Origin of the sequence: Saccharopolyspora taberi (assembly GCF_039534165.1) — a bacterium.
In the GTDB taxonomy this organism is placed as follows: domain Bacteria; phylum Actinomycetota; class Actinomycetes; order Mycobacteriales; family Pseudonocardiaceae; genus Saccharopolyspora_D; species Saccharopolyspora_D taberi.
Window position 1 is genome coordinate 215584 of record NZ_BAAAUX010000005.1, and the last position, 114443, is coordinate 330026.

Sequence of the window (114443 nt, forward strand, 5' to 3'; positions counted from 1 at the left end):
GGGCGTACCGGTGCTGGACTCGTCGGCGCCCTCCAGCGACATCGAGGCGCTGCTGGCCGCGGCCGAGGACATGGACTTCCCGGTGTTCGTCAAGGCCGTCGCCGGTGGCGGTGGCCGCGGCATGCGCCGGGTCAACGAGCCGAAGGCGCTGCGCGAGGCGCTGGAAGCCGCGATGCGCGAGGCCGAGTCGGCCTTCGGCGACCCGACGGTGTTCCTGGAGCAGGCCGTGGTCAACCCGCGGCACATCGAGGTGCAGATCCTCGCCGACGCCGCGGGCAACGTGGTCCACCTGTTCGAGCGGGACTGCTCGGTGCAGCGCCGCCACCAGAAGGTCATCGAGATCGCCCCCGCGCCCAACCTCGACCCCGAGCTGCGGGAGCGGATCTGCAACGACGCGGTCGCCTTCGCCCGCAGGATCGGCTACGTCAACGCCGGGACCGTCGAGTTCCTGGTCGACGAGCGGGGCAGGCACGTGTTCATCGAGATGAACCCGCGCATCCAGGTCGAGCACACCGTCACCGAGGAGGTCACCGACGCCGACCTCGTGCAGTCGCAGCTGCGCATCGCGGCCGGTGAGACCCTCGAAGACCTCGGCATGACCCAGGAGTCGATCCGCCTGCGCGGTGCGGCGTTGCAGTGTCGGATCACCACCGAGGACCCGGCCAACGGGTTCCGCCCGGACACCGGCATGATCAGCGCTTACCGCTCGCCGGGCGGCGCGGGCATCCGGCTCGACGGCGGCACCGCGTTCGCGGGCACCAGCGTCAGCGCGCACTTCGACTCGATGCTGGTCAAGCTCTCCTGCCGGGGCCGCGACTTCAGCACCGCGGTGGCCAGGGCCCGGCGCGCGGTCGCCGAGTTCCGCATCCGCGGCGTCGCCACGAACATCCCGTTCCTCCAGGCGGTGCTGGACGACCCGGACTTCGCCGCGGGCAAGGTGACCACCTCGTTCATCGAGGAGCGCCCGCACCTGCTCACCGCCCGGCACTCCGCCGACCGCGGCACCCGGCTGCTCAACTACCTCGCCGACGTCACGGTCAACCGCCCCAACGGCGAGCGCCCGACCGTGCCGGACCCGGTGTTCAAGCTCCCGGCCGCCGACCTGTCGGTGGAGCCGCCCGCGGGCTCGAAGCAGAAGCTCACCGAGCTCGGCCCGGAGGGCTTCGCCCGCTGGCTGCGCGAGCGCGACGCGGTCGGCGTCACCGACACGACGTTCCGCGACGCGCACCAGTCGCTGCTGGCGACCCGCGTGCGCACCAAGGACCTGCTCGCGGTCGCGCCGCACGTGGCCCGGCTGACGCCGGAGCTGCTGTCGCTGGAGTGCTGGGGCGGCGCGACCTACGACGTGGCGCTGCGCTTCCTGGCCGAGGACCCGTGGGAGCGGCTGGCGAAGCTCCGCGAGGCGGTGCCCAACATCTGCCTGCAGATGCTGCTGCGCGGGCGGAACACCGTCGGTTACACGCCTTACCCGACCGAGGTGACCGAGCACTTCGTGCAGGAGGCCACCGACACCGGCATCGACATCTTCCGGATCTTCGACGCGCTCAACGACGTCGAGCAGATGCGCCCGGCGATCCAGGCGGTGCGCGACACCGGCAGGTCGGTCGCCGAGGTCGCGCTGTGCTACACCGCCGACCTGTCGAACCCGGACGAGAAGCTCTACACGCTGGACTACTACCTGCGGCTGGCCGAGCAGATCGTCGACGCGGGCGCGCACGTGCTGGCGATCAAGGACATGGCGGGCCTGCTGCGCCCGCCTGCCGCGGCGAAGCTGGTCTCGGCGCTGCGCCGGGAGTTCGGCCTGCCGGTGCACCTGCACACCCACGACACCCCGGGCGGGCAGCTGGCCACCTACCTGGCGGCGATCCAGTCCGGCGTGGACGCGGTCGACGGCGCGACCGCGTCGCTGGCGGGCACCACCTCGCAGCCTGCGCTGTCGTCGGTGGTCGCGGCCACCGACCACACCGAGCGCGCCACCGGCCTCGACCTGGAGGCGATCTGCGACCTGGAGCCGTACTGGGAGGCGGTGCGCAAGATCTACCAGCCGTTCGAGGCGGGGCTGGCCTCGCCGACCGGCCGGGTCTACAAGCACGAGATCCCCGGCGGGCAGCTGTCCAACCTGCGCACCCAGGCGGTCGCGCTGGGGCTGGGCAACAAGTTCGAGGAGATCGAGGCGATGTACGCCGCCGCCGACCGGATCCTCGGCAGGCTGGTGAAGGTGACGCCGTCGTCGAAGGTCGTCGGCGACCTGGCGCTGCACCTGGTCGGCGCGGGGGTGGACCCGGCCGACTTCGAGGCGGAGCCGCGCAAGTTCGACATCCCGGACTCGGTCGTCGGGTTCCTCCAGGGCGAGCTGGGCGACCCGCCCGCGGGCTGGCCGGAGCCGTTCCGGACCCGCGCGCTGGAGGGCCGCACCGCCGAGCGCAAGCTCGCGGATCTGTCCGAAGAGGACCGCAAGGGCCTCGCCGAGGACCGCCGCGCCACGCTGAACCGGCTGATGTTCGCCAAGCCCACCAAGGAGTTCACCGAGCACCGCGCGGCCTACGGCGACACCTCGCTCCTGCGCAGCAAGGACTTCTTCTACGGGCTTCGCCCGGGGGAGGAGTTCCCGGTGGACCTGGAGCCGGGCGTGCGGCTGCTGATCGGGCTGGAGGCGATCAGCGAGCCCGACGAGCGCGGCATCCGCACCGTGATGGCGATCCTGAACGGGCAGCTGCGCCCGATCCAGGTGCGCGACCGCTCGGTGGCCTCGGACCTGCCGGTGGCCGAGAAGGCCGACCGGTCCAACCCCGGTCACGTGCCCGCGCCGTTCGCCGGCGTAGTGACGCTGTCGGTGGGCGAGGGCGACCCGATCGAGGCCGGTCAGACCATCGCGACGATCGAGGCGATGAAGATGGAGGCCGCGATCACCGCCCCGCAGGCGGGCACCGTCAAGCGCGTCGCGATCGGCGGCGTCCAGCAGGTCGAGGGCGGTGACCTGATCATCGAGCTCGGCTGAGCTCCGCTCCGGCGCCGGAAGTCTTCGGACTTCCGGCGCTTTTGCGTTGGGTGGGGGCGGCGTCGGCCGCTCGCGGCCGGCGAGGGCCGCAACGCACCCGCGCCGAGCCCGCCGGAGGAAACGGCCTGCCCGCCCGTGGCAACCGCCCGGTCGTCGTGGACGTGTTCACGGCGACCGAACCGCGGAAGCGAGGGGGAAGCCATGAACGGGATCTGGTTCCGCGCAGCTCTGCTCAGCGCGTGCGCGCTCGTGCTCACCGGCGGCGCCGTGTCGGCCGGGGAAGCCGGGAAAGCCGAGAAAGCCGGCGGAGTGCGCGATGTGGATTGGCACAACAGCGAGTTCTCGGTGCCGCCGGTCGGTTCCTGCCCGTGGCAGCAGGTGCGCTTCGCGGCCGGGGCGGGGGAGACGGCCGAGCACGTTTACCGGTTCGCGCCGGACCGCGACATCGTGTTCGCCGACGTCACCGGCGAGGGCGTCGAGGACGCGCTGATCGTCATGCAGTGCGGCCCGCGCGACGCCGAGTACTCGACCGCGCTGATCGCCATGACCGCCGACGCCGCTCCGCTGGGCACGGTGTCGAACCCGGGCGTGTGGACGCGCCAGCCCGCGGACTTCACCGTCTGGTACGGCGACATCGCGGTGCGGGTCACCGACTTCGACACCGGCGAGGGCTGGACCGAGTACTACCGCTGGGCTTCCTCCGCGAAGGCGTTCGTGCGCGTCGACGGGTAGCGGCCAGAACCGAGAGCACCCCCGATGACCTGGATCTTCGGGGGTGCTCTTGCACGTCTTCTGGCCAGTCGGGTTAAAATCTGGCCATGCGGTCAGATTTTGAGCCAGGTGGACAAGAGGGTCGTTCGTTCATCGGCGAGGCGCGGCGGGAGCAGATCAAGAAGGCGGCGGTCGACACGATCGTCGAGCTCGGCTACGCCAAGGCCTCGCTGGCTCAGATCGCGCGGCGGGCGGGGATCAGCAAGGGGGTGATCTCGTACCACTTCGCGGGCAAGGACGAGCTCATGGAGAAGCTGGTCGTCGAGTTCTACGTGGCCGGCGCGCACTTCATGATCCCGTTCCTGGAGGCCGAGAAGACCGCCCGGGGCGTGCTGCACCGCTACATCGAGAAGAACGTCGAGTACATCGCCGCCAACCGCGCCGGAATCCTCGCGGTCGGCGACATCATCCTCAACTTCCGCGACAGCGACGGATCGCTGCACTTCAAGCCCGAGGGCCACGACGACCTCGTCGCGTCCGTCGCCGGAATCCTGCGCGACGGCCAGGAGAAGGGCGAGTTCGGCGACTTCGACCCGGTGGTCGTCGCCACCTCGCTGCGCGCGTCCATCGACATGGTCTCCCAGGCGCTGGCGCGGGATCCCGACCTCGACACCGAGCACTACGCACGCGAACTCGTGCGGATCTTCGACCGGGCCACCAGAAAGGACCCGACATGACCACCGCGGTCACCGCCGCGCCGGAGCAGCAGCAGCGGCGCGACTTACCCGAACCCTTCGCGAAACTCCCCGTCCTGCTGGTCGCGGGGCTCTGCGGCGCGATCCTGCTCGCGTTCAGCGGACGCTACGGCTACTTCGGCGACGAGCTCTACTTCGTCTCCGCCGGCCACCGGCTGGACTGGGGCTACGCCGACCAGCCGCCCGCGGTCCCGCTGCTCGCGCTGCTGATGGACACCATCGCGCCGGACTCGCTCGTGGCGCTGCGGATCCCGTCGATCCTCGCCATCGCCGCGGGCGCGGTCTTCGCCGCGCTGATCGCCCGCGAGCTCGGCGGCGACCGCCGGGCGCAGACCATGACGGCGGGCGCGCACTCGCTGGCGTTCCTCACCATCGGCACCACCCTGGCCACGCCGGTCTTCGACGTCTTCTGCTGGACGGTGCTCAGCTGGGTGCTCGTGCGCTGGGTGCGCACCCGCGCCGACGGACTGCTCGTGTGGGCGGGCGTGGTCACCGCCGCCGGGGTGCAGGTCAAGTTCCAGATCGTCGTGCTGGTCCTGATGCTGCTGATCGCCGCGCTGGTCTTCGGCCCGCGCGACCTGCTGAAGCGGCCGATGCTCTGGCTCGGCGCGCTGATCGCGATCGCCACGACCGTGCCGACCCTGCTGTGGCAGGCCGCCAACGGCTGGCCGCAGCTGGAGATGAGCGAGGCGGTCGCGGCCGAGGTCGCCTACATGGGACCGGCGCTCAACTTCGGACTGATGATCGCCGGGCTGGGCATCGGCGTCGGCATCGTGCTCGGCTGCTACGGCTGGTGGCGGCTGCTCGCCGCGCCGGACATGCGCGCGTACCGATTCCTGGGCTGGGCGGCGATCGGAGTGGTCGTGTTCTTCGTCGCCATGAGCGGGCGTTCCTACTACGCCAGCGGCGTGTTCCCCGTGCTGTGGGCGGCCGGCGCGGTCGGCTTCCAGCGCAGGCGGGAACTCAAGCGGGCGAACGGGAAGCGGACCTGGAGCTGGGTCGTCTGGCCCGCCTTCGCGCTCTCGGCGCTCGCCTCGCTCAACGGGCTGCCGCTGAAACCGTTGGAGTCGTTCGCCGGGAAACCGTTCAGCATCACCGAGTTCCTCTACCTCGGCCAGATCGGCTGGCCGCAGATGGTCGACTCGGTCGCGGAGGTCTACCGGACGCTGCCGCCCGAGCAGCAGCGATCCGCGGCGATCGTGAGCTACGACTACTGGATGGCCAGCGCGGTCGACAACTACGGCCCGGAGCGGGGACTGCCCGGTTCCTACAGCGGTGGCCGCGGTTTCCACTTCTTCGGCGCCCCGCCGGAGGAAGCCACCACGATCGTCTACCTCGGGCCGCCGACTCCCGCGCTGGAGCGCCACTTCTCCGACCTCCGCCGGGTCGGCGCGGTGGACAACGGGATGAACATCCAGACCATGAACCAGGGAATGCCGATCTTCGTCGCGACCGGCCGGGACGCCCCTTGGGAGCAGATCTGGCCGGAGTTCCTGATGATCAACATGATCGGCTGACCCCGGTGCGCGCCCGGCCGGACCGCTCCGGCCGGGCCTGGTCGACAGCGGTCGCCGAGAGCGGCGGCCCGGGATCGTTCCCCGAGCCGCGCCTCACGACCCCGGCTTGAGCACGGTCAGCAGCTGCGTGGCGCGGCTGAGCGCGACGTAGAGCGCGCGGCGTCCGGTGGAGGACTCGGAGATCAGCTCGTCCGGGTCGATCAGCAGCACCGCGTCGTACTCCATGCCCTTGGCCTCCAGGCTGCCCACCACCCGAAGCCGGTCGGACTCCACAGTGGACAACCAGTCCCGGACCTCGCCCCGCCGCGCCATCGTGGTGATCACGCCGACCGTGCCCTCCGCCGCGTCCAGCAGCTCCGACGCCGCGGTCCGCGCGGCCTCCGGCCACTGCCGCACCTCGCGCACCACCGGCTCGATCCCGGTCGTGCGCACCGCGTTCGGCAGGTCGCCTGCGTCGACGACGCCGCGCACCGCGTCCGCGGCGACCTCGAAGATCTCCGCGGAGTTGCGGTAGTTCGTGCGCAGCGTGAACCGGCGGTGCGTGCGCGCCGAGCTCAACGCCTCCTGCCGGGCCCGAGCGGCCTCGTCCGGATCCGGCCACGAGGACTGCACCGGGTCGCCGACGATCGTCCAGCTCGCGTGCCTGCCCCGCCTGCCGACCATCCGCCACTGCATCGGCGAGAGGTCCTGCGACTCGTCGACCACGACGTGCGAGTACTCGTCGTAGTTGTCCGGCCGCTGGTAGGGCTGCTCGGCCGTGCGATCGGCCCAGGTGGTCAGCTCCCGCGAGTCCGCCCGCGCCCGCCGCCGCTTCGGCAGCGAGCCCGCCAGCACCCGAAGCTCGTCGATCAGCGCCACGTCGGCGACGGTCCACTGCTCGACCTCGGCCCACGACTTGGCCAGCAGGCCGATCTCCTCCGCCGACAGCGCCCGCCGCGCGGCCCGCGCGAGCCTGCTCGGGTCGGACAGCCAGCGCAGCACCTGCATCGGGTACAGCGGCGGCCACCAGGTGACCAGGAACCGGTGGAACTCGATGCGCTCGCCGATCTCGGTGATCAGCTGCTCGCGGTCCGGCTTGAAGTCCGCGTCGGCGAACTGCTTGGCCTTGTTCCACAACGCTTCCAGCAGCGCGTCGGCCGCCCGCATCCGGGACCGGTTCGGCGGCGCGCCCTTGGAGTGCAGCCTGCGGCGGATCCGCTTGAGGTCGTCGGCCTGCAGCTTGAGCACCACGCCGCGGTAGAACATGCGCAGCTCGTCCGGGGCGTCCGGCGGCGGCAGCCGCAGCGCGCGCCGCAGCACCTGGACCATCCGGGACGAGCCCTTGACCTCGGCGGTGCGCGGGTCGTCGATCCCGGTCGCCGACAGGTCGTCCAGCACCTCGCCCAGCGCCCGCAGCTCCACGTTGTGCTCGCCCATCGACGGCAGCACCCGCGAGATGTAGGACATGAACACCGGCGACGGCCCGACCACCAGCACCCCGGCCCCGCCCAGCCTGCGCTGGTCCCGGTACAGCAGGTACGCCGCGCGGTGCAGCGCCACCGCGGTCTTGCCGGTCCCCGGCCCGCCGGTGATCTCGGTGACCCCGCCCTCCGGCGCGCGGATCGCGTCGTCCTGCTCCTTCTGGATGGTGGCGACGATGTTGCGCATCGAGTCGCCGCGGGCCCGGCTCAGCGACGCCATCAGCGCGCCGTCACCGATCACCCGCATGTCCTCCGGCGCCCGCTCCGGGTCGAGCAGGTCGTCGGAGATGTCGACCACGGTCTCCCGCGACGACCGGATCACCCGGCGCCGCACCACGCCGCGCGGTTCCTCCGGCGTCGCCTGGTAGAACGCCGATGCCAGCGGCGCCCGCCAGTCCACCAGCAGGTTGTCGAACTGCGGGTCGCGGATGCCCAGCCGCCCGACGTGCACGGCGTCCCCGTCGGCGAAGTCCAGCCGCCCGAACACCAGACCCTCGGCCTCGGCGTCGAGCGCCTGCAGCGTGCGGTTGGCGTGGTGCACCATCACGTCCCGCTCGTACAGCGCCTCCGGCGTGGCCTCCTGGCCGTGCTCGTAGCTCTTGGCGCGCATCGCCTCGGCCTCGCTGCGCAGCTCCCCGAGCCTGGCGTAGACCCGGTCCACGTGCCGCTGCTCGATCGCGATCTCGGCTTGCCTGACCGACGTTTCCGACACCTGTTCCGCTCCCCGTCTCCCGTCTGGGCAGACCAAGAAGATTACGGCCCCGGCCTGCGGCGGGGCAGGTGCGGCCGGTGTCTTCCGGCGCCGGGGGCGGGGCGTAATCTGACGGGTAATTCGAAGGCCGTCCACGATCCGCCGGCCACGATCCGCCGGCCACGATTCCCGGCCGCAATTCGCTGGCCACGATCCGCCGCCCACGATCGGCCGGCCACAGTCCGCCGGCCGCAATCCCCGGCCGCAATCCAAGGTCACCAAGCGCATGCGCGACGATGGTCGGGTGACACGGATCGTGGCCGGTAGCGTCGGCGGACGCCGGATCGAGGTTCCTCCGCGCGGCACCAGACCCACCTCGGAACGAGTGCGCGAAGCGCTGTTCAGCGCCCTGGAGTCGGCGGTCGAACTGCCCGGGGCGCGGGTTCTCGACCTCTACGCCGGTTCCGGCGCGCTCGGGCTTGAGGCCCTTTCGCGCGGAGCCGCGCACGCCACGTTCGTCGAGTCCGACCGCCGCGCCGCGCAGCTGCTCCGCCGCAACGCGGGCGCGCTCGGCTTCCGCGACGTCCGCGTCGAGCAGGCGAAGGCCGAGACCGTGCTCGCCTCCCCGGCGGCCGAGCCCTTCGACGTGGTGCTCGCCGACCCGCCCTACGACGTCGACGACGAGCGGCTCGGGCAGGTGCTGCGGTCGCTGGTCGCCAACGGCTGGACCGCGCCGGAGGGCCTGGTCGTCGTCGAGCGCGCGGTCCGCAGCGGCGACCCCGACTGGCCCGCGGAGCTGCACGCGCTGCGCACCAGGCGCTACGGAGACACCGCCGTGCACTGGGCGGCCCGCGAAGGCGCCTGATCCCGTTTCGAGCCGGGTCTGTTTCGATCACGCTCCCGGTGACCGAGGCCACGTGTCCGGGGGCGGAATTCCCAGATGCTGCTACCGTCCGCCACATGAGGCGAGCCGTGTGTCCAGGTTCCTACGATCCGGTTACCAACGGCCATCTGGACATCATCGAGCGGGCCGCCGGCCTGTTCGACGAGGTCGTCGTCGCGGTGCTGATCAACAAGAACAAGAAGAGCCTGTTCAGCGTCGACGAACGGCTCGAAATGCTGCGCGAGGTCACCGCGCAGTGGCCGAACGTGCGCATCGACTCCTGGCACGGCCTGCTGGTCGACTACTGCAAGGCGCACGGGATCGGCGCGATCGTCAAGGGCCTGCGCGCGGTCAGCGACTTCGACTACGAGCTGCAGATGGCGCAGATGAACCAGCGGCTCTCCGGCGTCGAGACGCTTTTCATGTCGACCAACCCGCTCTACAGCTTCCTGGCCAGCTCGCTGGTCAAGGAGGTCGCGACCTACGGCGGGGACGTGTCGAACCTGCTGCCGCCCAAGATCGAACAGCGCCTGCTGGAGCGCCTCGCCGAGCAGCAGTGACACCTTCCGGTGAAGAATTCACCACACGGGTGACTCCGGGGTTTCGTGTTCACGCCAACTTCAGTACGTGATCACGTTCTCCGGTTAGCGTCACCGGGCATGAGGCAGATCACGAAGTCGAACGCAGTCAGGACCTTCCTCGCCGGTCTGATCGCGGTGGTGGGTCTGCTCGGGTTCCAGGCCGGGGCCGCGCAGGCCCTGACCGTCGCCCCGCAGGCGCCCGCCGTCGCGCAGGCCCCGTGCGGTGACACCTCCGGATTCGAGCAGGTCGACCTGTCGCAGCTGCCGCCGGAGGCGAAGGAGACCTACGACCTGATCCAGCAGGGCGGCCCCTACCCGTACCCGCAGGACGGCACCACCTTCCAGAACCGGGAGGGCATCCTGCCGGACTGCGAGGAGGGCTACTACAAGGAGTACACCGTCGAGACCCCCGGCAGCGACGACCGCGGCGCCCGCCGCTTCGTCGTCGGCGAGGGCGGCGAGTACTTCTACACCGAGGACCACTACGAGAGCTTCAAGCTGACCAACGTGAACGCTTGACCGGTGGCTTGCGCGGCTTGAAAGGGAGTCGCCTGCAGCTCGGTGGAATCGCGCGGATCCCGGACGGGGTCCGCGCGATTCCGCTTTCGAGGACACGCGGGCACGGGTCCAGATGCGGCGGCCGGACACGGCGGAGGGGCAGACTGGTAGCCAGGTGGGACAGACCCGTGATCATCCGTTCCGGGTGTTTCTGGAAAGCTTGGAATTCCGGAGAGCTTGGGATTCGGGGCAGGCTACGACTGCAGGGAGATCGAGGTGTACCGGGTGTTCGAGGCGCTCGACGAGCTGGTCACGATCGTCGAGGAAGCGCGGGGTGTGCCGATGACCTCGGGGTGCGTGGTGCCCAGGGGTGACGTGCTGGAACTGCTCGACGACGTGCGGGACGCGATTCCGTCCGAGCTCGATGACGCCCAGGACGTGCTCGACCACCGCGACGACGTGGTGCAGAAGGCCGAGACCGAGGCGCAGCGCACGCTGGGCGAAGCGCGCGCCGAGGCCGACCGGACGGTCTCCGAGGCGCGGGCACAGGCCGAGCAGCTGCTCGCCGAGGCGCGCGAGCGCGCCGACCAGCTGGTCGGCGAGGCGCAGGCCGAGGCCGAGCAGACCGTGACCAGCGGGCGCCGGGAGTACGAGGACTACGTGGGCCGCGCCCAGTCCGAGGCCGACCGGATGGTCCAGGCCGGGCGGGCCGCCTACGAGCAGTCGGTGCACGAGGGCAAGTCCGAGCAGGCCCGGCTGGTGTCGGAGACCGAGGTCGTGCAGGCGGCCGAGAGCGAGTCGAAGCGGATCGTCGCCGAGGCCAACGACGACGCCGAGCGGCTGCGCGGCGAGTGCGACGCCTACGTCGACGCCCGGCTCGCCGACTTCGAGGACCTGCTCAGCCGCACGCTCCGCACTGTCGGCAAGGGCCGCCAGCAGCTGCGCAGCCCGGTCGGCGCGCCCTACGACTACGACGAGTGGAAGCCCGGCCGCACGGGCGCGGGCCGCAACGGCGAGCACTGACCCCGATCTCGAAAGCCCCCGCATTCCTCGGGATGCGGGGGCTTTTCCTGGTCAGGACTGTCCGATGTGGTCGGTTGATGCCCGCGCCGCGCGCTGCGGCTTGCGGCCCACGGCTGCCCAGATCTTGGTCCGCTCCGGGGGGTGCACGACCTCGTGCGGCTCGGAGCGCCATTCCGAGGTGTAGACGACCCCCGGCGGCACCAGCTCGAAGCCCTCGAACAGCGCGTCCGCCTGGGACCGGGGCCGGTAGGTGACCGGCTCGCTGGTCTCGGCGAAGACCTCCTCGACGTCGTGCATCTGCTCCGGCAGGTGCTCCGAGGTCAGGTGGCTGATCGCCAGGAAGCTCCCCGGCGCGAGCCTGGACCGGTAGCGCTCCAGCAGTTCGGCCACGCCCGCGTCGGGGACCCAGTGCAGCACCGCGACCATCATCAGCGCGACCGGCTGCGACAGGTCGAGCAGCCGCCGGGTCTCCGGCGCCTCGAAGATCGCCTCGGGGTCGCGCAGGTCGGCCTGCACGATCGCGGCGTTGGGGTTCTCGCGAAGCAGCCTGCGGGTGTGGGCGACCGCCACCGGCTCGTTGTCGACGTAGACCACCCGCGCCGACGGGTTCAGCTGGTGCGCGGCCTCGTGCACGTTGCCCACCGTCGGGATGCCTGAGCCGAGGTCGAGGAACTGCGTGATGCCCTGCCGGAGGCAGTACTGCACCGCGCGGCGCAGGAAGGCGCGGTTGGACGACACCACCAGCCGGGCGTCCGGGTCGACCTCCAGCAGCTTCTCGAACTGCTCCCGGTCGGCCTGGAAGTTGTGGTGCCCGCCGAGCCCGTAGTCGTAGATCCGGGCCGGGTTGGGCAGGTCGCTGTTCGAGGAGTCCGGTTCGGGCATGATCTCTCCGCTGTCTCGGGAACACCGCGCGTCATCGTGCTCCGCTCCGTCCGCGAACGCGATGGGCGCCGACAAATCCGCAGGTCAACCGGGGTGTCGGGGTGATTTCCGTCGAACGGGGCGGGTCGCGTACCCTGGAAAAGCTGGCTGTGGAGGATTCGTCGCCGAAGGAAATCGTCGCCGAAGCAGATCCCAGCCGCCGAAACCCCCAAGCAAGACAACCCTTCAGTCGAAGACCACTCGAAACCTGTGATGTCTCAGAAACACGATGCCGGACGCTCCGCGCGAGCGGAGGGAACCGCTCACGTCGGTCCCTGGGTGATCGACACCCGGGAGATCGGGCACCGGGCGGGGCTCAGCCGTGCCTACACGCGCCGCGCGCCTGCTCCGGCCGGCTTCGGCCTCGACATGATCAGGGTGCCGGAGGGCGAGCCGGTGGAGCTCGACCTGCTGGCGGAGTCGGTGGTGGAGGGCGTGCTGGTCTCCGGCACCGCTGCCGCGACGCTGGCCGGCGAGTGCGTGCGCTGCCTGGACCCGGTCACCGAGGAGATCGAGGTCGAGGTGCGCGAGCTGTTCGCCTACCCGGACAGCGCCACGGACACCAGCACCGATGAAGACGAGGTCGAACGGGTCGTCGACGACCTGATCGACCTGGAACCGGTGGTGCGGGACGCGATGCTGCTGTCGCTTCCCTCCGCACCGCTGTGCTCGCCGGACTGCCAGGGGCTGTGCTCCGGGTGCGGCGCCAAGTGGGCCGAACTCGCCCCCGATCACACGCATGAGACCATTGATCCTCGCTGGGCCGCGCTTCGTGAGCGGTTCGGCGGGACCGAGGAGGAGAACTAGTCGTGGCCGTCCCGAAGCGCAAGATGTCCCGGGCCAACACCCGTCACCGCCGTTCGCAGTGGAAGGCGTCGGCGCCGACGCTGGTGCAGTGCTCGAACCGCGCCTGCCGCGAGCCGAAGCTGCCGCACGTCGCCTGCCCGTCCTGCGGTCAGTACGACGGCCGCCAGGTCGTCGAGCCCGCCTGATCGGCGGCTACCCAGTGGGGGGAAAGCAGTCACGGACCCGGATCGTGGACCGGGGCCCGCTGATGGAGGCGCTCGGCGTCGAACTCGACGCCGAGCTGCTCACCCTCGCCCTCACGCACCGCTCGTACGCCTACGAGAACGGTGGCCTGCCGCCGAACGAGCGGCTGGAGTTCCTCGGCGACGCGGTGCTGGGCCTGGTGATCACCGATCGGCTCTACAACGAGCACCCCGACCTGCCGGAGGGGCAGCTCGCGAAGCTGCGCGCCAGCGTGGTCAACATGCACGCGCTGGCCGGTGTCGCCCGCGCGCTGGGTGACGGCGGTCTCGGTGAGTACCTGCTGCTCGGACGCGGTGAAGAACTGACGGGTGGACGGGACAAGGCGAGCATCCTCGCCGACGGTCTGGAGGCCGTGCTCGGCGCGATCTACCTCCAGCACGGCATCGACGTCGCCCGCACCGTGATCCACCACCTGTTCCAGCCGCTGCTGACCGAGGCCCCGCAGCGGGGCGCCGGTCTGGACTGGAAGACGAGCCTGCAGGAACTGACCGCTGCCGCCGCGCTCGGCGTGCCGGAGTACCGGGTCGAGGAGCAGGGCCCGGACCACCGCAAGGAGTTCAGCGCCTTCGTCGCGGTCGCGGGCGAGACGCTGGGCAAGGGCGACGGCCGGACCAAGAAGGAAGCCGAGCAGAAGGCCGCCGAGGCGGCCTGGCGCAGGCTGTCCGAGCAGGTCAAGCAGGCCGCGGAGGACAACGACGAGGGCTCGGCCTAACCGGCGTGCCCGAGCTCCCCGAGGTCGAGGTCGTCCGGCGCGGAGTCGCCGAGCACGCCGTCGGCCGCACCGTTTCCAGGGTCGAGGTCCTGCACCCGCGTTCGGTCCGCAGGCACGTGCCCGGCCCGGACGACTTCGCCGCCCGCCTCGTCGGGCGCTGCCTGACCGCGGCCCGGCGCCGCGGCAAGTACCTGTGGGTGGAGCTGGGCGACGGTCCCGACGACGTCGCCGCCGGTGAGGCGATGCTCGCGCACCTGGGGATGAGCGGTCAGCTGCTGGTGCAGCCCGAGTACGCACCGGACGAGACGCACCTGCGGGTGCGGTTCCGGTTCGACGACGGCGGCCCGCAGCTGCGGTTCGTCGACCAGCGCACCTTCGGCGGGCTCAGCCTGACCGAGCTCGACGAGGTCGACGGCATCGCGGTCCCCAAGCCGATCGCGCACATCGCGCCGGACCCGCTGGAGCGGGTGTTCGACCTCGAATCCGCGGTGGCCCGGATGCGCGCGAAGCGCACCGGCGTCAAGCGCGCGCTGCTCGACCAGACCCTGGTCTCCGGGGTCGGCAACATCTACGCCGACGAGGCGCTGTGGCGCGCGAAGCTGCACTGGGCGCGGCCGACGGCGACGCTGACCCGGCCGCAGGTCCGCGCGTTGTTCGCGGCGACGGTCGAGGTCATGCAGGCCGCGCTGACCGCGGGCGGCACCTCGTTCGACGCGCTCTACGTCAACGTCAACGGCGAGTCCGGCTACTTCGACCGCTCGCTCGCGGTGTACGGGCAGGCGGGCGAGCCGTGCCCGAGGTGCGGCGCGACCGTGCGCCGGGACGCGTTCATGAACCGCTCGTCCTACAGCTGCCCGGTCTGCCAGCCCAGGCCGCGCAAGCCGCACTGGTGATCCGCTGCGTTTGATTTCCCGGGGTTTGATCCGCTGGTTTTGATTCCCAGGAATTTCCCATTTTCCGCCCACGGTACTCGCACCTCGATCCGGCTTGATGGGTTCCGACCCAGGAGGCCGGAAAGCGAGGTGGTCAGGGATGGACGTCCTGCCGAGGGTGTCCGCGCGGCGGGAACCGGTGGTGACGGCGACCGTCGACGTGGTGATCCCGGTGTTCAACGAGGAGCGCTCGTTGCCCGGGTGCCTGGAGGTGCTGCGGGAGCACCTGCGCGCGCACTTCCCGTTCGACTGGTCGATCACGGTGGTCGACAACGCCAGCACCGACGGCACGCTGCGCGTCGCGCACGAGCTGGCCGAGTCGATCGACCGGGTCCGGGTGCTGCACCTGGACCGCAAGGGCCGCGGGCTCGCGCTGCGCACCGCGTGGGGGTACAGCGACGCAGACGTGGTCGTCTACATGGACGTCGACCTGTCGACGGGCCTCGACGCGCTGCTGCCGCTGGTCGCACCGCTGGTCAACGGGCACTCCGACCTGGCGGTGGGGTCCCGGCTGGCGCCGGGTTCCCGGACCGTGCGGGGCGGCAAGCGGGAGCTGATCTCCCGCGGCTACAACCGGATCGTCCGCTGGACCCACGGTTCGCGGATCTCCGACGCGCAGTGCGGCTTCAAGGCCGCGCGCACCGACGTTGTGCGCCCGCTGCTCGCGCACGTGCGTGACGACAGCTGGTTCTTCGACACCGAACTGCTTCTGCTGGCCGAGCACAACGGGCTTCGGGTGCACGAGGTCCCGGTGGACTGGGTGGAGGACGTCGACACCCGCGTCAACGTCGTGCGGACCGCCAGGGACGACATCGCCGGCCTGGTCCGGGTGGCGCGGGCGAAGCTGACCGGTGCGGCGACCGTGCCCGGCCTGCCCGCCCGGCCTGCTCCGCGCGCCGCGCATCCGCAGGCGGTGCTGGCCAGGCCGGAGACCGGGCTGCTGTGGCAGCTGGTGTCGTTCGGCCTGATCGGTGCTGTGTCCACTGTGGTCACAACTGCCCTGTACGCGGTGCTGCGGACGTGGTGGCCGCCGCTGCTGGCGAACCTGGTCGCGCTCGTCGCGACGACGTTGTGGAACACCGAGGCCAACCGGCGGCTGACCTTCCTGGACCGCTCGGGGCCGTCGAAGCGGGTCCAGCTGCAAGGGCTGATCGTCTTCGCCGTCTACTACGCCGTCACGTCCGGGGCGCTGCTCTGGCTGCAGGCCTGGCAGCCGGATTCTCCGCGCTGGCTGGAGATCGTGGTGCTCGTCGCGTCGTCGATCGCCGGGACGGCGCTGCGCTTCGCCCTGCTCCGCTCGTGGGTCTTCCGGCCCGCCACCGACGAAGGAAAATCATGACGAAACGTTGGCCGCTGGCCGCGATCTGCGGTCTGGCCGCACTGCTCTACGGCTGGGCGATCGGCGGAACCTGGGGGAACTCGTACTACACCGCCGCGGTGAAGTCGATGTCGCGCAGCTTCGAGAACTTCTTCTTCGGCGCCTTCGACCCGGCGGGCGTGATCACCGTCGACAAGCCGCCGATGGCGTTGTGGGTGCAGGTCGTGTCGGTGAAGCTGTTCGGCTTCAACCAGTTCGCCGTGCTGTTCCCGCAGGCGCTGGCCGGGGTGGCGGCGGTTTTCCTGCTGCACCGGACCGTGCGCAGGTGGGCGGGCGAGCACGCGGCGCTGCTGGCCGCGCTGATCATGGCGCTCACCCCGATCACGGTGGTGATCAACCGGGACAACAACCCCGACACCCTGCTGGTCCTGCTGGTGGTCGCGGCGGCGTACGCGGTGACCAGGGCGATGGAGGCCGAGCGCGCGACCGGATGGCTCGCGCTGGCGGCGTTCCTGATCGGCTGCGGCTTCCTGACGAAGATGTTGCAGGCGTGGATGGTTCTTCCCGCGTTCGTGGCGGCGTACCTGGCCGGGCGGCGGGATTCCTGGGGACGGCGGCTGGTCGACCTCGCCGTCGCGGCGGGCGTGCTGCTCGTCAGCTCGTTCTGGTGGGTGGTCGCGACGGCGTTGTGGCCGTCGCCGAAACCGTTCATCGGCGGCAGCGCCGACGGTTCCGCGTGGGATCTCGTGTTCGGCTACAACGGTTTCGGCCGGATCCTGGGCGGCGAGGGCAACGGCGGCATGCCCGGTGGTGGCGGCGGGTTCTCCGGGGAATCCGGGGTTCTGCGGCTGTTCAACGACCAGCTCGGCGGACAGATCAGCTGGTTGCTGCCGTTGTGCGCGCTGGTGCTGGTCGCGGCCGTTCGGCGGGACGGGCTCGGCGGCTGGGTGCTGTGGGGCGGCTGGCTGGTCGTCGTCGGGGTGATGTTCAGCTTCGCCCAGGGCACGATGCACCCGTACTACACGACGATGCTCGCGCCCGCGGTCAGCGCGGTCGCCGCGGCGGGGCTGGTGCGCTTCTGGCGCTGGTACCGGGAATCCGAGGGCTGGAGGTGGGTCCTGCTCCCGGTCGCCGTCGTGGTGACGGTGGCGTGGGCGTTCGCCCTCGTCGCCCGCGATCTGACCTGGCACGCGTGGATCGGTTACGGCGCGGTGGCCCTGGCCGTCCTCGGGGTCGGCGCGCTGCTGCTCGGGCGGCGGTGGAAGGTGCTCATGCGGTCCGGTCTGGCGCTGGGGCTCGCGGCGGTGCTGGCCGTGCCCGGCGGGTGGGCCGCGATGGGCGCGGTCACGGCGCAGACCGGGATGGGCGGGGGGAACCCGACCGCCGGACCGCAGAGCAGCCAGCGCATGGCCGGCCGGCCGGTGGAGATGGGCTCACCGCCCGGCGGCGAGGGGCAGTTCGGCCCGGGCGGGTCGGATCAGTCCGGCCCGGGCGATGGGGATCAGTCCGGCCCCGGCGCGGGGCAGTTCGGTCCGGGTGGCGGGGATCAGCTCGGCCCGGGCGATGGGGATCAGTCCGGCCCCGGCGCGGATCAGCTCGGTCCGGGTGGCGGGGATCAGCCCGGCCCAGGTGGCCTGGTTCTGTTCGGCCCGGGCGGTCCGGGCCAGTTCGGCGCGCAGCAGCGGGAAGTCCTGGACCGCGTGGTCGCCGAGGCCGGTGATCGCCGGATCCCGCTGGCGGTCGAGGGCGGCGCGATGGTCGCGTCCTCCTACCTGATCAACTCCGACGTGACCGTCGTCGGCATGGGCGGTTTCACCGGCAGCGACGACGCTCCCTCGGTGCGGCAGCTCACCGAGTGGAAGCAGGCCGGTGAGCTGGGGTTCGTCCTGCTCGGCAACGGTCCGGGCCGGATGCCCGGCCGCGGTGGCGAGAGCAGCCTGCGGGAGGCGTGGGTGAAGCAGAACTGCACGCAGGCCGGTGACCAGCTGTACTCCTGCATGGAGACCGGAGGATGAGAGATCCTGGTCAGGTGCCGGAATCCAAGGTGCTGGTCGTCGACGACGAGCCCAACATCCTCGAACTGCTCACCGCCGCGCTGCGGCTGAGCGGCTTCGAGGTGCGCGGCGCGGCGACCGGCGGGGAAGCGCTGCGCGCGGCGGCGGAGTTCCACCCGGACATCGTCGTGCTCGACGTGATGCTGCCCGACCAGGACGGGTTCGCGGTGGCGCGGCGGCTCCGCGAGGACGGCGACTGGGTGCCGGTGCTGTTCCTGACGGCCCGCGACGCGGTGGAGGACCGCATCGCGGGCCTGACCGCGGGCGGCGACGACTACGTCACCAAGCCGTTCAGCCTCGACGAGGTCGTGCTGCGGCTGCGGGCGATCCTGCGCCGGGTCCGGCCGGTGCCCGAGCCGGACTCGCTGCTGCGCTACCACGACCTGGAGCTGGACGAGGACAGCTACGAGGTGCGCCGGGGCGGGCGACTGGTCGGGCTGTCGCCGACCGAGTTCAAGCTGCTGCGGTACCTGCTGATCAACGCCGAGAAGGTGGTCAGCCGCGGGCAGATCCTGGACCGGGTGTGGAACTACGAGTTCGGCGGCGACACCCGGATCGTCGAGTCCTACATCAGCTACCTGCGCCGCAAGATCGACGTGACCGCGCCGCCGCTGATCCACACCATCCGCGGTGTCGGCTACGTGCTGCGGATGCCGAGGGACGCGGGGTGAGGCCCCGCACGCTGCGCGGGCGGCTGCTGCTGGTGCTGCTCGCGGTGACCGTCGCGGGCCTGGTGGTCATGGGGATCACCAGCGTCGCGCTGCTGGAGCGGTCGCTGGTCGCCCGGACCGACGACAAGCTGGCGGACCTGGCGAGGCCGTGGATCGAAGGACTCAGGCCGCCGCCGGAACCGCCGTTCCCGGCGCCGCCGCCGCACGAACTGCCGACCGACTTCCGCGTGACGTTCTTCGACTTCCGGGGGGCGCCGACCGGCGGGATGCTCGGCCAGTCCGAAGGGGACACCAGCGGGCCGCTGCTGCGCGACCCCGGCCCGGCGCTGGGGACGGTGCCGGACCGGGCGGGCGGCGCGGACTGGCGGGTCCGGACGCTGCACCTGCCGGACGGGCGCACGATCGTCCTGGCGCTGTCGCTGCGCAGCGTGGACACGGCGGTCCGGGAGCTGATGACGATCGAGCTGGTGGTCGGCGCGGTGGTGCTGGCCGTGCTGGTCGGGACGGCCGCCGTCACGGTGCGGCTGGGACTGCGCCCGCTCACCCGGATCGAGGACACCGCGGACGCGATCGCCGCGGGCGAGCTGGACCGGCGGGTCCCGGACGAGGACCCGCGCACGGAGGCGGGCAGGCTCGGGCTCGCGCTGAACACGATGCTGGGCAGGCTCGCGGCGGCGATGCGCGAACGGGAGCGCTCCGAGCAGCGGATGCGCAGCTTCGTCGCCGACGCCTCGCACGAGCTGCGCACGCCGCTGACCTCCATCCGCGGCTTCGCGGAGCTGTACCGGCGCAGCGACCGGCACCCCGAGGAGGACGTCCGCCGGATGATGGCGCGCATCGAGGCGGAGTCGGCGCGGATGGGCTCGCTGGTCGAGGACCTGCTGCTGCTCGCGCGCCTGGACCGGGAACGCACCGTCGACCTGACCGAAGTGGACCTGGTGCCGCTGGTGCACGACGTCGTCCACGACGCGGCGGTGCGCGATCCGGGGCGGGCGGTGGAGTTCGACGCGCCGGACCGCGCGGTCCGGGTGCTGGGCGACGGGCCGCGTCTGCGGCAGGTCCTGACGAACCTGGTCACGAATGCCTTGGTGCACACCGAACCCGGGACTCCGGTGACGATCAGCGTCGGCTGGGGCGCGGTGTCGTCCGACGTCCTGGCCGCCGCGGGCGCGTCGGTGGCGGAGGGGACGCGCATGGGTTCCGTGGAGGTCGCCGACTCCGGCCCGGGCATCGCGCGCGAGGAGGCGCACCGGGTGTTCGACCGCTTCTACCGGGCGCGCGACCGGCCCGGCGGCAGCGGGCTGGGGCTGGCGATCACCGCGGCGATCGCCGAGGCGCACAACGGGCGGGTGGAGCTGACCGCGAACCCGGCGGGCGGCAGCACTTTCCGGCTGCTCATCCCGCCGGGCTGACCCGAATTTCCCTTGCGGGGCGGGGGAAGCAACTATCGTCCTCAAGCGGCGCAGCCGCTGAGCCCACGCACGCAACCGGCACCGCCGCGGGTTCCCAGGTGTTCGCTGGCAAGGACAGCTTTTTCCGTCGTATTGGACTTCCGAAGCGGCAGGATCGCTTCGGTACCGCAGCCAGCGGACGCCTGAGGTTCCGCCAAGCGACCACCCACGCAGGGCGGGCTCACACCTTCAACGTCGGCTTGTGCACGTCGAACCACACGGACACGTCGAGCAGCCGCTCCATGAAGTACCGGACCCCGGTGTTCACGGCCTCCGGCCCGATGTCCATCACCTGCTGCAACGCGCCCGCGTCGAGCACCGACAGCGCCGGGTCCTGCGCGCGCACCAGCTCGGCGGCCTGGTCGAACAGCTTCCTGCCGTACGCCGGGTCCTGTGTGGACGGATACGGGCTCTTCACCCGCTCCACCACCGACCTCGGCAGGGTGTCGGCGGCGGCGTGCCGCAGCAGGCTCTTCTCCCTGCCGTCGAAGGTCTTGAGCGCCCACGGGGCGTTGAAGACGTACTCCACCAGCCGGTGGTCGCAGAACGGCACCCGGACCTCCAGGCCCACCGCCATGCTCATCCGGTCCTTGCGGTCGAGCAGGGTCCGCACGAACCGGGTCAGGTGCAGGTGGCTCATGACCCGCATCCGGCGCTCGAAGTCGCCCTCGCCGGGCAGCTGGGGCACCCCGGCCAGCGCGGTCTCGTAGCTGTCGGCCACGAACCGGTCGACGTCCAGGGCGGACCGCAGCTCGGGCGAGAGCATGTCGGCGACCGACCCGCCCTGGCCGCGGGCGTTGGCCAGCCACGGGAAGGTGTGCGCCTGCTGCACCTCCGGGTCGTGGAACCAGCGGTAGCCGCCGAAGACCTCGTCGGCCGACTCGCCGGACAGCGCGACCGTCGAGTGCTCGCGGATGGCCTTGAACAGCAGGTAGAGCGACTGGTCCATGTCCCCCAGGCCCACCGGCACGTCCCGGGCGGTGACCGCGGCCCGGCGCACGGCGGGGTCGGCCAGCGTCGTGGGGTCGAGCACGATGTCCTGGTGCAGCGACCCGACGTGCTGGGCGACGTCGTGGACGTACGGGCCGTCCGGGGTGTCGCGCAGCGGATCGGGCACGAAGTTCTCGGTCTGGCCGAGGAAATCCACCGAGAAGCTGCGGACCTTCTCGCCGGCCCGGCCGAGCTGCTGGCCGGCGAGCGCGGTGATGGCGCTGGAGTCGAGGCCGCCGGAGAGCAGCACGCAGCGCGGCACGTCGGAGATCAGCTGCCGGGCGACGATGTCGTCGAGCAGCTCCCGGACCCGGGCGACGGTGGTCTCCCGGTCGTCGGTGTGCTCGGCGGCCTCCAGCTGCCAGTAGGTGTGCTCGCGCAGCCCGCCGCGGTCGACGGTCACGATCGTGCCCGGAACGACCTCGCGCATCCCCGCCCACACTGCCTGGCCGGGGGTCTTGGTCATGGCGAACATCTCGCGCAGCCCGTCGGCGTCGACGACCTTCTCGGCCAGCGGGTTGGCCAGGATCGCCTTGGGCTCGGAGCCGAACAGGACCCCGTGCTCGGTGGGGTAGTAGTACAGCGGCTTGACGCCCATCCGGTCGCGGACGAGCAGCAGCTGCTCGGTGCGGGAGTCCCAGACGGCGAAGGCGTACATGCCGTTGAGGTGTTCGGCGACCGCCGGGCCCCACTCCAGGTAGCCCTGCAGGACCACCTCGGTGTCGCTGTCGGTGTCGAACTTCCGGCCGCGGCGGCGCAGTTCGTCGCGCAGCTCGGTGAAGTTGTACGCCTCACCGCTGTAGACCATCGCCACCGGGCCGTCCGGGGTGTCGGCCGCCATCGGCTGCGCGCCGCCGGGCAGGTCGATGATCGCCAGCCTCCGGTGGCCGAGCGCGGCGCGCGGCCGCACCCAGGTCCCGGCCGCGTCCGGTCCCCGGCAGGCCATGGTGTGGCACATCGCGTCGATGACGGGCTGTTCGCGGGTGAGATCGCGCTGGAAGTCGATCCAGCCGGAGATTCCGCACATGAGGGCTCCGATTTCGGTGGGTTCGACCAGATGCCATTTCATTAGCAACGTTAACTAGATTGTTGCATGCTGGAAACCTTGTAACGGAGTGAAGTCGCCCACTCGCATTCCGCTCATATGCCGCGAGCCCGGCGAAAACGGCGCGTAAGCAACGCGTCAAAGCCCTGATCGGGGGCGTCAAGGAGCTGTCATGCCCGGTTCCGGCCGGGTTTTCGGCGACAACACTCGGAACGGCCGCCGGACCCGGCGGCGTGTCCTTCGTTCGAGTTAGGGGTGCACCGCGGTGGCTGATCTGGCCTACGCCGTGTTGCTGATCGGTGGGTTCCTCGTCCTCGCGCTGACGCTGCGCGGTTTGGAGCGTTTGTGAGCACCGTGTTGGCCAATTCCGCCGGTGGCGTCTTGGCCCTGCTGTTGATCGGTTACCTGTTCTTCGCACTCGTCCGGCCGGAGAAGTTCTGATGAGTTCCCCCGTGGCCGGCCTGGTCCAGGTCGGCCTCCTGATCCTGGCCATCGCCGTCTTCTACCGCCCCTTCGGCGACTACATGGCCCGCGTCTACACCAGCGACAAGCACTGGCGCGTCGAGCGCGCGGTGTACAAGGTCGTGCGCATCGACGGCGACTCGTCGCAGCGCTGGACCACCTACGCCGCGGGCGTGCTCGGGTTCTCGCTGGTGTCGATCGTCCTGCTGTACCTGATGCAGCGCCTGCAACACCTGTTGCCGCTGAGCTTCGGCCGCGGTCCGGTCGAACCGGGCACGGCGTTCAACACCGCCGTCAGCTTCGTCACCAACACCAACTGGCAGTCCTACGTGCCGGAGCAGGTGCTCGGCCACACCGTCCAGATGGCCGGGCTGACCGTGCAGAACTTCGTCTCCGCGGCGGTCGGGATGGCGGTGGCGATCGCGCTGGTGCGCGGTTTCGCCGGTACCGGCACGGACCGGATCGGCAACGTCTGGGTGGACATCACCCGCGGTGTCACCCGGATCCTGCTGCCGATCGCGGCGGTGGCCGCGGTCGTCCTGGTCGCGCTCGGCGGCGCGATGACGCTGGCCTCGGGCATCGAGGTCACCGGCCTGGACGGCCGGACCCACACCATCGCCAGCGCCCCGATCGCCAGCCAGGAGGTCATCAAGGAGCTGGGCACCAACGGCGGCGGCGTGCTCAACGCCAACTCCGCGCACCCGTTCTCCAACCCCGGCGGGTGGTCGAACCTGCTGGAGATCTTCCTGATCCTGGTGATCCCGCTGTGCCTCACGCGCACCTTCGGCACCATGGTCGGCGACCGCAGGCAGGGCAGGGTGCTGCTGTCGGTGATGGTGACCCTGATGGTCGTCATGACCAGCGTGACCTGGTGGGCCGAGACCCACCCGAACGGCCCCGCGGCGCTGGCCGCGGGCGGCGCGATGGAGGGCAAGGAAGCCCGCTTCGGCGAGTACCTGTCCGCGCTTTTCGCCGTCGTGACAACGGGAACCTCGACCGGCGCGGTCAACTCCATGCACGACAGCTTCACCGGTCTCGGCGGCGGCGTGGCGCTGCTGAACATGCTGCTCGGCGAGGTCGCGCCCGGAGGTGTCGGCGCGGGCCTGTACGGGATGCTGATGCTGGCGGTGATCGCGGTGTTCCTGGCCGGCCTGATGGTCGGCCGCACACCGGAGTACCTGGGCAAGAAGCTGGGGCGCAAGGAGATCACGGCCGCGGCGATCTCGATCCTGGCCATGCCGACCGCCGTCCTGCTGGGCGCCGGAACAGCGCTTGCGCTGCCGGGCACGGTGGACGCCCTGAACAACAGCGGCGCGCACGGTCTGTCCGAAGTGCTCTACGCGTACGCCTCCACCGGCAACAACAACGGCAGCGCCTTCGCCGGTCTGACCGTGACCAGCGACTTCTTCCAGGCGACGCTGGGCGTCGCGATGCTCATCGGCCGGTTCGTGCCGATCCTGGCGGTGCTGGCGCTGGCGGGCGCTCTCGCGCAGCAGCAACGGGTTCCCGCGACCGCCGGAACCCTGCCCACGACCGGTCCGCTGTTCGCCGGCCTGCTCGGCGGCACCGTCGTCCTCGTCGCAGCGCTGACGTTCCTGCCCGCTCTCGCCCTCGGCCCGATCGCGGAGGCCCTCGCATGACCACGACGCTGGAGAAACCGCAGGCCGCACCGGCGGCCCGCAAGATGTCGGTGGGTGCGTTCAGCCCCCGCCAGCTGCTGACCTCGCTGCCCGAAGCGCTGCGCAAGCTGCACCCGAAGCACCAGCTCGCCAACCCCGTCATGTTCGTGGTGTGGGTCGGATCCGTTCTGGTGACGGTGCTGACGGCCTCTGAACCGAGCGTGTTCAGCATCGCCGTGGCGCTGTGGCTGTGGTTCACCGTGCTGTTCGCCAACCTCGCCGAGGCGGTCGCCGAAGGCCGCGGCCGGGCGCAGGCGGAATCCCTGCGCCGCACCAAAACCGAGTCCGTCGCCCGCAGGCTGACCGACGACGGCGGCGAGGAGCAGGTCCCGGGGAACGCGCTGCGCGTCGGTGACCGCGTGGTCGTCGAGGCGGGGCAGGTGATCCCCGGTGACGGCGACGTCGTCGAGGGCATCGCCACCGTCGACGAGTCGGCCATCACGGGTGAATCCGCCCCGGTGATCCGGGAATCCGGCGGTGACCGGTCCGCGGTGACCGCGGGCACCACGGTGCTGTCGGACCGGATCGTCGTGCGGATCACGACCAAGCCCGGCGAGACCTTCGTCGACCGGATGATCGCCCTGGTCGAGGGCGCGCAGCGGCAGAAGACGCCGAACGAGATCGCGCTGACGATCCTGCTCTCCACGCTGACGATCATCTTCCTGCTCGCCGTGCTGGCGTTGCAGCCGATGGCCGGGTACTCCGGCGGTCTGCTGTCGGTCGTCGTGCTCACCGCGCTGCTGGTGTGCCTGATCCCGACCACCATCGGCGCGCTGCTGTCGGCGATCGGGATCGCGGGCATGGACCGGCTGGTGCAGCGCAACGTGCTGGCCAAGTCCGGCCGGGCCGTGGAGGCCGCGGGCGACGTCGACACGCTGCTGCTGGACAAGACCGGCACCATCACCTTCGGCAACCGCCGCGCGACCGAGATCATCCCGGTCGGCGGCGTCACCGAAGCCGAGCTGGCCGAGGTCGCGCGGCTGTCCAGCCTCGCCGACGAGACCCCGGAAGGCACCTCGATCGTCGAGTTCTGCGCCGAGAAGTACGAGGCGGTGTCCGACCCCGGGCCGGGCGTCGAGCCGGTCGCGTTCACCGCGCAGACCCGGATGAGCGGTATCGACATCGGCGACCGCGAGATCCGCAAGGGTGCGGCAGGCGCCGTGCGGGCGTGGGCCGGTTCGCTTCCGTCCGAAGTGGACGAGATCGTCGACCGGATCGCTTCCGAGGGCGGCACCCCGCTCGTGGTGGCCGAGCGCGGCAGCGGGCGGGTCCGGGTGGTCGGCGTGGTGCGGCTGTCCGATGTGGTCAAACCGGGCATGAAGGAGCGCTTCGCCGAACTGCGCGCGATGGGCATCCGCACCGTGATGGTCACCGGCGACAACGCCCTGACCGCCAAGGCGATCGCGGCCGAGGCCGGCGTCGACGACTTCCTCGCCGAGGCCAGGCCCGAGGACAAGATGGCGCTGATCCGCTCCGAGCAGGAGGGCGGGCGGCTGGTCGCGATGACCGGTGACGGCACCAACGACGCCCCGGCGCTGGCCCAGGCCGACGTCGGCGTCGCGATGAACACCGGCACCGCCGCGGCCAAGGAAGCGGGCAACATGGTCGACCTCGACTCCGATCCGACCAAGCTGATCGAGATCGTCGAGATCGGCAAGCAGCTGCTGATCACCCGCGGCGCGCTGACCACCTTCAGCATCGCCAACGACCTGGCCAAGTACTTCGCGATCCTGCCTGCGATGTTCGTGGCGATCCACCCGCAGCTGGACGCGCTCAACATCATGCGGCTGGCCACGCCCACCTCGGCGATCCTGTCCGCGGTGATCTTCAACGCGCTGGTCATCGTCGGCCTGATCCCGCTGGCGCTGCGCGGGGTCCGGTACCGGCCGGGCAGCGCGAGCGCGCTGCTGCGGCGCAATCTGCTCGTCTACGGGCTCGGCGGCATCGTCACGCCGTTCGCCGGCATCTGGCTGATCGACCTGCTGGTCCGCTTCGTCCCGGGAGTGGGGTTCTGATGCTGTTCCGCCAAACGATGGCCGGGCTGCGGTTGCTGCTGGTGCTGACCGCGCTGCTCGGCGTGGTCTACCCGCTGGCGGTGTGGGGCGTCACCAGGCTGCCGGGCCTGCACGCCAACGCCGAGGGATCTCGGATCGTGGTCGACGGCCGGGTGGTCGGATCCTCGCTGATCGGCGTCGACCCGGTGCCCGCCGACCCGGCCCGCGACCCGTACTTCCACACCCGCCCGGCGGCCTCGGCGGAGACCGCGACCGGCCCCGGCGACCCGTCGTCGACCGGCGGCTCGAACCACGCGGGCGACAACCCCGACCTGCTGGCGGCGGTGCGGGAGCGGCGTGCCGCGATCGCCGCGCGCGAGGGTGTGGCGCCGGAGCGGGTGCCGGTGGACGCCGTCACCGCCTCGGCCAGCGGGGTCGACCCGCACATCAGCCCCGCCTACGCGGAACTCCAGGTGCCCCGTGTCGCTCGCGTCACCGGACTGCCCGAGGGCGAGGTCCGGAAGTTGGTGGCCGCGCATACTTCCGGTGGTTTGGTTGAGCAGGAAGTTGTCAACGTGACCCTGCTGAACGTGGCCGTGCACGATCGGTGAGTCGGGTGCCCGCGGATCTTTCGGTGGTCCGCGGGCACACCTCCGTCGGGAAAACCGGATAGCGGGGGGTTCGAACGGCTGCTGATGCGTGTTGTTAATAACGGCTCGTAGGAGACTGGAGAGCGTGGCTGGTAGGAGTGGCAAACGCGGCGAGCTGAGGATCTACCTCGGCTCGGCACCCGGTGTCGGCAAGACCTACGCGATGCTCGGCGAGGCGCATCGCCGGGCCGAGCGCGGCACCGACGTCGTGGTGGGTCTGGTGGAGACGCACGCCCGCGCGAAGACCGCCGCGCTGATCGACGGGCTGGAGGTGGTGCCGCGCCGCCGCATCGAGCACCGCGGCGTCGAGGTGACCGAGATGGATCTCGACGCGCTGCTCGCGCGCAAACCGGAGGTGGCCGTGGTCGACGAGCTCGCGCACACCAACGCCCCCGGCTCGCGAAACGAGAAGCGCTGGCAGGACATCGACGAACTGCTCGACGCGGGCATCAACGTGCTGTCCACGGTCAACGTCCAGCACCTGGAGAGCCTCAACGACGTGGTGGAGACCATCACCGGCGTCCGCCAGCAGGAGACGGTGCCGGACGAGGTCGTGCGCCGCGCGGGCCAGATCGAGCTGGCCGACATCACCCCGGAGGCCCTGCGCCGCCGGATGGCGCACGGCAACGTCTACCCGGCCGACCGGGTGGACGCGGCCCTCGGCAACTACTTCCGCACCGGCAACCTGACCGCGCTGCGGGAGCTGGCGCTGCTCTGGCTGGCCGACCAGGTCGACGTGGCCCTGCGCCGCTACCGCGCCGAACGCAGGATCACCGAGACCTGGGAGGCCCGCGAGCGCGTGGTCGTGGCCATCACCGGCGGCCCGGAGAGCGAGACGCTGATCCGCCGCGCCCGGCGGATCGCCTCCCGCGCGGGCGCGGAACTGCAGGTCGTGCACGTCCTGCGCGGCGACGGGCTGGCGGGGACCTCGCCGGGCAACCTGGCCAGGGCCAGGCGGCTGGCCGACGGCGTCGGCGCGAGCTTCCACACCGTCGTCGGTGACGACGTGCCGGAGGCGCTGCTGGAGTTCGCGCGCGGTGCCGACGCCACCCAGCTCGTGGTCGGCACCTCGCGGCGGTCCGGCTGGGCGCGGCTGTTCGACGAGGGCATCGGCGCGACGGTCGTGCAGAAGTCGGGCTCGATCGACGTGCACATGGTCACCCACCCCGAGGCGGGCGGGCGGCGGCTGCTCAAGAAGTTCGCCCGCAACCCGCTCTCGCCGACGCGGCAGGTGTGGGGCTGGCTGCTCGCGTTCCTGCTGCCGACCGCGGTCACGGCGGTGGCCTACCTGTCCGGTGCGGTGTCGCTGTCGACCGACGTGGTCGGCTACTTCATGGCCACGGTCCTGGTGGCGATGGTCGGCGGGAAGGCACCGGCGATCGCCACCGCCCTGCTCTCCGGCGGGTTGCTGAACTTCTTCCTCACCCCACCGCTGTACTCGCTGACCGTCGCCGAACCGCAGAACCTGGTGACGCTGCTGGCCATGCTGCTGGTCGGTCTGCTGGTCGCGGTGATGGTCGACCGCGCGGCGCGGCTGACCGAGCGCGCCGCGCACGCCCGCACCGAGGCCGCGCTGCTCGCCTCGTACGCCCGCACGGTGCTCACGCATCCCGATCCGCTGCCCCGGCTGCTGGAGAAGGTCGTGGAGAACTTCGGCCTGTCGTCGGCGGCGCTGCTGGAGCGCGACGACGGGCGGTGGCACGTCGCCGCCTCGACCGGTTCCGCGCCGTGCACCAGACCAGGGGAGTCCGATGTGGACATCGAGGTGAACCAGGACGTGCATTTGGTGCTGAAGGGGCCGGGCGACCGGGCGCTGCCGGCGTCCGACCGGACCGTGCTGGAGGCCGCGGCCGGGCAGGCGCTGGTCGCGCTGCGGCAGCAGCGGATGGCCGCCGAGGCGCAGGACGCGCAGCGCCGCGCCGACGCGACCGAGCTGCGCACGGCGCTGCTGTCGGCGGTCGGGCACGACCTGCGGACGCCGCTGGCGTCGATCAAGGCGTCGGTGAGCAGCCTGCGCGCGCCGGATCTGCGGCTTTCCGAACAGGACACGTCGGAGCTGCTGACCGGGGTGGAGGAGTCCGCCGACCGGCTGGCCGCGCTGGTGGACAACCTGCTCGACTCGTCGCGGCTGGCCACCGGCGCGATCGTGCCGCAGCTGCACCCGGTCGGCTACGACGAGGTGGTGGCCCGCGCGCTGGCCGGGCTGGACGGCAGGCAGCACGTCGAGGTCGACACCGACGAACGCCTGCCGGACGTGCTCGCCGACGCCGGACTGCTGGAGCGGGTGGTGGCCAACGTGGTGCAGAACGCGCTGAAGTACGGGCGGCCCGGCGGCGGCCGGATCAGCGTCCGGGCCAGCGAGCACGCGTCGCGGGTCGAGCTGCGGGTGGTCGACCACGGGCCGGGGCTGCCGGACGGCGCTGCGGAGCAGGTGTTCGCGCCGTTCGAGCGGCTCGGCGACCGGGGGGACCGGGGCGATCAGGGCCCGGCCGGGGTCGGGCTGGGCCTGAGCGTCGCGGAAGGATTCATGGAAGCCATGCAGGGCACGATCCGGGCCGAGGACACCCCGGGTGGCGGTCTGACGATCGTGCTGTCGTTGCCGGTCGCGGGGGAAGAACAGGGGACACGATGACGAGAGTTCTGGTGGTCGACGACGAGCCGCAGCTGCTGCGCGCGCTGCGGATCAACCTGACCGCGCGGGGCTACCAGGTGCTGACCGCCGTCGACGGCAGAGCGGCGCTGCGGGCCGCCGGGGACGGCAAACCCGACGCGGTGGTGCTCGACCTCGGGCTGCCGGACATGGACGGCGGCGAGGTGATCGCCGGGCTGCGCGGCTGGACGACGGTGCCGATCATCGTCCTGTCCGCCCGCACCGACTCCGCGGACAAGGTGCAGGCCCTCGACGCGGGCGCCGACGACTACGTCACCAAGCCCTTCGGCATGGACGAACTGCTCGCCCGCCTGCGGGCGGCCGTCCGCCGCTCGAACACCTCCGCCCCGGAGGACCAGCCGATCGTCGAGACCGAGACCTTCAGCGTCGACCTCGCGGCGAAGAAGGTCCTGCGCGAGGGCGCGGAAGTGCACCTGACCCCCACGGAGTGGGGAATGCTGGAGGTCCTGGTCCGCAACAAGGGCCGGCTGGTGGGGCAGAAGCAGCTGCTCAAGGAGGTCTGGGGACCGACGTACGCGAACGAGACGCACTACCTGCGCGTCTACCTCGCCCAGCTCCGCCGCAAGCTCGAAGCCGACCCGAGCAGCCCCCGCCACCTGATCACCGAGGCGGGCATGGGCTACCGCTTCGAGGTGTGAGGAGGTGACCACCCGGATGCCGGAACCGACTGCTTTCCCCGCAGTGAGTGGACTTCCCCGCGGTTCTCAGGGATGTGCGGTCCGCGTGAAGTTTGACGAACTCGGGCCTTGGCGGGAACCGCCACTGCTAGGGTCTGCGTCGCACTTGGTGATCTGATGCCGCGAACTGGGGGTTCCCCGCGATGACAGCACCGCCTCCGCCGCCGGGCCCCGGCGGCGGCCCCGGCAGGACCATCACGGTCAACAGGGACAACGTCCTCGAAGTTCGCAAGGTCATCCTGCAGGCTGCGGAGGCTGCGCGCGGGAGGCTTCGATCGTTGAAATCCAACCTCATGATCACTCGCCCAGCCGACGACAAGATCAGCACCGCCGCAGCGGCGACGTGGAACGCCAACCTGCTGACGAACACGGATTCGCACTTCACTCGGTTGATGCAGTACGTGGACAAGGTCGAGGACCTCGGCAGGCAGGTCGAGGAAGCCGCCAAGCAATACGGGTACACCGAAGACGAGATCATGGCTTCGTTCCAGCAGAAGGATCCGAACCGATGACCGAGGCTCGACACTGGCTTCTCGGGCTGGCCGCGGTTGGCCTGCTCGCGACCGGGTGCACCACCAGCCCGACTCCGACGCCGGAATCGCCCGCGACTTCGGAAAAGCCGTCGCGCCCCGCAGATCTCGCGGTCGCCGGTAAGCCGGACACAGAGCTTTGCGAACTGTTGACAGCCGAACAGCAGAGCCAGCTGGGTGTCGGCCGCCCGACGCCGGACTCCGAGGTCAACGAGACCACCGGCGTCGGCTTCCCGGGTTGCGGTTGGCTGACGCCTCCCGGTGAGGACCCGCCGTACGACATCACCGTCTACGCCGTCCCGGAGAGCACGAAGGACTTCATGGACCGGCTGAGCCCCGCCTTCCCGGAAACCGAGGCGTCCTACACCGTCGCCGGGTTCCCCGCCAAGCAGGCGCAGCGCGGGGAAAGCCTGGAGCAGCTCGGTTGCATGGTCGGGGTCGACGTCGCCGACGGGCAGACCCTCGGGGTCTTCGTGGGGCCGGGGCTGATGCAGGTCATGAGCAACAAGGACATCTGCGACAAGGCCAAGCAGGCCGCGGAAGCGGCGGTCGCGACGCTGCGGAGCCAGGGGTAGGGGGAGACCGATGGCGGGCATCGACCCGATCCGCGACATCCGGTTCGAGGGGATGGACATCCCCGAGCTGATGCAGTGGATCGCCCAGATCAAGGACGGGCGCGGGACGGAGTCGATGAACTCCGCGGTCCGCGGTCTCGAGGAGTGCGTGCAGGTCGTCGTCGACCTGGACAACACGCTTCGCGCCGAGCTCGGCAAGCTCCAGATCGCCTGGGAGGGCAACGCCGGGAGCATGGCCGCCGCGGCGACGCAGCAGCAGACCGCGGTGATGGCCGAGGCGCAGGACCCGCTGGCGCAGTCGGCGAACAACGTCGACGCGCAGGGCCGAGGATACGAGTCCGCCAAGCACACGCTCCCCAACACCTCCGAGCTGGTCAACACCCAGACCGAGAACCCGATCGAGGCGGGCGCCGGCGCGGTGTTCGGCTACGAGAGCGACTACGACCAGGAAGCCAAGCGGATCGACGGCCAGAAGCAGGCTTCGCAGGCCGCGCTGGGGTCCTACCGCGACACCAGCGTGGCGCAGGCCGACGCCTTCCAGCCGCTGCCGGAGATGGCGCCCGCCGCGGTGAGCGCGCAGTCGGCCGCGGTCGGCGGTTCGCCGAGCGCCGGGATGGGTGGCGGGTTCACCGCGGTTTCCGGCGGCGGTTCCGGGTTCGGTGGCTACTCCGGTGTTCTTCCCGGCGGCGGAACCACTTCCGGCGGCGGGGGGACCTCCGGCGGGGCGACTCCCGGCGCGAATCCCGGCGGCGGCACCACCGGCGGCACCGAGGGCGGTGGCCGCAGTGGCGCCGGTGCGGGCCGGGAGAGCCTCGGTCCCGGCGGCTTCGCCGACCGCACCCCGTCCGGCCCGACGGCCCGGCCCGGGATCGGCCTCGGCACCACGCTCGGCCTCACCGCAGGTGGCGCCGCGGTCGCCGGTCTGGGCGCCGCCGCTGCGGGCAAGGTACTCGGTGGCCGCGGCGGCGCGGGCGGCAGCACCCGCGGCGGCGACGTCAAGGGCGGCGCGATGCGCGGTGGCTCATCCGGCGTCGGCGGCGGCCCCGGCGACACCACCGCCGGGCGGACCGCCGGTGGTTCGGCGACCAGCAGGCCCGCGGCCGGCTCGATGATGGGCCCCGCCGCGACCCGCGGCGAGAAGAGGGACGAGGACGCCGAGCACGACAACAAGTACGCCGTCGAGGAAACCCACTTCGACGACAACCGCCTGGTCGCCCCGGCGGTGCTCGGGCAGGACGAGGAGCAGGCCGAGGAACGGGCCGAGGAGCCCGCCAAGCCCGAGAAGCAGGACTGACGTGCGCCCAGGAGCCGAGGGCGACCCCGTCCTGCTGTCCGCGTTGGAATTCGATGTGGTCTGCGAGGCGGAGAAGCTCGCCGAACGGCGGCACATCGTGCTCAGCGTGCCGAGCCCGGGCACGACCTACACCGAGCGCGCGCGGCTCGTCGCCGACGCGTGGGCGTCGCTGCGGTCCCGCGGGCTCGCCGAGGCGCACCGCGACCGGGTCGACGTCGACCTCGGTGACCTGCTGGTCCTGCTCGACCGCCCGCAGCGCAGCATCGACGTGCGGATCTGGGCCGACCGGCCGATCCGCGCGCTGGCCTCGGCGAACGGCGGCGAGGGGCTGCTGACCATCGTCGACGGTGACGTGGTCGAGCTGACGCCGGTGCGTGCGAGCTCGCTGGCCGAGGCCGCGGTCTCGGTCGCCGGGGACACCGAGCCAGGTCCGGGCCGGACGGTGAGCCTGCCCAACGACGTGCTGCACGAGGCCAGCCGGGAGGCGGGCCCGCACGACATGCAGCTGCTCGTCGACGAGCTGCGCGCGCTCGGCGTCGCCGCCGACGACGCCGCCGAGATCGCGCGGATGGCAGGCGGCATGGGCATGCGCGGCCAGTTCGGCGCCGAGAACTCGCCGCAGCGCGGCGCGAAACCCGACCGCGCCGACCGGGTCGTCGCCTTCCACGACACCCCGGGCGGCCGCTACCTCCACGTCGTCCGCGCCAGCGGCGACGGGCGGCGGTGGAGCACCCTGGCGCCTGCGGGCAACCACCGCATCGCCGAGTACGTGCGGGAACTGCTCGACGAAGTGGCCGAGTAACGAATTCAGGACTCCGCGGAATTCTCCAGGCGTTCCCGGTACCACCGGCCCCACTTGTCGAGATCGCCGATCAAGGTGCTGAGGCTGTCGCCGGTTCCGGTCAGCGCGTACTGGGTCCGCGGCGGTGATTCGGCGAAAACGGTGCGTTCCACAAGACCGTCGTCCTCCAGTTCGCGCAGCTGGCGGGTGAGCATCCGCTGCGTGATTCCCGGCATCGCCCTGCGCAGCTCGCCGAACCGCCGCGGGCCGGTGAGCAGGTACTTCAGGATGAGCAGCTTCCACTTCCCGCCGAGGACGACCAGCGCGACCTCGACGTCGCAGTGGTCGGCCATCTCCTCGATGCGTTCCCGGATCCGCACTTTCCGCACGGTGTGACTGTACCCAGCGCAATTGTCCCGAAATGCGGGCAGGACACCGGATTCGGCGGAGCTGCATTGATATACCGAGTGTGCCTGGGCACTTTCCGGACCGTACTTGATCGGGGTCCCGGCGCGGGTTGCAGTGGGCGGGTGAACACCGAAACTTCCGACGGCACCGGGGAAACGACCGTCCGCCGGTGGCTCGTGCTGGCGATCCTGTGCGCGAGCCTGCTGCTGACCGGGCTCGACCTGACGGTGCTGCACGTCGCGGTGCCCAGCCTGGCGCGGGACCTGCGGCCAAGCGGGGCCGAGCTGCTGTGGATCGTCGACGTCTACTCGCTGACAGTCGCCGCCTTCCTGGTCACCTGCGGTTCGCTGGCCGACCGGGTCGGCCGCAGGCGGGTGGTCCTCGCCGGGTTCGCGCTGTTCGGCCTGGCCTCGCTGGCGGCGGCGTTCGCGGCGAGCACCGCGCAGCTGATCGCCGCCCGAGCGGCGCTGGGGCTGGGCACCGCGCTGATCATGGCGGCGACCGTGGGGATCATCCGCAACGTGTTCCCGGACGACCGGGAGCGGGCGCTGGCGATCGGGCTGTGGACCGCCACGCACAGCCTCGGCACCACCCTCGGCCCGCTGGCAGGTGGGCTCGTCGTCGAGCACTTCCGGTGGGGCGCGGTGTTCCTGATCAACGTTCCGATCGTGGTCGTCGTGCTGGTCGCGGGCGCGCGGCACATCCCCGAGTCGCACAACCCGGCGCCGCGCCGCTGGGACGTGCTCAGCGTGGTGCTCTCGGTGCTCGGCCTCGGCGTCCTGGTCTTCGGGCTCAAGCAGCTCACCGATCCCGCGCCCGCCACCGCTCCGGCGATCGGCGTCGGTGCCGCGCTGCTGGTCTGGTTCGTGTTGCGGCAGCGGAGCATCGGGCATCCGCTGCTCGACCTCGGCCTGTTCCGGAACCGGCGGTTCACCGCGGCGGTGCTGGCGGTGTTCGGGTGCTTCGGTTCCTACGTCGCGATGCTGTTCCTGCTGATGCAGTGGTTCCAGCAGACCGGCGGCTACTCGCCGTTGCAGGCCGGGGCGGCGCTGGTCCCGCTGGCCGTGGCGAACGCGCTCGGTGCGACGCTCGCGCCCTGGGTGTCCGCCCGCCTGGGCAACCGGGCGGCGATGGCGGTCGCGCTGGTGTCGTTCGCGGTGGCGTTGACCGCGTTCGCCGCCGCCGGGCAGACCTCCGGGTACCCGCTCGTCGCGGTGTTGCTGGCGGTCGCGGGATTCGGCGCGGGGATCGTCATGACCGCGGGCGCGGACTCGATCACCGCCGCGGTCAGCCCGCACCGGGCCGGAGAGGCGGCGGCCATCCAGGAGACGTCCTTCGAGCTCTCCGCCGGGGTCGGGGTGGCGGTGTTCGGGTCCGTGCTGGCGGTGTCCTACCGGCTGGCGATCCCGGCGCTGCCCGCGCTCGCGCCGGAGGACGCGGCTGCGGTGCGGGAGTCCATCAGCTCGGTTCCCGACGTGCGGCACCACCTCGGTCCGGAGGATGCCGCCGCCCTGCACGAGCTGACCGCCGGCGCCTTCGACGGCGGCATCCGGATCGCTTCGGTCGCAGCCGCTGTCATGCTTCTGGTCACCGCCGCGCTGACGGCAAACCTGTTGCGCGCACGTGGCAACCTTGACCCGTGGAAATCCCGGGAGCAGTGCTGACCGCTGTCGGTGCGGACGCGGTCTGGTCCCGCGATCACGAGGGGAACAGCGGCGGCGTCTGGAAGGTGAGCGGGGCCGCGGGGACGTTCTTCGCCCGGTGCGGGCAGACCGCCGCGCTCGAACACCAGCGGTTGCGCTGGCTGGCCGGTCGGATCGAAGTCCCCGCCGTCGCCGCCTTCGCGGACGGCGAGCAGCCGTGGCTCGTGCTGGCGGACGTGCGGGCGCCGTCGCTGCCCGCCGCGCGGTTGAGCGACCCGGCGGAGGCCGGAACGATCATGGGCCGGCTCCTGCGCCGCCTGCACTCGCTCCCGGTGCGGGACTGCCCGTTCCGCTCGCCGGTCGCGACCCTCGTCGACCAGGCCCGGCGGCGGGTGGCCGAGAACCTGGTGGACCACGACGACTTCGACGACGACCACCGCGGTGCGACTCCCGGCGCACTGCTGGAGCGGCTGGTCGAGCTCCGGCCACCGGACGCGGACCTCGCCGTCACCCACGGCGACTTCTGCCCGGACAACGTCCTGCTCCGGCCGGACGGGTCGGCAGTCCTGATCGACGTCTCCCGGCTGGGCGTCGCCGACCGCCACCGGGACATCGCGCTGGCCCGGCGGAACCTGGCCGACGACTTCGGAACCGAGGCGGTCGACGCGTTCACCGCGGCCAGCGGGTTCGACCCGGATCCGGATCGTCTGTACTGGTACCGGCTGCTGGACGAGTTCTTCTGAGAAGAGGTCCCATGGTGCGGTTCGACGAGCTGGTCAAGCGGGCGCGTGCCCTGGCCGAGCCGGGGCAGCGGCGCATCCTCGGCATCACCGGCGCGCCCGGTGCGGGCAAGGGCACCGTGACCGACGCCCTGCTCGCCGAGCTGGGCCCGGCCGCGGTGGCGGTGCCGATGGACGGCTTCCACCTCGCCGAGGCCGAGCTGCACCGACTGGGGCGGCGGGACCGCAAGGGCGCGCCGGACACGTTCGACGCCGCCGGGTACGTCGCCCTGCTGCGGCGGCTGCGCGATCCGGGCGAGGACGTGGTGTACGCGCCGCGGTTCCACCGCGAGGTCGAGGAGTCCTACGCGGGGGCGATCCCGATCGGGCGCGAGGTCCCGCTGGTGATCACCGAGGGCAACTACCTGCTGCTCGACGGCCCGTGGGCGGGGGTCCGGGAACTGCTGGACGAGTCGTGGTTCCTGGCGCCCGACGAGGACGCGCGGCTGGAGCGGCTGATCGCCCGGCACGTGCGCTACGGCAAATCCCCCGACGAAGCAAGGGAATGGGTGTTGCGCAGCGACGAGCGCAACGCCGAGGTGGTGCGCGCGACCCGCGAGCGCGCTGATCTCGTGATCGATGGTGACCCTGTTTGAGAGGTGGTTCTTCCTTGCCGGAGCGGCGTTTTCTCCGTCCCCGACTGCTGGCCGCGGTCGACGGCGCGCTGTGGGTGGTCGACGAGTTCCAGCCGGTGGCCGCGCTGGTCGAACCCGGCACCGGGACGGTCCGCGAAGTCGTCGACTGGCGGTCGCTGGCCCCGCCGGAACCCGGCCACAGCGCCGAGATCGTCACCGATGGCAGCCGGATCTGGGTGCAGCAAGGCAGTTCCGTCGGCTGGGTCGACGAGACCGGGTTGCGGCAGGCGGCCGAGGTCGGCGGCACCCACCTCTGCGCGGTCGGGCGCGGGGCGGCGTGGTGCGTCGACTGGCACTCCCCGGATCCTGGCCGCTCGCCGGGGCCGGGAATCGCACCCGTGCCTCCGCCGATGCCCGAAGGGCGGCTCGTCATCGTGGCCGAGGACGGGCCGACGCGCGTGATCCCGGTCGACCGCCCGGCCCAGCACGTGGAAATCCGCGCCGACGGCGCCTATCTGGAGGTGCACAGCGAACCGCCCACGGCAACACCAGTCAGCTCCAGCGGTTGGACGTTCACCTACCACCACGACCACCTCTGGTTCCCGGCGGAAGTACCGGACCGCATCGAGTTCGCCGACCACGCCAAGCGCGACCCCGGCCCCGGCGGGCTGGGCTGGTCGGGCCGCGGCGGCGCGGGTTCGTGGCTGGCCTGGCACAGCGCGGACGAGGTGACGACGGACGGACTGCTCGCGTCGGGGCTGCGCTGGGCGCTGGGGCCGCTTCCGGAATTCGCCCACGGGGACCGGCATCCGGTCGTCGCCACCGGGCACGACCCGGACACCGGAGCCGAACGCGTCCGCTTCGAACTGGGGACCGGTCGGCTGCACGCGGCCGTCGAATGCGGCGGCTACCTCTGGGCGGTGCTGTGCCCGGCCCCGCGCCCGCGCGACCGGCCGCCGCTGCGCCTGCTGCGCATCGACCCGGGCAGCGGCCAGGTCGACCAGGTGGCCCCGGTCGACATCACGGACCGCTGCTGGTCGCCGGTGTCCTTGCCCGAGGACGAGATCGAAGCGCACGCCAACCGCGAACGGGCGGTTTTCGACGATGTGGAGCGGTACTTGCGAGGCGTCGCTGACGCGCGCAGCGAAATCGACGGCCGCTGGCCCGATCTCGGGGTCCGGCTGACCTTCCGCCACCCGTACTTCCCCGGCGGGTGGCTGAGCCGCCGCTGGCGGGTGTTCGACGAGATCGGGCGGCCGGTCTCGCACGAGTACGCGAGCGTGCATCTCATGGAGGACCTGGACACCCACCACCTCCCGCCGGTGGACGCGGCCGAGGGCGGCGTGCTGGAGATCTAGCGGTACTGGGGGGCCGGCAACACTGGGAAAAACGGTTATGTGCATGTAAGTCCGGCCGGTGGCTAGGTTCGGAGTCGTTCCCCTTCCACTGTCCTGAAAGGACACTCGCATGACCGTTCTCGTGACCGCAGCGACCGGAACCGTGGGGCGCGGCGTGGTCGACCGGCTGCTCGCCGAGGGCCGGGAAGTCCGGGCGCTGACCCGCGATCCGGCCTCGGCGGGACTGCCCGCCGAGGTGGAGGTCGTCGCCGGGGACCTCACCCGGCCGCACGAGCTCACCGCCGCGTTCGACGGCGTCGACCGGATGTACTACCTGGGCGCGATCATCGATCCGGCCCACGCGGTGGACGACGCGTCGGCTTTCCTGGCCCTGGCGGCGGAAGCCGGGGTGCGGCGGGTGGTGCACCTGTCCGGAAGCGCCGTCACCTACCGCCGTGCGGGCAGCTTCGAACTGCTCGCGGAGATCGAGGCGGTGGTCGAAGCTTCCAGTCCGGAGTGGACGCACGTGCGGCCGGGTGAGTTCGCGACCAACAAGCTGGACGTGTGGGGGCATTCCATCCGCACCGAGGGCGTCGTCCGCAACCCCTTCCCGGACGGGACCGGCGTTCCCGTGCACGAGGCCGACATCGCCGAGACAGCGGCCATCGCGCTCCTCGAAGACGGCCACCACGGCCGGGCCTACACCCTGACCGGACCGCAGCTGCTGACCCACCGGGAGCAGGCGGCGGCGGTCGCCGCCGGTCTCGGGCGGGAGCTGCGGTTCGAGGCCCAGACCTACGGCCAGGCCCGCCGCGCCTGGATCGAGGCCGGGATGCCCGCCGAGATCGCCGAGTACATCCTGGGATACCAGGCCGAATACGCCGAGGAACCGCCGCGGGTCTCGCCCGACTTCGAGCGGGTCACCGGCAGGCCCGGCCGCACCCTCGCCGAATGGGCCCGCGACCACCGCGCCGACCTGACCTGATCGCGCGGCGCCGAGCTGATCGCGCGGCGGCGAGCTGATCGCGCGGCGGCGCTCGGCCAAGGACCCTGCTCAATCCCGCGCCCTCAATTCCGGGTGCGCAGCTCGGCCGGAGGCGCCTCCAGCTCCGAGGACCCCGCTCAGCCCCGCGCGCCCTCATCCCGGGCGCGCAGCTCGGCGCGGACGTCATCCGGGATGCGCCCGGTGTGGTCGATCGGGGTCCACGGCTCGCTGCGGATCCACTGCGATCCGCAGCCCCGGCACGCCAGGACCGGCAGCCCGTCGAGCTCCGTCCTGGTGCGGTGCCAGGAGCACAGCGACCGGCACGCGCGGATCGCCAGCGGCATCAGGAGCTCTCGCGGCTGTAGGTGCTGAAGGTCGACGTCGTGGTGGGCGTCGGCCTGCTGGTCGTCGGCGGCTTCGTGGTCGAAGTCGGCGGTTCTTCCGTCGTCGTCGGTGTCTGGGTCGGGACGTCGGTGGGCGACGGGACCGTCGGCGTCGGCTCCGGGGTCCGCGTCGGCGTTCCGGTCTCGGAAGAAGTCGTTTCCTCGCTGCTGCTGGTCGAGGTCTTCGACGTCGTGGAGCTGGTGGACGGCGGAGGCGGCGGCAGCATCGGCGGCGGTGTCGTCCACGTCGGCGTCGGCACCCGCGAGGTCGGGGTCAGGTTGGAGTCCGGCGTGGCGTCGAGGTTCTCCTGGCTGCCGTAGGCCATCGCGGCGGCGGTGGCGAACGCGGTGGCGATCACCATCCCGGAAGCCGCCAACATCACCAGGCGCTTCGGCCGGGCGTCCGGATCCTCCAACGCGTACGGCTCCATCGGTGTCCCACCTCTTGCGGTTCGGGTGACCCTGGTCAGCACCGACACGGTACTGATCGTCGCGAGCCGCTCCCGCGCGGACCGGTGGGGCGAACCGTTTTCGCAGATCGCGACGCGGTGCGGCATCATGGTCGGCCGTGACGGATGCGGAGCGGACCCGACTGACGGCATGGGTGCACGGTCGCGTGCAGGGCGTGGGATTCCGGTGGTGGACGCGGTCCCGGGCGCTGGAGCTCGGGCTGGTCGGCAGCGCCACCAACCTGCCTGCGAGCCGCGTCGAGGTCGTCGCGGAAGGACCGCGCGACGCGTGCGAGCGGCTGCTGACCGCGCTGCGCTCGGGCGAGACGCCGGGGCACGTCGAGCACGTGGCCGAGCAGTGGTCGGAACCGAAGGGCGGTCTGACCGGGTTCGTCGAGCGCTGAGCCCGCGCTACCAGCGGTTCTGCGCGGTCGGCGGCGGGGACGCGGGTAGTCTCTGCCGGACGTAGCAGTGCGAACCGGGAAAGGTCGATCGAAGCCGTGCACCTGAAGAGCCTGACGCTCAAGGGATTCAAGTCCTTCGCCTCGGCCACCACGCTGCGCTTCGAACCCGGCATCACCTGCGTCGTCGGCCCCAACGGCTCCGGCAAGTCCAACGTCCTCGACGCCCTGACCTGGGTGATGGGCGAGCAGGGCGCGAAGGCGCTGCGCGGCGGCAAGATGGAGGACGTCATCTTCGCCGGCACCGCCGGGCGCGCCCCGCTCGGGCGCGCCGAGGTGACGCTGACCATCGACAACAGCGACGGCGCGCTGTCCATCGACTACACCGAGGTCTCGATCACCCGCCGGATGTTCCGCGACGGCGCCAGCGAGTACGAGATCAACGGCAACTCCTGCCGGCTGATGGACGTCCAGGAACTGCTGTCGGACTCCGGCATCGGCCGCGAGATGCACGTCATCGTCGGCCAGGGCCAGCTCGCGTCGATCCTGCAGGCCAAACCCGACGAGCACCGCAGGCTCATCGAGGAAGCCGCGGGAGTGCTCAAGCACCGCAAGCGCAAGGAGAAGGCGCTGCGCAAGCTGGACGCGATGCAGGCGAACCTGACCCGCCTGACCGACCTCACCAGCGAACTGCGCCGCCAGCTCAAACCGCTGGGCAAGCAGGCCGAGATCGCCCGCAAGGCCCAGACCGTGCAGGCCGACCTGCGCGACGCGCGGCTGCGGCTGATCGCCGACGACCTGGTCACCGCCCGCGCCGAGCTCGCCCGCGACGAGGCCGACCAGGAGACCGCGAAGGCCAAGCGCGCCGAGGTCGAGCGCGCGCTGCAGTTCGCGCAGTCCGAGGAGAAAACCCTCGAAGAGGCCGTCGCCGCCGACGCGCCGCGGCTCAACCGCGCGCAGGAGACCTGGTACCGGCTGTCCGCGCTGGAAGAACGCCTGCACGGCACGCTGCGGCTCGCCGCCGAGCGGCACCGCCACCTGACCGCGCAGACCGAGGAGCAGCGCAGCGGGCGCGACCCCGACCAGCTGGAGGCCGAGGCCGAGGAGGCCGCCGAGCGCGAGATCGAGCTCCGCGAGGAGATGGAGCAGGCGCGCGAGGTGCTGTCCGAGGTCGTGCGGCGGCGCTCCGAGCTGGAGTCCTCGTTGCAGGCCGCCGAGCAGGCGCACATGGCCGCGGTCCGGGCCATCGCCGACCGCCGCGAGGGCGCGGCGCGGCTGTCCGGTCAGGTCGAGTCGATGCGCAGCAAGGCGAGCGCCACCGCCGACGAGATCGAGCGGCTGTCGGCCGCGCTGGCCGAGGCGCGGGAACGCGCCGAGGTCGCCGAGCAGGCGGTCGCCGACGCGGAGGCGGAAAGCGACGGGTTCGACTCCGACGACGCCGGGCTCGACGACCGCCGCGCGACCGCGGCGGAGGCGCGCGACGCCGCGCGGGCGCGGGTTGAGGAGCTGGTGCGCGACGAGCGCGCGACCGAGCGCGAGATCGCGTCCTGGAAGGCGCGGGTCGAAGCGCTGTCGATGGGCTTGCGCCGCAAGGACGGCGCGGGCGCGCTGCTGGCCGCCGGCGACCGGGTGCCGGGCCTGCTCGGGTCGGTCGCGAAGCTGCTGACCGTCGAGCCGGGCGCGGAGGTCGCGCTGGCGGCGGTGCTGGGCGCGGTGGCCGACGCGGTCGCGGTCAGCGGCGTCGGCGACGCCGTGGCGGCGCTGGAGCTGCTGCACTCCGACGAGGCCGGCCGGTCCGGCATCCTCGTCGGCGGGTCCGAAGTGGACGACCGGTCGGCGTGGCCGGAACTGCCCGGATCCGCGCGCTGGGCCGTAGACCTGGTGCAGGCTCCGGACGGCCTGCGCCCGGCGGTGACCAGGGCGCTGGACCGGATGGCGGTCGTCGACGACCTCGCCGCCGCGCGGGCGCTGGTCGAGGCGCACCCCGGAGTCCGCGCGGTCACCGCGTCCGGCGACGTCATCGGCTGCCACTGGGCGATCGGCGGCTCCGACGACAAGCAGAGCGTCATCGAGGTGCAGGCCGCCGTCGACGAGGCCGAACGGGAACTCGCCGCCGCCGAACGCCGCCTCGAACAGCACTCCGCCGCCCTCGAAGGCGCCCGCGCCGAGGAGGAGGCGCGCCGCGACGAGGTCCGCGCGATCAAGGAGCAGATCAACGACGCCAAGGTGCGCCGCGCCCGCAGCACCGAACGGCTTTCCAGCCTGCAGAAGGCGGCCCGCTCGGCCACCGCCGAGGTCGACCGGTTGCAGGTGCAGCGCACCAACGTCGAGCGCTCCCGCGAAGACGCCCTGGCCAAGCTCGCCGACCTCGAAGAACGGCTCGCGACCGTCAAGTTCGAGCAGGACGAGCAGCCCGAGCCGGACACGGCCGAGCGCGACCGGCTCAACGGCGAGCTCAACGCCGTGCGGCAGGAGGAGATGGACGCCCGGCTCGGCCAGCGCACGGCCGAGGAGCGCGCCCGCGCGGTCCAGGGCCGGGCGGACCAGCTGCGCCGAGCCGCCCGGCACGAGCGCGAAGCGCGCGCCCGTGCCGAAGCAGCGCGCCGCGCGCGGGAGCGCGGAGCGCGGGTCGCGAAGGCCGTCGTCGACGGAGCCGAGACGGCGTTGGAGCGCATCGCCGTCTCGCTGCGGACCGCGACGGAGGAGCGGGACGTGGCGCAGGCGCAGCAGAGCGAGCACGAGCAGGCGCTCGGCGCCGTGCGAGCGCGGGTGCGCGAGCTCGCGGGGGAGCTGGAGAAGCTCACCGACGCGGTGCACCGCGACGAAGTCGTGCGGGCGGAGCAGCGGCTGCGGATCGAGCAGCTCGAATCGAAGATCATCGAGGACTTCGGGATCGGACTGGACGACCTGGTCGACGAGTACGGCCCGACGGTCCCGGTTCCGCCCAGCCCGGCCGAGATCGCCGAGTACGAGGCGGCCAAGGAGCGCGGCGAGCAGGTCAGCGAACCGCCGCCGGTGCCCTTCGACCGCGGCACCCAGGAGCGGCGCGCCAAGCGGGCGGAGAAGGACCTCTCGCTGCTGGGCAAGGTGAACCCGCTCGCGCTGGAGGAGTTCGCGGCGCTGGAGGAGCGCTACAAGTTCCTGTCGACGCAGCTGGAGGACCTCAAGGCCACCCGCCGCGACCTGCTCGACGTGGTCAAGGAGGTCGACGAGAAGATCCTGGAGGTCTTCAGCTCGGCGTTCCACGACGTGGCCGCGGAGTTCGAGAAGGTCTTCACCGTGCTGTTCCCCGGCGGCGCCGGGAAGCTGGTGCTCACCGAGCCGGACGACCTGCTCACCACCGGCGTCGAGGTGGAGGCGCGCCCGCCGGGCAAGAAGGTCAAGCGGCTGTCGCTGCTGTCCGGCGGGGAGAAGTCGCTGACCGCGGTGGCGATGCTGGTCGCGATCTTCCGCGCCCGGCCGTCCCCGTTCTACGTCCTCGACGAGGTGGAGGCCGCGCTCGACGACACCAACCTGCGCCGCCTGATCACGCTGCTGGACCAGATCCGCGAGACCTCGCAGCTGATCATCATCACCCACCAGAAGCCGACGATGGAGATCGCCGACGCGCTCTACGGCGTGACCATGCGCGGCGACGGCATCACGACGGTGATCTCGCAGCGGCTGCGGGGGAAGAAGGAACCCGCGTCCGGAGGCGCGCCGGAGGCCGGGAGCGACTCGGAGGCCGGGGGCGCGTCTGAGGTCGGGCCGGAACCCGTTGGCCAGGTCGAACCGGAGCCCGCTCTCCAGAGCGAGCCCGAACCCACCCCCGAAGCCGAGGACGAGCGCCCCGCCGCCGACGACCCCGCCGCCGGCTGAGCCCGGGACCGGCCGGTCAGGGCGTCTGCCCGCCGCCGAGGACGAGCGCCCCGACGACCAGCGTGGTCACCAGCAGCAGCCGCCAGGCGAACGGCAGCCGGGCCCGGTGCGCCTCGGTGGCGGGCGGAATCCGCTGCGGCAGGGCGCGGTTCGACGGTCGCGGGCGGATCAGGTCGGTGCGGCACCGCTCGCACTCGGCGACGTGGGTGCGCAGCGCCAGCCATTCGACGCCCTCCAGCAGCCCGTCGGCGTAGGGCCGGAGCCGTTCCCGCAGCTCCTCGTGTTCCCGGTCGTCCACTGCGGACCCCCGTCCAGCGCGCGTTGCCGATTGCTTGTCCATCGACGCGGGACCGGCTGCGCTGAAGTGTTGATCTCCTGCGAGAGTGGCCTGAACGGTGCACCCAGCTCCCGTCGGAAGTACCTCCCGCGGAGGCATTAGTGTGTGCGCCGCGCCGTGTTCACGCCAGGAGGGCCACCATGACCAACCCGTACGGGCAGCCGCCGGGTCACCAGCCGTATCCGCAGCAGGGGCAGCAGTTCCCGCCGCCCGGTGGGTACGCCCCGCCGTCCGGGCCGCAGCCGATGCCCCCGGCCATGCCGCCGCAGCCGCAACCGCAGGCGGGCTACCCGCAGCAGCCGGGCGGCTACCCCCAGCCCCAGCCGGGCATGCCCGGCGCTCCGATGGCGCCGCCGATGGCTCCGCCGCCGCCCGGGATGGGCCGGGTCGTGATCGACTCCTCGTACTTCTGGCTGGCGTTCATCCTGGCCCTGTTCAAGCCGGGGATCACCATCAACGGGCAACCCGGTCCGGTCGCGACCTGGGGCAAGACCGTCATCGACCTGCCGCCCGGCCAGTACCAGATCCAGGTGCACACCAACTACCTCTGGAAGTTCGGCCACGCGGTGGCCGTCGTGCCGGTCACGGCGGGCCAGCAGGTCGACGTCTACTACAAGGCCCCCGCGGTCGCCTTCGGCGAGGGCGCCATCGGCCCGGTCCCGCAGGAAGTGCCGAACCTGGCGCTCGCGCTGGTGCTCTCGATCGGCGTCCCGGTGCTGATCTTCCTGCTCGGGCTCCTGCCGCTGCTGACGATGTGAGCCCGCTCAGGGGGTCGTCTCCTCCAGGACCGGTTCCTCCGGTGTGACGGTCGGCGGGTGCCGCAGCGACAGCAACCCGCCGACCAGCAGCGTGACCAGCACGCCGATCGGCGTGTACCAGGGGAACGCCAGCGCGCTCCGGCCGCCCTCGCCGTCCGGGAAGGTCGGGACCAGGATCACGAACGCCACCACCGCCACGGTGACCGCGAACGCGACCACCGCGTCGGTCTGGCTGGCCCGCTTCACCAGCAGTCCCAGGAAGAACGCGCCCAGCAGCGCGCCGTAGGTGTAGCCGGTGATGCTCAGCCCCAGCTCGATCACGGGGTTGTCGGTGTCGGTGAACATCGACGCGAACCCGAACAGCACCACGCCCCAGACCAGCACCCAGATCTTGGCCTGCCGCAGCACCGCGGCGTCGTCGAGCTGCTTCGTGGTCATCCGCTGGTAGATGTCGGTGACCGTCGAGGTGGCCAGCGAGTTCAGCGACGAGCTCATCGCCGCGGCGAGGATGCCCGCGATGAGCAGCCCGGCGATCCCCGGCGGCATCTCGGTGATGATGAACGTCGGGAACAGGTCGTCGTTGGTGGCCATGCCCATCTCCTTGGGCGCCACGCCCCGGTAGAACGACCACAGCATGGTTCCGATCAGCAGGAACAGCCCGAACTGGAAGAACACCAGCACGCCGCTGCCGATCAGCGCGGTGCGGCTGGCCCGCAGCGTCCGGGTCGCCAGCAGCCGCTGCACGATCAGCTGGTCGGCGCCGTGCGAGGCCATCGACAGCATCGCGCCGCCGACGACCGCGGTGACGAACGAGTACGGCTCGGTCAGCACCGACGACGAGAAGTCGAACAGCTGGAACTTGCCCTCCGCCAGCGCGGCGCCGAACCAGTCCGAGGGCAGCCTGCCCGCAAGCAGCGCCACCGCGATCAGCCCGCCGACGACGTAGAGCACCATCTGCAACGCGTCCACCCACACCACCGCGCGGGTTCCGCCGAGGTAGGTGTAAAGCACCGTGACGATCGTGATCACCAGGATGATCTGCCAGAACGACACCTCGAACCCGGCCGCCGCGAGCATCACCTTCACCGGGATCGCGGTGGCGAACAACCGCACGCCGTCGGCCAGCAGCCGGGTCACCAGGAACGTCGCCGACGCGGTGCCCTGCAGCCCGGACCCGAACCGCTCGCCCAGGTAGGCGTAGGCGGTGACCAGCTCGCCCTGGTAGTAGCGGGGCAGCAGCACGAACGCGACCACGATCCGGCCGACCAGGTAGCCGAGGGCCAGCTGGAGGAAGGTGAACGAGCCGAGGTAGGCCACCGTCGGGGTGCTGATCACGGTCAGCGTGGAGGTCTCGGTCGCCACGATCGCGAAGCACACCGCCCACGACGGCATGTTGCGGTCGCTGACCATGAAGTCCTTGGCCGAGCGCTGACGGCCCCCGAGCAGCACGCCGAGGATCGGGACGAGGATCAGGTACCCGACGATGATGGTGACGTCAACGGGATGCACGGGGCCTCCACTCTGGTTCCGGGCGAAGGATTCGCAGGCGCCGCGGGGTCTCCGCGGCAGGTTCGGGCAGCGCGAGCGGGGCCCGGCCGGGGGTGATGGCGCCGAGCAGCCGGGGGCCGCGCGCGCCGGTGGTGCCGGGCACGTTGCCGGGCAGGCCGTGCGCGGTGAGGAAGCCGAGCAGTGCGGTCAAGTACGCCTCCTTGCCGTCCGCGGGCAGTCCGAACTGATCACTGGTTCCCAGTGGGACGCCGTGATCGGCGAGCCGGTTGCGCAGCGCGGCGAGGAGAACGGGATTCGCGGTTCCGCCGCCCGACGCCACGACCCGGTCCGCGCCGCGGCAGGCGTCGGCGATCGTGGCGGCGGTGAGCTCGGTCAGCGTCGCGAGCAGGTCGCCGTCGTCGACCCGGCCGCACCCGTCGAGCACGCGCGCGAGGTACGCGCGGTTGAAGTGCTCCTTGCCGGTCGACTTCGGCGGCTCCAGCGCGTAGTACGGATCGTCGAGCAGGACCTTCAGCAGGTCGGCGCGCACCGAACCGGTCGCGGCGATCGCGCCGTCGACGTCGTGCGCCAGCTCGCCACCGGTGACCATCCGGGCGGCGGCGTCGATGAGCGCGTTGCCGGGTCCGGTGTCGTAGGCGAGCGGATGTGCACCGCCGACGACGGAGATGTTGGCGATGCCGCCGATGTTGAGGGCGATGCTCACGCCGGGTTCGCCGCCCAGCCACAGCGAGTCGAGAACCCCGACCAGCGGTGCGCCGTGGCCGCCCGCGGCGACGTCGCGGGCGCGCAGGTCGGCGACCACCGGCAGCCCGGTCCGCTCGGCGATCCAGGCGGGCTGGCCGAGCTGGAGCGTGCCGCGGGCGCGGCCGTCCTCGACCCAGTGGTAGATCGTCTGCCCAAGCGAGGAGACCAGGTCGGCGGGGCCGAAGCGGCGCAGCGCGTCCGCGGCCACCTCGGCGAAGCACCGGCCGACCTCGGTGTCGAGCTCGCAGAGCTCGGCGGCGGTGGTCGCGGCGGGCGGCAGCGCCGCCAGGAGCCGCTCGCGGAGCTCGGGCGGGTAGCCGGAGGCGGTGTGGCCGAGCGGGCGGAGCTCGGCGGTGTCGCCGGAGAGCGCCAGCTCGCAGGCGGCGACGTCGACGCCGTCCATCGACGTTCCGGACAGGACCCCGAGCACTCGCATCAGTGTGGTGTATGCCACCTGCGGGAGGGACGCAAGCGCCGAGCCGGGTCAATTCGGTGAATCGCCCGCGCTGCTCCGCGAGCGGCCCTTTCACCGGATCGTCCCAGCAGGGTGCGAGGATGGTGGGGTGACCAGCTCGAACCTGATTCTGATCGTCGTCGCCGTCCTGGTGGTGCTCGCGGTCGCCGTGATCGCAGGCGTGGTGCTGAGCCGCAGGCGGCGGATCAGCCTGGGCCAGGACGAGGCTGCCGAGGCCCGGAAGGAGACCGGTTACCAGGCCGGCGGGGGCATCAGCCTCTCCAGCGGTGGGACGGCCGCGCCGCCGGTGCACCCGGTGGAGGAGCGGCCGGAGGTGGAGGGGCAGCCGGGCGTCGGTGACGACGCGGCGGTGCCCCGCGACAGCGAGCGGCGCGGCATCGTCGACGTCCCGCTGCCCGACGGCCCGGCGCCGGCCGACACCGACGTCGAGGTTCCGGAGCAGCAGGCTCCCGCCGAGCCCGCTGTTGCGGAGCCCGCTGTCCCGGCACCGACCGCGCCGGAACCCACCGCGCCGGAGCCGGAGCCCGCCGAGCCGGTCCGCGAGGAGATCGAGCCCACCGCCGGCAGGCTGGAGCGCCTGCGCGGCAGGCTGTCGCGGTCCCGGTCGACGCTGGGGCAGGGGCTGCTGGGCCTGCTGGGCGCCGGTGACCTCGACGAGGAGTCCTGGGAGGAGATCGAGGACACGCTGCTGATGGCCGACCTCGGCGCGGCCACGACCACCGAGATCACCGAGCGCCTCCGCTCGGAGATCGCCTCCCGCGGTCTCCGCACCTCCGAGGAGGTCCGCGGCCTGCTGCGCGAGGTCCTGGTCGACGCGCTCGGGCCGGACATGCCGCGTTCCGTGCAGGCCCTGCCGCACGGCGACCCGGCCGACGGCGGCAAGCCCGCGGTGGTCCTCGTGGTCGGCGTCAACGGCACGGGCAAGACCACGACGACGGGCAAGCTCGCGCGGGTCCTGGTGGCCGACGGCCGCACGGTGCTGCTCGGCGCGGCCGACACGTTCCGCGCGGCGGCGGTGGAGCAGCTGGCGACCTGGGGCGAGCGGGTCGGCGCGGAGGTCGTGCGCGGCAACGAGGGAGCGGACCCGGCGAGCGTCGCCTTCGAGGCGGTCAGCCGCGGCTCGGACACGGCGGTCGACACGGTGCTGATCGACACCGCGGGCCGCCTGCACACCAAGACCGGCCTGATGGACGAGCTCGGCAAGGTCAAGCGCGTGGTCGACAAGCGCGCCCAGGTGGACGAGGTCCTGCTGGTCCTGGACGCGACCACCGGCCAGAACGGCCTCACCCAGGCCCGGGTGTTCTCCGACGTCGTGGATGTGACCGGCATCGTGCTCACCAAGCTCGACGGCACCGCCAAGGGCGGAATCGTCTTCCAGGTCCAGCGCGAACTCGGCGTTCCGGTCAAGCTCGTCGGCCTCGGCGAGGGCCCCGACGACCTGGCCCCGTTCGAACCCGGCGCTTTCGTCGACGCCCTGCTGGGCTGAGCACCCTTCCCGGACCGGCCTCCTGCGCTTCGCGCGGGGGGCCGGTCTTTGTTTCGGGGCCACGATTCCCGGGCGTCGGCGCGAACATCCGGTGAGCAATCTGCGAAACAACTGCCCCATTCGGTGAATTTCGGACATGATCGGGCCGAGTCCGGAAGATCGCCGAAAGGGGATGCTCATGTCGCGACTGGTCGCCGTGCTGGCGATGGCGTTGCTCGTGCTCACCGGGGTTTCCAGCGTCACCGCGCCCGAGGCCGCGGCCTACGAGTGGAGCCGCGAGCTGCGGGAAGGGGACAGCGGCGCTGACGTGCGGGAGCTCCAGATCCGGGTCGCGGGCTGGGCCGCCGACAGCGCCGAGAAGACCCACGTCGCCGTCGACGGGCAGTTCGGGCCCGGCACCAAGGCCGCCGTCATCCGCTTCCAGAACGCCTACGGCCTGACGGCCAGCGGCGTCGTGGACGGCCCGACGCAGGACGCGCTCAACGCGCTTGAGGACGCTGACGGCTCCACCGCGCACTTCGACTTCGCCGAGTTCCAGTCCAAGGACGGCGCCGGGTTCTCCGGTGGCAACGTCGACCAGGCCGCGGTCAAGGAGAACGTGCGGCGGCTGATGTACAAGCTGGAGGCGGTCCGCAGGAAGGCCGGAGACTCGGCGATCACCGTCAACTCCGGCTTCCGCAGCAAGGCGCACAACGAGAGCGTGGGCGGCGCTCCCAACAGCCAGCACACCTACGGCATCGCCGCCGACATCGTGATCAGCGGCAGGAGCGTCAGCCAGACCATCGGCTACGCCCAGACCTCGGGCTTTTCCGGGATCATCCGCTACGACTCGTTCACCCACGTCGACAGCCGCGTCGAGTACGACTACGGCGCAAACACCTGGTACTGGCAGGTCTGAGATTTGTCTGACGACTGACGTCTGACCTAGGGTGCGGCCATGCGCGCTGTCGGACGTCGGTCGTCGGTCGAGGAAGTGATCGAGCAGCTCAACGAGCAGCTGGTCAGCGGTGCCTGGGAACCGGGCGCGCGGATACCGACCGAGCAGGAGCTCAGCGCCCAGCTGGAGGTCAGCCGCGCCGTGGTCCGCGAAGCGGTCCGGGCGCTGGCCCACCTCGGCGTGCTGGAGAGCAGGCAGGGCGCGGGCACGTTCGTCGTCAGCGCCGCCGACCCGACGCCGATGCTGCGCGAGCTGCGCCTGGCCGAGGTGCACGACGTCTTCGAGGTCCAGCTCGCCTACGACGTGCAGGCCGCGCGGCTGGCTGCCGTCCGCCGCGACGAGGACGACCTCCGCGGCCTGCGCGACCTGCTCCGCCGCCGCGACGAAGCCGTGGCACCCGAGGACTTCGCCACCGCCGACGCCGACTTCCACCTCGCCGTCGTCCGCGCGGCCCGCAACCCTCTGCTGCTGGAGAGCTACCGCTACTTCGTCGGCAAGCTCCGCGAAGGGCTGCGCGCCCTGCGAGCGCATGACGACCTCGTCGACTCCGGCCCGCAACCGCACCACGACCTGCTCGCGGCCATCGAGGCCCGTGACCCGGCCGCCGCGGCCGAGGCCGCGCACGCCGTGATCGAACCCGGACTGACCGCCCTCGGCGGCATCCTCGGAAAGGACGGCCAGTGACCGACCGCAAGACGACCGCCGCGGTCGCGACCCTCGTGCTCGTGGTGCTGGTGGCGCTGGCGTTGCGACCGCCCTTCACGGCCATCGCCCCGCTGTTGGACCGGATCCAGCAGGACCTCGGCCTGTCGACGACCTTCGGCGGGATGCTCACCACGCTCCCGGTGGTGTGCCTCGGGGTTTTCGCGTTCCTCGCGCCGAAGCTGCGGCAGCGGGTCGGTGACGAGAAGGTCGTCGTCGGATGCCTGATCGTCCTCCTGACCGGCAACCTGCTCCGCGCGGCAGGTCCCGTCTGGGCGCTGGTCGGCGGCACGGTCGTGGTCGGCGCCGGCATCGCGGTGGCCAACGTCGCCCTGCCCGGGCTGATCAAGCGCGACTTCCCGAGCCAGGTGCCGATGATCACCGCCATCTACACGGTGTGCCTGACGCTCGGCGGCGCCGTGGCGGCCAGCGTCGTCGTCCCGCTCGGCCAGGCGCTGGGCTCGGCGTGGCAGCTGCCCCTCGGCGCGCTGGCGTTACCGGTCCTGGTGGCCCTGCTGATCAGCGCCTTCGCCCTCCGGCACGCTTCCGCCGCGCGCCCCGAGCCGATCAGCCCCGGCGGTCTGTGGCGCGCTCCGCTGGCCTGGCAGGTCACCGTGTTCATGGGGCTGCAGTCGATGCTGGCCTACGTCGTCTTCGGCTGGCTGCCGACCATCGCGCAGAGCCGCGGCATGAGCCCGGGCCTCGCCGGTCTGCTGCTGGGGATCCAGGCCGCCATCCAGGCCGCCGGGTCGATGACCGTGCCGGTGCTCTGCCGCAGGCTGCGCGACCAGCGGCTGATCGCCTGCGGGCTGGCGGTCCTGATCGCGACCGGGTTCGTGGTCATCGTGCTGGGCCCCGCGCCCGCCGGGATCTGGATCGGCACCGTGGTGCTCGGCCTGGCCCAGGGCGCGGCGTTCGGGCTCGCGCTCACGCTGATCGGGCTGCGCTCGCCGGACAGCGACACCACCGCCGCGCTGTCCGGGATGGCCCAGGGCACCGGCTACCTCATCGCGGGCACCGGCCCGCTGGCGGTCGGGTTGCTGCACGACCTGGCGGGCAACTGGCTGGCCCCGCTCGGGCTGGTGCTCGTGGTGTGCGCGGTGCTGTTCTGCATGGGGTTGCTGGCGGGGCGGCGGCTCCAGGTGGAGTCGGTGGTCCGCGCGGAGCTCACAACAGTTCCGTAACCGGCTGTGCGGAGGATTTCACGAGCCCGAAACAACGCGCCCGTGTCCCTGAAACACGCATTTCCCATTATTCCGGCCAACTCGGACCGCACGGGGAGGCATTGTGAATTCAGGCGACACCGCATGGGTGCTCGTGAGCGCGGCCCTGGTCCTGCTCATGACCCCTGGACTGGCTTTCTTCTACGGGGGCATGGTGCGTTCGCGCGGCGTGCTCAACATGCTCATGATGAGCCTCGGCAGCATCGGTGTCGTGGGTGTGCTGTGGGTGCTGTTCGGCTACTCCGCGGCTTTCGGCACCGACGTCGGGGGAGCGGGGTTGCTGGGCAACCCGGTCGAGTTCTTCGGCCTCTCGCAGCTGCTCGGTGAGGACAAGATCTCCGGCACCATCCCGACGCTGGCGTTCGTCGGGTTCCAGGCGATGTTCGCGATCCTGACCGTGGCCCTGATCTCCGGCGCGATCGCCGACCGCGCCCGCTTCGGCCCCTGGCTGCTGTTCGCCGGGCTGTGGGCGACGCTGGTCTACTTCCCGGTCGCGCACTGGGTCTTCGCCTTCGACACCAAGGACGACGCGGGCAACGTGACCGCGCTCGGCGGCTGGATCGCCAACCGCCTGGCCGCCATCGACTTCGCAGGCGGCACCGCGGTGCACATCAACGCAGGTGCGGCGGCGCTGGCGCTGGTGCTCGTGCTGGGCAAGCGCAAGGGCTGGCCGAAGGAGGCGGGCAAGCCGCACAACCTGCCCTTCGTGGTGCTCGGTGCCGGTCTGCTGTGGTTCGGCTGGTTCGGCTTCAACTCCGGTTCGGCGCTGGCGGCCAACGGCACCGCCGCGGTCGTGCTGGTCAACACCCTGGTCGCCACCAGCGCCGCGATGCTGGGCTGGCTGCTGGTCGAGCGCATCCGCGACGGCCACGCGACCACCCTGGGCGCGGCCTCCGGCATCGTCGCCGGTCTGGTGGCGATCACCCCGGCGTGCTCGTCGGTGACCCCGGTGGGCGCCATCGCGATCGGCGCGATCACCGGCGGCATCTGCGCGCTGGCGGTCAGCCTCAAGTACCGCTTCGGCTACGACGACTCGCTCGACGTCGTCGGCGTGCACCTGGTCGGCGGCCTGCTGGGCACCCTGCTGGTCGGCGTGTTCGCCTCCGAGGCGGCCCCGGCCGGCGTGTCCGGGCTGCTCTACGGCGGCGGCTTCGACCAGCTGTGGCGGCAGGCCGTCGGCGCGGTCGCGGTGCTGGGATACTCGTTCGTGCTCAGCCTGGTCATCGCGCTGCTGGTCAAGGTGACCGTCGGGTTCCGGCTGAGCGAGCAGGACGAGGTCGAGGGGATCGACGAGACCGAGCACGCCGAGACCGCCTACCACTTCGACGGCGGCCGTCCGGTCTACCGTTCCCCTGTCCGCGCCGACGAGGTGGAACGCAAGCTGGAGGGCAGCAACGCATGAAGCTGGTGACCGCGATCGTGCAACCGTCCAAGTTGGACGATCTGAAGGAGGCGCTCGGCCGGCTCGGCGTGCTGGGCATGACCGTCAGCCAGGCCCAGGGCTACGGCAGGCAGAAGGGCCACAAGGAGGTCTACCGGGGCGCCGAGTACGCGGTGGACTTCATCGAGAAGCTGCGGGTCGAGGTCCTCGTCGACGACGCCACCGCGGACAAGGTGGTCGACGGGATCGTGACCGCCACCCGCACCGGGAGCGTCGGTGACGGCAAGGTCTGGGTGACGCCGGTGGAGTCCGTGGTGCGGGTGCGCACCGGGGAAACGGGCGTCGAAGCGATCTGAGACCGGAAAAAGGTGGGTGCGGAGCGGTCCGCACCCACCTTTTTTGGCTCCTGGGTGCGGCTTCTCCGGTGGTGCGGGGAAATCCGGTCGAGATGACCGACGGTTTTTACACCGACCCCGACTCCAACCCCGCGGTGTGGGTCCGCGAGAACCCGGACCACGCCGACGCGCGGGCGATCAGGACCGAGATCGCCGAGAAGCCCGGTGCCCGCTGGTTCGGCGACTGGAACACCGACCGAGGAATCGATGGCCAAGGGCAACGCGATCAAGCAAGCCCTCGGCGGCGGGAGCGAATTCCTCGTCGACACCAGCCGCAACGGCAACGGCGCGCCCGCCGACGACGCGGTGTGCAACCCGCCGGGCCGCAGGCTCGGCGTCCCCAGCCAGGTCGGTTCTGCTGCATCCGCCGCGCGCGGCGGAAGCCCGGTGCGGACAGTCCCTAAGGGAATCTGGGTAGCACTACGCAGGCGCACTCAGGGGGCTTCACGGTCCTCTCGGACCCGTGTGGACGGCAGACTTCTGGCCAGACGCGATAAGGGATGTCCGGGAAGGGGGCCCCGCCCGTGCTGGGGGTCGGGCGGGGGGAGAACCGGACAGATCAGGGGGAATCGCGTCTAGGGGGAGGGGGCCGAGGTGGCTCGTCGAGGGGGCGGGCCACCTCCGGCATTTCCGGGGTGGCATCGCGCACTCGCCCGGTCTGCGAAGATCACCGAGCGCGTAGCCTGGTGGGCCTGTGGACAATTCGGACCAGCACTCAGCCGCCGGGCCACCGCCGACCGTGCCAGTCGACCGCCGGTCGCTCGTGGTCCTCGCCGGGCTGCCCGGTGCGGGCAAGAGCACGCTGCTGACCCGGATCAGCACCGACGCCCCGATCACGGCACTGGACTCCGAGCAGGTCAGGGCGGTTCTCCGCGAGGTGCTGCCGGACCGCCTGCCGTACCGCTGGTACCGGGTGCTGGTCCACGTCGCGCACCGCAGCCGCATCGCGTGGAAGTGCCTGACGACCTCCGGTCCCGTGGTCGCGCACGAACCGTCCACCCGCAGCACCACCCGGGCGCTGCTGCTGCTCGTCGGACTGCTCACCGGACGCCGCCGGGTGCTGGTGTGGCTGCACGTGGACGCCGCCACCGCGCTGGCAGGTCAGCACGCCCGCGGCAGGCTGATCCGCGGCCGGTCGTTCCGCAGGCACGTCCGGCGGGCCGAGCGCTTCCACCGCGAGCTGCTGTCGGCGCGGCCCCCGCGCGGCTGGAACAGCATCCACGTCTTCTCCCGGGACGACCTGTCCCGCGGCCTCCGGCTGGAGATCGGCGGGTGACGGTCGTCTCGTTCCCCCCGGGTGGGGGCGGAAACGATCTCACCGGCCCGCTACTCTGGGCAGTCGGTGTGCGGGGAGAAGCCCCGGAACACCAGGCTGAGATCATCGAGCTGCGAGTGACTGGCAACAGTGTGAGCGTTGTAGGTGTGCGCGGTTCGACATGCGCGAGCAGTGGTACCACCGCGCTGCTGTAGGACCTGACTGTTGCCTCACGACGTGAGTGGGCGTTCGAGCAGGGCCGTCATCGCATTGATCAGCCCCCTGTCGATCCCCGAGGAGACCTGCGCCCAGCATGCCCACCTTCGACGAACTCGACCTCGACCCGCGCGTCCTGAAGGTCCTGGCCGAAATCGGTTACGAGTCGCCGTCCCCCATCCAGGCCCAGACGATCCCGCCCCTGCTCGAAGGCCACGACGTCATGGGCCTCGCGCAGACCGGCACCGGTAAGACCGCCGCCTTCGCGCTGCCCATCCTGACCCGGCTCGACCTCGACGCCAAGACGCCGCAGGCGCTGGTGCTCGCCCCCACGCGCGAGCTCGCCATCCAGGTCTCGGAGGCGTTCCAGCGCTACGCCGCGCACCTGCCCGGCTTCCACGTCCTGCCGATCTACGGCGGCCAGAGCTACGGTCCGCAGCTGGCCGGGCTCAAGCGCGGCGCGCACGTCGTCGTCGGCACCCCCGGCCGCATCATCGACCACCTCAACAAGGGTTCGCTGGACCTGACCGGGCTGAAGAACCTGGTGCTCGACGAGGCCGACGAGATGCTGCGGATGGGCTTCATCGAGGACGTCGAGACCATCCTGCAGTCGGTGCCCGAGCAGCGGCAGGTCGCGCTGTTCTCGGCCACCATGCCGCCGGCGATCCGCAAGATCAGCCAGTCCTACCTCAACGAGCCGGTGGAGATCTCGGTCAAGACCAGGACCACCACCGCCACCAACATCAACCAGCGCTACATCCCGGTCCGCGGCCCGGCCAAGCTGGACGCGCTCACCAGGATCCTCGAGGTCGAGACCTTCGACGCGATGATCGTGTTCGTGCGCACCAAGCAGCTCACCGAGGAGCTGGCCGAGAAGCTCCAGGCCCGCGGCTTCAGCGCGGCGGCGATCAACGGCGACATCCCGCAGGCCGCGCGCGAGCGCACCATCGGCCACCTGCGGGAGGGCCGGATCGACATCCTCGTCGCCACCGACGTCGCGGCCCGCGGTCTCGACGTCGAGCGCATCTCGCACGTGCTCAACTACGACATCCCGCACGACAGCGAGTCGTACGTGCACCGCATCGGCCGCACCGGCCGCGCGGGCCGCAGCGGCGAGGCGATCCTGTTCGTCTCCCCGCGCGAGCGGCACATGCTGCGCTCGATCGAGAAGGCCACCCGCCAGTCGATCGGCCAGATGGATCTGCCCAGCATCGACGCGGTCAACGACCAGCGGCTGGCCAAGTTCGCCCAGAGCATCACCGACACCCTCGCCAAGGGCGGGCTGGAGCTGTTCCAGAACCTGGTCCAGGAGTACGAGCGCACCCACGACGTGCCCGCGGCCGAGATCGCCGCCGCGCTGGCCAGCATGGTGCAGGGCGAGACCCCGCTGCTGCTGGAGCCCGAGCCGGAGCCGAAGCGCGGCCGCGACACCGGCGCGGCGAAGTTCGAGCCCGAGACCTCGGACACCGAGACCTACCGGGTCGAGGTCGGCCGCCGCAACCGGGTCACCCCGAGCGCGCTGGTCGGGGCGCTGGCCAACGAGGGCGGGCTGCACAGCAAGCACATCGGCCACATCGACATCCGCGACGGGCACACCCTGATCGAGCTGCCCGCGGACCTGCCCGACGACGTGCTGCGCAGGCTGCGCAAGACCCAGGTCGCCGGTCGCGGCCTGCGGATCAGCCTCGCCGACGGCGAGTTCGTCAGCAGGCGCCCGCACCGGCCCGGCCGGGACAAGCCGCGCCCGCACCGCAAGGGCCAGCGCTCGCCGGGCTCGGCCCGCACGGTCGCGGGCAAGCGCGCGGTCCGCGACCACGCCTGATCGTTCCCGCAGGTGGGGGCACCGGACCGGTGTCCCCGCCGATGATCGACGCCCGTGCGTGGACCAACGGGTTCCGCCGGGCGGTTACCCTCGCATAGGAACATCCACGACTCTGGAGCCCCCGTGTTCGACACTCTCTCCGACCGGCTCACCTCGGTCCTGAAGAATCTGCGCGGCAAGGGCCGGCTGTCCGACGCCGACATCGACGCCACCGCGCGGGAGATCCGCATCGCCCTGCTGGAAGCCGACGTGGCGCTGCCGGTGGTGCGCAGCTTCATCGCGGGTGTCAAGGAACGCGCCAAGAGCGCGGAGGTCTCGCAGGCCCTCAACCCGGCGCAGCAGGTCGTCAAGATCGTCAACGAGGAGCTTGTCACCATCCTCGGCGGCGAGACCCGCAGGCTGGAGTACGCCAAGACCCCGCCGACGGTGATCATGCTCGCCGGTCTGCAGGGTTCCGGCAAGACCACCCTGGCGGGCAAGCTGGCCCGCTGGCTGCAGAGCCAGGGCCACACCCCGATGCTGGTCGCCGCCGACCTCCAGCGCCCGAACGCGGTCAACCAGCTGCAGGTCGTCGGGGAGCGGGCCGGGGTCGCGGTGTTCGCGCCCGAGCCGGGCAACGGCGTCGGCGACCCGGTCGAGGTCTCCCGGCGCAGCATCGACGAGGCGCGCCGCGCCCAGCACGACATCGTCATCGTCGACACCGCGGGCCGGCTGGGCATCGACCAGGAGATGATGCAGCAGGCCGCCGACATCCGGGACGCGGTCAAGCCCGACGAGACCCTGTTCGTCGTCGACGCGATGATCGGTCAGGACGCGGTCACCACCGCCGAGGCGTTCCGCGACGGCGTCGGCTTCTCCGGCGTGGTGCTGACCAAGCTCGACGGCGACGCCCGCGGTGGTGCCGCGCTGTCGGTCCGCGAGGTCACCGGCCAGCCGATCATGTTCGCCTCCAACGGCGAGAAGCTGGAGGACTTCGACGTCTTCCACCCGGACCGGATGGCCAGCCGGATCCTGGGCATGGGCGACGTGCTCACCCTCATCGAGCAGGCCGAGCAGGCGTTCGACGCCGAGCAGGCCGAGCAGGCGGCGCAGAAGCTCGGCGCGGGCCAGCTGACGCTGGAGGACTTCCTGGAGCAGATGCAGGCGGTCCGCAAGATGGGCCCGCTGCAGAACCTGCTGGGCATGCTGCCGGGTGCGGGCCAGATGAAGGACCAGCTCGCCAACTTCGACGAGAAGCACCTCGACCGGGTGCAGGCGATCATCCGCGGCATGACCCCCGCCGAGCGGGAGGACCCGAAGATCATCAACGCCTCGCGGCGGCAGCGCATCGCGCGCGGTTCCGGCGTCACGATCAGCGAGATCAACGACCTGGTCAACCGGTTCTTCGAGGCCCGCAAGATGATGCAGCAGATGGCCGGCCAGTTCGGCGGCTTCGGCGGCGGGGGCAACCGCAAGGGCAAGAAGGGGAAGAAGGGCAAGAAGGGCAAGGGCCGCGGGCCGACCCCGCCGAAGGGGATGCGCGGGATGCCCGCCGGGTTCCCCGGACTCCCGCCGGGCGGCGGCATGCCCGGTGGCGGCGGTCCCGACCTGTCCCAGCTCGGCGGCGGCATGAACGACCTGCCCGCCGGGTTCGACCCGTCGAAGCTGAACTTCGGCAAGAAGAAGTGACCGCCCTGCACCTGCGCGCCGTGGTGCTGCCCGGCGCCGAGCACCGCGACGTGTGGATCACCGGCGGCCGGATCAGCCTGGAGCCGGTGCCTGACGCGACGACGGTGTTCGACGGCGGGTACGTGCTGCCCGGTCTGGTCGACGCGCACTGCCACGTCGGCATCGGCCCGCAGGGGCCGGTGGACCTCGACGAGGCCGCGGTGCAGGCCGAGGCCGACCGGGACGCGGGCACGCTGCTGATCCGCGACTGCGGGGCGCCGATCGACACCCGGCCTCTTCAGGAGCGCGAGGACCTGCCGCGGATCATCCGCGCGGGCAAGCACCTCGCGCGGCCCAAGCGCTACATCCCGTACCTGGCCGACCAGCTGGAGCACGAGGAGCAGCTGCCCGCGGCGGTCGCCGAGCAGGCCGAGTACGGCGACGGCTGGGTCAAGCTCGTCGGCGACTGGATCGACCGCTCGGTCGGCGACCTCGCGCCGCTGTGGAGCGACGATGTGCTCGCCGAGGCGATCGCCGCCGCGCACGCGCGCGGGGCGCGGGTGACCGCGCATGTCTTCGGCGAGGACGCGCTGCCGGGACTGCTGGCTGCCGGGATCGACTGCATCGAGCACGGCACCGGCCTGACCGACGAGACCGTCGCGATGATGGCCGAACGCGGGACCGCGCTGGTCCCGACCCTGGTCAACATCGAGAACTTCCCCTCGTTCGCGTCGGCGGCCGTCAAGTACCCGGACTACGCCGCGCACATGACCGCGCTGTACGAGCGGGGCGACCGGACCGTGGCCAAGGCGATCGAGGCCGGCGTCCCGGTCTACGCGGGCACCGACGCGGGTGGCGGGATCGCGCACGGCGTGCTTGTCGACGAGGTGCAGGCGCTGCACCGCGTGGGCATGTCCACCGAGCAGGCCATCGGCGCCGCGTCGTGGTCCGCGCGCGAGTGGCTGGGCTGGTCGGACCTCCGGCACGGCGCGGCAGCCGACCTCGTCTGCTACGACGACGACCCCCGCAAGGACCTGAACGCGCTGCGCAACCCCCGCAGGATCGTGTTGCGCGGACGCGTCGTCGGCTGACGCCTCCCGCCGGATCCACCCGACTCGGTGAAAGTGGAGCATGATCACCGATGTCGCCCGGCCATCACGGGCGCATAGTTGGGTTCGGCAAGAGGGGGAGATGCACCGTGGACGAGCCGTTCCGGGACCAGTCGCGGGAGGATCCGCTCGGCTTCCCCGTCGCCCGGCTGCCCGGTGATCCGGAGCAGGGTCCGTCCTGGGCCGCGTACTCGCAGCCGATGCGCGGCGCCGACGACACCAGCGACCCCGACCTGCACCCGCGCTACTGGGAGGCGCAGCTCGAAGCCGCCCGCAGGGGCAGCCTGGCCTGGGGTTTCGCCGCGTTCTTCCTCGGCTACGGCAGCTACTACCTGATCAGCCTGGTCCTCAGCGCCGCGCTGCCGTCCCGCGAGACCGGCTTCGACCCGGCCGATCCGCCGGACCTCGGCCCGATGCTGCTGCTGGCCTTCGCGCCGAACATCGTGCTGGGGCTGGTCCCGGCGCTGTTCTCCTGGCTGCGGGGCAACGGCCTGCGCTCCGACTTCGGCATCGTGCCGAAGCTGCGCGACCTGCGGGTCGGCCTCGCCTGCGGCGGGATCGCGCTGCTCGCCTCGTGGGTGCTGGGCATGATCATGATCGCGATCAACGGGATGCCGCCGGACAGCGCGCTCACCCGGCTGATGCAGGGCGAGAAGACGGTCTGGCTGTTCCTGTTCGCGCTGTTCGCCTTCCTCGGCGCCCCGCTGACCGAGGAACTGTTGGTGCGCGGAGCGCTCTGGGGAGCGCTGGAGCACTACCGCGTCCCGCGATACGCGATCCTGCTGCTCACGGCGCTGATCTTCGCCTTCATCCACCAGGAGGCGTGGCGCACCCCGGTGCTTTTCGCGGGCGGCCTGGCCATCGGCGCGGCGCGGATGATCACCGGCCGGGTCGGCGCGAGCATGATCGCGCACGCGACCAACAACTTCCTGCCCGCCGTGGTCCTGTTCTTCGCCGCCGGTTGACCGGATCCGCCCGAGGCGAGCGGACGCGCGGGTAACCTGGCGGTTCCGGCGGTGTCGATCGGTGTGGAAGCGCGTTCGGCAGGCACGATCCGGTCGCACGGAGGCGCAGTTTGAGCACATCACTACCCGAAGCAGGCGGCACGGTGACCGAACCGCGCCCGGAACCCGAACGCCCGGCGCACCGGTGGGGCTTCGGTGCGTTCTTCCTGGCGCAGGCCGTCTTCGTGCTGGTGTCGGTGACCGTCGCGGCGTTCTTCGGCGAACTCGGCGACGAGGGCTCCCGGCTCGGGCTGGCGCTGGTGCTGATGCTGGTCGTGCCGACGGTCCTGGCCGGGTTGGTCGCGGTGGTCATCACGCTGGTGCGGGGCAACGGCCCGCGCATCGACTTCGGCCTGCAGTGGCGCTGGAAGGACATCACGACCGGGCTGGGCATCGGCGTGATCGGCCTGGTCAGCACCACCATCGCGTCGATGGTGTGGATCAACTGGGTCGGCCAGGACAACGCCAACTCCACGGTCAGCAGCATGCTCGACGGGATCCGGCTGCCGCCCGCGCTCGCCGTGGTGATCTTCCTGCACGTGTGGCTGGTCGCCCCGGTGTGCGAGGAACTGCTCTACCGCGGCCTGCTCTGGGGCGCGATGGAGCGGCTGCGCTGGAGCAAGTGGACCGCGCTCGTGCTCAGCACCGCCATCTTCGCGATCGGCCACCTGGAACCGGAGCGCACCTTGCTGCTGCTGGTGATCGCGATCCCGATCGGCGTCGCCCGGATGGTCACCGGTCGGGTCACCGCGAGCATCGTCGCGCACCAGGTGAACAACTTCCTGCCCGCGGTCGGGCTGCTGCTGATCTCGCTGGGCGTGATGCCCGAGTAGGCCGACGCCCGGAACGGCGAGGCCGGGGGCGTCTGGCACAATGGGTAGCTGTTCGCTGCGAGCGGTCCCTCTCACCGCCCGCGGCCGGTCGACGTAAGAGCGTTCCATCCCGTAGCCCCACGCGGAGTGGCATGCTCACCCGAGCACGAACGAGAGTCTGAGGAGCACCACAACCCGTGGCTGTGAAGATCAAGCTGGCGCGGATCGGTAAGATCCGCGAGCCGCACTACCGCATTGTCGTCGCCGACGCCCGCACCCGCCGCAACGGCCGGGCGATCGAGACGATCGGCCAGTACCACCCGATGGAGGAGCCCAGCCGGATCGAGGTGGACTCCGAGCGGGCGCAGTACTGGCTGGGTGTCGGCGCGCAGCCGACCGAGCCGGTGCAGAACATCCTGGAGATCACCGGCGACTGGCAGAAGTTCAAGGGCCTGCCGGGCGCCGAGGGCAAGCTGAAGGTCGCCCCGGCCAAGCCGAGCAAGCAGGAGCTGTTCGAGGCCGCGCTGGCCGCCGCCGGCGAGGAGCCGGTCGCCGAGGCGACCACTCCGAAGAAGAAGGGCGGCAAGAAGGCCGAGGCCGCCGAGGACAAGCCCGCCGAGGAGCAGAAGTCCGAGGAAGGCCAGGCGTGACGGTCGTCGCGGACGCGCTCGAACACCTGGTGCGCGGCATCGTCGACAACCCCGACGACGTTCGCGTGCAGCTGATCACGACCCGTCGCGGCCGCACCCTCGAGGTGCACGTGAACCCGGACGACCTGGGCAAGGTCATCGGGCGCGGCGGCCGCACGGCGACCGCACTGCGGACCGTGATCTCGGGCATCGGTGGCCGCGGCATCCGGGTCGACGTGGTCGACACCGACCGCTGAGCACGAACATGAGCGATCAGGAACCGGTGACCCTGGTCGTCGGGCGGATCGTCAAGCCGCACGGCGTGCAGGGCGAACTCGTCGTCGAGGTCCGCACCGACAGCCCGGAGCTGCGTTTCGCTCCGGGCTCGGTGCTCGGCCTGCGGCGCCGCGGTGCGCGCGGTTCCGAGAGCTTCACCGTGGCAGCCGTCCGGCCGCACGCCGGACGGCTGCTCGTGTTCGCGGAGGGCGTGCGCGGCCGGGAGGCGGCCGAGGAGCTGCGCGGAGCGGTGCTGACGGTGCCCGCCGACGAGCTCGAACCGACCGACGACCCGGACGAGTTCCACGACCACCAGCTCGAAGGGCTGCGCGTGGTGCTCCCGGACGGCGCGGACGCCGGTGTCGTGACCGACGTCGTGCACACCCCGGCGGGAGAGCTGCTGGCGGTGCGCACCCCCGAACGGCACGAGGTGCTCGTGCCGTTCGTGACCGAGATCGTGCCCGAGGTCGATCTCGAAGGTGGCCGGCTGCTGGTCGATCCGCCGGAAGGTCTTTTCGACTCCCAGCAGTGATCCCGCCATCCACTCCCAGCCCGTCGCAGGGCGACTCACCGCAAGGCTTCCCATGCGCATCGACGTCATCACGATCTTCCCGGACTACCTGAACCCGCTGCGCGAAGCGCTGCTCGGCAAGGCCATCCAGCGGGAGCGGATCGCCGTCGGCGTGCACGACCTGCGCGACTGGACCCACGACGTGCACCGGGCGGTCGACGACAGCCCGTACGGCGGTGGCCCGGGCATGGTCATGAAGCCCGACGTCTGGGGCGAGGCCCTGGACGAGGTGTGCGGCTCCGACCCGGAGCGGATGCCCCTGCTGGTGGTGCCCACCCCGGCCGGTCGACCGTTCACCCAGCGCACTGCGGTGCGCTGGTCGCGGGAACCCTGGCTGGTCTTCGCCTGCGGGCGCTACGAGGGCATCGACCAGCGGGTGATCGAGGACGCCTCCCGCCGGATGCCGGTGGAGGAGGTCTCCATCGGCGACTACGTGCTGGTCGGCGGCGAGGTCGCGGCCCTGACCATGATCGAGGCAGTGGTCCGGCTGCTGCCCGGAGTGCTGGGCAACCCGGCCTCGGCGGAGCAGGACTCGTTCTCCGACGGGCTGCTCGAAGGCCCCTGCTACACCCGGCCGGAGGTCTGGCGCGAGCTCCCGGTCCCGGACGTGCTGCGTTCCGGGAACCACGCGGCCATCGCCCGCTGGCGGCGGGACCAGGCCCTGGAGCGGACCTACCGCAGGCGTCCGGACCTGCTGGACGCGCTGCCGGAGCGGACCCTGGACGCCGGGGACCGCGCGGTACTCGATAGGCTTGAGGAGTCGGATCACCCCGGTGATCCCCGGTCCACCGGCAGCTCCGCCTAGCGCGAGCACTCCGGACGGGCCGGTTTCGGCATGAAAGTGCGCGTCTGGCACACTGGACCGGTTGCTGCAGCCGGAGTGACAGCCGGCGCGCTCAAAGCAAGCTCACCCCGTGTCAGGCGGTGCCCACCCGCTGGGCGCACCGACGTGCGAGAACACGGGGAAACGACACGGATGAGGACGGACCACCGATGAACACCCTGGACGCTCTGGACGCCCAGTCGCTGCGTTCCGACATCCCCGCCTTCCGGCCTGGCGACACGCTGAAGGTCCACGTCCGCGTCATCGAGGGTTCGCGCGAGCGGAACCAGGTTTTCCAGGGCGTGGTGATCCGCCGTCAGGGCGGCGGCGTCCGGGAGACCTTCACCGTCCGCAAGGTGTCCTTCGGTGTCGGCGTGGAGCGCACCTTCCCGGTGCACAGCCCGAACATCGCCAAGATCGAGGTCGCCACCCGCGGTGACGTCCGCCGGGCGAAGCTGTACTACCTGCGCGACCTGCGCGGCAAGGCGGCCAAGATCAAGGAGAAGCGCGAGACCGCGCCCGCTTCCTGATCGAGCCGCGGAGCGGAGAATGTCGAACGGCCCGGGTGTCCGCACCCGGGCCGTTGTGCATTTCCGGGTGGCAGATCACTGAACCGGTTGATCCGGCGTACCCAGCGTGATTCCGCTCAGTGGCGACGCGCGGGGCGCGGGGTAGCCCGATCGCGGTCCGTCACGTTCAAGTAGCCTGGCCGGGTGGCCGACGTGATGCGCTCCACCGGACCAGAGGAAGATCCCCAGGACGGGGAGCACCGCGATGCCCCTGAAGAGCGACCGGCACGTCGGTGGCGATCCTCGGGCAAGCAGAAGAAGGGCTCGTTCTGGCGCGAGCTGCCGATCCTGATCGTCACCGCGCTCGTGCTGACCGTGCTCATCCAGGCGTTCCTGGCCAGGGTGTACGTCATCCCGTCGCAGTCGATGGAGCAGACCCTGCACGGGTGCACCGGGTGCAACAACGACCGGGTCCTCGTGGACAAGGTCAGCTACCGGTTCACCGACCCCGAGCCCGGTGACGTGGTCGTGTTCCGCGGCCCGCCCGCGTGGGTGCAGAACGAGTTCCACGTGCAGGAGTCGGCCAACCCCGTCGCACAGTTCTTCCAGGGCGCGGCCTCGCTGATCGGGTTCGGCACCCCGGACGAGAAGGACTTCGTCAAGCGGGTGATCGCGACCCAGGGCCAGACCGTCGAGTGCTGCGACACCGAGAACCGGGTCACCGTCGACGGCAAGCCGCTCAACGAGCCCTACGTCTACTGGGAGCCGGGCCGCGGCAACGAGCAGCAGGACTTCGAGGCGGTCACGGTTCCGCCCGGGCACATCTGGGTCATGGGCGACAACCGCAACGACTCCGCCGACTCGCGCGTGCAGGGCGGTGGCGGCATCAACGGCGCGGTCCCGGTCGACAACGTGATCGGCAAGGCACAGGTGATCGTGCTGCCGCCGACGCGCTGGCAGGGCATCGGAGACCCGAACCCGCAGGCCGACGCGCTGGGCGCCCCCGCGTGGCAGGCCGGGTTGCCTGCCGGGGTGGGTTTCGCCGCGGCGTTCCCCGTGGTCTGGGCGGGTCGTAGGCTCGTGCGTGGAGGACTCCTACGTTCGCGGGAGCGGCACTGACCGTGGTTGCCAGAGTGGCGGGACTGCGACCGCCCAGGACGGTGATCCGGCGGAGCACCGGCAACTGGGCCCTGCAGGGCGCCCTGGACCGCCGGGGACTCGGTCCGGTGGCCGGCGTGGACGAGGCGGGCCGGGGGGCCTGCGCCGGCCCGCTGGTCGTGGCCGCCTGCACGCTGCGCCCGGGGGACGGCCGCAGGTTCGAGGGCCTGACCGATTCCAAGGTGCTCAGCGCCGCGGAGCGGGAGCGGCTGTACGGGGTGATCACGGCGAAGGCGCTGAGCTGGTCGGTCGTGGTGATCTCGGCGGAGGAGGTGGATGCCATCGGCATCCACGTCGCCAACCTGGAGGGGATGCGCCGGGCCGTCGCCCAGCTGGCCGTGCACCCGGGGTACGTGCTGACCGACGGTTTCCGGGTACCGGGCCTGGGCACGCCGAGCGTCGCGGTCGTCAAGGGCGACCTGGTCGCGGCCTGCGTCGCGGCGGCCTCGGTGCTGGCGAAGGTCACCCGCGACCGGATCATGACCGAGCTGCACGACGAGTTCCCGATGTACGGCTTCGCCGACCACAAGGGGTACTGCACGGCCGACCACACCGAGCGGCTGGAGCAGCACGGCCCCTGCGAGCAGCACCGGTGGTGCTACGCGAACGTGGTGGCCGCGGCGCGGCTGCACGGGATGCGGTCGCCGCGGGCGGTCAGCAGCAAGCCGGGCTTGTTCGATGCCTTCGAGGGGGATGTGGTGGACAATGAGCAGTTGTAGTCCGAACGGCAACGCAGAAGGGCTCGCACACCGATGAGCGCCGAGGATCTCGAAAAGTACGAGACCGAGATGGAGCTGCAGCTCTACAAGGAGTACCGCGACATCGTCGGCCAGTTCACCTACGTGGTGGAAACCGAGCGGCGTTTCTACCTGGCCAACGCGGTTGACGTGCAGGTGCGCAACTCGGACTCGGAGGTCTACTTCGAGGTCGCGATGTCGGACGCCTGGGTCTGGGACATGTACCGCCCGGCGCGTTTCGTGAAGAACGTCCGGGTCATCACGTTCAAGGACGTGAACGTGGAGGAGCTGGACAAACCGGACTTGCGGTTGCCGGAGAGCGGCCCGTTCGGGAGCTGAGCTTCGAACCTGGCTCGGGTGGTCACGCGGTGACCACCCGAGCTTTTTTGTGAGCCGATATCGGAATAGTCCGCCCGATCGGGCGAACTATTCGTGAATCTTGTTTCTGGTTCCTGCGGAGTTGTCCACAGGGGGTTGGTTTATCCACAGGTTCGGAAATCGGGGTTGGTGATCCGTTCCGGGCGAGGGCACGTTGGAGAGGTCGAACGTTTCCCTTCTCTGGAGGAATCATGGCTTCCAAATCGATTTTCGGTGCGCTTTCCGATGACGACACCAAGGGCCGCAGGCACGCGCTCGGTGTGGCCGGGGAGCGGCTGGCCGCGGAGTTCCTGGAACATCGCGGTCTGACGGTCCTCGTCCGCAACTGGCGCTGCGACCAGGGCGAGCTCGACATCGTCGCCGCCGACGGTCAGACAGTGGTGTTCTGCGAGGTAAAAGCTCGGTCGGGGCCGGACTACGGGGCACCGCTGAACGCCGTGAGCCCGCACAAAGCCAGACATCTGCGCATGCTCGCGTCGATCTGGCTGGCCGAATGGCGACTGGTGGGGGCCAAAGTGCGCTTCGACGTGGTGTCCGTGTTGTGGCCGCCGGGACGTCCCGCGCACATCGAGTACCTGGAGGGGGCGTTCTAGATGGCTCTCCGGCGAACGTGGGCGGTCGCGCTGTTCGGAGTGGACGGCGTGGTCGTCGAGATCGAGGCCGACGTGCGCAAGGGCGGCCTCCCCAGCGTCCAACTGCTGGGTCTGCCGGACACGGCTCTGCAGGAGTCGAAGAACCGGGTCCGGGCCGCCATCGTCAACTGCAAGGAGGAATGGCCCGCGAGCTGCGTGACTCTCGCGCTGTCGCCCGCGGCGATACCCAAAGCCGGAACCTCGTACGACCTCGCTCTGGCCTGCGCGGTGCTGGCGGGTTCGGAACAGGTGCCACCGCATCGCCTGGATCGCACCGTGCTTTTCGGCGAACTCGCCCTGGACGGGAGGATTCGCCCGGTGCGCGGTCTGCTTCCCGCGCTGCTCGCCGCGCGACAGGTGGGGATGGTGCGTGCGATCGTGCCCCACTCCGGTCTGGCCGAGGGGCAGCTGGTCGACGGGATCGAAGTGCTCGGCGCGGGAAACCTGCGTGAAGTCGTGGCATGGCTTCGGGAAACCGGAGAACTCGCGCACGAACCTCCGCCGAGCGAGGCAGCCGAACCGGCTGATGACTTGCCCGATCTGGCGGACGTCATCGGGCAGCCGGAAGCCCGGTGGGCCTTGGAGGTCGCGGCGGCGGGTGGCCACCACCTGCTGATGGTCGGCCCTCCCGGGACCGGCAAGACGATGCTCGCGAGACGTTTGTGCGGGCTGCTGCCGGATCTCACGGCCCAGGAAGCGCTGGAGGTCACCGCGATCCACTCGATCACGGGCGAACTGCCTGGCGGGGCGCTGGTCACCTCGCCGCCGTTCGTCGCGCCGCACCACTCGCTGTCGGTCTCCGCGTTGATCGGCGGCGGATCCGGGCTGGCGAAGCCGGGCGCGGTCAGCCGAGCGCACCGGGGTGTGCTGTTGCTGGACGAGGCGTGCGAACTCGGCCCCAAGCGGCTGGACGCGTTGCGCACGGCTTTGGAGGAGAACGAGGTGCGTCTCGCCAGGCGAGACGGTACGGCGCGGTATCCGGCGAGATTCCAGTTGGTGCTGGCGACGAATCCTTGTCCTTGCGCACCCGCCAGGGATGTTGACTGCCAGTGCTCGCCCAACGTCCGGCGCCGGTACCTGGGCAAGTTGTCCGGGCCGCTGCTGGATCGGGTCGATCTGCGGGTGTCGACCCGGCCTCTCGTGGCGATGGCGGCCGAGAACGGCGTGCCGCCGGAATCCAGCGAAGTGGTGCGGAAACGGGTCGAGGACGCGCGAGCGGCGGCGCGGGAGCGGTGGTCGGAGCACGGCTGGCAGAGCAACACCGAAGTGCCGGGACCGGTGCTGCGACGGGAGTTCGCGCTGCCGCAGCGGACGACCGCGCTCCTGGACCGGGGACTGGAGGCGGGTGCGATCACCGCCCGTGGCGCCGATCGATGCCTTCGCGTCGCGTGGACTCTCGCGGATCTCGAAGGCAGGTCGACGCCGGAAGCCGATCACGTCGGTGCTGCGCTGGAATTCCGGGATCGGAGGGCTGCGTGATGCTGGAGAAGGAGCAACCTTCCGAGGAAGTCCTTGCCGCGCGGGCATATTTGTCCGCGGTGGCCGAGCCACCTGCGTCGGCGCTCGCCGGGTTCGTCGAGGCGCACGGAGTGTGCCGTGCCTCGGAGCTGGTCCGGCGTGGTGACGTGCCGGCCCTGGTCGCGGACGAGGTGGAGGCCCGCAGGGAGCACGTGTCCGGTGCGGAAGTGCTGTCCGCGGCCAGGTTTGCGGGAATCCGACTGGTGACACCGGAACATCCGGAGTGGCCGCATGAGCGGTTCGCCGGCCTGACCGATGCCACCGCGATCGGTCTGCCGGGAATGGCGGCGCCGCTCGCGCTCTGGGTACGCGGCAGCGTTCCGCTCGCCGAGGCGCTGGAAACGTCCGTGTCGATCGTGGGAGCTCGTGCCGCGACCGGGTACGGCGAGCGCCTTGCCGTCGAGTTCGGGCACGGTCTCGCATCCGCCGGGTTCACGGTCGTTTCCGGGGCGGCTTACGGGATCGACGGGGCGGCTCATCGCGGTGCCCTGGCGACGAGCCGTCCTACGGTCGCTTTCCTGGCCTGCGGGGCGGACATCGACTACCCGGCGGGACACAGCAGGTTGCTGCGCGCGATCAGCGAACAGGGCGTGGTTGTCAGCGAGTATCCGCCAGGCGCTTCGCCGCGGAAGCACCGGTTTCTTGTGCGGAACAGACTGATTGCCGCGTCCGGACAGGGAACCGTGGTGGTCGAGGCAGGTGCGCGGAGCGGGGCGAGCAACACGGCGAACACCGCTGATGCGTTGGGGCGACCGGTGATGGCGGTGCCCGGGCCGGTGACCTCGAAGGCTTCGGTGGGCTGCCACGAGATGGTCCGGGGTGCCAAGGCACTGCTGGTGACGGGTGTCGGGCAGATCCTGGAAACCCTCAGCCCGCTCGGGACGATTCCGTTTGAGGAGGCCAGAGTTCCGGGGCTGGAGACCGACAGCCTCGATCCGCATGCCAGGCAGTTGTACGACGCGCTGGTGCCGGGTGAGGAGGTCAGCGCCGATCAGCTGGCCCAGGAGTCCGGACTCCCGCTGCGGAAGATCCGTGCCCTCCTGCCCGCGCTGGAACTGGCTGGACTGGCGATGCGGAACGAACAGGGGTGGTCGCGATGCGCCTGATGATTGGCGGGAGGTGGACGTGATTGGTGCTCGTTCGGATGGAATTTCGCTGAGTTGCCACCACCGCAGCGGTGATTGTGTTGGTGCTGCCCTCGGGAGCCGGAGATCCGGAACCCAAGCTCGCAGGGCGGGCACCAACAGTGGTCACTCCGGGCAGGGCACGGCCAGACTGGATGGCTTGGCCAGGGAGGCATAGCCGCAGGTCGCTGGGGTTCGGTGCGCTTCGGGAGGTTGTCTGCGCAAGTGTGAGCACCCTTCGTAGCGCTCGGCACCAGGTCGGGCGATCACTCGACCGTGTTGTGATCGACGTCGGCTTCGGCGTGGCGATGTTTGACCGCGGACCCGGAGCGGGCCAGCTTTGATGTATGGCTCGCAGTTCCTCGGAAGGACCTCGTCGGCCCGACTCCCGTGCGGCTCGCCGGGGCTTACGGGCGCCGCTCGGTTCTGTCGTGGATGAGTTCGAGCGGCACCTCGGCGTGGAGCGGGGGTTGTCGGCGCACACGGTCCGCGCTTACATCGGGGACGTGGTGTCGTTACTCGACCATTGGTGCCGCGATGCGGAAGAGCGGGCCGAGCTGGACGGGTTGGAACTCGCTGCGCTGCGGGAATGGCTCGCCGCCGGGCATTCGTCCGGCGCGAGCCGTGCGACCTTGGCACGGCGGGCCGCATCGGCGCGGACGTTCACCGCGTGGGCGTTGCGCGCCGGGCACCTGCGCGTGGACCCGGGGCCCCGGCTCGCGGCCCCGTCGCGGCAGCGCAAGCTGCCCTCGGTTCTGCGTGCCGAGCAGGCGAAAGCAGCTATGGAGGCGTCGGGTTCGGGTGCCGAACAAGGTGATCCCGTTGCCCTGCGCGACCACGCCGTTGTCGAGCTGCTGTACGCCACCGGGATCCGGGTTTCCGAGCTGTGCGGGCTGGATCTCGACGACATCGATCATGAACGTCGTGTGATTCGGGTCATCGGAAAGGGCGACAAGGAACGGGTCGTGCCGTTCGGGGTGCCCGCGGACCGGGCGCTCGGGCGGTGGATTTCCGCTGGTCGGCCCGCGCTCGTGGCGGAAACGTCCGGTGCGGCGTTGTTCCTGGGGGTTCGCGGGGGCAGACTCGATCCCCGCGCGGTGCGCCGGGTCGTGCACGACGCCGTCGGCGCCGTTTCCGGTGCTGCGGACCTCGGTCCGCACGGATTGCGGCACTCGGCGGCCACCCACCTCCTCGAGGGCGGAGCCGACCTCCGTAGCGTTCAGGAGTTGCTTGGTCACGCTACGCTCGCAACGACCCAGCTTTACACACACGTGACAGTCGAACGGCTGAAGGCGATCCATGACCGAACCCACCCCCGTTCCTGACGACGCCGGGGGCGGTGCCCACGCGATGGCGGCGAGATCGACATCGACGACGCCGGCCTCCGGGAAGGGCACCTCGACCAACGGCCGCCAGGTCGACAGCCGAACGCGGTTGTTCGGACGGCCCCCCGCCTCCCCGGACGTGGACCCCTACCAGGAATCAGGCGATCAGCGCAGCGCTGACGAGGTCGAAGCGGGCATCGTCGCCCTGTGGCAGGCATTCGGCGACCAGCGCGCCCAGGAACTGCGCGACCGGCTGGTCCTGCACTACGCGCCGCTGGTGAAGTACGTAGCCGGGCGTGTCGGTACCGGACTGCCGTCGCACGTTGAGGTCTCCGACCTGATCCAGTCCGGCATCTTCGGGCTGGTGGACGCGATCGAGAAGTTCGAGCCCGAGCGCGGACTGAAGTTCGAGACCTACGCCATGCAGCGGATCCGGGGCGCGATCCTCGACGACCTGCGCGCGCAGGACTGGGTGCCGCGATCGGTGCGCAGCCGGGCGCGGGACGTCGAACGCGCGCTGGAGCGGCTGGAGGCCAAGCTGCAGCGCACCGCCACCGATGCCGAACTCGCCGCGGAGCTCGAACTCTCCCTCGACGAGCTCCGGGAGCTGTTCGCCCAGTTGCAGATGACCAGCGTCGTCGCCCTCGACGATCTCATCGGTGCGGGTCAGAGCACGTCCTCGCTCGCCGAGACGCTGCCCGACGACCGCGCCGAGGATCCGGTGGCCGCGCTGGTCGACCGCGACAGCAGACGTCAGCTCGCCGAGGCGGTGGAACGGCTCAGCGACCGGGACCGCATCGTCGTCACCCTGTACTACTTCGAGAACCTGACTCTCGCCGAGATCGGCAAGGTCCTGGGCGTGACGGAATCCCGGGTCTGCCAGCTGCACACGCGGGCGGTCCTGCGGTTGCGGAGCAAGCTCACCGAATCGAACTGATCGGTTCGGCAACAGCGTCTGTTCGGTCAGACAACGGCGTTCGCGCGTGATCAGCACCCGCCAACAAGCGCGCGAACGCGATCCAGCCGAAATGGGAGCGCTCACATTTCCGGCGCCGTCGCGAAAACGGTGAGAAATTTCAAGCAAGCGAATTTTTCATCGGAAATCATGAAATCGAACATATACGCGGCACGTTGTTTTCGCTGTCCGGTTCGGAATTGACGGTGGGTTTTCTGGGGCGTTCAGCGGGAGGGTTTGTCTTCCCACGGGAGCAGCCTGATGCGTGCGGTGCCCAGCAGTTGGAGCGGATCCAGGTAGTGCAGGCGCCTTCGCGCGCCCCAGTGCAGGCACACCTGAGGTGGGGGCGCTGAGCACTCGGGGTGGCCGGGGTCGAGTCGGCCGATCGGCTGGCCGATCCCGACCTCCTGGCCGACGGTCACAGCCGGGGAGACCGGTTCGTACGTCGTTCGCAGGCCGCCCGGATGTTCGATCGAGACCAGGTTGCGGCCCGCGAGCGGACCGGCGAACAGGACCAGACCGGGGCCGGCCGCGAGGACCGGCTGCCCGGCTTCGCCTGCGAGGTCGACCCCTCGGTGGCCGGGGCCGTAGGCGTGGGCCGGTTCCTCGAACGGTCTGGTGACCGGGCCGGGCAGCGGTCGGTCGAACGCCGTGGGCTCCGGGAGCTGGTCGGGTGCTGCGGGGAGCAGGAGGCGGCGGAACGAAGTGGGCTCCGGGAGCTGTGGCGCGGCAGGTTCGGCAGCTGCGCTGCTGGTCAGCAGGGTTGTCATGAGCAGGGCGGGGAGCAGGGAGCGCATGTTTCCAAGGTGTCGGCCGAGTCCTGCTGGGAACAGGGTCAACTTGGGAATCTGTGGACAACTCCGGTGGCTGTGGACAACTCGCGGTCCGGGTCTGAGGGCTTCCCCGCGTCCAGTACACTGACCAACGCGGTTTCGTGTCCGCACGAGCCGACTTCGCGTGCCCGCGCACTACTTCCGCAGAGCTCACGGGCTCACAGCATCACGGGTTCACGGCGCCAGGGGGAATCCGCCCCGCTGGTCACCGTGAGCACCGCTCGCGCGGAGGTGCGGCGCCCCCGAGGTCCCGGGTTCCGGGTGGGGGCTCCGAGCCGGGCACCAGGGCGGCGGTCCACCCGGTCCGCCGCGGCCAACCGAACCGCGCGCCCGATCCAGGGGCGCGCCCGACACAAGAGGTGCGAACCAGGCCATGGCCGTCGTCACCATAAAGCAGCTGCTCGACAGCGGCGTGCACTTCGGGCACCAGACCCGGCGCTGGAACCCGAAGATGAAGCGCTACATCTTCACCGAGCGCAACGGCATCTACATCATCGACCTGCAGCAGACCCTGTCCTACATCGACGGGGCCTACGACTTCGTCAAGCAGACGGTCGCCCACGGCGGGACCATCCTGTTCGTCGGCACCAAGAAGCAGGCGCAGGAAGCGATCGCCGAGCAGGCGCTGCGGGTCGGCATGCCCTACGTCAACCAGCGCTGGCTGGGCGGCATGCTCACCAACTTCCAGACCGTGCACAAGCGCCTCCAGCGTCTCAAGGAACTCGAGACCATGGAGCAGACCGGGGGCTTCGAGGGCCGCACCAAGAAGGAAATCTTGATGCTGACCCGCGAGAAGGACAAGCTCGAGAAGACCCTCGGCGGTATCCGCGACATGTCCAAGGTGCCCAGCGCCGTCTGGATCGTGGACACCAAGAAGGAGCACATCGCCGTCGGTGAGGCCCGCAAGCTGGGCATCCCGGTCGTGGCGATCCTCGACACCAACTGCGACCCGGACGAGGTCGACTACCCGATCCCGGGCAACGACGACGCGATCCGTTCCGCGGCGCTGCTGACCCGCGTGGTCGCCGACGGTGTCGCCGACGGCCTGATGGCCCGCAGCGGCCGGACCAACGGCGCCGCCGAGGGCGAGGAGAAGCCGGCCGGCGGCGAGCCGCTGGCCGAGTGGGAGAAGGAACTGCTCGCCGGTTCCGGCGAGGCCGAGGCCGCCGCTGCCAACGAGCAGCCCGCCCAGTCCTGAACCGAGGTGCCAGGCGCCCGCCACGCGGCGGGCGCCTGGCGCGGTCCGCGGTACCGGCGACACCGGTGCCGCGCCGCCGCAGGCGGGTCACGCCACGGCCATCCGCGGCTGCCGCGGGGGCAGGTCCGTCCGCCCGGCGGAAACGATCTTTCCCACTGCGTACACATTCCGAAGAAGGACGGACAACGCACGATGGCGAACTACAGTGCGGCCGACGTCAAGCGTCTGCGTGAGCTGACCGGCGCCGGCATGATGGACTGCAAGAAGGCCCTGGAGGCCACCGACGGCGACTTCGACAAGGCCGTCGAGGACCTGCGGATCAAGGGCGCCAAGGACGTCGGCAAGCGCGCCGAGCGCGCCACCGCCGAGGGCCTGGTCGCCGCCGACAACGGCGTGCTGATCGAGCTGAACAGCGAGACCGACTTCGTCGCCAAGAACGACGAGTTCGTCGAGCTGGCCAACAAGGTCGCCGCCGCCATCAAGGCCGCGGGCGCCAAGGACCTCGAGTCGGCCAACGCCGCCGCGCTCGACGGCAAGACCGTCGGCGAGGCCATCCAGGAGCTCTCCGCCAAGATCGGCGAGAAGCTGGAGCTGCGCCGGGTCGCGGCGTTCGAGGGCAAGGTCGCCACCTACCTGCACCGCCGCGCCGCGGGCCTGCCCCCGGCGGTCGGCGTGCTCATCGAGTACACCGGTGACTCGGAGGAGGCCGCTCGCGGTGCCGCGATGCAGGTCGCCGCGCTCAAGCCGAAGTACCTCAACCGCGAAGAGGTGCCCGAGGACATCGTCGCCAACGAGCGGCGCATCGCCGAGGAGACCGCTCGCGCCGAGGGCAAGCCGGAGCAGGCCCTGCCCAAGATCGTCGAGGGCCGCCTGAACGGCTTCTTCAAGGACAACGTGCTGCTCGACCAGGCGTCGGTCCAGGAGAGCAAGAAGACCGTCAAGGCCCTGCTCGACGAGGCAGGCGTGACCGTGACCGGCTTCGCCCGGTTCGAGGTCGGCCAGGCCTGACCGCACCGGCGTGCGCGCACGCCGGATTACCGCCAGGTAGGGTGCTGACCGGCCGACCCGGTCAGCGCCCGCGACCGGCGAGATGCGACGAACCGCGCCCCGCCTTCGCCCCGCAGGCGAGGGCGGGGCGCTTTGCCAGGATCAGCGCGCGCTTCAAAACGTTCTGCCACTCAGGAGGAACAGTGACCGAGGGCCCGACGACGGGTGGCTACGGCCGGGTACTGCTCAAGCTCGGCGGTGAGATGTTCGGCGGCGGCGGCGTCGGAATCGATCCCGACGTGGTCGGCACCGTGGCCCGCCAGATCGCCGACGTGGTGGCCGACGGCGTCGAGGTGGCCATCGTGATCGGCGGTGGCAACTTCTTCCGCGGCGCCGAGCTGCAGCAGCGCGGGATGGAGCGCTCGCGCGGCGACTACATGGCCATGCTCGGCACCGTGATGAACTGCCTGGCGCTGCAGGACTTCCTGGAGCGCGAGCACGGCATCGACACCCGGGTGATGACGGCGATCACGATGGGCCAGGTCGCCGAGCCCTACATCCCGCGACGCGCGATCCGGCACATGGAGAAGGGGCGCGTCGTGATCTTCGGCGCGGGCACCGGCATGCCGTACTTCTCCACCGACACCACCGCCGCCCAGCGCGCCCTGGAGATCGGGTGCGAGGTCGTGCTCATGGCCAAGGGCGTCGACGGCGTCTACACCGCCGACCCGAAGACCACCCCCGGGGCCAAGCTGTTCGACAGCATCACGCACCGGGAGGTGCTGGAGCGCGGTCTGAAGGTCGCCGACGCGACCGCGTTCAGCCTGTGCATGGACAACCACATGCCGATCCTGGTGTTCAACCTGCTGACCGAAGGCAACATCGCCCGCGCGGTCGGCGGTGAGAAAATCGGGACGCTGGTCAGCACCCCGGCGTCGGACCCGGCCTGACCGGGCTGGAATCCTGAACGGGGCATCCAGCGACACTTGCAATGCCCTCAGCGATCGGCACACACAAGGGAGCAGCCGTGATCGACGAGACTCTTCTCGAAGGCGAGGAGAAGATGCAGAAGGCCGTGGAGGTGGCCAAGGACGAGCTGGCCACGGTCCGCACCGGCCGTGCGAATCCCGCGATGTTCTCCGGCATCGTCGTCGACTACTACGGTTCGCCGACGCCGCTGAACCAGATGGCCAGCATCAACGTCCCGGAAGCCCGGCTCGTGGTCATCAAGCCCTACGACGCCAGCCAGCTCGGCGCGATGGAGAAGGCCATCCGCGACTCCGACCTGGGCGTCAACCCCTCCAACGACGGTCAGCTGATCCGGGTGGCGATCCCGCAGATGACCGAGGAGCGGCGCAAGGAGATGGTCAAGGTCGCCAAGCAGAAGGGCGAGGACGGCAAGGTCACCGTGCGCGGCATCCGCCGCAAGGTCAAGGAGGAGATCGACCGGATCGTCAAGGACGGCGAGGCCGGTGAGGACGAGGGCACCCGGGGTGAGAAGGAGCTGGAGAACCTCACCCACCGCTACACCGCCCAGATCGACGAGCTGGTCAAGCACAAGGAAGCGGAACTCCTGGAAGTCTGAGGTGGTGACGGCCGGCCAGTGCGAAGGTGAGTCCGGGATGCCTGCTGATGCTCCGGGCGAGCCCCCGCGTTCCTCCAGGGCCGGACGTGACCTGCGCGCGGCGATCGCGGTCGGGCTGGTGCTCGGCGCGGCGATCATCTTCTCGCTGCTGATGCTGCGGTTCCTGTTCATCGGGGTCGTGGCCGCCGCGGTCGCCGTGTCCACCGTCGAGCTCGCGGGCGCGCTGCGCCGGGGCGCGGGCATCCGGGTGTCGCTGCCGCCGGTGCTCGTCGGCGGGCAGCTGATGGTCTGGTTGTCCTGGCCGTTCGGGCTGCGCGGGCTGCTGGTCGCGTTCGCGGTGACGACGCTGGCGTGCCTGGCGTGGCGGTTCCGCGACGGTGTCGACGGCTACGTGCGGGACGCGACGGCGTCGGTGTTCACCACCGCGTACGTGCCGATGTTCGCCGCGTTCGCCGCGATGCTGGTGCGCCCGGAGGACGGCGCGTTCCGCGCGCTCTGCTTCATGATCGGCGTGGTCGCCTCCGACACCGGCGGCTACGCGTTCGGGGTGCTGCTGGGCAGGCACCCGATGGCGCCGAAGGTCAGCCCGAAGAAGTCCTGGGAGGGCTTCGGCGGTTCGATGCTGGCCGGGGTGGTCGCCGGGGCGCTGTCGGTGACGCTGCTGCTCGACGGGCAGTGGTGGCAGGGCGCGCTGTTCGGCGCGGCTCTGGTGTGCAGCGCGACGCTGGGCGATCTGATGGAGTCGCTGATCAAGCGCGACCTCGGCATCAAGGACATGGGCAACCTGCTGCCCGGCCACGGCGGTCTGATGGACCGGATGGACTCGCTGCTGCCTTCCGCGGTGGTGGCGTGGCTGATGCTGTTCTGGCTGCTGCCGGTCTGATGCGGACCTGGCGCAGCCGGGCGAGCGCGGAGGTCACGCCGAGCCCGAACATCTGGCACTGGCCGGAGATCTACGAGATCGAGAACCGGGCGCAGGACTCGGCCGGTGAGCTGTGGACGGCGCTGCGGGAGCGCTGCGACTGGACCGGGCTCGACGTCGCCGACATCGGGTGCGGCGACGGTTTCCACCTGCCGCTGTTCGCCGCGACCGCGCGGTCGGTGATCGGGATCGAGCCGCATCCGCCGCTGGCTCAGCGCGCGCGGGAGCGGATGGCCGGCCAGCCGGGCGTTGACGTCCGGATCGCTCCGGCGCAGCGGCTTCCGCTCGCTGACGCCAGCATCGACCTGGTGCACGCGCGCACCGCGTACTTCTTCGGCCCCGGCTGCGAACCGGGACTGGCCGAGGCGGAACGGGTGCTGCGGCCGGGCGGCGCGCTGGTGATCGTCGACCTGGACCTCGCGAGCAGCCCGTACGGCGACTGGATGCGCGCGGACACCCCGCACCTCGACCCGGGCGCGGTCGAGTCGTTCTTCGTGCGGCACGGTTTCGAGAGCACCTCGGTCGACACGGTGTGGCGCTTCGACGAGCGCGCGCAGCTGGAGGCGGTGCTCGGGATCGAGTTCTCGGCGAAGGTCGCGCGGCGGGCGGTCCGGGAGACGACGGGGAACGCGCTTCCCGTCAGGTACCGGCTGCGGCTGCGCCGGAAGCCGACGGGCCTGCTGCGGGCCTGAGCTGCTCGCCGGTTCCTCGGTTTCCCCTATTCCCCGGTTCGCTGAGCGGTGTCGATGACGAAGAACGGCGCCCCGACGACGTCCCGCACCTGAGCGATCCGCCCGTGCGGGGAGTCGGACGGCTCGCGCAGGACCTCGCCGCCGAGGCGAATCGTCCGTTCCACCGCCGAGTCGGTGTCCTGGTCCGGGTTGACCTGGAAGTACAGCTGCCAGTGCGGCGGGACGTCCGCGGGCAGGGCGGCGCTCGCGTCGAGGCGGCCGACGGTCGGCATGTCGTCGACGTACCAGACCGTGTAGTCGAAGTTCCCGCCCGGCTCGCCGATCTGCTCCTGCCGGTAGCCGAGCAGGTCGGCGTAGAACGGATCGGCCGAGGAGGCGTCGCGGGTGTGCAGCTCGGCCCAGCACAGCATGCCCGCGTGGTCGCGGCCGAAGGTCGCGCTCGGCGCTGCCTGCCAGAGGCCGACGACGGCACCGGACGGGTCCTGGCTGACCAGGAAGAACTCGTCGGACTCGGTTTCGGTCGGCGGAACCAGCACCCGGCCGCCGAGGGCGTGGACGTGCTCGGCGGCGCGGCGGATCGAACCGCATTCCAGGTACACCGTCCACGCGGTCCGGGTGTCGGTGACCGGCACCAGGACTCCGGCGACCGGGGTCCTGCCGATCAGCGCGATGTTGTAGTGATCTCTGGTGATCCAGGTCCAGCCGAACAGCCCCGAGTAGAACTCGCGGGCGGCGTCGGCGTCGGTCGTGGCGAGATCCACCCAGCCGGGTGCGCCTACCGGAACGGCCATGTCTCCTCCCCGGGTCGCTGCGTCCATGGTGCTGCCGTCCGGCGCAGTGCACCCGCCGGAAAGGTGGCTCTGTGTGACGGGTAACACGTAGGGTGATCAGGCCCGGAAAGCCGCGCGACGGTGGCGCTGAACTCAAGCCGTGTGGGTGATAAAGCCAGGTGATATCCGGGCGATCACGTTACCCTTCGGTGCTAAATCCGCAATGGGAACGCCCCCGAATGACGCCTTGATACTCGGCGCGAGCCGTGATCGACTTATATCGGTCACGCAGGGTGTGCGTTACACCCTGGCGACTTCACGAAGGCACGCAACGGGCAACAGGAGCAACCATGGCCGACCGCGCCGCGAAGCCGGTGACCGCGGGCCTGAGCCAGGTTGCCCAGATGGACCGGCGGGAGCGCGCCCGCATCGTCCGGCAGCTCTGCCAGCAGTACCCGGCGTTCCGGTCGCTGCTGACCCAGGTGACGGTGGCCCGCGGGATCGCGTTCGGTTCCGGGCTCGCACTGGCGGTCGCGGTGATGTTCCTGGTCCAGGGCGTCTCGGTGTGGTGGGTCGCGACGCTGGTCCTCGGGGGTCTGGTGGGGTTCGGCTACGTCGCCGTGGTGCTCACCGACAGCCGCTTCGACCTGCTGCTCGCGATCATCGGCGCGCACCGGACCGACGAGCTGCACGGGCGGCTGGTGACCGAGCAGATCTACGGCGAGGACGCCCCGGAGAACCCGGTGTTCCCCACGCCCGCCCCGGTCGGCGTCCGGCGCTTCCTGCGGCGGCAGAGCGCCTCCTGACTCAGCGCAGGCTGATCGACAGCGCCGCCGCGATCTCGTCGCCGAGGAAGTGGGTCTGGGCGTGCGGCGGTTCGCCGACGCGCACCACCAGCGGCCCGCCGAAGGGCTTGCGCTCCACGATCTCGATGCGGGTGCCCAGCGTCATCTCGTGGTCGGTGAGGTAGCGCAGCAGCTCCGAGTCGGTGTCCCAGACCCGGGCGATGGTGCCGACCGTCCCGGGCTCGACCTGGTCGAGCAGCTTGGTCGCGGGCTTCTCCACGACCCCGTCCGCGCTCGGGATCGGGTCGCCGTGCGGGTCGTGGGTGGGGTGGCCGAGCTTGGCGGCGATGTGCTCGACGAGCTCGTCGGAGACCGCGTGCTCCAGCGCGTCGGCCTCCCGGTGCACCTCGTCCCAGGTGTAGTCGAGCTCCTCGACCAGGAACAGCTCGATCAGGCGATGGCGGCGCAGCACGTCGTAGGCCAGCCGCCTGCCCTCCGGGGTCAGCTCGACGCTGCGGTAGCGGACGTGGGTGACCAGGCCCAGCTGGGCGAGCTTGTTGATCATGCCGGAGACCGAGGACGGGCTCAGCCCGAGGCGCTGGGTCAGGGTCGCGTTCGTGACGGGCACGCCGCGTTCGCTGAGCCCGTAGATCGCCCGGACGTAGTCCTCGACGGAGGACGACGGACGCTCGGCCATGCTTGTCATGGTCCCAACGATAGAGCCGATGGCCACAAGGCCATGAACTGCCAAGCGGCTACGCCTCGCCGACCGCGACCCCCGCGCGCCGCCGCCTGCGGCGCACCGCCTCGGCGACCAGTCCCTGACCGGGCGCGGCCAGGTACACCAGCGCGAACACGCAGGTCTGGCACAGCACGATCATGCCGCCGGTTGAGGTGTCGACGTGGAAGCTCAGGTAGGTGCCGAGGATCCCGCTGAACACCGACAGCGCCGCGGCCACCGCGAGCATCCGGGAGAACCGCCTGGTGAGCAGGAACGCCGTCGCCCCCGGGGTGATGAGCATCGCGGTGACCAGGATGACCCCGACCGCCTGGAGCGCGACCACGACCGTCAGCGCGAGCATCGTCAGCAGCAGGGCGCTGATCCGCCGCGGGTTCAGGCCGATGGCGTGCGCGTGCGTCGGGTCGAAGGCGTACAGGGTCAGGTCGCGGCGCTTGAGCAGGGCGACCGCGAGCACCAGCCCGGCGATCACGAGCACCTGGACGATGTCGCTGTCGGACACGCCGAGGACGTTGCCGAACAGGATGTGGTTGAGGTCGACCTGGCTCGGGATCCGCGACACCAGCACCAGGCCGAGCGCGAACAGGCCGGTGAACACCACGCCGATCGCGGCGTCGCCCTTGAGCTTGGTGGTCGAGCGGACCCCGGCGATCATGCCGACGGCCAGGCCGCCGAACAGGAACGCGCCGACCGAGAAGGGCATCGCCAGCACGTAGGCGAGCACGACGCCGGGGAGCACGGCGTGCGAGACCGCGTCGCCCAGCAGCGACCAGCCGATCAGCGTCACCCAGCACGACAGCACCGCGCACACCAGGCCGGCGACCACGCTGATCAGCAGCGCGCGCTGCATGAAGCCGAACTGGAGCGGTTCGACGATCCACTGCACGAGGTCGTTCACCGGGCCCCTCCCGCGATCTTGGCGCCGAACGTGCGGGCCAGCGTCTCCGGCGCGAGGACCTCGTCCAGCGGCCCGTGCGCGATGACCTGCTGCTGGAGCAGCACCGCGGTGTCGCACAGCTCCGGGACGCTGGCCAGGTCGTGGGTGGAGATCATGATCGTGCGGCCCTCGTCGCGCAGTCCGCGCAGCAGCTCGGCGATGGTGGCTTCGGAACGCTTGTCGACCCCGGCGAACGGTTCGTCGAGGAACAGCAGCGCCGCTTCCTGCGCGATGCCCCGGGCGACGAAGGCGCGCTTGCGCTGGCCGCCGGAGAGCGCGCCGATGGGGTTGCCCGCGAGCTCGGTGAGCCCGACGCGCTCCAGCGCCGCGGCGACCGCGGAGCGGTCCGCCTGCCGGGGGCGGCGGGTGAGGCCGAGGTGTCCGTAGCGGCCCATCATCACCACGTCGGCGACGCTGACCGGGAACGTCCAGTCGACGGCCTCGGACTGCGGCACGTAGGCGATCAGGCCCTCGCGGCGGGCCTGCCGGGGCGACCGGCCGAGCAGCCGGATGCTGCCGCGGTCCGGTTTCACCAGCCCCATCAGGGCTTTGAACAGGGTGGACTTGCCGGAGCCGTTCATCCCGAGCAGGCCGCAGATCTGGCCCGCCGCGATGTCCACGCTGACGTCGTCGAGCGCCAGCGTCTGCCCGTAGTGGACGGTGACGTTGGCGGCGTCGATCGCGGTGCTCACCGGTCGCCTCCGTTCAGGCCGGTCACGACGGCCTCGGCGTCGTGGCGCAGCAGGTCGAGGTAGGTCGGGACCGGGCCGCCGGGCTCGGACAGCGAGTCGACGTAGAGCTTTTCGCCCAGCCGCGCGCCGGTTTCGGTCGCCACCTGCTGCTGCGCCTTGTCGTTGACGGTGGATTCGCAGAAGACCGCGGGGACGGCGTTGTCCCGCACGAACCGGGTGGTGTCCTTGATCTGCTGCGGGGTGCCCTCCTCGTCGCTGTTGACCGGCCACAGGTACGCCTCGCGCAGGCCCGCGTCGCGCGCGAGGTAGGAGAACGCGCCCTCGCAGGTGACCAGGGCGCGGTGCTGCGGCGGCAGTTTCGCCAGCTCCTGCCGGAGGTACTGGTCGATCTCGTCGATGCGGCGCAGGTAGGAGTCGGCGTTGGCGTGGAACTCCGAGGCGTGCGCGGGGTCCAGGTGGCTGAGGGCGTCGCGGATGTTGGTGACGTAGATCCGCGCGTTGCGCGGGGACATCCAGGCGTGCGGGTTGGCCTTGCCCTCGTACTGGCCGCTGCGGATCGGCATCGGCTCGACGCCCGCGGTGAGGGTGACGTGGCGGGCCTCGCTGCGCTGGACGAACCGGTCGAACCAGCGCTCCAGGCCGAGGCCGTTGTCCAGCACGAGATCGGCCTTGGCGCCCTTGAGCAGGTCGCTGGGCGTGGGTTCGTACTCGTGGATCTCGGTGCCGGGCTTGGTGATCGACTCGACCGCGACGGCGTCCCCGGCGACCGCGCGCGCCATGTCGGCGATCACGGTGAAGGTGGTGACGACCTGCTTGCGGTCGTCGGCGGGCTCGCTCGCGCCGGTGCCGCACGCCGACGCCAGAAGCAGGGCCGCTAAGGCGAGAGACGCGTTTCGGGTCGTTGGAGTCCGAAATTTCGCCACGGCGAAAACTGTACTAGGTGCGATTCCCGCGACCAAGCGGGTGTGATCGACGCGGGGCGTGGGACACTGGTCGGCGCTATGTCTGCATCGCTCCCGCTTGTTTTCAACGCGCCGCGCCGCGGCAAGCCGCCCGTGCACCTCGCCGACCTCTCGGTCGAGGAGCGGAAGGCGGCGGTGGCCGAGCTGGGCGAGAAGCCCTTCCGCGCCCGCCAGCTCGCGCACCACTACTTCGGCAGGCTCAGCGCCGACGTGGAGTCGATGACCGACATCCCGGCGGGCAGCCGCGCCCGGCTCGGCGCCGACCTGCTGCCGACGCTGCTCACACCGGTGCGCCACGTCGACACCGACGAGGGCACCACCCGCAAGACGCTCTGGCGCGCGCACGACGGCACGCTGCTGGAGAGCGTGCTCATGCGGTACCCGGACCGGGCCACGGTCTGCATCTCCAGCCAGGCGGGCTGCGGCATGGCGTGCCCGTTCTGCGCCACCGGCCAGGGCGGTCTCCAGCGCAACCTCTCGACAGCCGAGATCGTCGACCAGGTGCGGTCGGCGGCGGCGATGATGCGCGACGGCGAGGTGCCCGGCGGGCCGGGCAGGCTGTCCAACGTCGTGTTCATGGGCATGGGCGAGCCGCTGGCGAACTACAAGCGCGTGATCAACGCGGTGCACCGCATCTGCGACCCCGCACCGGAGGGCCTGGGACTCTCGCAGCGCTCGGTCACGGTGTCCACGGTGGGCCTGGTGCCCGCGATCCGGAAGATGACCGCCGAGGACCTGCACGTCACGCTCGCGGTGTCGCTGCACACCCCGGACGACGAGCTGCGCGACACGCTGGTGCCGGTGAACAACCGGTGGAAGGTCCAGGAGGTCCTGGAGGCCGCGCGCGGCTACGCCGACCACACCGGGCGCCGGGTGTCGATCGAGTACGCGCTCATCCGGGACGTCAACGACCAGGGCTGGCGCGCCGACCTGCTGGGCAAGCTGCTGCACAAGCACCTCGGCCAGCTCGTGCACGTCAACCTGATCCCGCTGAACCCGACGCCCGGCAGCAAGTGGGACGCCAGCCCGAAACCCGTCGAGCGGGAGTTCGTGCGGCGCGTGCGCGCCGCCGGCGTGCCGTGCACCGTGCGGGACACGCGGGGGCAGGAGATCGCCGCCGCTTGCGGGCAGCTCGCCGCGGAGGAGTAGGCGGGCGCGCTCTAAGACTACGTTTGTCCATCTACTGCGACCAAACGCGAAAGTGTTTGGTCCATTTGGATGAATGACTTGCTCTGGCGTCCGGTTCTTTCGCGGGCATGTGGTTTACTCGACGAGTGGTGACCATGGCCGGTGATGCCCTCGTCGTGTTGACGTTTGGTCCGCGAAGTGGCGATAACATCGGACGGTGAACGCATGGGGGATGTCTACTCGCGTCGCTGCGCCCGAAGTGGCTGCCGGGAAGAGGAATCGCAGTCGCGGGTACGGATTCCGGCTTCGGTGTCGATCGGCTCGATGCCGCCATGGATGTTTGTGCCGTGTTGATGCACAACCAAGCGATCGCATCGTGAAATTTTGTGATCGACACACTGGAGGGATGGACGGTTGAGTGCAACTAACGGGTCGCACGGTCGTGCGGATGTGACCATCCAGGTCCGCCAAGTGGAGAAAGCTCTGCGCACAGTGTACGTAGATGCAGGTCTTTTGGACGCGAGCGACCTGGAGGGGAAGCCGGCTGAGTATCGAGAGCCACGCCTTCTTTCGAGGGCTTTGGCGGCCCAGGCTGTCCGAATTGTCACCGGATTCAGTCCAACGGAGGCTGCGCTCACTGTCATCGATGGGCTGGGGGACCAAGGCATCGACGCGATTGCAATCGTCGACGGCCCAGATCCTCACGTCTATGTTGTCCAGGCGAAGTGGAGTAAAGACGGCAAGGCAAATAGTGAGCGAACGGCGGTTATGGAGCTGATCGCTGGGCTCCGGCTGATAGACGACGAGGACTTTGCCCCGTTCAATCCGCGTGGTCGGCAGCTTGCTGAGCTCGCGAAGAACGTAATGGCCAAGGGTCCAGTGCCCATCACGCAGGTCGTGGTTCTGATGCGAGCCGACGACGTGACAGAGGGCTTTCGCCACGCGCTCATTACTGGAGAGAAGGAGTTCAATCGATACGGTGAAGTCCTAGATCATCGTATTATTCTTGCTGCTGAAGTTTGGGAGTCAGTCCGAAAGGATCTCGCCCCTCGGCCAGTTGAACTTACGGCCGATCTTTTCCCGTGGTTTGCGATCCTCGCCCCGTATGAGTCATATCAGGGTGTGGTGGAGGCTGAACAAGTAGCTGACTGGGTGAAGCATGGATCGGACCTGTTTAACCTGAATATTCGTAACCCGTTGGGAAGGACCGCGATCAACAACGAGTTGATCGATACGCTGACTGTCGAGCCAGCTCACTTCTGGTACTTCAACAACGGCGTTACGATTCTCTGCGAGTCAGTTGAGAAGACTCAGCAGTCCATGCGAACGCCCCACACACGACCGCTCGGCCTGACGCTGCACAACGCCAGCGTGGTCAATGGTGCTCAGACTGTGAGATCTGTCGCGGAAGCAGTCGCTGCTGAGGGGACCGCCGCTTCGGCGCAGGTCGGCGTTCGTATTATCGTGACAGGCAAAGCTGAGGTATTTGCTAGGCAAACCACGCAGGCTACCAACCGGCAAAACCGAGTCGAGGCACGTGACTTCATAGCCCTCGATTCAATCCAAGCGGCAATCTCCGAGGAGATGCGTGCTGAACTCGGGCTGGAGTACAGTGTCCGCCGCAGTGAACTGGAGCCGCATCCGGACACTGGTTGCTCAGTTGTTGAGGCAGCGTGCGCGCTGGCATGTGCTCATCCTGACAGTCAGTATGCGGCTCGGATAGCAACCACCCTCGATGTGTTGTGGGAGCGTGGCTCTCAGGGCATCTATGATTCCTTGTTTCGTCCTCAGCCCAGTGCTTACCTCTTGTGGAACGCTGTGCAGGTCCTTAGAGAGGTGCGCCGCAGTCTTCACGAGCTGCGGACACGCTATGAGGGAAGAGGCGCGGCTCTCACGGAGCACGGTGCTTACCTACTTGCTCACCTTGTCTTCCAGCGTCTGGATACGGAGTCCATTGATGAGCCGGATCCGAAGTTGGAATGGGCTGCTCAGGCTGTTGGAGAAACGTCTCAACTGATTAGTGAACTGTTGCCTTCGGTGGCGGCCGCAATTGACGTATTGTACACGGAACGGTCTCAGATCCGGGCAGTGTGCTCGGATGTATCGCGTTGCCGTGAGGTCGTTGCGCGCGTGCTCGACACTGCGGTTGAAGGGAACCTTGCTGCAGCTCCGGACAAGTACCGTCGTACGCCAGGGCAACGCAAGCGTCGGCGGCCTAACGCCGTTTCTGTTCTGATTGACAAGGGTGTGCTTGCAGAGGGTGAGGCGCTAACCCTTACCAAGGCGTTCCCCCTCGAGAACGAGGCTCTCCGTGACTGGCTGGCTGAGGATCCGAAACGGGCTCGGGCAACGTGGGTGCCGCACCGGGCGAAACCGATCCTTTGGGCTGCTGATGGCAAGCAATACTCGCCCTCCGGGCTGATATCGCACATGTGGAAGCTGGCTCAGTGGAAGCAGCGACCTGTCGCGAATCAAGGAACGGCGCGGTGGGAAACCCGGTCCGGCGAGACGCTTGCCGAGCTGGCCTGGCGCATTCTTGGTGAGCTCGAAGTGTCGGATGAAAGTGTGGAGGACGCCTCGTGATTGATGTACTTGAGACGGTCTGACCAGGAGGATTGCCAGCTGTATTCGCTCGTCCGGCCTTCGACTCTGGTCGACGGTGGCGAGCGAGTGCAGCAGGGCTGGCAGACCCTGAAACTTGGCCGCGATGGTTGCCCGAGTGGCCGCATGACGACGAGCCGGGCCGAGGGCTACGAGTGGACCTCCGGCACCCACGCACCCGGACCGCAGCTCACCAGACGCCGGAGGTGCCGCGGCGGTGGCTGTCGACGAGGTGGGTGTCGACCATCCCGATCGCTTCCATCAGGGCGAACATCGTGGTCGGGCCGACGAAGGCGAAACCCTTGCGGCGCAACGCCTTCGCCAGGGCCTTCGACTCCGGTGAGGTGGTCGGGATCTCCTCGATCGTGCGTGGCTCCGGGGTCTTGTCCGGCTTGAACGACCAGACGAACTCGTCGAGGCCGCCTTCGGCGCGCAGCTCGATCGTCGCGCGGGCGTTGGTGATCGCGGCGTGGATCTTCAGGCGGTTCCGCACGATCCCGGTGTCGGCCATCAGGCGTTCGACGTCGTCCTCGCCGTAGGCCGCCACCGCCTCCGGCTCGAAGTCGTCGAACGCCTTCCGGAACGCCGGGCGCTTGCGCAGGATCGTCGCCCACGACAGGCCGGCCTGGAAGGCTTCCAGGCTGATCCGTTCGTAGAGCGCCTGCTCACCGCGGACCGGCATGCCCCACTCGGTGTCGTAGTACTCGCGCAGCAGCGGATCGGTCGCCGCCCACGGCGGCCGGGCCAGACCGTCCTCGCCGATCACCGCGCTCATGCGGCGTCGTGGAAGACGAGGCCGAGGGTGTGCCTGCGGCCGGACCGCACCGCCGACACCCCGTGGCGCACCGGCGACGCCGACCACCCGCGCGCCGACCGCACCGGCCGGTCGCGGGTGGTGAACACCAGGCCGTGGCCGTGCGGGATGAGCGTCGAGGTACCCCGGGACTGGGCCCTCGGCCGCTGCTCGACCAGCAGGAACTCGCCGCCGGTGTGGTCGACGCCCGGCTCGCTCAGGTTGATCACGACCTGGAGCGGGAAGACCTTGTCGCCGAACAGGTCCCGGTGCAGCGCGTTCCAGCCGCCCGCGTCGTAGCGCAGCAGGATCGGGGTGGGCCGGGACTGGCCCGCCTCGTGGCACTCGGCCAGCCACTCGTCGAGCGTGTCCGGCCACCGCAGGCCCCAGCCGAGCTTCTCGTTCCAGTCGCGGGCGATCGGCAGCAGCCGCGGGTAGAGCGCCTGCCGGAGCTGTTCGACCGCCTCCGGGAAGGGGCTGGCGAAGTAGCGGTACTCGCCTTCGCCGAAGCGGTGCCTGCGCATGTTGATCGTGTTGCGGAAGTGCTCCGGCTCGTCGTAGAGGCTCGCGAGGCCGGCGGCTTCCTCGGTGGTCAGCAGCCGCGGCAGCAGCGCGCAGCCGTACTCGTCGACCTCTTCGGCCACCGCCGCCCAGTCCGCGCTCGCCACTCTCTCGGTGAAGGTCATCTCGTGGTCTCCTCGCTACCGGCGGGTTCTCAGGCGTCCGAAGCGGCAGAGCCGTTCCGTCTCAGAACAGCCTCGCTTCGGCGGGTTCTTCCAGGTCCAGCAGGAAGCGCTTGCGGTCCAGGCCGCCCGCGTAACCGGTCAGAGCGCCGTCGGCGCCCACCACGCGGTGGCACGGCACCACCACGCACAGCGGGTTGCGGCCGTTGGCCGCGCCGACCGCCTGCGCCAGCGCGGGGTCGCCCAGCGCGCGGGCGAGGTCGCCGTACGAGCGGGTCTCGCCGTAGGGGATCTCGGCCAGCTGCGCCCAGACCCGCTGGTGGAACTCGTCGCCCCGCGGCGCCAGCGGCAGTTCGAACCGGGTGCGCTCCCCGGCGAAGTACTCGCCGAGCTGCCGCGCCGTCTCCTCGAACCCGGTCTCCACCCGCGGCCCGAAGGTCTCCTGCGCGGGCCTGCGGCGGTGGCCTTCGAAGTACACCCCGGTCAGGGCTTCGCCGTCGCCGACGAGCGTCAGCTCGCCCAGCGGGGAGTCGATCACCGTGTGCATGCCGCATCACCTCCTACACCGGGTAGACGTCCGGGAGCCCGGGAACGTGAGGTGGTTAGGGTCGGGCCATGGAGATCTGGGTCAACCCGGCGTGCTCGAAGTGCGCTTCCGCGCTGGAGATGCTCGACGAGGCCGGCGCCGAGTACACCGTCCGCCGCTACTTGGACGAGCCGCCGACCGCGGCCGAGCTCGGCGAGGTGCTGGAGCGGCTCGGGCTGGAGCCGTGGGACATCGCGCGCGTCGGCGAGGATGCTTCCGGGCTGCCGCCGAAGGCGGACCGGCAGGGCTGGATCGCGATGCTGGCCGAGAAGCCGGAGCTGATCCAGCGCCCGATCATCACCGCCGACGACGGGACCGCCGTGATCGGCCGGACCCCGGAGGCCGTCCGGTCGGTGCTGGAGTAGGACCTGGGACGCCCCTCGCCGTCAGGGCGATCGGGCGAGGGACGCCCCAGGCGGTGGCCCCGGAGGGCCGCCCCGGCCGCGAGTGCTCCCGGCAAGGTACTCGCGGCCAGGCCTGTCAGCGGACGTGCTCGCGGATCGCCGCTTCCAGCACCCGCAGTCCTTCGTCGAGCAGGTCGTGGCCGATGACCAGCGGCGGCAGCAGGCGGATCACGTTGCCGTGGGTGCCGCAGGTGAGCACCACGACGCCCTGCCGGTGGCACGTCCCGGCGATCTTCGCGGTCAGCTCCGGGTCCGGTTCGGTGCTGCCCGCCCGCACGAACTCGATGCCGAGCATCGCGCCGCGGCCCCGGACGTCGAGGATCCGGGCGGTGTACTCGGCCATCGCGCGCAGCCGCGGCACGGCGAGGTCTTGGATCCCGCGCGCGGCGGCGGTCAGGTCCCGCTCGCGCATCGCGCGGATCGAGCCGAGCGCGGCGGCGCAGGCCAGCGGGTTGCCGCCGTAGGTGCCGCCGAGGCTGCCCGGCGGCATGGCGTCCATCAGCTCGGCACGGCCGGTGACCGCCGCCAGCGGCAGCCCGCCCGCGATGCCCTTGGCGGTGGTGATCAGGTCGGGCACCACGTTCTCGTGGTCGCAGGCGAACCAGGTGCCGGTGCGGCAGAAACCGGTCTGGATCTCGTCGGCGACGAACAGCACGCCGTTGTCGCCGCACCACCGCGAGATCGCGGGCAGGAACCCGGGCGCGGGCTCGATGAACCCGCCCTCGCCCTGGATCGGCTCGATCAGCACGGCCGCCACGGTGTCCGCGCCGAGCTGCTTCTCGATCCGGTCGATGGCCTCCCGGGCGCTCTCGGCGCCGGTGCGCTCGTCGCGGACCGGGTAGGACATCGGCACCCGGTAGACCTCGGGCGCGAACGGGCCGAAACCGTGCTTGTACGGCTTGGACTTGGCGGTCAGCGCCATCGTGAGGTTGGTGCGCCCGTGGTAGGCGTGGTCGAAGACCACGACCGCCTGGCGGCCGGTGGCCCGGCGGGCGATCTTGATCGCGTTCTCCACCGCCTCGGCGCCGGAGTTGAACAGCGCGCTGCGCTTGGCGTGGTCGCCGGGGGTGAGGTCGGCCAGCTCCTCGCACACCCGCAGGTAGTTCTCGTACGGCGTGACCATGAAGCAGGTGTGGGTGAACTCGGCCGCCTGCCTGCGCACCGGCTCGACCACCTCGGGCGCGGCGTTGCCGACGTTGGTGACCGCGATGCCCGAACCGAGGTCGATCAGGCTGTTGCCGTCGACGTCGCGCAGCACGCCGCCGGACGCCTCGGCGACGAACACCGGGAGCACGCTGGAGATCCCGGCCGCCACGGTCGCGGCGCGGCGCTGTTGCAGCTCCCGCGACAGCGGGCCCGGGATCTCCGTGCGCAGCTCGCGGACCTGGGGCAGGGACATCGTCGTGGTCACTGGCGACCCTCCTTCGCGTTGGTGCACGACCAGGTTCGCCGGGTGCGCCGCCGTGGCGGGAGTGGACAATCTGGTTAACTCCCGGCTTCAGTCTCAACAATCTGTCAGGTGGGATTGCCGATGCCGCTGAGCTTGCGGGAGCTCGTCGCCGACCCCGCTCTGGGCCTGATCACGCACGCGGGCGCGCCCGCGCTGGAACGGCCGGTCTCCTGGGTGCACACCAGCGAACTGGCCGACCCGACGCCGTTCCTGGAGGGTGGCGAGCTGCTGCTGACCACCGGTCTTTCGCTGCGCCCGGAGCTGTGCGCGGACTTCGTCGACCGGCTCACCGCCGCGGGTGTGGCCGGCCTGGGATTCGGCGTCGGGCTCAGCCACGACCGGATCCCCGCCGCCCTGTCCGACGCGGCGGCGCGGGCCGGGCTGGCGCTGCTGGAGGTGCCGAAGCGGACGCCGTTCATCGCCATCAGCAAGGCGGTCTCCCGCGCCATCGCCGCCGAGGAGTACGCGGGGCTGCGCCGGACCAGCCGGGCGCAGCACGAGCTGGCGCAGGCCGCGGGCACCGCGCACGGGCTGGCCGCGCTGGTCCGCAAGCTCGCGTCGCTGCTGGACGCCTGGGTGCTGCTGCTCGACGCGGCGGGCGGGCTGATGCACGCCGCACCCGCGTCGGCCGCCGCGCGCCTGGAGGCACTGACCGCTGATGTCGAGCGGTTGCGGGCGAAGCGGGGCCTGGCCGCGGCCGGCGTGTCGGTCGACGGGCAGGAGGTCAGCATGCAGGCGCTCGGCGGCCGGGCGCGGGGATTCCTGGTGGTGGGCCGGGAGGCTCCGTTCGGCACCACCGACCACCACGTGATCAACTCCGCGGCTTCGTTGCTGACGCTCGCGCTGGAGCAGGTCGAGGCGCTCAGCGGCGCCCGCCGGCGGCTGCGGGCCGGTTACCTGGAGCTGATGCTGCGCGGCGAGCCGGTCGACCTCGCCGACCTGCACGCGGAACTGCCGCCGGAGCCGCTGCGGGTGCTGGTGCTGCGCGGGCGCGACCCGGACGACCTGCTGCACCAGCTGGAGGCCGAGCAGCCGAGCGCGCCGATGTTCCTCGCCGAGCACGAGGGCGCGGTCGTCGCGCTCGCGTCCGAGACGGGTGCGGAGTGGCTGGCCGGGCTGCCCGACCTGCTGATCGGGATCTCCGATCCCTGCGAGCTGAGCTCGCTCGCCGGCGGGCTGCGCGAAGCCGGGCAGGCGGCTGCCGCCGCGGACCGCGCGGGCGGTGTGGTCCACTTCTCCGAACTCGCGGGCGGCGGTCTGCTGCGGCTCGTCCCCGAGCGCGACGCCCGCGCGTTCGCCGACGCGCTGCTCGCACCGCTGCGCTCGAACGAGGTGCTGGTGGCGTCGCTGCGGGAGTGGCTGGCCCAGCACGGGCAGTGGGACCCGGCGGCGAGCAGGCTGGGCGTGCACCGGCACACCCTGCGCAACCGGATGCGCAAGGTGGAGCAGCTGCTCGGCCGCGGCCTCGACCAGCCGGGCGTGCGCGCGGAGCTGTGGCTGGCGTTGCAGGTGCACGACCGGTCCGGCTGACCGGACGGACGGAAAGGGACTGCGGTGCTGGTCGACGATCTTCTCCGGGAACCCGGGCTGGGGCTGGAGCTGCTGGTCCCCGGCAACGTGGACCGGCCGATCCGCTGGGTGCACACCATCGAGGTCCGCGCCCCCGGCCGGTTCCTGCGCGGCGGCGAGGTCGTGCTCACCGCCGGGGTGTGGCGGGCGGCCGGGATCACCGCGCGCGACTTCGTCGACGACCTCGCCGCCGCCGACGTCGCGGCCGTCGGGTTCGGCCCGGTGCCGCCGGAGACCGAGGTGCCCGAGGAGTTCACCGCCGCCGCCCGCGAACGCGGGCTGACCTGCTTCGCGGTGCCGGTCGACGTCGCGTTCCTCCAGGTCGTCGAGGCGTTCGTGAGCGGCAAGCGGGCCGAGTGGGAGCGTCCGCTGCGGCGCCACCTGGGCCAGCACGACGCGATCGTCGCCGCGCTGCGCGTGCGTCGGGGCGTCGACACGGTGCTGCGCACGCTGTCCGGGCAGCTGGGCCTGCCGGTCGCGGTCCGGGTGGACGGCGGTCTGGTCGAAGGCGTTGCGCCGGAACCCGAACACCCGCTGCCGCTGGTCGGGGAGGGGCTGGCCGAGGCGCAGCTGTTGCTGCCGCGCCCGCTGGAGGAGCTGGACGTCGAGCAGCACGCGGCGGTGGTGCAGGCGATGCCGTTCATCGCGCTCGAGATCGAGCGCAACCGCGCGGTGCGCGCGACCGAGCTGCGCTACGCCTGGGAGCTGTTCGAGTGGGTCCAGAGCGCGACGGTGGGCGTCGAAACCGTGCGCACCCGGCTGCACTCGCTCGGGCTGCCGCCGGACGGACCGCTCGCGGCGGTCGTCGTGCGCGGCGACAAGCCCGAGCGGGACGCGGTGCGGCTGGGGGAGCTGCTGGGCAGCGACGGAGTCGCGGTCCAGCGAAGCGGCGAAGCGATCGCGTTCGCGCGGGTGCGCGGAGCGGCAGCGGAGCTGGCGCGGCGCGTGCACGGCGCGCTGGGCGCGCCGGTGGGCGTCGGGAAGCCCGGGCCCGCGGCGGAGCTGCGGGTGAGCCTGCTGCAGGCGGAGCACGCCGCCGAGGCGGTGTCGGGCAGGGCCGGGACGGGCTGGATGACCCACGACCAGCTCAGCAGCCCGTCGCTGCTGCTGTCGGCGCAGGACCCGGAACTGCTGGCGTCGACCTCGCGGGCGCTGCTCGGTCCGGTCCTCGACCACGACGAGCGCCGGGGCGGTGACCTCCTGCCGTCGCTGGAGGTCTTCCTGGACACCAACTGCCGCTGGCAGGAAGCCGCGCAGCGGCTGCACGTCCACATCAACACGCTCCGGCACCGGATGAGCCGCGTCGAAGAGCTGACCGGCCGCAACCTCTCGAAGACCCCGGACCGGGTCGACCTCTTCCTGGCCATGCGCGCTCTGCGGCAGTGACCAGCCGGCCCCGTCGCTGAGCCCGGCGTTGTCGAAACCTCCAACGCGGGAGAAGTACTTCGGAGGATCGGTCCCTCCCTTTCCGACGTGACCACCCCCACTCTTGCTGGAGCCGCGCGGCCACCGCTGTCCCCGCCCGGTGCACCCGCACCGGCCCCAGCCCCAGGGAGGTCACTCCGCATGACCCCGGAAGCACCGTCGTACGACGACGTGCCGCGCGGCATCGAGAAGCACGGCGTCGACACCATCCCCGACGCCGACCGGACCGGCAGGCCGCGCGACATCGTCGGCATCCTGCTCGGCTCGAACATGTGCCTCGGCGTGGTCATCTTCGGATGGCTGCCGGCCTCGTTCGGCCTGGAGTTCTGGCCGAGCGTCACCTCGATGATCGCCGGCACCCTGCTGGGCACGCTGCTGGTGGCACCGCTGTCGCTGGTGTCGATGCGCACCGGCACGAACCTGTCGACCAGCAGCGGCGGCACCTTCGGCGTGCGCGGCAGGTTGATCGGCTCGGTCATCGGCCTGCTGCTGTCGCTCGGCTACGCGGCGCTGACGGTGTGGACCGGCGGCGCGGCGGTCGTCGGACCGCTGAGCCGGCTCCTCGGCCTGCCCGACGGCGGGCTCAGCTACAGCGCCGTGTACGCGCTGCTCGGCGTGCTGTCGGTGGTGATCGCGATCTACGGCTACCGGCTGCTGACCAGCATGAGCAAGTGGGTCGCGCTCGGCACGCTGGTGCTGATGGCGGCCGGGATCGTCGGCTACGCCGGGCAGTTCACCACCGGCCCGGTCGTCTCCGGCGGGTACGCGCTGGGCGACTTCTGGACCACCTGGGCGCTGTCCACCGTCGCCGCCGGGCTCAGCGGGCCGATGGCGTTCATCACGCTGCTCGGCGACTACAGCCGCTACGTCTCGCCGAAGCGGCACTCCTCCCGCCGGGTCTTCGCCGCCACGGTCGTTGGCATGGTCTTCGGCCTGCTGATCCCGCAGCTGTTCGGCACGTTCACCGCCTTCGCCGCCCGCGCCGCCGAGGACTACGTCGGCCCGCTGGTGGCGGCCGCACCCGTGTGGTTCCTGGTCCCGCTGCTGCTCAACGGGGTCTTCGGCACGATCGGCAACGCCGGGATCCTGATCTACAGCATGGGCCTGGACCTGGACGCGATCGTGCCGCCGCTGTCGCGGGTCAAGGCCACCGTGCTGGTCTCGGCGATGTCGATGGTGCTGGTCTACCTGGGCTACTTCGTCTGGGACGCCGAGGACGCGGTCACCGCTTTCGTCCTGCTGCTCACGGCCGTCGGCGCGCCGTGGGCGGTGATCACGCTGGCCGGCTTCGCCCGCTGCCGCGGCAACTACGACCCGGACGCGCTCCAGGTCTACAACCGGCGGTCGCGGGGTGGCGTCTACTGGTTCACCGGCGGCTGGAACCTGCGCGCCACCGCCGCGTGGGCGATCGGCTCCGCCGTGGGGCTGCTGTCGGTCGACACCGCCCTGTTCCGCGGCCCGCTGATCGAGTGGACCCGCGGCATCGACCTGAGCTTCCTGCTCGCCGCCGCCACCGCGCTCGCCGCCTACCTGCTGCTGACCATCGGCTCGCCGCAGCCGGTGCCCGCGGCCGACCCCGAGATCCCCGGTCAGGCCGTCCGCGCCTGACCACCACCGCAACGAAGGAAGTGTGCAAGCAATGGACCGCTACGACGTCGTCGTGATCGGCGCGGGCTTCTCCGGCCTGACCGCGGCGCGCGACCTGCGCGAGGCAGGCCGGGACGTGCTGGTGCTGGAGGCCAGGGACCGCATCGGCGGTTCCACCTGGTACCGCCCGGCGGCCCTCGGCGGCTTCGGCCTGGAGATGGGCGGCACCTGGATCGTCCCGCAGCAGACCCACGTGTGGGCCGAGGTCCAGCGGTACGGCATCCCGATCAAGGACAGCGAGCTGCCGGAGCGGATGACCTGGTCCGACCACGGCAAGGTGCTCGACTCGCTGCTGCCGGTGCCGCCGGAGGAGTACGGCGCGCTGGAGCACGCGGTGCGCGCGCTGATCGAGGCCGGTGAACGGCTCGACCCGATGCGCCCGCTGTCCGAGCAGGGCTTGGAGGACCTCGACGTCCCGATCCGGCAGTGGGCCGAGAACGCGGGCCTGACCGGCAACGCCAAGGAACTGCTCATGTCGTGGTTCTGCGGCTGCGCCAACGCCGACGAGGACACCGGCTCGGCGCTGGACGTCATCCGCTGGCTGGCGTCGATGGACAACTCGCTGTGGGGCATGGTGCAGGCCAGCGTGCTCGGCTACACGTTCGTCAACGGCACGGTGTCGCTGGCCGAGGCGATCCGGCAGGACGGCGGCGCCGAGATCCGGTTCTCCAGCCCGGTCCGCGGGGTCGAGTCCGACGACGACGGCGTGACCGTCACCTACGACGGCGGCGCGGTGCGCGCCGACCGGGTGCTGATGACCACGCCGGTCGGCGTCTGGCAGGACATCGAGTTCAGCCCGGCGCTGTCGGCCGCCAAGCGGGCGATGTCGGAGGAGAACCACGCCGGTCAGGGGCAGAAGGTGTGGGCGCTGGCCCGCAACGTGCCCGAGGACATCAGCGGTTTCGGCTGGGGCACCAGCTTCGACTACGTCGGCGCGATGGAGACCACCGACGAGGGCGTGGTGCTGGTCTGCTTCGCCCCCGAGCACGACCGGGTCGACGCCACCGACCTCGCCGACGTGCAGCGCGCGGTGCGCGAGTTCGCTCCCGAGGCCGAGGTCGTCGGAGCCGAGTCGCACGACTGGGTGCACGACGAGTTCAACAAGGGCCTCTGGTCGACCTTCCGGGCGGGCCAGTTCGCCAAGTACGAGATCGCGGTGGGCGAGGCCGAGGGCCGGGTGCACTTCGGCGGCTCGCACACGGCCCGCCGCTGGCGCACGTTCATCGACGGCGCCATCGAGTCCGGCAAGCGGGCCGCGGCGGAGATCCTGGCCGCGGAGGGGGAGAAGCGGTGAACGACCCGATCGGTCCGGTGGACGCCACCCGCGTCCCCAGGTACGGCGGCGACACGACGTTCGCCCGCCTTCCCCGGCTCGCCGACGTGACCGACGCCGAGGCGGTGGTGTGGGGTGTGCCGTTCGACACCGGCGTGAGCTACCGGCCGGGCGCCCGGTTCGGCCCCAACCACGTGCGGCAGAGCTCCCGGCTGCTGCGGCCGTACAACCCGGCGCTGGACGCGATGCCCTTCGCCCGCAGGCAGGTCGCCGACGCGGGTGACCTCGGGGTGAACCCGTTCGACCTGGACGAGGCCATCGCCACCGTCGAGAGCGGCGCCCGCGAGCTGTCGGGCACCAGCCGCACGCTGGTGACCGTCGGCGGCGACCACACGATCGCCCTGCCGCTGCTGCGGGTGCAGCACGAGCGGCACGGGCCGGTCGCGGTGCTGCACTTCGACGCGCACCTCGACACCTGGGACACCTACTTCGGCGCGCCCCACACGCACGGAACCCCGTTCCGCCGCGCGTCGGAGGAGGGCCTGATCGACTTCGACCACTCGATGCACGTGGGCATCCGCGGCCCGCTGTACTCCAGGCTCGACCTCGACGAGAGCGAGAAGATGGGCTTCGCCGCGGTGCACTGCCGCGACTTCGCCCGCAGCCCGCTGGACGACATCATCAACCGGATCCGGAACCGGCTCGGTTCCAGGCCGGTGTACGTCTCGGTCGACATCGACGTCCTGGACCCGGGGTTCGCGCCCGGCACCGGCACCCCCGAAGCCGGTGGGCTCTCCAGCCGCGAGCTGCTGGAGGTGCTGCGCGGGCTGGACGGGCTCAACATCGTCGGCGCCGACGTGGTGGAGGTCGCTCCGGCCTACGACCACGCCGAGATCACGGGGATCGCCGCGGCGCACGTTGTTTACGAGATGCTGAGCGTTCTGCCCGGAGGGACGCGGGAGCCGCACTCGTCCGCTGCTCGTGCGGGCCGACCGGGTGCGGGTGCCCCGCAGGACACCGGAGGGATGCGGGAGCCACACTTGTCCTCCGCTCGCGTGGGCCGACCGGGTGCGGGTGCCCCGCAGGACACCGGAGGCCGCTGATGCGCACGGTTCGCAACGTCATCGACGGCAAGCCGGTCGACGCCGCCGACGGTCGCACGACCGACCTCGTCGACCCCTGCACCGGCGAGGGCTTCGGCACCGCGGCGCTTTCGTCCGAAGTGGACGTCGACGCCGCGTACCGGGCGGCGGAGCGCGCGTTCGAGTCGTGGCGCGCGACCACGCCGGGCGAGCGCCAGCGGCTGCTGCTGCGGCTGGCCGACGAGGTGGAGCGGCGCGCGGACGAGTTCGTCGCGGCGGAGGTGGACAACACCGGCAAGCCGGTCGCCACCACCCGCACCGAGGAGGTCGGTGCGTCGGTCGACCAGATCCGGTTCTTCGCCGGGGCGGCGCGGCTGCTCGAAGGCTCCGGTGCCGCCGAGTACGCCGACGGCCACACCTCCTACGTCCGGCGGGAGCCGGTCGGCGTGGTCGGCCAGGTCGCGCCGTGGAACTACCCGCTGCTGATGGGCGTCTGGAAGATCGCGCCCGCGATCGCGGCGGGCTGCACGGTGGTGCTCAAGCCGGCCGACACCACGCCGGTCACGGCCGCGCTGCTGGGCGAGGTCGCGGCCGAGGTGCTGCCGCCGGGCGTGCTCAACGTCGTCTGCGGCGACCGGGACACCGGCCGCGCGGTGGTGGCGCACCCGGTGTCGGCGATGGTGTCGATCACCGGCTCGACCCGGGCCGGGCAGCAGGTCGCGGCCGCCGCGGCCGAGGACGTCAAGCGCGTGCACCTGGAGCTCGGCGGCAAGGCACCCGCGCTGGTGTTCGCCGACGCCGACCTGGACGCGGCGGCCGAGGGCATCGCCGGTGGCGGTCTGTTCAACGCCGGGCAGGACTGCACCGCGGCGACCCGGGTCCTCGTCGAGGAGTCGGTGGCCGAGGAGTTCACCGCGAAGCTCGTCGCGCGGGCCGAGGAGCTGCGCTGCGGACCTCCGTCCGATGTGGACAGCGCGTTCGGCCCGCTGAACAACGCCGCGCAGTTCGAACGGGTGCGGGGCGTGGTGGAGCGGCTGCCCGCGCACGCGCGGGTGCTCACCGGCGGCGAACGCGTCGGCGAGCGGGGCTACTTCTTCCCGGCGACGGTCGTCGCGGGCCTGCGCCAGGACGACGAGGCCGTGCAGGAGGAGATCTTCGGCCCGGTGCTGACCGTGCAGACCTTCCGCGACGAGCAGGAGGCGCTGCGGCTGGCCAACGGCGTGGACTACGCCCTGGCCTCCAGCGTGTGGACCCGCGACCACGGCCGCGCGCACCGCTTCGCCGCCCGGCTCGACTTCGGCTGCGTGTGGGTCAACGACCACATGGTCCTCGCGGCCGAGATGCCGCACGGCGGGTTCAAGCACTCCGGATACGGGAAGGACCTGTCGAAGTACGGCTTCGAGGACTACACGCGCATAAAGCACGTCATGCACAAGTTGGACTAGGAACGGCTTGTCTTGCGTGGGTGGTCGCTTGGCGGAACCTCAGGCGCCCGCTGGCTCCGGAATCTTTTTCCGACGTATGCCAGCCAATACGACGGAAAAAGCTGTCCTCGCCAGCGGACGCCTGAGAACCCGCGGGTGGTCGCCTTGCTCAGGTGGGCTAAGCGGCTGGCGCCGCTTGGAAAACTGGACTGACGCGTCGCGAGCGCGTCCGGCGGGTTTCCCGCCCTGGCCCCCCGAGGGCGGGGAACCCGGTTCCCGGCGGAGTGCGTAGGCACGTCCGGCTCCGTCGCCGCATTCCCCGACGACCACTCCCTCCGGGCAGTGATCGGGCTTCGCTGCCCAGTACCGCAGTGAACAGGAGTGACGCGATGGCACACGGAAACATGCCCAGAATCGGCAATATGCACGGCCCGGACTTCACCTACCTCGGGGTCGGCAAGGCCGACCTCGACGACGAGTCCACCTACGCCGACGCCGACGCCGTCATCATCGGTGCGCCGTTCGACGGCGGCACCGGCCACCGGTCCGGCTGCCGGATGGGCCCGATGGCCATCCGCGGCTGCGACTACCTCCCGCACGACGGCTCCCGCCCGCACCTGTCCCTGCGGGTGGACCCGTTGCAGGACCTCAAGATCGTCGACGTCGGCGACGTCCTGATGCCCGCGGGCAACACCGAGCTGTCGCTGGAGCGCATCGGCGAGGCCGTGCGCAAGGTCTGCGCGGCGGGCGCGATCCCGGTCTGCATCGGCGGCGATCACACCATCGCGCTCGCCGACATCACCGGCGTGGCCCGCCACCACGGCTGGGGCCGGGTGTCGGTGGTCCACTTCGACGCGCACGCCGACACCGGCGACATCATCCACGGCGAGCTGGTCGGGCACGGCACGCCGATGCGGCGGCTGCTGGAGTCCGGTGCGTGCCGAGGCGACCGGTTCCTCCAGCTCGGGCTGCGCGGCTACTGGCCCGAGCCGGAGACGCTGGAGTGGATGGCCCGGCAGGGCATGCGCTGCTTCGAGATGGCCGAGATCGTCGACCGCGGGCTCGACGACGTGCTGACCGAGGCGTCGCGGATCGCGCTCGACGACTGCGACGGCGTGTTCGTCTCCGTCGACATCGACGTCGTCGACCCGGGCATGGCGCCCGGCACCGGGACGCCCGAACCCGGCGGCTTCACCTCCCGCCAGCTGCTGGACTCGGTCCGGCGGCTGTGCCTGGAGCTGCCGGTCGTCGGCTTCGAGGTGGTCGAGGTGTCGCCGCCGTACGACCACGCCGACATCACCGCCGCGCTGGGCAACCGGGTCGTGCTCGAAGCGCTGTCGGCGATCGCCGCCCGCCGCAGGGGCGTGCCGGTCGATCCCGCGCGCCCGCTGCTCGAAGGCCGCTGAGGCGTGCCAATCCGTCCACCCGGCACCGGTTCGGATGGACGGATTGGCACCACGCGCCGGATTGCCGGGCTCGTAGCGTCGCGGGCAGCAGAACGGACCGAAAGGAAGCCAGATGGTCACCGGGTACTGGGTCGCGGGCGAGGCCGCGACGAGCGATGCGACGTTCGAGGTGCACCACCCCTACGACGGCAGCACCGTCGCGACCGCGTGCTACGCCACCGACGCCGACGTGGAGCGCGCCGTCGCCGCGGCGCACGCGGTCCGCGGCGAGTTCGCGAAGCTGCCCGCCCACGCCCGCGCCGCCGCGCTGGACCACGTGGGCCGGAGGCTGTCCGAGCGGTCCGAGGAGATCGCGCGGCTGATCACCGCCGAGAACGGCAAGCCGGTCTTCTGGGCCCGCGCCGAGGTCGGCCGGGCCGTGTCGACCTTCCGCTGGGCCGCCGAGGAGGCCCGCCGGTTCACCGGCGAGCTCCAGCGGCTTGACACCGACCCCGGCGCGACCGGCCGGATGGCGCTGGTCCGCCGGGTGCCGCGCGGCCCGGTCCTCGGCATCGCGCCGTTCAACTTCCCGCTGAACCTGGTGGTGCACAAGGTCGCCCCGGCGCTGGCGGCGGGCGTGCCGATCGTGCTCAAGCCCGCCCCGAAGACCCCGCTGGTGGCGCTGCTGCTCGGCGAGATCCTGGCCGAGACCGACCTGCCGGCCGGGTCGTGGTCGATCGTGCCCACCACCAACGACAAGGCCGCCGACCTGGTCGCCGACCCGCGGCTGCCGGTGGTGTCGTTCACCGGCTCCGGCCCGGTCGGCTTCGGCATCCAGCGGTCGGTGCCGGACAAGCACGTCACCCTCGAACTCGGCGGCAACGCCGCAGCGGTCGTGTGCCCGGACTGGGCCGACCTGGACTTCGCCGCCGAGCGGATCGCGACCTTCGCGATGTACCAGGCAGGCCAGTCCTGCATCTCCGTGCAGCGCGTCTACGTCCACCGCGACGTCTACGACGAAGTGCGGGCCAAGGTGGTCAAGGCGGTGCAGGCGCTCGGCACCGGCGACCCGAGCGACGAGGCGACCCGGGTCGGGCCGTTGATCGACGAAGCCGCCGCCCAGCGGGTCGAGCAGTGGGTCGACGAGGCGGTCGCCGCCGGGGCCGAGGTGCTCACCGGCGGCGTCCGCGACGGCGCCACCTACGCCCCGACGGTCCTGTCTTCGGTGCCCGCGGACGCCAAGGTGTCGGCCGAGGAGGTCTTCGGTCCGGTCCTGACGATCACCCCGGTCGACTCCGTCGACGAGGCGTTCGCCGCGATCAACGACTCGCGGTTCGGCCTCCAAGCCGGGGTGTTCACCAAGGATCTCCAGGTGGCGTTCCGCGCGTCGGCGGAGCTGGAGGTCGGTGGCGTGATCATCGGCGACGTGCCCAGCTTCCGGGCCGACCAGATGCCCTACGGCGGCGTGAAGAACTCCGGCGTCGGGCGCGAGGGCGTCCGCTCGGCGATGACCGACTTCACCGAGGAGCGCGTCACCGTCCTCACCGGCATCACCGTCTGAGCCCGCGTCAGGGCCTGGGCCCGCGTCACGGTCTGGCCAGGCGTCAGGGTGTGGCCAGGCGTCAGGGTGTGGCCCGGCGTCAGGGTGTGGCCCGGCGTCTCGGGCTGGCCCGGCGCCACGGCCTGACCAGCGTCACCGGCTGATCCGGCGTCACCCTGGCCCCACGTCACCGGCTGGCCTGGGGTCGCGGCCTGGCCTGGCGTCAGGGCCTGGCCAGCGTCACCGACTGGCCCGTGCGTCGCGGCCTGGCCCGGTGTCATGGCCTGGCCCCACGTCACCGCCTGACGCGCAGCATCGCGGTGGCGATCACGACGTCGGCCGGGCCCAGCGCGGTCCGGCCGTCCTCGACGTCCCACAGCGCGTTCTGCAGCACCCGGCCCAGCGTCCAGCCCGCGGCCCGTCCCCGGTCCAGCCCGGCGACCTCGGTGAGCAGGTCGAACCGGCGGAGCACGGCGCGGGCCGGGTCGCCGGTGGCGGCCACGTCGTCCCACCGGCCGTTCAGCGCGGGCCACAGGTCGAACCCCGGGTCACCTGCCAGCGGCTCGGGGTCGATCGCCAGCCACGGCTCCCGCTGACCGGCGAGCACGTTGTCGTGGTGCAGGTCCCAGTGCAGCAGCCGGTCGCCGGGCTCGTCGACCAGCTCGGCCACCGCGGACGCGCAGGTCCGCAGCAACCGCTGCTCGGCTGGGTTCCGCAGCGCGGGCGCCGCGTCCGGGACCTCGTCGAGCATGGCGGCGGCGATGTCGGCCAGCCGCCGCAGCCCTCCGGGCGCCGGTACGGCGACCAGCCGCGCCAGCAGCTCCGCGAGGACCTGGAACGCGGCTGCGCCGTCGGCGACGGCGGACAGCGGCCGGGAGGCGTCCAACCGCTCCAGCAGCACGGCGCCGCTGTCCGGGTCGTGTTCGAGCAACCGCACCACGCCGCCGCCGTTCCACGTCCGGAGGCCGAGCACGGTGCCCGCGTTCTCCTCGGTGACCGGCTGGAGCTTGAGCGCGGCGCGCGTGCCGTCCGCGCGGAGCACGGGCAGGACCAGCCCGGCCATGCCGTGCAGGGGCGGACCGTCCGGCCGCAGCGACCACCGGTCCAGGCAGTCCGCGGCCAGGCCGGGAAGCGCGGCGGTCCACTCCGGGCCGCGCGATGCGATCAGGGCGTCGGGGATGTCGAAGTGCACGGGTGTCTCCTTCGCGAGTTCTGGGAAGTGATCAACGCGAAGGAGGAAGGGCGGCGCCCGGGCGCCACCCGGACACGCCGGAAGGGCCGCCCCGCAGCGGGACGACCCTTCCGCGCAGTGCTGAGGTCAGCGGCGGCGCCAGGCGGTGCGCCTGCGCTTGAGGTCCATGAGCAGCCCGATGGCCAGCGCGGCGGCGATCCCGACCAGCCAGCCGTCCTCGGTCTTGAAGTGCCCGCCGCCGCTGAGGATGCCCTGGTGGTTGCCGATGAGCATGACCAGCGTCGCGAAAACGCAGAACCAGCCCGCGATCTGGGTGCCCTTCGGGAACCCGCCGTGCCAGCCCCACTCCACCGACGGTTCGTCGGCCGGGTCGATGGCCTGGCTGGGCTTGTTCTCCAGCTCGGTGCTCGCCACGTTGCCTCCTGTGCCACACCGGCCGCCTGGGGCCGAAATCCGTGCTCGCGCGACGATCCGGTCCGCGCCGGACCATCCTCGCACACGGCCGGACCCGGCCCGCAGGCAACGCGGGCGTCAGCCGCCCTTGACCGCCTTGCGGCCGGCCACGGCCCGGTAGACCCCGAGCACGATCACCGACCCGGCGATCGCCAGCAGCCAGGTGCTCAGCGACCAGAACCGGTCGATGCCCACGCCGAAGATCCAGTTGCCGAGCAGGCCGCCGACGAAGGCGCCGACCACTCCCAGCAGCAGCGTGACCAGGATCCCGCCCGGGTCCTTGCCGGGCATGATCGCCTTGGCGATGGCACCCACGATCAGGCCGAGCACGATCCATCCGATGATGCCCATGGCGTCCCCCTTCCTACCTGCGGATCGGCGCAACGCCGACTCCCCCGATCGTGACTGCGGACCGTGATTTGCGCACCACGAGCGACGGGCCGGTAAGGCCTTCGGGGACAATGGTGGTGATGCCTCCAGAGAACGCCATGCCTCCTGAGTTCCCCAGTCCCAGCCCGGCCGCGGGCGGCCACGACGGTCCGCCACGGACCGTGGTCGTGCTCGGCTCGACCGGCTCGATCGGAACCCAGGCGCTGGAGGTGATCCGGGAGAACCCGGGGTGGTTCCGGGTGGCCGGGATCGCCGCGGGTGGCAGCGACCCCGCCGCGCTGGCCGCGCAGGCGCTGGAGTTCGGCGTCGAGGCCGTCGCCGTGGCGAAGGGCACCGCGGTCGAGGACGTGCAGCTGGCCCTCTACGCCGAGGCCCAGCGCCTCGGCTACGCCAGCGGCGAGTTCCGGCTGCCCCGGCTGCTGGCCGGTCCGGACTCGGCGACCGAGCTGGTCGAGACCACGCCGGCCGACGTCGTGCTCAACGGCGTCGACGGCTCGCGCGGCCTGAAGCCGACGCTGGCCGCGCTGGACAGCGGCGCGACGCTGGCGCTGGCGAACAAGGAGTCGCTGATCGCCGGTGGCGCGCTGGTGCTGGGGGCGGCCAAGCCCGGTCAGATCGTCCCGGTCGACTCCGAGCACTCCGCGCTCGCGCAGTGCCTGCTCGGCGGCCGGGAGCACGAGGTCGACCGGCTGGTGCTGACCGCCTCCGGCGGGCCGTTCCGCGGCTGCAAGGCCGCCGACCTGCGCGGGGTGACGCTGGAGCAGGCGCTCGCGCACCCCACCTGGTCGATGGGCAACGTGGTCACGATCAACTCGGCCACCCTGGTCAACAAGGGCCTGGAGCTGATCGAGGCGCACCTGCTGTTCGGCGTCCCCTACGACCGCATCGACGTCGTGGTGCACCCGCAGTCGATCGTGCACTCGATGGTCACCTTCACCGACGGCTCGACGCTGGCGCAGGCCAGCCCGCCGAACATGCGGCTGCCGATCGCCCTCGGCCTGGACTGGCCGAACCGGGTCCCCGGCGCCGCGCCCGCGCTGTCGTTCGCCGAGGCCATGTCGTGGACCTTCGAACCGGTCGACGACGAGGCGTTCCCGGCCGTCGAGCTGGCCCGGCACGCGGGCAGCACCGGCGGCTGCCTGCCCGCCATCTACAACGCGGCCAACGAGGAGGCGCTGGCCGCGTTCGTCGCGGGCAACATCGGTTTCACGTCCATCGTGCACACTGTGGACGGGGTGCTCGCCGAGTCGGACCGGTGGCGGGCGGCTCCGGCGAGCGTGGACGAGGTCTTCGCGGCCGAGGACTGGGCCCGCACGCGCGCCCGGGAGCTCGCCGCGGCAGGGAGGTCGAACTAGATGCTGGTCGTCGTGGGCATCCTGGTCTTCTTCGTCGGGCTGCTGCTGTCGATCGCCTGGCACGAGCTCGGCCACCTGATGTGGGCCAAGCTGTTCGGGATCAAGGTCACCCAGTACATGGTGGGCTTCGGGCGGACGATCTGGTCCCGGAAGAAGGGCGAGACCGAGTACGGGATCAAGGCCATCCCGTTCGGCGGCTACATCCGCATGATCGGGATGTTCCCGCCGAAGAAGGACGAGGAGTACGGCCGCACCGCGGCGTCCACCCCGTTCCGGCTGATGATCGAGGACGCCCGGCAGGCGGTGGCCGAGGAGGTCCGCCCGGAGGACGCGCACCGGCAGTTCTACCAGCGCAGCCCGTGGAAGCGGATGCTGGTGATGTTCGGCGGCCCGTTCATGAACCTGGTCCTGGCCGTGGCGATCTTCACCGCGAGCCTGATGGGCTTCGGCGTGAGCACCCCGACGACCACGGTCGGCAAGGTCAGCGAGTGCGTGCTGCCCGCCAGCGCGGGCAACGTCGCGCAGTGCCCGCCCGACGCGCCGCGGACCCCGGCCGCCGAGGCGGGTTTCCAGCCCGGGGACAGGATCGTCGCGTTCGGCGGCCGTCCGTACAGCTCGTGGGCGGAGCTCCAGCGGGCCATCCGGGACTCCTCCGGCGTGGTGCCGGTGGAGGTCGAGCGCGGTGACCAGCGGCTGACGCTGACGCCGAACCTGATCGAGAACGAGATGCCCAAGCTCGACGACGCAGACGAGATGGTCAAGGTGGGCTTCCTCGGCCTGTCGCCGACCTCGGTCATGGTCAAGCAGGACCTCGCCGGTGTGGTCGGCACGATGGGCAACATGCTCAGCATGACCGTGCAGAAGGTCATCGAGCTGCCGCAGCGGGTGCCGGACCTGGTCTCGGCGATCTTCGGCGGCGAGCGCGAGGACGACTCGCCGATCGGGGTCGTGGGCGCCAGCCGGATCGGCGGCGAGGTGCTGTCCTACGACCAGTTCTCGGTCGAGTCCCGGATCGTGATGATGTTCAACCTGCTGGCAGGGGTGAACCTGTCGCTGTTCGTGCTGAACATGCTGCCGATCCTGCCGCTGGACGGCGGGCACATCGCGGGCGCCGCGTGGGAGTCGATCCGGCGCCGGTTCGCGCGGCTGATCCGCAGGCCGGACCCGGGCCCGTTCGACACCGCCAAGCTGATGCCGCTCGCCTACGGGGTCAGCCTGGTGTTCATCGCCTACTCGCTGCTGGTCCTGGTGGCCGACATCGTGAATCCCGTAACGATTTTCTAAACCGGTCCGCGCGGCGGCGCGTCAGGCGGCCCGAAACGGCCGCGGGCGCGCCGGTGAACGGTCGCCCAACGTGACGCAGTGACCCCATTCCACCGCCGGGCGGGTGACAGCGCGCCGGTATCGTGGGTCGGGAAGGCCGAGCTTGTCGTCAGCGCAGAGGTGGAGAGGAATCGATGACCGTCGATCTGGGCATGCCCGCCGCACCGGCTCCGGTGCTCGCAGAACGGCGCAGGACCCGCCAGTTACAGGTCGGCCCGGTCGGCGTCGGCAGCGAGCACCCCATCTCGGTGCAGAGCATGACCACCACCAACACCGCTGACATCAACGGCACGCTCCAGCAGATCGCGGAGCTGACCGCGGCGGGCTGCGACATCGTCCGGGTCGCCTGTCCCAGCGCCGACGACGCCGAGGCGCTGCCGGCGATCGCGAAGAAGTCGCAGATCCCGGTCATCGCCGACATCCACTTCCAGCCGAAGTACGTCTTCGCCGCGATCGAGGCGGGCTGCGCGGGGGTCCGGGTCAACCCGGGCAACATCCGCAAGTTCGACGACCAGGTCAAGGAGATCGCGCAGGCCGCGCGCGACCACGGCACCCCGATCCGGATCGGGGTCAACGCCGGTTCGCTGGACCCGCGGCTGCTCAAGAAGCACGGCAAGGCCACCCCGGAGGCGCTGGCCGAGTCGGCGCTGTGGGAGGCGAGCCTGTTCGCCGAGCACGACTTCCACAACATCAAGATCTCGGTCAAGCACAACGACCCGGTCGTGATGGTGCGGGCCTACGAGATCCTGGCCGAGCAGTGCGACTACCCGCTGCACCTGGGCGTGACCGAGGCGGGCCCGGCCTTCCAGGGCACGATCAAGTCCGCGGTCGCCTTCGGCGCGCTGCTGCGCCAGGGCATCGGCGACACCATCCGGGTCTCGCTGTCGGCGCCGCCGGTCGAGGAGATCAAGGTCGGCACCCAGATCCTGCAGTCGCTGAACCTGCGCCCGCGCAAGCTGGAGATCGTCTCCTGCCCGTCCTGCGGCCGCGCGCAGGTTGACGTCTACAAGCTCGCCGACGAGGTCACCGCCGGGCTGGAGGGCATGGAGGTGCCGCTGCGGGTCGCGGTGATGGGCTGCGTGGTGAACGGGCCCGGCGAGGCCCGCGAGGCCGACCTCGGCGTGGCCTCCGGCAACGGCAAGGGCCAGATCTTCGTCAAGGGCGAGGTCATCAAGACCGTCCCCGAGGCCCAGATCGTGGAGACCCTCATCGAGGAAGCCATGCGCATCGCCGAGGGCATGGAGCCCGCCGACGAGTCCGAGGCCGGTGCCCCGGTCGTCACCGTCAGCTGATCCCGGCCCCGTACCGGTGATCACCGTTGGCGTGGTGAACGGCGCTCAGCCCGGGACGGGTTCGCGCGGAACCCTCAGTGCTACTCCGTTCGGGTGAGCGCTGTGGCGTGAATGCGAATCGGTACCGGACAGGCCGGTTGCGCACGCGGGGTTTCTGGCAGTCTTGGCCCGTGCTCAAGCTCGCCGGTGCCCGTGTTCTGGAGGATCGCGACGCGGTCGGGGTCCGCTCGGTGCTGGACTCCGACCCGGTCGCGGCGTGCATGGTCGCCGCCAGGGTCGAGACCGCGGGTGTCCACCCGGTCCGGCTCGGCGGCGAGCTGTGGGGCTTCGGCCACCGGCTCGACGGCCTGTGCTTCTCCGGTGTCAACCTGATCCCGCTGCGCGGCGACGCGTCGGCCATGCGCGCGTTCGCCGACCGCGCCCTGCGGCGCCGCCGGGTCTGCTCCTCGCTGGTCGGTCCGGCGGAGCAGGTGCTGGGGCTGTGGGGGGAGCTGGAGCCGCAGTGGGGCCCGGCCAGGGAGGTCCGCGAGGAGCAGCCGCTGCTGGTGCTGGCGGGCCCGCCGCGGGTGGCGCCGGACCCGCTGGTGCGCCCGGTCCGGCCGGACGAGCTGGACCGCTACCTGCCCGCGGCGGTCGCGATGTTCACCGAGGAGGTCGGCATCGACCCGTCCAGCGACGGGGGAGCGGCGGGCTACCGGGCGCGGGTCGCGGAGCTGATCGCGAGCGGCCGGGCGTTCGCCCGGTTCGAGGGCGGCCAGGTGGTGTTCAAGGCCGAGATCGGCGCGCTGTCGCGCACGGTCGGCCAGATCCAGGGCGTCTGGGTGCACCCGGACCGCCGCAGCACCGGCCTCGGCACCGCCGGGACGGCGGCGGTGGCCGACCGGCTGGTCCGCGGCCTCGGCCGGACGGCCAGCCTGTACGTCAACGGCTACAACGTCGCGGCCCGGATCGCGTACGGGAAGGTCGGGTTCCGGCAGCAGGGCTCCTTCGCAACCGTGCTGTTTTAGGGAAATGTCGGCTCGTTTTGCGGGGCGGTGCAAGTGGCGGAACCTCAGGCGCCCCTCGGCTGCGGGATCTTTTTCCGACGTATGCCAATACGACGGAAAAAGCTGTCCTCGCCGAGGAACGCCTGAGAACCCGCGGCGGTGCCGGTTGCGTGGGTGGGCTAAGCGGCTTCGCCGCTTGAGGACGATGGCTGTGTTGGCAACCGCTCACCGACCGGCTCCGATCGTGGCTGCCCATCGTCGGAGATCTTCGGCATACTCGCGGCGTGTGTTCGCTGCGGATCTTCGGACTGATGACCGGGCTGTTGCTGCTGCTGCCGATCGCGGGATGCGGGGTCTTCAACTCCGGCCCGTCGGCGAGCGACGTGGCATCCGAGTTCCTGCGGGCCTACGCCGCGGGTGACACCGCGGGCGCCGCCGCCCGCACGGACGCCCCGGAGGCGGCCCGGCCGGTCCTGGACGACACCCGGCGGGCGCTGGAGCCCAAGGCGCTGACCCCGCAGGTGGGGGAGACCACCGAGGGCGAGCCGACCTCCGTGCGCTATGAGCTGACCTGGGATTTCGGCGACGGACGGGTCTGGCGCTACCCGAGCAGCATGCAGCTGGTCGAGGGCGAGCAGGGCTGGAAGGTCCGCTGGTCGCCCGCGGTGATCCATCCGCAGCTCGGGCCGAAGCAGACCCTGGCGCTGAACGAGCAGCCGCCCGAGCCAGCACCCGTGCTCGACCGCGACGGGGTGCGGCTGATGGGGCCGGAGCAGCTGGTCACGGTCAGCCTGAACGCGAAGGAGGCCGGGGACCTGCCCCGCGTCGCCGACGAGCTGGCCGGTGCGCTGGGCTCGATCGACCCGGACATCACCCGGCAGTCGATCCTCGACGGGGTCGCCCGTACCCCGCCGGACCAGCCGTACGCGGTCGTGACGCTGCGGCAGGCCGACTACGAGCGGGTCCGGGCCGGCATCTACGACCTGCCCGGTGTGCGGTTCCCGGCGCAGGAGAAGCTGGTCAGCGCCGAGCGCGGCTACGCGTCGCAGGTGCTCGGCGGCCTGGCGCGGCGGGTGGACGACGAGGTCGCGGCGGGCACCGGCTGGCGGGTGACCACCGTCAACGAGGGCGGTGGCGAGGCCGCGACGTTGCACGACGTGCCGCCCCGTCCGGTCGGCCCGGTCAACGCGACGCTCAGCGACCGGGTGCAGCGGGCCGCCGAGCAGGCGGTCGACCCGGTGCCGCAGGCGACGATGCTGGTCGCGATGCAGCCCTCGACCGGCGAGGTGCTGGCGGTGGCGCAGAACGCCCCGGCCGACGCGCAGGGCGCGGTCGCGCTGACCGGCCAGTACCCGCCGGGCTCGACGTTCAAGATCGCCACCGCGACGGCGGCCCTGGAGACCGGGCAGCTCGGCATCGACACCCCGGTCGCCTGCCCGGCCAAGAAGGTCTTCGACGGCCGGGTGGTGCCCAACGACAAGGAGTTCGACCTCGGCACGGTGCCGCTGCGCACCGCGTTCGCGAGGTCGTGCAACACCACGTTCGCCCAGCTCGCGGTCGACGAGCCCGCGGGCGCGCTGACCGACGCGGCCAAGCGGCTGGGCATCGGCGTCGACTTCGACATGGCCGGGGCCACCACCATCACCGGCGCCGCGCCGGAGGCCGAGGGCACCGTGCAGCGCGCGGAGAACGGCATCGGCCAGGGCAAGGTGCTGGCCAGCCCGTTCGGGATGGCGCTGGCCACCGCGACGGTCGCCAAGGGCTCGATGCCGGTCCCGACGCTGGTCCGCGGCGCGGAGACCAAGGCCGACGCGATCCCGCAACCGCCGTCGCAGCGCACCCTCGACCAGCTCCGGCCGATGATGCGCGAGGTCGTCACCTCGGGCACCGCCACCGCGCTGGCCGGATCGGGAGAGGTCCGCGGCAAGACCGGCACCGCGCAGTTCGGCGACGGCACGCACTCGCACGGCTGGTTCGTCGGCTACCGCGACGACCTGGCCTTCGCGGTGCTGGTGACCGACGCGGGGGCTTCCGGCCCCGCGGTCGACGTGGCCCGGAAGTTCCTCGGGGCTGCCTGAGGCGGCTCGGACTGTGGGATCTGTCATGCGCGGCGCCTGGACGGGGACAGCCCGCAACCCGCCCTTCACCCGACGTTCTAGAGTGAGGGGCATGCCGGTACGAGCCTCGTTGCAGCCAGGTGTGCAGACCCCGCGCCGTCAGGTCCCGTCGACGATCGAACGACCCGAGTACGTCGACAAGCCGGCCCCCAAGCGCAGCACCGACTCCTACGTGCAGCCGCCTGAGGTCATCGAGGCCATGCGAGTCGCGGGCAAGCTCGCGGCGCAGGCGCTGATCGAGGCGGGCAAGGTGGTGCGCCCCGGCGCGACGACCGACGAGATCGACGCTGTGGTGCACGAGTTCTTCCTCGACCACGGCGTGTACCCGTCGACGCTGGGCTACCGCGGGTTCCCGAAGTCCTGCTGCACCTCGCTGAACGAGGTCATCTGCCACGGCATCCCGGACTCGACGGTCATCGAGGACGGCGACATCGTCAACGTCGACGTCACCGGCTACATCGGCGGCGTGCACGGCGACACCAACGCCACCTTCCTGGCCGGGGACGTCTCCGAGGAGGTGCGGCTGCTGGTCGAGCGCACCCGCGAGGCGACGATGCGCGCGATCAAGGCCGCCAAGCCCGGCCGCCAGCTCAACGTGATCGGCCGGGTCATCGAGTCCTACGCCAAGCGGTTCGGCTACGGCGTGGTCCGCGACTTCACCGGCCACGGCATCGGCCGCGCGTTCCACAGCGGCCTGGTGATCCTGCACTACGACGAGCCGTCGGTGCAGACCGTGCTGGAGCCGGGCATGACCTTCACGATCGAGCCGATGATCACCCTGGGCACCCACGAGTACGACATGTGGGACGACGGCTGGACGGTTACCACCAGGGACAAGAGCTGGACCGCCCAGTTCGAGCACACCATCGTGATCACCGAGGACGGCAACGAGATCCTCACCCAGGTCTAGAAGACCGTGACCTCGTTTTGCTCGGCGGTGCGGGTGGCGGAACCTCAGACGTCGCCTCGCTGCGGGTTCTTTTTCCGACGTATGTCCAATACGACGGAAAAAGCTGTCCTCGCGAGGCGACGCCTGAGAACCCGCGGCGGTGCCGGTTGCGTGCTTGGGCTAAACGGCTGCGCCGCTTTCCCGGTGCGCGCCACCGGCCGGACCACCCGCGGTGGCGCTACTTCTGCTCTTTCTGGTTCTCCGCCGCGAGGTCCTTGCCGTCGTCGAGCGCGGACGCGCCCTTGGCCACCTCGTAGGTCATCTTGGCCCGGCCGCCGTCCGGACCCATGTCCAGGTTCGGCTGCCAGATGTCACCCTTGGCGAACGGCTTGTACTCCGCGCCGCCGGCCTTCAGGCCCGACCACGCGTTGCTGAGCTTCGAGCTGCCCTCGGTGGCCGCGCCGGTGCCGATCTCGTCCAGGTTCTTGGCCGACAGCGCCTGCTGCGGCTGCACCTTCACCAGGTTCCCGGCGGGCGGGCTGGCCAGGCCGGCGAAGAAGTCGTCGACCTTGGTCTTGAGGGACTTCCCGGCCGAGCCCAGCTTGTCCAGGTGGCTGGACAGGTTCTTGAGCACGTCGGCCAGCTTGTTCATCCACTCCGAGATCTTGTCGGCCCACTTCAGCGCGATCCGGATCGCGTCGGCGATCGCGCCGCCCGCGGCGATGCCCGCGGTGCAGACCGCGGCGATGCCCCACTTCGCCAGCGCGCCGATGATCTCGCCGATCGCCCCGGCGATCAGGTCGCGGACGATCCCGCGTACCGCGCCGACCACGACGCCCGCGCCGTCGACCGCGCCCTTCATGCCGTTGCAGGCCTCGCCGAGCGCGTCGATCGTCTTGGCGGTGTCCGCGCCGAGCTTGCGGTAGGTGTCGCCGGACTTGCCCTCCCAGCCGGTGGTGCCCTCCACGGACTGGCCGTACTCCTGGGAGGCCGACTTCAGCTCCTTGCCGATGTTCTCCCAGCTGCTGGCCATGCCGCCGATGGCGTCCGGGTTGCCCATCAGCGCGTCGAACGGCTCCCGCAGGAACGAGACGTTCTCGATCAGCCAGCCAACGCCCCAGCTGGCCAGGGTGCCGAGCGGGTCGGCGGCCAGGCCGACCGCGTCGACCCCGGCGCCGAGCGCGTTGAGCCCGGCGGAGTCCCAGTCGCCGTTCTGGATCGCCTGGGCGGTGCCGATGACGTTCTCGACGCCGCCCGCGCCGCTGGCCGGGTTGGCGGTGCCCTTCTGCTCGGACTCCTTCGCCGACTCCTCGGCGGTCACCACCATTTCACTTTGCGAAGCCATTCTCGACCTCCTTGATGATGGCGCTGCTCTCCTGGTCGGTGGCCTCGTAGTCGGCCGCGGTGTCGTCGAGCGCCTTCTTGATCGACTCCATGGCCTTGGCCCCGGACTCGATGGCCGACTTGGTCATCTCGCCCTGCGCGATGCACTGGGCGGCCAGGAACTGGCCGAAG

Annotated in this window: 108 protein-coding genes (1 of these 108 running past the window's edge); 85 read left to right on the forward strand and 23 right to left on the reverse strand. The window is 71.1% G+C overall.

What is annotated here, in order from left to right; genetic code table 11:
* The 4 genes from ABD691_RS05645 to ABD691_RS05660 form a co-directional block, all read left to right on the forward strand.
* A partial coding sequence (locus ABD691_RS05645; RefSeq protein ID WP_344678328.1) for a pyruvate carboxylase occupies positions 1-2998 on the forward strand: 2998 nt, incomplete at its 5' end.
* Positions 2999-3199: 201 nt separating this feature from the next.
* Positions 3200-3730: a hypothetical protein gene (locus ABD691_RS05650; RefSeq protein ID WP_344678329.1), complete on the forward strand. Its 531-nt coding sequence runs from the start codon at positions 3200-3202 to the stop codon at positions 3728-3730.
* An 86-nt stretch (positions 3731-3816) separates the two neighbouring features.
* Positions 3817-4446 carry a TetR/AcrR family transcriptional regulator gene (locus tag ABD691_RS05655; RefSeq protein ID WP_344678330.1) on the forward strand — a complete coding sequence of 210 codons (630 nt, stop codon included), beginning with the start codon at positions 3817-3819 and terminating at the stop codon, positions 4444-4446.
* Positions 4443-5981 carry a glycosyltransferase family 39 protein gene (locus tag ABD691_RS05660; RefSeq protein WP_344678331.1) on the forward strand — a complete coding sequence of 513 codons (1539 nt, stop codon included), beginning with the start codon at positions 4443-4445 and terminating at the stop codon, positions 5979-5981. The genes ABD691_RS05655 and ABD691_RS05660 overlap by 4 nt, the downstream gene beginning before the upstream one ends.
* Positions 5982-6074: 93 nt before the next feature.
* On the opposite strand, the gene ABD691_RS05665 is transcribed toward ABD691_RS05660, so the two are convergent.
* Complete coding sequence (locus tag ABD691_RS05665; protein WP_344678332.1) at positions 6075-8153, reverse strand: HelD family protein; 2079 nt, start codon at positions 8151-8153, stop codon at positions 6075-6077.
* Positions 8154-8436: 283 nt separating this feature from the next.
* On the opposite strand from ABD691_RS05665, the gene rsmD reads away from it, so the two are divergent.
* The 4 genes from rsmD to ABD691_RS05685 all read left to right on the forward strand — a co-directional run bounded on the left by rsmD (position 8437) and on the right by ABD691_RS05685 (position 11117).
* Complete coding sequence (rsmD, locus tag ABD691_RS05670) at positions 8437-8997, forward strand: 16S rRNA (guanine(966)-N(2))-methyltransferase RsmD (RefSeq protein WP_344678334.1); 561 nt, start codon at positions 8437-8439, stop codon at positions 8995-8997.
* A gap of 95 nt (positions 8998-9092) precedes the next feature.
* Positions 9093-9575 carry a pantetheine-phosphate adenylyltransferase gene (gene coaD, locus ABD691_RS05675; protein ID WP_344678335.1) on the forward strand — a complete coding sequence of 161 codons (483 nt, stop codon included), beginning with the start codon at positions 9093-9095 and terminating at the stop codon, positions 9573-9575.
* Positions 9576-9674: 99 nt separating this feature from the next.
* Positions 9675-10115, forward strand: coding sequence for a guanyl-specific ribonuclease (locus ABD691_RS05680; protein WP_344678336.1), 441 nt, complete (start codon positions 9675-9677; stop codon positions 10113-10115).
* A 255-nt stretch (positions 10116-10370) separates the two neighbouring features.
* The gene (locus ABD691_RS05685; RefSeq protein ID WP_344678337.1) at positions 10371-11117 is read left to right on the forward strand and encodes a DivIVA domain-containing protein; all 747 of its coding nucleotides are present in this window, start codon (positions 10371-10373) and stop codon (positions 11115-11117) included.
* 51 nt (positions 11118-11168) lie between these two features.
* Here ABD691_RS05685 and ABD691_RS05690 read toward each other — a convergent pair whose 3' ends face one another.
* Entirely contained in the window at positions 11169-11999 is an 831-nt protein-coding gene (locus ABD691_RS05690) for an SAM-dependent methyltransferase (RefSeq protein ID WP_344678339.1), read from the reverse strand.
* Between the two features lie 252 nt (positions 12000-12251).
* Here ABD691_RS05690 and ABD691_RS05695 point away from each other — a divergent pair, with 252 nt between their 5' ends.
* The 8 genes from ABD691_RS05695 to ABD691_RS05730 all read left to right on the forward strand — a co-directional run bounded on the left by ABD691_RS05695 (position 12252) and on the right by ABD691_RS05730 (position 20187).
* Positions 12252-12845 carry a YceD family protein gene (locus tag ABD691_RS05695; protein WP_425564981.1) on the forward strand — a complete coding sequence of 198 codons (594 nt, stop codon included), beginning with the start codon at positions 12252-12254 and terminating at the stop codon, positions 12843-12845.
* Between the two features lie 2 nt (positions 12846-12847).
* Positions 12848-13030 (forward strand): 50S ribosomal protein L32, encoded by a 183-nt coding sequence (gene rpmF / locus ABD691_RS05700; RefSeq protein ID WP_344678341.1) that lies wholly within the window; start codon positions 12848-12850, stop codon positions 13028-13030.
* A gap of 14 nt (positions 13031-13044) precedes the next feature.
* On the forward strand, positions 13045-13800 hold the full coding sequence (gene rnc, locus ABD691_RS05705; RefSeq protein ID WP_425564982.1) for a ribonuclease III: 756 nt from the start codon (positions 13045-13047) through the stop codon (positions 13798-13800).
* Positions 13801-13805: 5 nt separating this feature from the next.
* Positions 13806-14693, forward strand: coding sequence for a bifunctional DNA-formamidopyrimidine glycosylase/DNA-(apurinic or apyrimidinic site) lyase (gene mutM, locus ABD691_RS05710; protein WP_344678342.1), 888 nt, complete (start codon positions 13806-13808; stop codon positions 14691-14693).
* Positions 14694-14832: 139 nt separating this feature from the next.
* Positions 14833-16071, forward strand: coding sequence for a bifunctional glycosyltransferase family 2/GtrA family protein (locus tag ABD691_RS05715; protein WP_344678343.1), 1239 nt, complete (start codon positions 14833-14835; stop codon positions 16069-16071).
* Positions 16068-18065: an ArnT family glycosyltransferase gene (locus ABD691_RS05720; RefSeq protein ID WP_344678344.1), complete on the forward strand. Its 1998-nt coding sequence runs from the start codon at positions 16068-16070 to the stop codon at positions 18063-18065. Before ABD691_RS05715 ends, ABD691_RS05720 begins: the two co-directional genes overlap by 4 nt.
* Positions 18062-18775 (forward strand): response regulator transcription factor, encoded by a 714-nt coding sequence (locus tag ABD691_RS05725; protein WP_344678345.1) that lies wholly within the window; start codon positions 18062-18064, stop codon positions 18773-18775. The genes ABD691_RS05720 and ABD691_RS05725 overlap by 4 nt, the downstream gene beginning before the upstream one ends.
* Positions 18772-20187, forward strand: a complete 1416-nt coding sequence (locus ABD691_RS05730) for a sensor histidine kinase (protein ID WP_344678346.1) — start codon at positions 18772-18774, stop codon at positions 20185-20187. The genes ABD691_RS05725 and ABD691_RS05730 overlap by 4 nt, the downstream gene beginning before the upstream one ends.
* A 220-nt stretch (positions 20188-20407) precedes the next feature.
* Here ABD691_RS05730 and asnB read toward each other — a convergent pair whose 3' ends face one another.
* Positions 20408-22243 carry an asparagine synthase (glutamine-hydrolyzing) gene (gene asnB, locus ABD691_RS05735; RefSeq protein WP_344678347.1) on the reverse strand — a complete coding sequence of 612 codons (1836 nt, stop codon included), beginning with the start codon at positions 22241-22243 and terminating at the stop codon, positions 20408-20410.
* A gap of 363 nt (positions 22244-22606) precedes the next feature.
* On the opposite strand from asnB, the gene kdpF reads away from it, so the two are divergent.
* The 10 genes from kdpF to ABD691_RS05785 all read left to right on the forward strand — a co-directional run bounded on the left by kdpF (position 22607) and on the right by ABD691_RS05785 (position 33595).
* Positions 22607-22702 carry a K(+)-transporting ATPase subunit F gene (kdpF, locus tag ABD691_RS05740; RefSeq protein ID WP_344678348.1) on the forward strand — a complete coding sequence of 32 codons (96 nt, stop codon included), beginning with the start codon at positions 22607-22609 and terminating at the stop codon, positions 22700-22702.
* Entirely contained in the window at positions 22702-24363 is a 1662-nt protein-coding gene (gene kdpA / locus ABD691_RS05745) for a potassium-transporting ATPase subunit KdpA (RefSeq protein ID WP_344678349.1), read from the forward strand. Before kdpF ends, kdpA begins: the two co-directional genes overlap by 1 nt.
* Positions 24360-26417, forward strand: coding sequence for a potassium-transporting ATPase subunit KdpB (kdpB, locus tag ABD691_RS05750; RefSeq protein ID WP_344678350.1), 2058 nt, complete (start codon positions 24360-24362; stop codon positions 26415-26417). The genes kdpA and kdpB overlap by 4 nt, the downstream gene beginning before the upstream one ends.
* Positions 26417-27007 carry a potassium-transporting ATPase subunit C gene (locus ABD691_RS05755; RefSeq protein WP_344678351.1) on the forward strand — a complete coding sequence of 197 codons (591 nt, stop codon included), beginning with the start codon at positions 26417-26419 and terminating at the stop codon, positions 27005-27007. Before kdpB ends, ABD691_RS05755 begins: the two co-directional genes overlap by 1 nt.
* Before the next feature lie 124 nt (positions 27008-27131).
* Entirely contained in the window at positions 27132-29678 is a 2547-nt protein-coding gene (locus ABD691_RS05760; RefSeq protein ID WP_344678352.1) for a DUF4118 domain-containing protein, read from the forward strand.
* Positions 29675-30355: a response regulator gene (locus tag ABD691_RS05765; protein WP_344678353.1), complete on the forward strand. Its 681-nt coding sequence runs from the start codon at positions 29675-29677 to the stop codon at positions 30353-30355. The genes ABD691_RS05760 and ABD691_RS05765 overlap by 4 nt, the downstream gene beginning before the upstream one ends.
* 182 nt (positions 30356-30537) lie before the next feature.
* On the forward strand, positions 30538-30906 hold the full coding sequence (locus ABD691_RS05770) for a hypothetical protein (RefSeq protein ID WP_344678354.1): 369 nt from the start codon (positions 30538-30540) through the stop codon (positions 30904-30906).
* Positions 30903-31499, forward strand: a complete 597-nt coding sequence (locus ABD691_RS05775) for a DUF3558 domain-containing protein (protein WP_344678355.1) — start codon at positions 30903-30905, stop codon at positions 31497-31499. Before ABD691_RS05770 ends, ABD691_RS05775 begins: the two co-directional genes overlap by 4 nt.
* 10 nt (positions 31500-31509) lie before the next feature.
* Entirely contained in the window at positions 31510-32793 is a 1284-nt protein-coding gene (locus ABD691_RS05780; RefSeq protein WP_344678357.1) for a hypothetical protein, read from the forward strand.
* A 1-nt stretch (position 32794) separates the two neighbouring features.
* A complete protein-coding gene (locus ABD691_RS05785) occupies positions 32795-33595 on the forward strand; it encodes an ESX secretion-associated protein EspG (protein WP_344678358.1) in 801 nt (266 codons plus the stop codon).
* 5 nt (positions 33596-33600) lie between these two features.
* On the opposite strand, the gene ABD691_RS05790 is transcribed toward ABD691_RS05785, so the two are convergent.
* Positions 33601-33963: a winged helix-turn-helix transcriptional regulator gene (locus ABD691_RS05790; protein ID WP_344678359.1), complete on the reverse strand. Its 363-nt coding sequence runs from the start codon at positions 33961-33963 to the stop codon at positions 33601-33603.
* 141 nt (positions 33964-34104) lie between these two features.
* Between ABD691_RS05790 and ABD691_RS05795 the strand changes: the two genes are divergently transcribed.
* The 5 genes from ABD691_RS05795 to ABD691_RS05815 all read left to right on the forward strand — a co-directional run bounded on the left by ABD691_RS05795 (position 34105) and on the right by ABD691_RS05815 (position 39301).
* Positions 34105-35646 (forward strand): MFS transporter, encoded by a 1542-nt coding sequence (locus tag ABD691_RS05795; protein ID WP_344678360.1) that lies wholly within the window; start codon positions 34105-34107, stop codon positions 35644-35646.
* Positions 35622-36368 (forward strand): APH(3') family aminoglycoside O-phosphotransferase, encoded by a 747-nt coding sequence (locus ABD691_RS05800; protein WP_344678361.1) that lies wholly within the window; start codon positions 35622-35624, stop codon positions 36366-36368. The genes ABD691_RS05795 and ABD691_RS05800 overlap by 25 nt, the downstream gene beginning before the upstream one ends.
* A gap of 11 nt (positions 36369-36379) precedes the next feature.
* Positions 36380-37000 (forward strand): nucleoside/nucleotide kinase family protein, encoded by a 621-nt coding sequence (locus tag ABD691_RS05805; protein ID WP_344678362.1) that lies wholly within the window; start codon positions 36380-36382, stop codon positions 36998-37000.
* Positions 37001-37014: 14 nt separating this feature from the next.
* Positions 37015-38337 (forward strand): hypothetical protein, encoded by a 1323-nt coding sequence (locus tag ABD691_RS05810; protein ID WP_344678363.1) that lies wholly within the window; start codon positions 37015-37017, stop codon positions 38335-38337.
* Between the two features lie 109 nt (positions 38338-38446).
* Positions 38447-39301: an NAD(P)H-binding protein gene (locus ABD691_RS05815; RefSeq protein ID WP_344678364.1), complete on the forward strand. Its 855-nt coding sequence runs from the start codon at positions 38447-38449 to the stop codon at positions 39299-39301.
* 137 nt (positions 39302-39438) lie between these two features.
* Here ABD691_RS05815 and ABD691_RS05820 read toward each other — a convergent pair whose 3' ends face one another.
* Positions 39439-39645, reverse strand: coding sequence for a hypothetical protein (locus tag ABD691_RS05820; protein WP_344678365.1), 207 nt, complete (start codon positions 39643-39645; stop codon positions 39439-39441).
* Positions 39646-39666: 21 nt separating this feature from the next.
* Between ABD691_RS05820 and ABD691_RS05825 the strand changes: the two genes are divergently transcribed.
* The 3 genes from ABD691_RS05825 (at position 39667) to smc (ending at position 44392) form a co-directional block, all read left to right on the forward strand.
* Entirely contained in the window at positions 39667-40005 is a 339-nt protein-coding gene (locus tag ABD691_RS05825) for a hypothetical protein (protein WP_344678366.1), read from the forward strand.
* Positions 40006-40252: 247 nt separating this feature from the next.
* Positions 40253-40537 carry an acylphosphatase gene (locus ABD691_RS05830; RefSeq protein ID WP_344678367.1) on the forward strand — a complete coding sequence of 95 codons (285 nt, stop codon included), beginning with the start codon at positions 40253-40255 and terminating at the stop codon, positions 40535-40537.
* 96 nt (positions 40538-40633) lie between these two features.
* Positions 40634-44392: a chromosome segregation protein SMC gene (gene smc / locus ABD691_RS05835; RefSeq protein ID WP_344678368.1), complete on the forward strand. Its 3759-nt coding sequence runs from the start codon at positions 40634-40636 to the stop codon at positions 44390-44392.
* 16 nt (positions 44393-44408) lie between these two features.
* Here the strand turns inward: smc and ABD691_RS05840 are convergent, their stop codons facing one another.
* On the reverse strand, positions 44409-44690 hold the full coding sequence (locus ABD691_RS05840) for a zf-HC2 domain-containing protein (protein WP_344678369.1): 282 nt from the start codon (positions 44688-44690) through the stop codon (positions 44409-44411).
* A gap of 179 nt (positions 44691-44869) precedes the next feature.
* Between ABD691_RS05840 and ABD691_RS05845 the strand changes: the two genes are divergently transcribed.
* Positions 44870-45487 carry a hypothetical protein gene (locus ABD691_RS05845; RefSeq protein WP_344678370.1) on the forward strand — a complete coding sequence of 206 codons (618 nt, stop codon included), beginning with the start codon at positions 44870-44872 and terminating at the stop codon, positions 45485-45487.
* A 6-nt stretch (positions 45488-45493) separates the two neighbouring features.
* Here ABD691_RS05845 and ABD691_RS05850 read toward each other — a convergent pair whose 3' ends face one another.
* Positions 45494-46996, reverse strand: coding sequence for a sodium:solute symporter (locus tag ABD691_RS05850; protein ID WP_344678371.1), 1503 nt, complete (start codon positions 46994-46996; stop codon positions 45494-45496).
* On the reverse strand, positions 46983-48176 hold the full coding sequence (locus tag ABD691_RS05855) for an anhydro-N-acetylmuramic acid kinase (protein ID WP_344678372.1): 1194 nt from the start codon (positions 48174-48176) through the stop codon (positions 46983-46985). The genes ABD691_RS05850 and ABD691_RS05855 overlap by 14 nt, the downstream gene beginning before the upstream one ends.
* A gap of 127 nt (positions 48177-48303) precedes the next feature.
* Here ABD691_RS05855 and ftsY point away from each other — a divergent pair, with 127 nt between their 5' ends.
* From ftsY to whiG, 26 genes are all read left to right on the forward strand, one after another.
* Positions 48304-49701, forward strand: a complete 1398-nt coding sequence (gene ftsY, locus ABD691_RS05860; protein WP_344678373.1) for a signal recognition particle-docking protein FtsY — start codon at positions 48304-48306, stop codon at positions 49699-49701.
* Positions 49702-49879: 178 nt separating this feature from the next.
* Complete coding sequence (locus ABD691_RS05865; protein ID WP_344678374.1) at positions 49880-50599, forward strand: D-Ala-D-Ala carboxypeptidase family metallohydrolase; 720 nt, start codon at positions 49880-49882, stop codon at positions 50597-50599.
* Between the two features lie 39 nt (positions 50600-50638).
* The gene (locus ABD691_RS05870) at positions 50639-51322 is read left to right on the forward strand and encodes a FadR/GntR family transcriptional regulator (protein WP_344678375.1); all 684 of its coding nucleotides are present in this window, start codon (positions 50639-50641) and stop codon (positions 51320-51322) included.
* Positions 51319-52524, forward strand: coding sequence for a CynX/NimT family MFS transporter (locus tag ABD691_RS05875; protein WP_344678376.1), 1206 nt, complete (start codon positions 51319-51321; stop codon positions 52522-52524). The genes ABD691_RS05870 and ABD691_RS05875 overlap by 4 nt, the downstream gene beginning before the upstream one ends.
* A 103-nt stretch (positions 52525-52627) precedes the next feature.
* Positions 52628-53965, forward strand: coding sequence for an ammonium transporter (locus ABD691_RS05880; protein ID WP_344678377.1), 1338 nt, complete (start codon positions 52628-52630; stop codon positions 53963-53965).
* The gene (locus tag ABD691_RS05885) at positions 53962-54300 is read left to right on the forward strand and encodes a P-II family nitrogen regulator (protein WP_344678378.1); all 339 of its coding nucleotides are present in this window, start codon (positions 53962-53964) and stop codon (positions 54298-54300) included. Before ABD691_RS05880 ends, ABD691_RS05885 begins: the two co-directional genes overlap by 4 nt.
* Positions 54301-54546: 246 nt before the next feature.
* Positions 54547-54918, forward strand: a complete 372-nt coding sequence (locus ABD691_RS33835) for a glycoside hydrolase family 6 protein (RefSeq protein WP_344678379.1) — start codon at positions 54547-54549, stop codon at positions 54916-54918.
* 160 nt (positions 54919-55078) lie between these two features.
* Entirely contained in the window at positions 55079-55615 is a 537-nt protein-coding gene (locus ABD691_RS05895; RefSeq protein ID WP_344678380.1) for an AAA family ATPase, read from the forward strand.
* A 292-nt stretch (positions 55616-55907) separates the two neighbouring features.
* A complete protein-coding gene (locus ABD691_RS05900) occupies positions 55908-57632 on the forward strand; it encodes a DEAD/DEAH box helicase (protein WP_344678381.1) in 1725 nt (574 codons plus the stop codon).
* A 123-nt stretch (positions 57633-57755) separates the two neighbouring features.
* A complete protein-coding gene (gene ffh / locus ABD691_RS05905) occupies positions 57756-59300 on the forward strand; it encodes a signal recognition particle protein (protein WP_344678382.1) in 1545 nt (514 codons plus the stop codon).
* Entirely contained in the window at positions 59297-60370 is a 1074-nt protein-coding gene (locus tag ABD691_RS05910; RefSeq protein ID WP_344678383.1) for an amidohydrolase family protein, read from the forward strand. The genes ffh and ABD691_RS05910 overlap by 4 nt, the downstream gene beginning before the upstream one ends.
* 107 nt (positions 60371-60477) lie before the next feature.
* Positions 60478-61353, forward strand: coding sequence for a CPBP family intramembrane glutamic endopeptidase (locus ABD691_RS05915; RefSeq protein ID WP_344678384.1), 876 nt, complete (start codon positions 60478-60480; stop codon positions 61351-61353).
* A 143-nt stretch (positions 61354-61496) separates the two neighbouring features.
* Positions 61497-62225, forward strand: a complete 729-nt coding sequence (locus ABD691_RS05920; RefSeq protein WP_344678385.1) for a CPBP family intramembrane glutamic endopeptidase — start codon at positions 61497-61499, stop codon at positions 62223-62225.
* 176 nt (positions 62226-62401) lie between these two features.
* The gene (gene rpsP / locus ABD691_RS05925; protein WP_344678386.1) at positions 62402-62854 is read left to right on the forward strand and encodes a 30S ribosomal protein S16; all 453 of its coding nucleotides are present in this window, start codon (positions 62402-62404) and stop codon (positions 62852-62854) included.
* Positions 62851-63090 (forward strand): RNA-binding protein, encoded by a 240-nt coding sequence (locus ABD691_RS05930; protein WP_344678387.1) that lies wholly within the window; start codon positions 62851-62853, stop codon positions 63088-63090. Before rpsP ends, ABD691_RS05930 begins: the two co-directional genes overlap by 4 nt.
* Before the next feature lie 8 nt (positions 63091-63098).
* A complete protein-coding gene (gene rimM / locus ABD691_RS05935; protein WP_344678388.1) occupies positions 63099-63641 on the forward strand; it encodes a ribosome maturation factor RimM in 543 nt (180 codons plus the stop codon).
* Between the two features lie 52 nt (positions 63642-63693).
* Positions 63694-64485, forward strand: a complete 792-nt coding sequence (trmD, locus tag ABD691_RS05940; protein WP_344678389.1) for a tRNA (guanosine(37)-N1)-methyltransferase TrmD — start codon at positions 63694-63696, stop codon at positions 64483-64485.
* A gap of 188 nt (positions 64486-64673) precedes the next feature.
* A complete protein-coding gene (gene rplS / locus ABD691_RS05945) occupies positions 64674-65033 on the forward strand; it encodes a 50S ribosomal protein L19 (protein ID WP_344678390.1) in 360 nt (119 codons plus the stop codon).
* 183 nt (positions 65034-65216) lie between these two features.
* Positions 65217-66131: a signal peptidase I gene (gene lepB / locus ABD691_RS05950; RefSeq protein WP_344678391.1), complete on the forward strand. Its 915-nt coding sequence runs from the start codon at positions 65217-65219 to the stop codon at positions 66129-66131.
* 14 nt (positions 66132-66145) lie between these two features.
* The gene (locus tag ABD691_RS05955; protein ID WP_344678392.1) at positions 66146-66889 is read left to right on the forward strand and encodes a ribonuclease HII; all 744 of its coding nucleotides are present in this window, start codon (positions 66146-66148) and stop codon (positions 66887-66889) included.
* A gap of 33 nt (positions 66890-66922) precedes the next feature.
* Positions 66923-67246 (forward strand): DUF2469 domain-containing protein, encoded by a 324-nt coding sequence (locus tag ABD691_RS05960; protein ID WP_009943624.1) that lies wholly within the window; start codon positions 66923-66925, stop codon positions 67244-67246.
* 230 nt (positions 67247-67476) lie between these two features.
* Positions 67477-67878: a YraN family protein gene (locus tag ABD691_RS05965; RefSeq protein WP_344678393.1), complete on the forward strand. Its 402-nt coding sequence runs from the start codon at positions 67477-67479 to the stop codon at positions 67876-67878.
* The gene (locus ABD691_RS05970; protein ID WP_344678394.1) at positions 67879-69396 is read left to right on the forward strand and encodes a YifB family Mg chelatase-like AAA ATPase; all 1518 of its coding nucleotides are present in this window, start codon (positions 67879-67881) and stop codon (positions 69394-69396) included.
* Positions 69396-70541 carry a DNA-processing protein DprA gene (dprA, locus tag ABD691_RS05975; protein ID WP_344678460.1) on the forward strand — a complete coding sequence of 382 codons (1146 nt, stop codon included), beginning with the start codon at positions 69396-69398 and terminating at the stop codon, positions 70539-70541. Before ABD691_RS05970 ends, dprA begins: the two co-directional genes overlap by 1 nt.
* Positions 70542-70906: 365 nt before the next feature.
* Complete coding sequence (locus ABD691_RS05980; RefSeq protein ID WP_344678395.1) at positions 70907-71884, forward strand: tyrosine recombinase XerC; 978 nt, start codon at positions 70907-70909, stop codon at positions 71882-71884.
* Positions 71859-72821 carry an RNA polymerase sigma factor WhiG gene (gene whiG / locus ABD691_RS05985; protein WP_344678396.1) on the forward strand — a complete coding sequence of 321 codons (963 nt, stop codon included), beginning with the start codon at positions 71859-71861 and terminating at the stop codon, positions 72819-72821. The genes ABD691_RS05980 and whiG overlap by 26 nt, the downstream gene beginning before the upstream one ends.
* A gap of 242 nt (positions 72822-73063) precedes the next feature.
* On the opposite strand, the gene ABD691_RS05990 is transcribed toward whiG, so the two are convergent.
* A complete protein-coding gene (locus ABD691_RS05990; protein ID WP_344678397.1) occupies positions 73064-73636 on the reverse strand; it encodes a M23 family metallopeptidase in 573 nt (190 codons plus the stop codon).
* Between the two features lie 409 nt (positions 73637-74045).
* Here ABD691_RS05990 and rpsB point away from each other — a divergent pair, with 409 nt between their 5' ends.
* The 6 genes from rpsB to ABD691_RS06020 all read left to right on the forward strand — a co-directional run bounded on the left by rpsB (position 74046) and on the right by ABD691_RS06020 (position 79056).
* Complete coding sequence (gene rpsB, locus ABD691_RS05995; RefSeq protein ID WP_344678398.1) at positions 74046-74870, forward strand: 30S ribosomal protein S2; 825 nt, start codon at positions 74046-74048, stop codon at positions 74868-74870.
* 192 nt (positions 74871-75062) lie between these two features.
* The gene (gene tsf, locus ABD691_RS06000) at positions 75063-75878 is read left to right on the forward strand and encodes a translation elongation factor Ts (RefSeq protein WP_344678399.1); all 816 of its coding nucleotides are present in this window, start codon (positions 75063-75065) and stop codon (positions 75876-75878) included.
* Positions 75879-76060: 182 nt separating this feature from the next.
* Positions 76061-76807 (forward strand): UMP kinase, encoded by a 747-nt coding sequence (gene pyrH / locus ABD691_RS06005; protein ID WP_344678400.1) that lies wholly within the window; start codon positions 76061-76063, stop codon positions 76805-76807.
* A 77-nt stretch (positions 76808-76884) separates the two neighbouring features.
* Positions 76885-77442, forward strand: a complete 558-nt coding sequence (gene frr, locus ABD691_RS06010; RefSeq protein WP_344678401.1) for a ribosome recycling factor — start codon at positions 76885-76887, stop codon at positions 77440-77442.
* A 37-nt stretch (positions 77443-77479) separates the two neighbouring features.
* Positions 77480-78325: a phosphatidate cytidylyltransferase gene (locus tag ABD691_RS06015; protein WP_344678402.1), complete on the forward strand. Its 846-nt coding sequence runs from the start codon at positions 77480-77482 to the stop codon at positions 78323-78325.
* Complete coding sequence (locus ABD691_RS06020) at positions 78325-79056, forward strand: class I SAM-dependent methyltransferase (RefSeq protein ID WP_344678461.1); 732 nt, start codon at positions 78325-78327, stop codon at positions 79054-79056. Before ABD691_RS06015 ends, ABD691_RS06020 begins: the two co-directional genes overlap by 1 nt.
* A gap of 26 nt (positions 79057-79082) precedes the next feature.
* Here ABD691_RS06020 and ABD691_RS06025 read toward each other — a convergent pair whose 3' ends face one another.
* Complete coding sequence (locus ABD691_RS06025) at positions 79083-79847, reverse strand: VOC family protein (protein ID WP_344678403.1); 765 nt, start codon at positions 79845-79847, stop codon at positions 79083-79085.
* Between the two features lie 329 nt (positions 79848-80176).
* Between ABD691_RS06025 and ABD691_RS06030 the strand changes: the two genes are divergently transcribed.
* Positions 80177-80632: a hypothetical protein gene (locus ABD691_RS06030; protein ID WP_344678404.1), complete on the forward strand. Its 456-nt coding sequence runs from the start codon at positions 80177-80179 to the stop codon at positions 80630-80632.
* Between the two features lies 1 nt (position 80633).
* Here ABD691_RS06030 and ABD691_RS06035 read toward each other — a convergent pair whose 3' ends face one another.
* From ABD691_RS06035 to ABD691_RS06050, 4 genes are read right to left on the reverse strand one after another with little or no spacing between them, the layout of a single operon-like run.
* Positions 80634-81308, reverse strand: a complete 675-nt coding sequence (locus ABD691_RS06035) for a metal-dependent transcriptional regulator (RefSeq protein WP_425564991.1) — start codon at positions 81306-81308, stop codon at positions 80634-80636.
* Between the two features lie 58 nt (positions 81309-81366).
* Positions 81367-82248, reverse strand: coding sequence for a metal ABC transporter permease (locus tag ABD691_RS06040; protein ID WP_344678406.1), 882 nt, complete (start codon positions 82246-82248; stop codon positions 81367-81369).
* Positions 82245-82979 (reverse strand): metal ABC transporter ATP-binding protein, encoded by a 735-nt coding sequence (locus tag ABD691_RS06045; RefSeq protein ID WP_344678407.1) that lies wholly within the window; start codon positions 82977-82979, stop codon positions 82245-82247. Before ABD691_RS06045 ends, ABD691_RS06040 begins: the two co-directional genes overlap by 4 nt.
* The gene (locus ABD691_RS06050) at positions 82976-83902 is read right to left on the reverse strand and encodes a metal ABC transporter substrate-binding protein (RefSeq protein WP_344678408.1); all 927 of its coding nucleotides are present in this window, start codon (positions 83900-83902) and stop codon (positions 82976-82978) included. Before ABD691_RS06050 ends, ABD691_RS06045 begins: the two co-directional genes overlap by 4 nt.
* 78 nt (positions 83903-83980) lie before the next feature.
* On the opposite strand from ABD691_RS06050, the gene rlmN reads away from it, so the two are divergent.
* Together rlmN and ABD691_RS06060 are read left to right on the forward strand one after the other, a co-directional pair.
* Entirely contained in the window at positions 83981-85090 is a 1110-nt protein-coding gene (rlmN, locus tag ABD691_RS06055) for a dual-specificity RNA methyltransferase RlmN (protein WP_344678409.1), read from the forward strand.
* A 429-nt stretch (positions 85091-85519) separates the two neighbouring features.
* The gene (locus ABD691_RS06060; RefSeq protein ID WP_344678410.1) at positions 85520-87652 is read left to right on the forward strand and encodes an AIPR family protein; all 2133 of its coding nucleotides are present in this window, start codon (positions 85520-85522) and stop codon (positions 87650-87652) included.
* Positions 87653-87860: 208 nt separating this feature from the next.
* On the opposite strand, the gene ABD691_RS06065 is transcribed toward ABD691_RS06060, so the two are convergent.
* From ABD691_RS06065 to ABD691_RS06075, 3 genes are all read right to left on the reverse strand, one after another.
* On the reverse strand, positions 87861-88445 hold the full coding sequence (locus ABD691_RS06065; protein WP_344678411.1) for a DNA-3-methyladenine glycosylase I: 585 nt from the start codon (positions 88443-88445) through the stop codon (positions 87861-87863).
* Positions 88442-89149 (reverse strand): 2OG-Fe(II) oxygenase, encoded by a 708-nt coding sequence (locus ABD691_RS06070; RefSeq protein ID WP_344678412.1) that lies wholly within the window; start codon positions 89147-89149, stop codon positions 88442-88444. The genes ABD691_RS06065 and ABD691_RS06070 overlap by 4 nt, the downstream gene beginning before the upstream one ends.
* Positions 89150-89210: 61 nt before the next feature.
* On the reverse strand, positions 89211-89693 hold the full coding sequence (locus ABD691_RS06075; protein WP_344678413.1) for a methylated-DNA--[protein]-cysteine S-methyltransferase: 483 nt from the start codon (positions 89691-89693) through the stop codon (positions 89211-89213).
* Positions 89694-89761: 68 nt separating this feature from the next.
* Between ABD691_RS06075 and ABD691_RS06080 the strand changes: the two genes are divergently transcribed.
* Positions 89762-90097: an ArsC/Spx/MgsR family protein gene (locus ABD691_RS06080; RefSeq protein WP_344678414.1), complete on the forward strand. Its 336-nt coding sequence runs from the start codon at positions 89762-89764 to the stop codon at positions 90095-90097.
* 115 nt (positions 90098-90212) lie between these two features.
* On the opposite strand, the gene gabT is transcribed toward ABD691_RS06080, so the two are convergent.
* Complete coding sequence (gene gabT, locus ABD691_RS06085; RefSeq protein ID WP_344678462.1) at positions 90213-91535, reverse strand: 4-aminobutyrate--2-oxoglutarate transaminase; 1323 nt, start codon at positions 91533-91535, stop codon at positions 90213-90215.
* Positions 91536-91667: 132 nt separating this feature from the next.
* On the opposite strand from gabT, the gene ABD691_RS06090 reads away from it, so the two are divergent.
* The 8 genes from ABD691_RS06090 to ABD691_RS06125 all read left to right on the forward strand — a co-directional run bounded on the left by ABD691_RS06090 (position 91668) and on the right by ABD691_RS06125 (position 102952).
* The gene (locus ABD691_RS06090) at positions 91668-93116 is read left to right on the forward strand and encodes a PucR family transcriptional regulator (protein ID WP_344678415.1); all 1449 of its coding nucleotides are present in this window, start codon (positions 91668-91670) and stop codon (positions 93114-93116) included.
* A 24-nt stretch (positions 93117-93140) separates the two neighbouring features.
* On the forward strand, positions 93141-94541 hold the full coding sequence (locus ABD691_RS06095) for a helix-turn-helix domain-containing protein (protein ID WP_344678416.1): 1401 nt from the start codon (positions 93141-93143) through the stop codon (positions 94539-94541).
* A gap of 180 nt (positions 94542-94721) precedes the next feature.
* Positions 94722-96188: a purine-cytosine permease family protein gene (locus ABD691_RS06100; protein WP_344678417.1), complete on the forward strand. Its 1467-nt coding sequence runs from the start codon at positions 94722-94724 to the stop codon at positions 96186-96188.
* A gap of 31 nt (positions 96189-96219) precedes the next feature.
* Positions 96220-97521, forward strand: coding sequence for a flavin monoamine oxidase family protein (locus ABD691_RS06105; RefSeq protein WP_344678418.1), 1302 nt, complete (start codon positions 96220-96222; stop codon positions 97519-97521).
* Positions 97518-98603 (forward strand): agmatinase, encoded by a 1086-nt coding sequence (gene speB, locus ABD691_RS06110; RefSeq protein ID WP_344678419.1) that lies wholly within the window; start codon positions 97518-97520, stop codon positions 98601-98603. The genes ABD691_RS06105 and speB (ABD691_RS06110) overlap by 4 nt, the downstream gene beginning before the upstream one ends.
* Positions 98603-100027, forward strand: coding sequence for an aminobutyraldehyde dehydrogenase (locus tag ABD691_RS06115; protein ID WP_344678420.1), 1425 nt, complete (start codon positions 98603-98605; stop codon positions 100025-100027). The genes speB (ABD691_RS06110) and ABD691_RS06115 overlap by 1 nt, the downstream gene beginning before the upstream one ends.
* Before the next feature lie 368 nt (positions 100028-100395).
* The gene (speB, locus tag ABD691_RS06120; RefSeq protein WP_344678421.1) at positions 100396-101412 is read left to right on the forward strand and encodes an agmatinase; all 1017 of its coding nucleotides are present in this window, start codon (positions 100396-100398) and stop codon (positions 101410-101412) included.
* 112 nt (positions 101413-101524) lie between these two features.
* Complete coding sequence (locus ABD691_RS06125) at positions 101525-102952, forward strand: aldehyde dehydrogenase family protein (protein ID WP_344678423.1); 1428 nt, start codon at positions 101525-101527, stop codon at positions 102950-102952.
* A gap of 274 nt (positions 102953-103226) precedes the next feature.
* On the opposite strand, the gene ABD691_RS06130 is transcribed toward ABD691_RS06125, so the two are convergent.
* The 3 genes from ABD691_RS06130 to ABD691_RS06140 form a co-directional block, all read right to left on the reverse strand.
* Positions 103227-104123 (reverse strand): aminoglycoside phosphotransferase family protein, encoded by an 897-nt coding sequence (locus ABD691_RS06130; RefSeq protein WP_344678424.1) that lies wholly within the window; start codon positions 104121-104123, stop codon positions 103227-103229.
* A 126-nt stretch (positions 104124-104249) separates the two neighbouring features.
* Positions 104250-104537: a DUF2631 domain-containing protein gene (locus ABD691_RS06135; protein WP_344678426.1), complete on the reverse strand. Its 288-nt coding sequence runs from the start codon at positions 104535-104537 to the stop codon at positions 104250-104252.
* 117 nt (positions 104538-104654) lie between these two features.
* Positions 104655-104927, reverse strand: a complete 273-nt coding sequence (locus tag ABD691_RS06140; RefSeq protein ID WP_344678427.1) for a GlsB/YeaQ/YmgE family stress response membrane protein — start codon at positions 104925-104927, stop codon at positions 104655-104657.
* Between the two features lie 137 nt (positions 104928-105064).
* Here ABD691_RS06140 and dxr point away from each other — a divergent pair, with 137 nt between their 5' ends.
* The 6 genes from dxr (at position 105065) to map (ending at position 112949) form a co-directional block, all read left to right on the forward strand.
* Positions 105065-106321 carry a 1-deoxy-D-xylulose-5-phosphate reductoisomerase gene (gene dxr, locus ABD691_RS06145; RefSeq protein ID WP_344678463.1) on the forward strand — a complete coding sequence of 419 codons (1257 nt, stop codon included), beginning with the start codon at positions 105065-105067 and terminating at the stop codon, positions 106319-106321.
* On the forward strand, positions 106322-107605 hold the full coding sequence (locus tag ABD691_RS06150; protein ID WP_344678428.1) for a M50 family metallopeptidase: 1284 nt from the start codon (positions 106322-106324) through the stop codon (positions 107603-107605).
* Between the two features lie 173 nt (positions 107606-107778).
* A complete protein-coding gene (ispG, locus tag ABD691_RS06155) occupies positions 107779-108936 on the forward strand; it encodes a flavodoxin-dependent (E)-4-hydroxy-3-methylbut-2-enyl-diphosphate synthase (protein WP_344678429.1) in 1158 nt (385 codons plus the stop codon).
* A 170-nt stretch (positions 108937-109106) separates the two neighbouring features.
* Entirely contained in the window at positions 109107-109943 is an 837-nt protein-coding gene (locus ABD691_RS06160; protein ID WP_344678430.1) for a GNAT family N-acetyltransferase, read from the forward strand.
* A 290-nt stretch (positions 109944-110233) separates the two neighbouring features.
* Entirely contained in the window at positions 110234-112000 is a 1767-nt protein-coding gene (locus ABD691_RS06165) for a penicillin-binding transpeptidase domain-containing protein (protein WP_344678431.1), read from the forward strand.
* Between the two features lie 91 nt (positions 112001-112091).
* Positions 112092-112949 carry a type I methionyl aminopeptidase gene (map, locus tag ABD691_RS06170; RefSeq protein ID WP_344678432.1) on the forward strand — a complete coding sequence of 286 codons (858 nt, stop codon included), beginning with the start codon at positions 112092-112094 and terminating at the stop codon, positions 112947-112949.
* 217 nt (positions 112950-113166) lie between these two features.
* Here the strand turns inward: map and ABD691_RS06175 are convergent, their stop codons facing one another.
* Positions 113167-114273, reverse strand: coding sequence for a hypothetical protein (locus tag ABD691_RS06175; RefSeq protein WP_344678433.1), 1107 nt, complete (start codon positions 114271-114273; stop codon positions 113167-113169).
* On the reverse strand, positions 114257-114443 hold the 3' portion of the coding sequence (locus ABD691_RS06180; protein WP_344678434.1) for a type VII secretion target. Its footprint extends 131 nt past the window's final position; 187 of the gene's 318 nt are visible here — the last part of the coding sequence; the start codon falls outside the window, past its right edge; the stop codon is at positions 114257-114259. Before ABD691_RS06180 ends, ABD691_RS06175 begins: the two co-directional genes overlap by 17 nt.

Coding starts and splice junctions, on each gene's coding strand:
- ABD691_RS05650 (WP_344678329.1), top strand. CDS start 3,200: ATGAACGGGATCTGGTTCCGCGCAGCTCTGCTCAGCGCGTGCGCGCTC.
- ABD691_RS05655 (WP_344678330.1), top strand. CDS start 3,817: ATGCGGTCAGATTTTGAGCCAGGTGGACAAGAGGGTCGTTCGTTCATC.
- ABD691_RS05660 (WP_344678331.1), top strand. CDS start 4,443: ATGACCACCGCGGTCACCGCCGCGCCGGAGCAGCAGCAGCGGCGCGAC.
- coaD (WP_344678335.1), top strand. CDS start 9,093: ATGAGGCGAGCCGTGTGTCCAGGTTCCTACGATCCGGTTACCAACGGC.
- ABD691_RS05680 (WP_344678336.1), top strand. CDS start 9,675: ATGAGGCAGATCACGAAGTCGAACGCAGTCAGGACCTTCCTCGCCGGT.
- ABD691_RS05690 (WP_344678339.1), bottom strand. CDS start 11,999: ATGCCCGAACCGGACTCCTCGAACAGCGACCTGCCCAACCCGGCCCGG.
- ABD691_RS05695 (WP_425564981.1), top strand. CDS start 12,252: ATGTCTCAGAAACACGATGCCGGACGCTCCGCGCGAGCGGAGGGAACC.
- ABD691_RS05715 (WP_344678343.1), top strand. CDS start 14,833: ATGGACGTCCTGCCGAGGGTGTCCGCGCGGCGGGAACCGGTGGTGACG.
- ABD691_RS05720 (WP_344678344.1), top strand. CDS start 16,068: ATGACGAAACGTTGGCCGCTGGCCGCGATCTGCGGTCTGGCCGCACTG.
- ABD691_RS05725 (WP_344678345.1), top strand. CDS start 18,062: ATGAGAGATCCTGGTCAGGTGCCGGAATCCAAGGTGCTGGTCGTCGAC.
- asnB (WP_344678347.1), bottom strand. CDS start 22,243: ATGTGCGGAATCTCCGGCTGGATCGACTTCCAGCGCGATCTCACCCGC.
- kdpA (WP_344678349.1), top strand. CDS start 22,702: ATGAGTTCCCCCGTGGCCGGCCTGGTCCAGGTCGGCCTCCTGATCCTG.
- kdpB (WP_344678350.1), top strand. CDS start 24,360: ATGACCACGACGCTGGAGAAACCGCAGGCCGCACCGGCGGCCCGCAAG.
- ABD691_RS05755 (WP_344678351.1), top strand. CDS start 26,417: ATGCTGTTCCGCCAAACGATGGCCGGGCTGCGGTTGCTGCTGGTGCTG.
- ABD691_RS05765 (WP_344678353.1), top strand. CDS start 29,675: ATGACGAGAGTTCTGGTGGTCGACGACGAGCCGCAGCTGCTGCGCGCG.
- ABD691_RS05770 (WP_344678354.1), top strand. CDS start 30,538: ATGACAGCACCGCCTCCGCCGCCGGGCCCCGGCGGCGGCCCCGGCAGG.
- ABD691_RS05775 (WP_344678355.1), top strand. CDS start 30,903: ATGACCGAGGCTCGACACTGGCTTCTCGGGCTGGCCGCGGTTGGCCTG.
- ABD691_RS05780 (WP_344678357.1), top strand. CDS start 31,510: ATGGCGGGCATCGACCCGATCCGCGACATCCGGTTCGAGGGGATGGAC.
- ABD691_RS05805 (WP_344678362.1), top strand. CDS start 36,380: ATGGTGCGGTTCGACGAGCTGGTCAAGCGGGCGCGTGCCCTGGCCGAG.
- ABD691_RS05815 (WP_344678364.1), top strand. CDS start 38,447: ATGACCGTTCTCGTGACCGCAGCGACCGGAACCGTGGGGCGCGGCGTG.
- ABD691_RS05820 (WP_344678365.1), bottom strand. CDS start 39,645: ATGCCGCTGGCGATCCGCGCGTGCCGGTCGCTGTGCTCCTGGCACCGC.
- ABD691_RS05845 (WP_344678370.1), top strand. CDS start 44,870: ATGACCAACCCGTACGGGCAGCCGCCGGGTCACCAGCCGTATCCGCAG.
- ABD691_RS05855 (WP_344678372.1), bottom strand. CDS start 48,176: ATGCGAGTGCTCGGGGTCCTGTCCGGAACGTCGATGGACGGCGTCGAC.
- ABD691_RS05865 (WP_344678374.1), top strand. CDS start 49,880: ATGTCGCGACTGGTCGCCGTGCTGGCGATGGCGTTGCTCGTGCTCACC.
- ABD691_RS05870 (WP_344678375.1), top strand. CDS start 50,639: ATGCGCGCTGTCGGACGTCGGTCGTCGGTCGAGGAAGTGATCGAGCAG.
- ABD691_RS05885 (WP_344678378.1), top strand. CDS start 53,962: ATGAAGCTGGTGACCGCGATCGTGCAACCGTCCAAGTTGGACGATCTG.
- ABD691_RS33835 (WP_344678379.1), top strand. CDS start 54,547: ATGGCCAAGGGCAACGCGATCAAGCAAGCCCTCGGCGGCGGGAGCGAA.
- ABD691_RS05900 (WP_344678381.1), top strand. CDS start 55,908: ATGCCCACCTTCGACGAACTCGACCTCGACCCGCGCGTCCTGAAGGTC.
- rimM (WP_344678388.1), top strand. CDS start 63,099: ATGAGCGATCAGGAACCGGTGACCCTGGTCGTCGGGCGGATCGTCAAG.
- trmD (WP_344678389.1), top strand. CDS start 63,694: ATGCGCATCGACGTCATCACGATCTTCCCGGACTACCTGAACCCGCTG.
- rplS (WP_344678390.1), top strand. CDS start 64,674: ATGAACACCCTGGACGCTCTGGACGCCCAGTCGCTGCGTTCCGACATC.
- ABD691_RS05960 (WP_009943624.1), top strand. CDS start 66,923: ATGAGCGCCGAGGATCTCGAAAAGTACGAGACCGAGATGGAGCTGCAG.
- ABD691_RS05965 (WP_344678393.1), top strand. CDS start 67,477: ATGGCTTCCAAATCGATTTTCGGTGCGCTTTCCGATGACGACACCAAG.
- ABD691_RS05970 (WP_344678394.1), top strand. CDS start 67,879: ATGGCTCTCCGGCGAACGTGGGCGGTCGCGCTGTTCGGAGTGGACGGC.
- dprA (WP_344678460.1), top strand. CDS start 69,396: ATGCTGGAGAAGGAGCAACCTTCCGAGGAAGTCCTTGCCGCGCGGGCA.
- ABD691_RS05980 (WP_344678395.1), top strand. CDS start 70,907: ATGGCTCGCAGTTCCTCGGAAGGACCTCGTCGGCCCGACTCCCGTGCG.
- whiG (WP_344678396.1), top strand. CDS start 71,859: ATGACCGAACCCACCCCCGTTCCTGACGACGCCGGGGGCGGTGCCCAC.
- ABD691_RS05990 (WP_344678397.1), bottom strand. CDS start 73,636: ATGCGCTCCCTGCTCCCCGCCCTGCTCATGACAACCCTGCTGACCAGC.
- rpsB (WP_344678398.1), top strand. CDS start 74,046: ATGGCCGTCGTCACCATAAAGCAGCTGCTCGACAGCGGCGTGCACTTC.
- tsf (WP_344678399.1), top strand. CDS start 75,063: ATGGCGAACTACAGTGCGGCCGACGTCAAGCGTCTGCGTGAGCTGACC.
- ABD691_RS06015 (WP_344678402.1), top strand. CDS start 77,480: ATGCCTGCTGATGCTCCGGGCGAGCCCCCGCGTTCCTCCAGGGCCGGA.
- ABD691_RS06020 (WP_344678461.1), top strand. CDS start 78,325: ATGCGGACCTGGCGCAGCCGGGCGAGCGCGGAGGTCACGCCGAGCCCG.
- ABD691_RS06025 (WP_344678403.1), bottom strand. CDS start 79,847: ATGGCCGTTCCGGTAGGCGCACCCGGCTGGGTGGATCTCGCCACGACC.
- ABD691_RS06030 (WP_344678404.1), top strand. CDS start 80,177: ATGGCCGACCGCGCCGCGAAGCCGGTGACCGCGGGCCTGAGCCAGGTT.
- ABD691_RS06035 (WP_425564991.1), bottom strand. CDS start 81,308: ATGGCCGAGCGTCCGTCGTCCTCCGTCGAGGACTACGTCCGGGCGATC.
- rlmN (WP_344678409.1), top strand. CDS start 83,981: ATGTCTGCATCGCTCCCGCTTGTTTTCAACGCGCCGCGCCGCGGCAAG.
- ABD691_RS06065 (WP_344678411.1), bottom strand. CDS start 88,445: ATGAGCGCGGTGATCGGCGAGGACGGTCTGGCCCGGCCGCCGTGGGCG.
- ABD691_RS06070 (WP_344678412.1), bottom strand. CDS start 89,149: ATGACCTTCACCGAGAGAGTGGCGAGCGCGGACTGGGCGGCGGTGGCC.
- ABD691_RS06075 (WP_344678413.1), bottom strand. CDS start 89,693: ATGCACACGGTGATCGACTCCCCGCTGGGCGAGCTGACGCTCGTCGGC.
- ABD691_RS06080 (WP_344678414.1), top strand. CDS start 89,762: ATGGAGATCTGGGTCAACCCGGCGTGCTCGAAGTGCGCTTCCGCGCTG.
- gabT (WP_344678462.1), bottom strand. CDS start 91,535: ATGTCCCTGCCCCAGGTCCGCGAGCTGCGCACGGAGATCCCGGGCCCG.
- ABD691_RS06090 (WP_344678415.1), top strand. CDS start 91,668: ATGCCGCTGAGCTTGCGGGAGCTCGTCGCCGACCCCGCTCTGGGCCTG.
- ABD691_RS06100 (WP_344678417.1), top strand. CDS start 94,722: ATGACCCCGGAAGCACCGTCGTACGACGACGTGCCGCGCGGCATCGAG.
- ABD691_RS06105 (WP_344678418.1), top strand. CDS start 96,220: ATGGACCGCTACGACGTCGTCGTGATCGGCGCGGGCTTCTCCGGCCTG.
- ABD691_RS06115 (WP_344678420.1), top strand. CDS start 98,603: ATGCGCACGGTTCGCAACGTCATCGACGGCAAGCCGGTCGACGCCGCC.
- speB (WP_344678421.1), top strand. CDS start 100,396: ATGGCACACGGAAACATGCCCAGAATCGGCAATATGCACGGCCCGGAC.
- ABD691_RS06125 (WP_344678423.1), top strand. CDS start 101,525: ATGGTCACCGGGTACTGGGTCGCGGGCGAGGCCGCGACGAGCGATGCG.
- ABD691_RS06140 (WP_344678427.1), bottom strand. CDS start 104,927: ATGGGCATCATCGGATGGATCGTGCTCGGCCTGATCGTGGGTGCCATC.
- dxr (WP_344678463.1), top strand. CDS start 105,065: ATGCCTCCTGAGTTCCCCAGTCCCAGCCCGGCCGCGGGCGGCCACGAC.
- ABD691_RS06150 (WP_344678428.1), top strand. CDS start 106,322: ATGCTGGTCGTCGTGGGCATCCTGGTCTTCTTCGTCGGGCTGCTGCTG.
- ispG (WP_344678429.1), top strand. CDS start 107,779: ATGACCGTCGATCTGGGCATGCCCGCCGCACCGGCTCCGGTGCTCGCA.
- ABD691_RS06165 (WP_344678431.1), top strand. CDS start 110,234: ATGACCGGGCTGTTGCTGCTGCTGCCGATCGCGGGATGCGGGGTCTTC.
- map (WP_344678432.1), top strand. CDS start 112,092: ATGCCGGTACGAGCCTCGTTGCAGCCAGGTGTGCAGACCCCGCGCCGT.
- ABD691_RS06175 (WP_344678433.1), bottom strand. CDS start 114,273: ATGGCTTCGCAAAGTGAAATGGTGGTGACCGCCGAGGAGTCGGCGAAG.